The sequence below is a fragment of the Sphingobium baderi genome, assembly GCF_001456115.1.
In the GTDB taxonomy this organism is placed as follows: Bacteria; Pseudomonadota; Alphaproteobacteria; order Sphingomonadales; family Sphingomonadaceae; genus Sphingobium; species Sphingobium baderi_A.
Genome location: NZ_CP013264.1, coordinates 3,375,108 through 3,490,187 on the forward strand (window position 1 = coordinate 3,375,108; position 115,080 = coordinate 3,490,187).

The following is a 115,080-nucleotide window of genomic DNA, read 5'->3' on the forward strand; positions in this document are numbered from 1 at the left end:
CAGCGCCGCTTCATATTTCGCGGTGGCGGCGGCATTATCGCCCGCCTGCTGGGCCTGCTGCCCCGCAGTGAAGTCGGTCACGGCCTGATTGAAAGCGGCGATCTGTTCCTGCGTCATCTGACCAGCGGCAGGCGCGGCTTCAGCCGGGGCGGCGGGAGCGGCTTCAGCCGCGGCAGGCGCTTCCTGCGCCTGCACGGGGGTCATCATCGCCAGCGGCGCGGCAAGGGTCATAAGGGCAATATAAACCGGTCGAGACAAAGCAGACTCTCCATTTTCGTTCACACAGGTCAGGCGCAACGAACGCCTTTCAACGGAATAATGGACGAAAAGGCAGGTTGGTTCCCAGCCCGTCAGGCTCGCGTCAACGCGCAAAAGGCGCAGTTCGTGGAAAATTGTTCCCGACGAAGATCAGTGCGGGCGGCGGCTTCGGCATCCTCGCCCCATTGCTCGACCTGCCAGGCTTCATCGATCTCCGCCGCCGCCCAGACGGCTTTGGGATCGTGCGCGCCATCCACCACCGCCAGCCCGCAGACCAGCGATCCGCTGAGCGTCACCAGCGTCGAAAGGCCCGCCAGCGTGAAGGGATCGAACGCCGCAACGGTTGTCGCGAGCCGCTCCAGCGTTTCGGGTGGTTGCGCGATATGGATGATCCCCTGCGTCACGCGAAAGGTCACGTCATAGCGCGTCCGCGCCCAATCCAGCAGCGGATTCCAGGCCGCTGCCTGCCGCGCGACCAGCCTATCCGGTCCCTCCGCGCGATAGCAGAGCAGGTCCGTTTCGGCATAGCGGGCGACACCGGCGGCAAAGGCTTCGCGAGCGGGCGCGATCTGGTCGATGGCCGCATTAGCCAGCCCGGTAAAGGGCATAGCGCGCGGGTCGATGCTGTCGCCCTGCCGGCGCCATTCCTCCGCCACCGCCTGCGCCAGCGCGGCATTGGGCAGCGACAGAAGGGCGCGGGCGGGCGTCCTTACAGGGCGGCCGTCCAGCTGAATTTCGAAGCCCGCATCGCCCGGAACGATGGCGGCATCCTTGTAGAAGCGCCTCATTTTGGCGGGTGCCGGCGAAAAAGACTGAGCAGCAGGCGCGGCACGATCATATATTGGAACAGGCCGACGATGACGAAGATCAGGCCCATCGCCTTGGCCTTGCTCCCCTGCACCCAGGAAAAACGCTCCATCAGGATCAGGATGCCGAACATCACGACAACCGCGCCCGATAAGCGGAAAAGGCCGATGGCGAAAAACCGCTGGCGTGCGACTTTTTCGGGATCGACCGGCGGCGGGGGTGGGGGCGTCATGTCATCCATATGCGCCGATATGGCCGTGCAATTCGCCGCTGTCCATCGCCACCGCGACGGCACCGGCCGCGATCAGCGCGTCCGGCGCATGATAACCCCAGCCCACACCGATCGTGCGAACGCCCGCCGCAAGGCCCATGTCGATGTCGAACACCGTATCGCCGATCATCACCGTGCTTTCAGGGACAGCGCCCGCGTCGGCCATGGCAGCCCGCAGCATGGAGGGATGCGGTTTGGAGGGATGACGGTCCGCGGTCTGGAGCGTCACGAAATGCGCGGCGATGCCATGATGGGCAAGACAGAGGTTCAGGCCCCGGTCGGACTTGCCCGTCGCCACGCCAAGCAGCCAGCCATCGCCGTCTAACCGGGCGATGAGATCGGCCATGCCCGGATAAAGCGGTTCCGATACCGCATTGTCCCGGCGCATCTGCTGGAAAGCCAGCTTGTAGCATTCGGACAGGTGATCGTGAAAATCCGGCTCCGCATCGGGAAGCAGGCGGGCGATGGCATGGGGCAGCGACAGACCGACCACCGACAGGATCGCCAGACGATCCGGCGCGGGCAGTTTCTGATCCTCGAAGGCGCGGGCCATCGCCGCGCAGATGCTGTGCTGGCTGTCGACCAGCGTGCCGTCGCAATCGAAAACCGCAAGCCGGTTGCTCATCAGCGCCTTCCGGGGCCTTTCGCATCGCCAGCGCCGCGCGAGCGCCGTTCGCCCCGCCGCTCCTTGCGAACCTGCTTGGCGTGTTGGCGGGCGAACTTCTTTTCGTCCTCGCGCGTCACCTTGCGTTCGATCTCATCGTCCAGCGGCAGGTCGCCCGCCGACAGGTCGAAGCCCAGCGAAACGAGGCTGGCGGCGAAATGGTCCGGCAGGTCCGCCTTCACGTCGATCCGTCCGCCATCGGGATGATCCACCCGGATGCGGCGGGCATGGAGGTGCATCTTGCGGCTGATCGAGCCGGACAGGAACGCGTCCTTGCCGCCATATTTGCCGTCGCCGACAATAGGATGGCCGATCGCCGCCATATGGACGCGAAGCTGGTGGGTGCGGCCGGTATAGGGTTGCAGTTCGATCCATGCGGCACGGTTGCCCGCGCGCTCGATCACGCGATAACGCGAGCGGGCGGGCAGGCCTTCCGCCTCGTCCACATGCATTTTCTCGCCGCCCGTGCCCGGTTGCTTGGCAAGGGGTAGTTCGACCATGCCATCCGCGATGCTGGGGACGCCCATGACGATGGCCCAATAGACCTTGCGCGCGGTGCGACTGGAGAAGGCCTTGGCGAAATGCGCCGCCGAACGGGACGTGCGGGCGATCAGCAACGCGCCAGACGTGTCCTTGTCCAGCCGGTGCACCAGCTTGGGGCGCGTCTCCAGATCGAACATCAGGCCGTCGAGCAGTTTGTCGACATGATCGTCGGTCTTGGTGCCGCCCTGCGTGGCGAGGCCGGGCGGCTTGTTGATGACGATCGCCTGCGCGTCGCGATGGATGACCATTTCCTGCGCGAAGGCGACCTCATCGGGCGTCAGGTCGATGACGCGGGCGCGCTTGGGCTTGTCGGAGGCCGCGGCCTTCGGCTCGGCGGGCGGCACGCGGATCAGTTGTCCCTCGGCGATGCGGTCGCCCGGCGCGGCGCGCGCGCCATCGACGCGGAGCTGGCCGGTGCGCGACCAGCGCGACACGATGTTGAAGCCGACATCGGGCAAATGGCGCTGGAACCAGCGGTCGAGGCGAATACCGTCATCGTCCGCGCCCACCCGATATTGCCGCACGTCGAGCGTCACGCCCTTGCCGGGCGCGGCCTTTGCCGGCGCCGCTGCGGCGGCGGTTTCGCGCCTGGACCGGGGCTTGGCAGCAGGCTTCGACTGCGGCCTGGGGGCGGGTTTCGCGCCATCGGACTTGCGCGCCTGCGCCGCCTTGGCTCCGCCGCGCGCGCGACCGGGCGCACCCTGCCCGCCGGGCTTGCCTGTGCCGCCCGATTTCCCCGCGCCACCGGACTTGCCGCCGCGCGAAGGGCCGGAAGGCTTGCCGGGAGGACGCCCCTTCATGCGACGCTCCGCATGAACAGGAGGCCGCCCGCCAGCGCGCCGATCGCGCAGACCACGGAAAACAGCGCATAGCCCAGCGCCATCGCTCCCTGCCCGCGCTCTATCATCAACATGGTTTCCAGACTGAAGGAGGAAAAGGTGGTGAAACCGCCCAGCAGGCCAACGCCCAGCAACAGTCGGATCGGTTCCCCCGACCCAGTGCTGAACCGCGCCAGCCATCCCGCCAGCAGGCCCATGGCGAGGCCGCCCAATATATTGGCGGCAAACGTCCCCCAGGGCCAGGCCGCGCCCGGCAGCATGTGCCCGGCCAGCCGCCCCAGCAGGTAACGCAGCGCGGAACCGACCGCACCGCCACCCATGACGAGAAGCAGATTATTCATGCCGCCCGCCCTAAAGGGAAAACGCGGCAAAGGAAATGGCGCTATGGGCTACTATTTCCCGTTGTCGGCGATGATATCGACATTCGTCCTGCCACCAGGCGCATCGGTGAACAGCAGGAAATAGGCTGCACCGTCATCCTTGCGCGTGCCGCCCAGCACATTGTCGCCGTCGATGATGCGATGTTCCGCGTCGAAACCGGCCCGCCGCGCCTGCGTGAAATAGTAATCGATGACGCTCTTTTTCGGCACCGGCGTGGTGAAGCTGGCGGCGCGCAGGGTGCAGCCGTCCTTCTCCGCGCCCGCTGCTTCGAGCAGTTGCGCGCCGGGATAGAGGGTGAAGGGTTCGGGCAGGCGTTGCGACCACTGCATCCCGTAAACGAGCTGCTTGCTGCAATTCTTGCCGCCGGTCCGCTGCGCCTGTTCGCGAGCCAGCGCGCCGAGCGTCACGGTCGATTCCATCTGTCCGCCCTGCGCCGGGGCGGGCGCGGCGAGCAGCTTGCCGCCCGCGCGTTGCACCGCTTGCGCCAGTGCCTTGGCCGCATCGCCCGTCAGCACCGGAAGCGCGGCATTGGCGGGCTTGTCGGCGGGACGCACGGCGTTGCGGTTGGACTGTCCGGTGAGTTTCGGATCGACGACGATCTGGTCGGCAAGCGCGCTCTTGAGCGCGGGATCGACCATATTGTTGGTGAGCTGCGCGTCGAGCGCGGCAAGATTGGCGTTCTTGTCATCCTTGCCGCATGCGACGAGCGGCAAAGTCATAAGCATAGCAGCCGCGCAATAGGACCGGGAAAACGCCATAGCTTCACTCCTTCGTAAACGAGGCATGAAGAACGGAAGTTAATTTTCCGTTAGGACTATTGGTGAATCGCAGGAAATTTTTGGCGATGCACTGCAAATATGCGGCGGGTGTCCGGTTTGGGTGGTTTGCGGGCCGTACGCTTATCTCCCATACATCGCGCTCCTGCCTTCGCAGGAGCATGGCTTGCTTAACAGCAAAGCCGCCACCGTCATCCCGCTCCCCTCACCCGCTCCGCAGCAAGCCCACAGCCGCGTCGCGCTCGAACAGGTAGAGACAGGTCCGCGCCGCCTGCCCCCGCTCCTGCGCCAGCCCGCCGTCCCGCTCCATCAGCAGGTGCGCGTCGTCCCGCGCCGCATCGATCAGGGCGGACAGATGCTCGGGCGTCGCCAGCTTCAATTGCGCCTCCCCCGACTGCCGCGTGCCCAATATCTCCCCCGCGCCCCGCAGCCGCAAATCCTCTTCCGCGATCCGAAAGCCGTCATTCGTCTCCCGCATCAGCGCCAGCCTTGCCCGCGCCGTTTCGGAAAGCGCACCTCCCCGCAACAGCAGGCAGACCGAAGCTTTGTCCCCGCGCCCCACGCGCCCGCGCAACTGGTGCAACTGGGCCAGGCCAAAACGATCCGCCCCCTCGATGATGATAAGGCTGGCATTGGGCACGTCCACGCCCACCTCGATCACCGTCGTCGCCACCAATATCTGCGTCCGGTTGGCGGCGAAGGCGTCCATCGCCGCGTCCTTGTCCGTCCCCTTCATCCGCCCGTGGACCAGGCCGACCCGCTCGCCAAAGCGCATCTTCAGAGCCTCCGCCCGCGCCTCGGCCGCGGCCTGATCGCTTGTTTCGCTTTCCTCGACCAGCGGGCACACCCAATAGGCTTGCCCTCCGCCTTCGACATGGCGGGCGAGCGCCTCCACCACCTCGTCGATCCGCTGCGATGACATCACCAGCGTCTGGATCGGCTGCCGTCCCGGCGGCATCTCGTCCAGCCGCGACACGTCCATTTCGCCATAATAGGTCAGCGTCAGCGTGCGCGGGATCGGCGTCGCGGTCATCACCAGCAAATGCGGCGTCCGCTCCGCCTTGGCCGCCAGCATCATGCGCTGCGCCACGCCGAAGCGATGCTGCTCGTCGATCACCGCCAGCGCCAGATTGCGATAGCGCACCGCCTCCTGAAAAATCGCATGGGTGCCGACCAATATGTCGATGCTGCCGTCCGCCAGACCCATCAGCGTAGCCTCGCGCACCTTGCCCTTCTCCCGCCCCGTCAGGATGGCGATCTCCACCGGCAGGCCCGCGACCATCCGCCGCAACCCCTCATAATGCTGTCGCGCCAGGATCTCGGTCGGGGCCAGCAAAGCCCCCTGCGCGCCCGCCTCAACGGCATTGAGCAGCGCCATCAACGCCACCAGCGTCTTGCCCGACCCCACATCCCCTTGAAGCAGCCGCAGCATCGGCACGCCCTGCGCCATATCGCCCTCAATCTCGCCAAAGGCCCGTCGCTGCGCCCCCGTTGGCGCAAAGGGCAGGTTCAGCATCGCCCGCAAGCGTCCATCCCCGGCAATCGGCACGCCCCGCCGCTTGCGCGAGGATTGCCGCACCAGCATCAGCGCCAGTTGCCCGGCGAATATCTCGTCATAGGCCAGCCGCTCCCGCGCCAGAGCATCGGACGGGTCGGCATGGGCGCGGGTCAGCGCCTCACGCCAGCCGGGCCATCCCTTGCGCGCCAGCAGGCTCGGTTCGATCCATTCGGGCAATTCCGGCGCGCGGGCCAGCGCCTGCCCCGCCAGATCGCGCATCCGGTTGTTGGTCAGCCCTTCGGACAGCCCATAGACCGCCTCCCGCGCCGGCACCGTCTCCGCTTCCTCCGGCGGCAGCACATAGTCGGGATGCACGATCTGGAGGTTATCGCCATAGCTTTCCAACTTCCCCGACACGAAGCGCGGCTCGTTCAGCGGCAGCAGCTTGCGCGGCCATGCGCTGTTCCGCCCGAAATAAACGAGGGCGACCGCATTGCCGTGCCCGTCCACCGCCTGCACCCGGAAGGGTGCCCGCGCGCTCCCGCTCGCCCGGTAATCCACCGGCGTCAATTCGATCCCGATCACCCGCCCGGCATCCGCCATGCTGAGTTCGTCGGTCAGCCTGCGGTCGATGAAACTGACCGGCAGATGGAAGGCCACATCGACCGCACGCGCCAGCGCCAGCCGCTCCAACGGCTTCGCCAGCGACGGTCCGACGCCTTTCAGGGCCGATATTTCGGCAAAGAGCGGATTGAGAATATCGGGTCGCATGTCTATCTGACGTCGCTCTAGAGCATTTTCGAGCCGGAGGGTATGTCCGGCGACTCGGAAAATGCCTCCAACAAAAACACCAGCCGGGACGGTGGCGCAAACATCCGATCGGCGCATTTGGCTTGCCCGTTAAAGGAACACATCATGAACGACAATCCCCAGATGCGCCGCATCCAGTTCCGGGCATGGCATCGCGGCACGCGGGAAGCGGACTATACGGTCGGCGGCTTCTTCGACCGCTATCACGCGACGTGGAACGAAGAAGAAACCGCATGGTTCGAGCGGTTGATGGAAGAACAGGATGCCGACATCATGGGCTGGGCCATGGGCACCATTCCTGTGCCCGATGAATGGCAAGGCCCGATGATGGACCGCTTTCTCAAGCTCGATTTCGTAAAGGTCGTCTAATCACAGCGCACCCACGCGCTCCTGCGAAGGCAGAAGCCCAGTTCAGACCTTGGGCCCGGGCCCCTGCCTTCGCAGGAGCATGATTGAGCCGAAAGACAATATTTCCCATATGACCGACCTCCCCAAAATCCTGAAGGCGAAAGCCCCGCTCACCCTCTCCGGCGTCCCTGCGGGTTTCCAGCCCTGGCTGCTCGCCGACATGGCCCGCGCAGCCTTCGGTTCGGGGGAAGGCCGCGCTTTGTTCATCGCCCCCGACGATGCGCTGATGCGCGCCGTCGCCGACACCGCCCATTATTTCGCGCCAGAGATTGAGATCATCGAAATCCCGGCCTGGGACTGCCTGCCCTATGACCGCGCCAGCCCGTCGCTGCGTAGCGCGTCGGCGCGGCTCGCGGGCCTTCACAGGCTTCAGGACACGCCCAGGAGGCCGCAACTCGTCGTCACCACCCTCAACGCGCTGACCCAGCGGACGCTGACACCCTTCCGCGTCCGCCAGCTTGTCGCAAAGCTCGCGCCCAAGGAACGGATCGCCATCCAGCGGCTTGCCGACATGCTGCAAACCAATGGCTATGTCCGCACTGACACCGTGCACGACCGGGGCGAGTTCGCCATTCGCGGCGGCATTGTGGACCTCTTCCCCGGCGGCGAGGAACAGCCCCTGCGCCTCGACTTCTTCGGCGATGAGATTGAGACGGTCCGCCGTTTCGATCCCGCCGACCAGCGCACCACGGGCAGCGTTAATGGCTTCACCCTCCTCCCCGCCTCCGAAGCCTTGCTGGACGAGGAAACGATCAAGCGTTTCCGGGGCCGCTATCGCGAAATCTTCGGGGCGACCGCAACAGGCGACCCGCTCTATCAGGCGGTAAGCGAGGGACGGCGGCTGGCGGGCATGGAGCATTGGCTCCCCCTGTTCGAGGAACGGCTGGTCCCCCTCACCGATCATCTGAGCGGCGACAGCACCGTCATCATCCTCGACCATGGCGTCGCGGGCGCGGCCGAAGCCCGTTTCGAGGCGATCCGCGACTATCACGCCAACCGCATCGCCGCGAAATCCTCCGACCCCGGCGCCTATCGCCCGCTGGAGCCAAAGGCGCTCTATCTGGACGCGCAGGAGTGGGAAGCTGTGGCCCGCGACTGGCCGATGCACGCCACCACGCCCTTCCACGAACCGGAAAGCGCCGCCGTCATCGACTTCAACGTCGACGGCCCCCGCGACTTCGCCCCCGAACGCGCCCAGAATGCGAATATATACGAAGCTGTTGGAAAACATATCGCCGCCCTTCAGCGCGATAGGAAAAGGGTGATCATCGCCTCCTATTCGCCCGGCGCGCGCGAACGCCTGTCCGGCCTCCTCGCCGACCACGGCGTCAAAAGGCTGGCGGCCGCCGACGACTGGCAGGAAGCCCTCGGCCTCGCCGCCACCGGCGCAACAACGCTTTCAGTTCTTCATCTCGATCATGGTTTCACCACGCCCGATGTCGCCGTCCTCACCGAACAGGACATGCTGGGCGACCGCCTCGTCCGCCGCGCCAGGCGCAAGAAAAGCGCCGACGCCTTCCTCCAGGAACTGGCGACCCTCTCCCCCGGCGACCTCGTCGTCCACCGCGACCACGGTATCGGCCGCTATGAGGGGCTGACCCAGATCCCGGTCGCCAAGGCCGCGCATGATTGCGTCGCGCTGGAATATGCAGGCGGCGACAAGCTCTACGTCCCGGTCGAAAATCTTGAAGTCCTCTCCCGCTACGGCTCCGAGAGTGATGGCGTCACGCTCGACCGCCTGGGCGGCGAAGCGTGGCAGCGGCGCAAGGCGCGGATGAAGGAACGCATCCGCGAGATCGCAGGCGAACTCCTCAAGACCGCCGCCGAACGCGCCCTGCGCCCCGCAATCGTCGCGGAGCCGGATGCGGCGGGCTATCCCGCCTTTGTCGACCGCTTCCCCTATCAGGAGACGGACGATCAGGACCGCGCCATCAGCGACGTGGTCGAGGATCTGGGCGCGGGCAAACCGATGGATCGGCTCGTCTGCGGCGATGTTGGCTTCGGCAAGACCGAGGTCGCCCTGCGCGCCGCCTTCGTCGCGGCGATGGCGGGGATGCAGGTGGTGCTTATCTGCCCCACCACCCTGCTCGCTCGCCAGCATCACATGAATTTCGTGGAACGCTTCCGCGGCTTCCCGGTCAATATCGGCCGCCTCTCCCGCCTCGTCCCCGACAAGGAGGCAAAAGCCGTGAAAGCCGGTTTGGCGGACGGCACCGTCGACATCGTAGTCGGCACCCATGCGCTGCTCGCCAAGGGTCTGGAGTTCAAGCGCCTCGGCCTCGTCATCGTGGATGAAGAACAGCGCTTCGGCGTCACGCACAAGGAACGGCTCAAGAACCTCAAGACCGACGTGCACGTCCTGACGCTGACCGCCACCCCCATTCCCCGCACGCTCCAGATGGCGATGTCGGGCCTGCGAGAACTCAGCGTCATCCAGACGCCGCCCGTGGATCGCCTCGCCGTCCGCACCTATATCATGCCGTGGGACGCCGTGGTCATTCGCGAGGCGCTGTTGCGCGAACATTATCGCGGCGGGCAGAGCTTCTTCGTCGTGCCTCGCATCTCCGATCTTGCCGACATAGAGGAATATCTGCGAACCGAAGTGCCCGAAGTCCGCCCCGTCGTCGCCCATGGCCAGATGGCGGCGAGCGAGGTGGAAGAACGCATGTCCGCCTTCTACGACAAGCGTTACGACGTGCTGCTGTCGACCACCATCGTCGAAAGCGGCCTCGACATCCCCAGCGCCAACACGCTCATCATCCACCGCGCCGACCGCTTCGGCCTCGCCCAGCTTTACCAACTGCGCGGGCGCGTGGGCCGGGCCAAGACGCGGGCCTATGCCTATTTCACCACGCCCGCCAATCGCGTCATTACCGAAACGGCGGAAAAGCGGCTGAAGGTGCTGTCCGACCTCGACACACTGGGCGCAGGGTTCCAATTGGCCTCCCACGATCTCGATATTCGCGGGGCGGGCAATTTGGTGGGCGACGAGCAGTCGGGGCACATCAGGGAAGTCGGATTCGAACTTTACCAGTCGATGCTGGAGGACGCGATCATGGAGGCAAAGGCGGGCGGCGTCGGCCTCGAACGCCCGCGCGACAGCTACTCGCCACAGATCAGCGTCGATGCACCGATCATGATCCCGGACGATTATGTTCCCGATCTCGACCTCCGCATGGGCCTGTATCGCCGGATCAACGAAATGGAGGATCGGCAGGGCCTCGAATCCTTCGCCGCCGAACTCATCGATCGTTTCGGCAAGCTCCCCGCGCCGACGCAGAACCTGCTCAAGATCATCGAAATCAAGCAGAATTGCCTCAAGGCCAATATCGCCAAGATCGACGTGGGGCCGAAGGGGGCGCTGGTCAGCTTTCATGAAGACCGTTTCCCCAATCCGGCGGGCCTCGTCAGCTATATCCAGCGTCTCGATGGCGTAGCGCGGCTTCGTCCCGACAGCAAGGTCGTGGTCAACCGCTTATGGGCCGATCCCGGCGCACGGCTCAACGGCGCGCTGCAATTGTCCAAAGGGCTCGCCAAGGCGGCAGGCTGACGATTGTATGAAGAAGGCAGGACTTTGTTATCGCCCAGCAAAAGAGCAGCAACAGTCCTTTCCTAAATCCTGCGTGGACGATCGGGCAACATAGCCCGGCTTCGCAGCAGGAGAATGACATGAGTTTAACCCTTATCGCGCTCGCGGCGGCAGTCGCGACGCATACCGTCCAGATCGACCATCGCGGCGCGCCGGTCGAAGCGACCTATGCCGCCCGCGCCGACATCAAGACGCGCACGGTGGGCGCGCACACGCCCAACCGCGCCGACATGCGCCGCTGCCATTGGAAAGCGACCGTCATGGTCGACCGCCAGTTGAGCCATAGCCCCTCCCTGACGCGCGCCATCCCTACCGACCGCGAATTTTCGGGCAGCGAGGCGGGCGCCTGCACCTCTGGCCGTGACATCGGCGTGCGCCAGATGGCAAAGTATCAGGATCAGATCCGCGTGCATCTTATGACGGTTGCACAGCAGGACCATGCGCCGCTATTGGCGGAGCTTGATGCCATTTACAATCTTGCCTCGAATTGATCGGATGGATTGGGCGGCGCTCGCTTGCTGCGCTATCGCCGCGACAAGTGCCGCTCCGGTTCACGCCCAATATGTCAACGGCCTGTCCGCCACAGTGGAGGTCGCCAGCGACGAACGCCGTCGCGGCATCAGCTGGAGCGACGGCGATCCGGTACTGCGCGGCACCTTGTCCTTGCCTGTCGCCGAGGGCCTCAGCCTCGACGCCGCCGCTGTTTCCCTCTGGGGAAGCGACCGGCATGGCGGAGCTGACGGCGTGGCCGATGTCGGGGTGACTTATGTGCGGCAGGTCGGCGGCTGGCGCCTGTCCGCCGAGGGGCGCTACCATCTGTTCCCCGGCTCTTCTCATCAGGGCTATGGCGAACTGGGGGCCGGAGCGGGATTTCTGATCGGACCGGCCAGCATCGACCTCACCGCAAATTATGCACCGACGCAGTCGTCCATCGGCGGCGACAATCTGTATATTGCCGCCTCCGCTGCCATCGGCGTGCCGGGGACCCCGCTCACCCTGTCAGCACGCATCGGACGATCATCGGGCGATGTGGACGATCCGGCCCGTGCCGCGCGCCTGCGGCCGGACGGCGCCTATTGGGACCATGGCGTCAGCATCGACTATCTGCAAGATCGCTGGTTCGCCGGGCTTCGCTACGCCAACAGCGACATTGGCGGCCCCGGCAGCGCGCATACCGGCGCGACCCTGATCGCGCGTTTCGGCCTAAGCCTGTAACACCAGCGCCACAAGCTCGTCGGACGACACGCCCGCCGAGCGCAGGAATCCCTGATAAAAATCGCAGCCTTCATGGGCGAGCAGATTCAGTTGCTGCTCGGTTTCGACACCCTCCGCGATCACCCGCAGGCCAAGGGATTTCGCCATGTGGATGACGCCCCGCACGATGATCCGGTCCCGTGCCGTACCGGAAATATCCTGCGCGAGGCCACTGTCGATCTTCAGATAGTCGAGCGGCAGATTTTTGAGATAGGCAAGACTGGAATAGCCGGTGCCGAAATCATCGATCGCGACAGCCAGTCCTTCGGCCCGCAACGCCGTCAGCAATGCGGCAGCGGCGCTCACATCCTCTATCAAGCCGCTTTCCGTGATTTCAACCGTCAGGCGGGATCGGGGAAAGCCAGTCCGGTCAACCAGATCCAGGAACTCCAGGAGAAATCCGGGCTGGGCAATATCCGCCGCCGTGACGTTCAGCGAAAGGCGCAGGTCCGACAGCGCGCGCGGCCATGCGGCGGCCTGCCGCAGGGCTTCCGCCTGAATATGCGCGGACAGGGGTAGCATATAATCGGACCGTTCCGCCGTCGTGAACAATATCCCGGCGCCCAACGGCCCATATTGCGAATGATTCCAGCGGGCGAGCGCCTCCACGCCGATAATCCGTTCCTGCCCCACAGGATATTGTGGTTGAAAGACAATGCCTATCTCCCCCCGGTCGAGCGCCAGACGCAAATCCGTTTCGAGCTGATCGGAATCGACCTGGCGGCTGCGCTTTTCCGCGGAAAGGATGCGTATCCCTTCCCCGTCCGTTCGCTTGGCGTCCGCGAGGGCCGTTCCCGCCCGCTTCAACAATTGCGTTGCATCATCCTCCGGACGGGATTGGGCGATGCCACAGCGCGCCGTCAGACGGATGAGATGATCGCCCGCGCTGAAAGGCCTGCCGATCGCTCCGATGATCTGACGTGCCAGAAACGTCGCCCGGTCGCGCTCGGCTGCTTCCCCAGTCAAGCCGACCAGAAATTCAGTGCCTGCGATGCGCGCGACAGTCGCGCCCTGCGCCACATCGTCCACCACGCGCTCGATCCGGCGCGCGATACGTCCCAGCAGAGCGTCGCCCACCACCTGCCCATAGGCCGCGTTCATTCGGTCGAACTGGCTGATCGAAAGCAACAGGATCGTCGTCGCCAGCCCCGCCCGGCCATCCAGCCATTCAAGCGCAGTCTGGCGCGAACGCAGTCCCGTCAGATAATCACGACCGATGCCGTCCTGTTCATGCCCGCCATGCAACCATTCAACATCCGCCGCCGGCGCGCCATCCGCATAGCGCAGATGATGAACCAGCCTGTCGCCCGCCCGCTCCGGCACATCATGCGCGAAGGCGGCGGAACGGCCGGATCGCTTCAATCCCTCCAATGCGGCCAGCGCCGCACGCCTTTCCGGCCGCGACAGGCGGCGCAGCAATTTGGACGGCGCCATATACTGATTCGGCAAGTCCAGTTGCCGAACCAGATTTTCGCTCAACCGCAATGCGCCGCGCTTGCGATCCATTTCCCAATACAGCGCGTCGCCTCGCCGAATACGCTGGGCGCGACTGCTGTGCATCGCGCCGCCGCCCAGCCGCTCGACCAGCCGCTCGGCCGACCATAACAGCGCGGTGACGAAGTCGGTTTTCAGCCGGGTCTGTCAGCGCCTTCAGGGGTAAAAACGATGAGGAGCATGGCCCTTTCTCCGTCGAACTCGGCGACGAGGGCGATGACGAGCGCAACATCGGTCTGAACTACGAACAAGAATGCCTTGGATGCGCCCCTGGCGCCCCTCGGAGTGCCGCAACCGAACAGGGCGCGCATGAGAATGCCAAGATTGAACCCGGCGACGTGGATCAAATAACGCTTGTGAACATTCTCGCGCCCGCGCAGCCACGCGCGGCGCATGCCGCCGCGATCCAGGACGTGGGCAAAGCTACGCTCGACCATCTCACCACGCTTGCGCATCGCCTTGCGTCCGACGGCGGATTTCAGGCGAGACCGATTGGCGTAGACGGCCTTCTGGGCAGCCTCGTCGCCGTGCCAGCGCAGATATCCATTCGGCGGTGCCGGCTCGGCGATGCGCGTCTTCCAGATGTCGCCGTCGAGACCCTTGAGGAGCTCGCGCGAATGATAGCCTTTATCGGTCACAAGATCGCAGGGATCCCCGGACGTCGGCGCCAGGCCAATGTCGGCGAGGTTGCGTGCTGCCGTCTCCAGCGTGGCGTCGAGCGTTGTCGTGTCGCCCTTGTCGGCCGGGTGGATCGGCGCTGCCACGATAACACCCGTGTCGAGATCGACCGCGTGTTCGGGCTTGTAGGCCAGACGCGTCGAGCCGTTCTTCATCCGCGCGACCTTCGCGTCGGGATCGGTCTTGCTCGCCCAGTCCGCATTCGACAGCTTCTTGCCCTTGCGTTTGCGATCGAGCCGGACAAGGTCGTCGATCGTCGGCGTGTCGATGCCGCTCTCTTGCGCCATGCGCACCAGCATCTCGCGGTAGGTCTCGCCATTGTCACGCCGCACGATGGTACGCAGCGCGGCGTTCGCCTCCATGGTCGAGCCATCGACGCCGATCCGCTCGCCTTTCACCAGATCGTGCCCGGCGACGAGGGCCAGTACCCAGCCGAAGATCTGGTCATGTACCTCGTGCGGCAGGCGGCTCCGCGTCTTCGACAACCAGCTATGATCAGGGACCTTGTCGCGGCTCGACAGTCGCAGGAACTCCCGCAGCGACAGCGAATCCGAACAGCGCCAGACAATCCCGCGTTCGCTGTCGATGCCCTCGAAATAGCCGATCAGCAGCATGCGGAAATAGCGGCCCGGCGGCAGCGACGGGGCTCCCATCCGCGGCGCATAATAGGGCTTGCACGTCTTCTCGACAAAGCCATCGAAGCCCGCCTCGGCCAGCAGCTTCTGGAGCTTGTCGTAGAAAACATGCCCCGGTGAACGCGGTATCTCCGCCCACGTCACGATCAAATCGGACTGGACCTCGCTATCACGCCCCATCGCCATCGCCGCTAACCCGCCAGACAATCCCACTGCCGCACTGAATCAGCCACCGCCGACTTCGTCAACGGCCTGATAAGGTCGCCGTCAGGCTGGCCTGGGTGAAAGGTTCGGTCAGAAAATGCGTGGCGCCCGCCGCCAGCAATGCGGGGATCGAGCCTGTGTCTATGGCGTCCACCAGAACGATCAACGCGCCACCACCCGCCACCGTAGCGGGCACCAGCGGCGTCAGCAGCTTTTCAAGCTCAGGCCCTTCCCGCATGTCGATCAGCACGATCTGCGCCTCGCTCCGCAAATAACGTTGGGGGGCGTCCGACGATCTGCGTGCGCCGATGGCATGCCATCCGGCCGCCTGCACGGCATGGCACAGCCTGTCCCGGTCATGCGGAGACAGGATGAAAACACTGCGCTGCCCATCGGGCGCGGCTGAACCGCTCACACAATCGACTCCTTGAGGACGCGCATTGCATCCCCTTAACAGCAATCGGTTACTGACCTCTTGACCGTCCCGCAACTGGCAGCGCTTGCACCCGCCCGATGCATCGCCTAGCTAAGAGGTCATGGCCATGGTCGATCTTTCCCGCGCGCCCATGACTGACGGCCTCGGCCGCCGGATCGATTATCTGCGGATATCCGTCACCGACCGCTGTGACCTGCGCTGCCGTTATTGCATGGCGGAGCGCATGTCCTTTCTACCCAAGAACCAGGTGTTGACGCTGGAAGAAATCGCCCTGTTGGCGGATCTTTTTATTGCCCGCGGCATCAGGAAGATCAGACTGACGGGTGGCGAGCCGCTGGTTCGACGCGATATGCCCGATCTGGTCCACCGGATCGGCCGTCATCTGGGCAAGGGTCTGGACGAACTTACACTCACCACCAACGGCATGCGGCTGGCCGGACATGCCGCTGCTTTGCACAATGCCGGCGTTCGGCGCATCAATGTCAGCCTGGACAGCCTTTCACCCACATGTTTCGCGCATATCACGCGTGGCGGCGATATCTCCAAAGTACTGCAAGGGCTGGATGCCGCGCGCGAAGCGAGCCTCGCCGTCAAGATTAATATGGTCGCGCTCAGAGGCGTGAACGAACATGAAATTCTACCTATGCTCCAATGGTGCGACAGCCAGGGTTTCGATCTGACCCTCATCGAAACCATGCCGTTGGGCGATACGGGCGAGGATCGCACGGACCATTATCTGCCGCTGACGCAGGTGATGGAGCATATCGGGCGGCACCATGTCCTGAAGGCTCTGCCTCATCGAACGGGCGGCCCTGCACGCTATCATGCCGTGGAAGGCATGACCGCACGCCTCGGGCTTATCACGCCGCTCACCAATAATTTCTGCGCCGACTGCAACCGGATGCGTATGACATGCGAGGGCAAGATATTCATGTGCCTGGGACATGAGGATCATGTCGATTTCCGCGCTGCGCTGCGCGAAGGCGGTCTGGATGCGGTTCAGCCGTTGATCGACCGTGCCCTGCGCCTAAAACCCGCGCGGCATGATTTCCGAATCGGAGCGGACGCTCCAGCCGCCGCTGTTAACCGTCATATGAGTGTTACGGGCGGATGAGCGGCGAAGTGCGGCGCGCCCTCGTCGCGTCTCCAACTCCGGCGGCCAAAGCGGCCGAGGAGCGGCTGCGGGCCACTTATGACTTCGTACCGCAAGAGCAGGCGAATATGATCGTCGCCCTGGGCGGTGACGGCTTCATGCTCCAGACGTTGCATTCCATGCTCGAAAGCCGCCGCATCCTACCCATTTTCGGCATGAACCTGGGCACTGTCGGATTCCTGATGAACGAATGGCGGCTGGAACGGCTCGAGCAGCGGATGCATTCCGCCAAGGCGTTCAAGGTCACGCCGTTACGGATGACTGTGGACACGGTAGATGGCGAGCGCTTCTCCATTCCCGCCATTAACGAGGTATCGCTGCTGCGCGAAACCCGCCAGACCGCCAGACTGGAAGTTGAAGTCAACGACCGCACGGTCCTGCCCGAACTCGTATGCGACGGCGTTCTGGTTGCCACCCCCGCCGGATCGACGGCTTATAACCTGTCAGCACATGGGCCCATCCTTCCCCTTGGATCGGGCCTTGTCGCTTTAACGCCGATCAGCCCCTTTCGCCCCCGTCGCTGGCGGGGCGCCATATTACCGGAAAGCACGACGATCCGCTTCACCGTACTCGATCCCGTCAAGCGTCCCGTCAGCGCCGTGGCGGACCAGCGTGAAGTCCGCGACGTCGCGCGGGTGGAGGTCGCCATTGATCGCGCGACCCCTCTGACGCTGCTTTTCGACCCGGAACATACGCTCGACGATCGCATTGCCGCCGAGCAGTTCATAGCCTGAAATTTTCACGGATTAGCGCTTGCCATTCCACGAATCTCGCTGCTATAGGCGCGGCCTGCCCGGCGAAGGCTAGGCTGCTCCCCGATAGCTCAGCGGTAGAGCATTCGACTGTTAATCGAATGGCCGTAGGTTCGAATCCTACTCGGGGAGCCACTAAAATTCACAAGGGATAATTGTGTCTTTTTTCAACGCATTAGCGTTCTAGACCTGTTTTTGTTCCTTTTTCGAATTTCCTATCCCTTTGTTTTTATTTTCTTTTTATTTTCGCCATTGTTCGAATCTCATCTGGGGTTCGTCACCCGCTTCCAGCTCTGCCAGTCGACGTCCATAAGTACGGTTTGAATGCCTCATTCCCGCCGGGACAGTCCCGGCACGGACGCCAAATTCATCCTGTTTCTTCAACGGTATGAACATTCAAAATCTCCTTGCAGCCATTCCCGATCCTTCAGGTCCGGCGACTCACAAGCGGCAATTTGCTTCGTCCTCAACAATATGCGTGGCTCTCAAAAGCCCCGCAATGGCTAGGGCACTGAAGTGCCGATCTGGCGAAAATTAGCAGAATTGCGCTGAAGCCGTACCAAAGCGGCACTATAGTGCCGCTTTGCTCAAATCCGGCCCCCGAAGCCCTTATTCACGACATCCAAATGATAAGTTCGGAACCCAGTCCGACATTCCTCCTCCCCACTAAACCGTTAAGCTCTAGGCCCAGTTGAAGGGCCGCTCTTCGGCAAGGGTTGGGACTTTGCGGTCAGTCTGCTTTGGAGCAACGCTGCTAAAATAGCGGACGTTGTTGCTGCGATGCTGCTGTGCGGCAGCAATCACGCCCCCATTGCCGTGTGCCTGCCGCTCGACGGGCACCATGCCCAGAACAGTCGGATGCGCGCGCAGTGGGAGGCCGGCAAGCCGCTGTCCAAACAATTATGGCGCCGGATCGTCATCGCCAAGATCCGCTGGCAGGCAGCGATACTGGATGCCAATGGCATCTCCTCCTCGGCCTTCGACCTGCTCGCCCGCCGCGTGGGATCGGGCGACCCCGACAATGTCGAGGCACAGGCCGCGCGACGTTACTGGCCCTTGCTGATGGGGGAGGGTTTCCGGCGCGATCGGAATGCGGACGACATCAATGCCCTGCTCAATTATGGATATACGGTGCTGCGGTCGCTGTGTGCACGCGCCGTGGTTGCGTCCGGCCTGCACCCGTCGATCGGCGTGCATCATGCCAACAGGACCAATGCCTTTGCTCTGGCCGACGACCTGATCGAGCCGTTTCGACCGCTGGTCGATGCGCTTGCCCTGCGTCTTGTCGCGTGCGGGATCGATACAGTGACGCCTGAAGCCAAGCGCGCTTTTGCCGGACTGATCGCGCTCGACCTGCCTGGCGCAGACGGCACGACCACCGTGGCGGGCGCCGCGAACCGGGCCGCACAAAGTCTGGCGCGCGCGTTCCAGAGCGGACAGGCGGCAGACATCACGCTTCCCACACCCCCGTCCGCGCTGGAACTGGCCGGACTCGACTCGCTACTGTCATGAGCGCAAGCCAGTTAAGCGGATACCGACTGATGTGGATTTTCGTGATGTTCGACCTGCCCGTGACCACCAGGGAACAAGCGCGCGCGGCAACGAAATTCCGCGAATTCCTGCTGGATGAAGGTTTTGAGAAGAGCCAGTTTTCGGTCTATGCTCGGTTCTGCAACGGCAAGGAACAGTTCGAAACCTATATGCGGCGGGTCGAGTCGAGCTTGCCAGATCGCGGCGACGTCCACATCCTCAGCTTCACGGACCGGCAGTATGAAAATATCGTGCGATTTTCAGGACAGCGCCGTCGACGGCAACGGAAAAACCCCGATCAGCTCGCGCTATTCTAGCGATTCGCATGATTTTTGCGGCGACGGATCAACGGATATTGCGTTGGTTTTCAATGCAGTATCCATTGATCCATCATAGCCGCTCAGAGATCGCGGTCCAGCGGCAACTCGCGCGTGCGGCATCCCCTCCATGTCGCCATCATAGCCGCTCAGAGATCGCGGTCCAGCGGCAACGGCCTTCCATGAGCGGTATTGATCCAAAGCATCATAGCCGCTCAGAGATCGCGGTCCAGCGGCAACTGCTATGCTGCGGCACTGATTTCATCGGACATCATAGCCGCTCAGAGATCGCGGTCCAGCGGCAACCCATCAGAATAGCGTCTTTCAGCAGCGCGGATCATAGCCGCTCAGAGATCGCGGTCCAGCGGCAACGCGCTTCCGCCAGTTCACGCGCGCGCTGCATCATAGCCGCTCAGAGATCGCGGTCCAGCGGCAACGCTTGGGCGTCAACCTCCACCTCTTACCGAATCATAGCCGCTCAGAGATCGCGGTCCAGCGGCAACCCATCTGGTGCTGTCGAGCGTGGCAGTCGTATCATAGCCGCTCAGAGATCGCGGTCCAGCGGCAACGCCTCAAGGCGCTCCTTTCTATGTCGTCAAATCATAGCCGCTCAGAGATCGCGGTCCAGCGGCAACGAGATGACCTGCTTCCGGCTGATGGCAGCGATCATAGCCGCTCAGAGATCGCGGTCCAGCGGCAACCGAAGCGGTGGGCGACCCCGGCACAGGCAAATCATAGCCGCTCAGAGATCGCGGTCCAGCGGCAACCCTGCGCCCGCAGTGGCCAACCCGCCGCCAATCATAGCCGCTCAGAGATCGCGGTCCAGCGGCAACTCCAATACCATTCAGGCAGTGGGCCGCGTTATCATAGCCGCTCAGAGATCGCGGTCCAGCGGCAACTTGTGCTCAATGCACCTGTGCGAGGCCCTTATCATAGCCGCTCAGAGATCGCGGTCCAGCGGCAACACAACGCTGAGTTCGAGACGAAATTCTTCGATCATAGCCGCTCAGAGATCGCGGTCCAGCGGCAACTTGGAACATCGGTGATGTTTGTTGGGGTTAATCATAGCCGCTCAGAGATCGCGGTCCAGCGGCAACCTGCGCTGGCAGGGATGCGCGGGTGTGGATATCATAGCCGCTCAGAGATCGCGGTCCAGCGGCAACACGACGAAGAACTGAGGGACGATCTGACGAATCATAGCCGCTCAGAGATCGCGGTCCAGCGGCAACCGGATCGCTGCGGCATGTCGGGCAAGCGCAATCATAGCCGCTCAGAGATCGCGGTCCAGCGGCAACTCATTGTGGCCGTGACAACACCGGCTAAAACGGGTCGAGCGGATCTGGCGGCGTGAAGAGCTCATGGTCCCGCACCGGAAACGGCTGCACCGCCATATCCGGCCTCCGGCTCCGCTTCGCTACACCTCTACCCGGATATGGCGGCGGTGAGCATAACCCACTAACAAACCAACCGGCCCACTCGGTGGGGGCAGGTCAGACGAAGTGGATGACATAAAGATGTGCATCCATTCGACATCAAGACTCCGGTTTCGATCCAACTCACTTTTGGAACGGGATTTGAACCGGACGATTACCGGCAGAGCATCTTGAGATTGTCGATCGGCTGGAGCCGTGGAATGGCATCAATATCAATTCGGGCTTGTCGGGCGGCGCGTTCCATCACCTGCTGATTGCCGGCCCATGGGCCGTCGACATAGGCGGGATCGTCCTGCGCTTGCGGTAGCCCCACATATTGTGCACCTGCCGCATCAAGCCGAGTGAGTACTTCGGGTAGGGTCATCGCGCTCCACGCGCTGAGATGCGTCAGCAACACTTGTGGGATCATGCGGCCATAGGTTTTGAGGGATAGTTCTTTCATCCGTGCAATCCCATCGTCGACGCCTCTGAAATATTGCCTCTTCATCGCGTCGATGGCGGCTTCGTCACCCTTGGCAAGACAGCGGGCATAGGCATTGCCATAGGCCCAGTCATTGAAACTGACACTGACTTCGGCGATCTTATATCCTTGCTGCTTCAGGAATGATGCCGCTGCATCATGCTGCGGCTTGTCCTTTCCCGCCGATAAAAAGGGAAAACGGAAATAGCGCCAATCCGCCCCTTCCATTTGCTGCGCTATTTTCTGCTCATCCTTCAGAACATCTGCCTTCCAGGCTTCAAGGGAAGGCGCCTTGTTCAAATTGAGATGGGTATAAGAATGATTTCCCAGTAGATAGGAAGCGCGGCGCCAACTGGCCAGAACCTGGCCCCCATCCCTGTCCCTCTGCAATTTAGAAGCATTGACGAAGCCATAGACGTCGGGCACGCGATGGGCCCGCAACGCCCTTATATATTGGTCGGCGATTTCCAACCGGCTCATTCCTGGGGGCAATTGGGCATTGCCCGTCAGATCGTCAACCGTGATAGCTATGAAGAAATGCCGGTCGTCGCCGACAGGCGGACTGGGCGCCGCCATCAAAATGGCGGCGATCGTCCCCACCATGGCCGTGCCACCAACCGCGAATATTTTCGTGATCCTATTGGAAAGATATCGATGCCTTGCAGCAGCTGGGGGGTGCTCGTCAGAGCCGTGCTTCACATCCATGATCCAGATTTCCCCGTCAAGAGAGCCCCTTTAATGCGACGCACGTTGCACGAATGGACATCACAATTATTCATCTTGCCCATAAAAAACAAGTAATGATTTATTTAAGTGTAATTAATCACCACAATATACAAGCATTCTTTATAATTATTTCTATATACGAAGAAATTACATCTAGATTTTTACTTGTATTTTTTTCAATGGGCGCATAACTTCCTAAAATATACAAATAGATTATGAAAAAGGGACACGCGAATGTGCAAACATGCCGTTTCGGTCTGCTGGGAAAGTGCTGACGCGATCTTCCCGCCCTCGATCTGGACCAGCCGGCGGCGCATGACGGAGGTGAGGCCCGCATGATGAGGCAGTATCGCGCAGATATTGACGGTCTGCGAACAATAGCCGTCGTTCCGGTGGTCATCTTCCATCTGGGCACCAGTCTTTTCCCCGGTGGGTTCGTCGGTGTCGACGTATTTTTCGTAATCTCGGGCTTCCTGATTACGCAAACACTTCTAGGTGAGCAGGGCACATGGCGCGACGCGCTGTTTGATTTCTACAAGCGACGCATCAAACGCATTTTCCCTGCCCTGTTCGCCCTCTACATCTGCGTCATGGCGGTAGCTGGTTGGTTGCTGATGTCAGATCAGGCAGCTGAGATAGGAAAATCGACGATCGCGTCGATATTCTTTGTGTCGAATATATTATTCTACAGCCAGAGCGGATATTTCGACGGTGAACTGAACAACAATCCACTGCTGCACACATGGTCGCTGTCGGTAGAAGAGCAATTCTACATATTTTTCCCGCTTCTGATCTTCTTCACCCGGAGCTGGGCCGACAGATATAGGCGACAACTGGTCTGGGCACTGACGATCACCAGTCTTGCGGCTTCGCAATGGATGGTGACGCGTGACACGAGCGCGGCATTCTACCTTATCCCGTTCCGGACATGGGAGCTCGCCATCGGTTCGCTGCTAGCAATGCGGGCGGTTCCGGAGCCGCGCAGCGCCTGGCAGGCCGAGATCGGTGTCGCCCTCGGCCTAGCGATGATCGGCTATTCGGTCCTTTTCTACAACAAGGTGACGCCTTTTCCAGGCATATCGGCGCTCATTCCTTGTGTTGGCACCGCATTGGTCCTGCTCTGTGGCGAGAGGTCGGCGTTCATGGCCGGGCGGTTGCTGTCGCTTCCGCCGATGCGGTTCATTGGTCTGATTTCCTATTCTCTCTATCTCTGGCATTGGCCGATCATGGTTTTCTATCGCCAGATCGAAAGCCGCCCGGACAATATGGATCGGCTGATGATATTGGCTGCTTCCTTTATCGCGGCGACGCTTTCCTGGGCGTTCGTGGAGAAGCCGTTTCGGCGGTCTAGCCCGTTGGGGTCCCGCACCGTGGTGGCACGTGGCGCAATGGCCATGGCAATGTGTGGCGCTGCCGTCATATCGCTCGCCGCGCTCAGCAATTTTTTCCACCCCATATCCGCACAGGCCAAGGAGGTGCTGGTATATGGCGAGAAAACCGGTCGCGCGGAGATGATGCGAACGGGGGTATGCTTCCTTACGTCGCAGAGCCGATTGGAGGATTTCGATTTCAAACGTTGCATGGTGGCGCCGCACGACAAACCGCGCATCCTGATCGTCGGGGATAGCCATGCCGCCCATCTCTACTATGGCCTGAACCGCGCCATGCCCGACGTGCATATTCTTCAGGCGACGGCGACAGGGTGTCGGCCGCTGCTCAACAATCGCGGTGATCCGCGATGCCTGGCGCTCATGGACAAGGTGTTTGGCGACTATCTGGAGACAACGCGCCCGGATATGGTGATCCTGTCAGCACGCTGGCTCGACAAGGATGTCCCCGAATTGACCGGCATCGTTCAGCGAATCCGTCGGACCACGCCTCATCTGATCGTGTCGGGGCCGATTGTGGAATATGATCAACCGCTTCCGCGCCTGCTCGCCCGGCATATCGACCAGCAAGAGCCGATCGATCCACATCGCATCGTGCAGGTTTACGATTTGGACCAGCGCATCGGTGCAGTGATGCGGAAGGCGAATATTCCCTATTTTTCGCCCTATCGCAGCCTCTGCGCTCCACAATGCCGCCTATGGGTCACGCCCGGCGTGCCAGTCCAGTTCGATTATGGCCATCTGACACAACAGGGATCGATCATGCTTGGCCGGATTATGGCGCGGGACATCCGGCCGCAGCTCGCCACCAGGTCGGATGTGTCGACCGTAGCAGCCCTGCAATGAAGAAGGGCAGGTCGGGCCCATCCATGTGACGGGCGGCGCAACCGCTACGACTATTCCAGTCAGCGCGCCGTCCAGCCTCCATCCACGGGCAGGACATGGCCGGTCACCATCGACGCTTCCGTCGAGCATAGCCAGCCAATCGCTTCCGCCTGCTCGCTGGGGTTGATAGTGCGACGGATCGGCTGATTTTGCAGCAGATCGTCGATGACCATCCGTCCGATATCCTCGCCTGCCTTATTATAGGCGGCCGTGGGCGTCACACCCGGCGCGATGCAGTTCACGCGGACGCCCCGGTCAGCATAGGTAACGGCAGCGAACTTGGTGAGACGGACAACGCCCGCCTTCGATGCGGCATAGGCAGCGCCCGAAACGCCGACATAGAGCAATGCGGCCAGCGACGTCACATTAGCGATCGCTCCACCGCCATTGTCGATCATATGGGCGATCTCATACTTCATGCTGAGAAATACGCTGCGTAGCGTCACGGCCATGGTGTGTTCCCAGGACTCCAGACTTTGCGTGTGGAATTCGGCTCCCGATGCCCGCGGATGTGCATCGCCGACGACATTGGCAGCGAGATGGAGGCCACCATAGGTCTCCACAGTCTTGCGGACGAGCGCCTCGACTTCCTCCTCCACGGTGGCGTCGGCATGGAGAAACTGCGCCTCATAGCCTTCGGACCGCAGCTTTTCCGCCATCGCCTCTCCCGCCGGACGATTAATATCGGAGAGCATGACCCGCGCGCCTTGCCGGGCGAACATTTCCGCCGTTGCAGCCCCGATCCCGGCAGCGCCCGCCGTCACCAGCGCGACTTGATCCTTGAAACGATCATTCATTCTCTTTCCATTCCTTTTGCCGCCGTTATCCGGCTATGATTCAATTCCAGACCACGTGGATCGCGCGAGGTCCGCGCAGCTGCGCGCCGACGATGGCCGGGGGCGGAGCATCCGGGTCCAGCCGCAGATCCGGCAAATCGAGCAGCGCATTCAGCATCGCTTCCATTTCGGTTCGCGCAATTTGCATGCCCAGACACAAATGCGCGCCCGCGCCAAAGCCGATATTCACCCGCTGAGGTCGATCAATATCGAACTCATCGGGGTTCTCGAATATCTCTTCGTCGCGATTGGCCGATCCCGAAGCGAGCGACAAGGCCGCGCCCGCAGGAATTTTCACGCCCCTGATCTCGACGTCCACGGCGGCCTGTCGGGCGAGGAACTGCGAAGCGGTTTCCCATCGCATACCTTCGCTTACCACCTTGGGCACCAAATTACGATCATCACGCACCCGTTGCAGCAGTGCCGGTCGTTCCAGCAACGCCACCAGCATGCTGCCAAAGGACCGTGTGGTGGTTTCCGCCGCGGCGGGCAGGAATTGGCGGATCAATTCAGTAATTTCACCATCATCAAGGGTGCGCCCCTTATCATTGGCACGCAGCAGATAGCCGATCAGGTCACTACCCTCGGATCCTGCCGCTCGCCGTGCGCGCACGATGTCGAGCGTCTCGTCATAAAGTTCCCGCGCAGCCTGGAACGCCACCTCCATGCTGAGCCGCATCTTCTCCGGGTCGCGTTGGGGACCGACCAATATCTTCATCGCGCGCGCTGCAAAAGCCTGCATCTGCTCGGTATCACGGGGAAAGCCCATGATTTCGTAGATCATCCGCACCGGCAGCGGCAACAACAGGTCGGCGACGAGTTCGGCGCGCCCGACGGGCCGCAACGCAGTAACTGCTTCCTGCGCTACGGGGCCGAGCATCAGCTTCCACTCCTGTATCGCACGGGGCGAGAAAGCGGGAGCGAGGAGCGAGCGGATTTCCTTATGCCGCCCATCCTCCATACCGGTCAGCAGAAAACCCCCGAGAAATTGCCCCAGTCCCTCGTTCAGCAAGGTGCTGGTGAAGGTCTTGGAATCCCGCAGCACCGCCAGCACGTCCTGATATTTGAACAGGGTGAATACCTGGCGGCCCAGATTGGAATAGTCCGCCTGAGACGGCACATTGAAGCGCGCCAATATGTCGCCTTCCATGACCGGCTGGGCCTGTCGATACTCGCGATAAAGACTGTGCGGATCACGAATGTCCGTACCGAACATCTCGCTGACCGCCGCAAAATCCTCATCGAGCGTCGCTGCGTCGATATGGCCTGTCGTCATGCTGCCTGATCCTCTGATTTGCCGATAGGGGTAGAAAGCCGGTCCAGCCGACGGACACGGACAGGAATCGCCGTCATTCTGGGCATGGCGTTGATGGTCTGAAGATCGCTGTCGGTGCTGATGAGCAGATTGGGCGATCCAGCATCGTCCATGTCCTCGTCCGGCAATCCGCCAAAGCCATGCGACATCGACACGACCGACGGGCGAAGCGTCCCGTCCGCCTGCGCCTGACCTGTAACCGCCCCATGGGCCGAAGCGATTTCAACCCGATCGCCGGATATTATTTCCAGCCGCGCCATGTCTTCCGGACACATATGAACCGGATTATGCGGCATTGCCTTTATGAGATCAGGCAAGGTGGCGCCCATCGAGTTCATTCGGTGCCGGGCGCGGCGATTGATGAAATGAAAAGGAAAATCCTCGCCCGTCGGCGTTTGCCAGTCGCGCACAAGCGCCTTCATCTCCGCCGCCACATCCCGCGGCATCGTCGCAAACCGGCCCGCCGTGGCGGGGTCGGGCGGCAGCGCATATTGCAGATTCGGATGATAATAGCCCAGCGGATGCCGCTTCACCTCATCGAGCGACACCGGCGCATTGGCCAGCGTGAGAGCGATCAGATGATCTTCCTCCGGACTCCCGTCCATAGCAAGAGCGGTGCCCATATAGGCCATGGAGCGCCCCGTCCGGCGCGCAATCTCCCAAAAGACCTTCCATTCGTCGCAGACGCCCGAACCGGCGGGCGGATCGACCAGCGCAGGCGTGTAGCGCGTATAGGGCGTAGGGAATATATTAGGTTCGAACAGATAGATGGGCAGGTCCGGCCGTTCGAACTGCAATTTGGGCGGCAGGATATAATGCGACAGGCGAGCGGTTGCCGACAGCACCGGCTCTATGCTGATCAGCAGGTCCAGATCCCGCAGAGCTTCCACCATCTTGCGCTGATCGGGCACGGCGAGCGCCGGATTGCCGCCATGGTTGATTAGCGCGCGCACTCGGCCGGGGCCGGGTCGCAGGATATCATCGGCCAGCATCGCGGTGACCATCTCCCCGCCTACCAGACCATAATCGCCGATCCGGCTTTGAGGCCCGCTCTCCCAAGGCCGGGGCAGATTGACCACCTGCGCGGGCTTTGGGCCCGCGTTGAGGACCAGTCCCGGATTTTCGACAAGTTCGCCCTCCCGGACAAAGCGCCCGCAAATCACGTTGAGGCTTTCGACCAGATGCTCGGCCAGATTGGAATGTGGCCCCATGTCCACGCCGGTGCCGGTTACCGCTATCCCGCGTGTCCCGGTTCGAGCGAACATCCGGGCAGCAGCGCGCAGATCGGCCTCCACGATCTGTGCGGCGCGGGCCACCTGATCCGGCGCGAAGGACGCGACCGCAGCCTGCAATTCGTCAAGATCACCGACATGGTCCGCGCAGAAGGCCGCGTCATGCCACCCCTCTTCCAGCACGATATGGATCAGCGCGGCGACGATTGCCGCATCATGGCCGGGCAGCGGTTGCAGGAACAGATCGGCGAGCGCCGCCGTCTCGGTCTGCCGGGGGTCGATGACGATCAGCTTCAGCCCCCGTGCCTTCGCCTCTGCCATGCGTTTGACCGGATTGCGGGTGTCGAGCTGCGCCATCGACACCATCGGATTGCCGCCGATCATCATCGCGACATCGGCGCTCTGGAAACTCTGTTTACCCGGCGGCCAGATGCCGAGCCGATAGGCAGTCACGACTTTCGCCGACTGATCAATGGTCAGCGTGGTGTAGAGCTTGTGCGATCCGAACGCGTCCAACAAGGCAGGCAGCATCCCCAGACCGCTGGTCGTGAAGAAACCGCCGGTGCCGCGATAACCAGCGATCGCGTCGGGGCCGTTCTTCCGGGCGATCGCCTCCATCCGGGCGGAAATCTCGTCCAGCGCCTGATCCAGGTCGATCTGCACGAAACTGCCGTCCGGCTGACGCTTGAGCGGGTGGAGCAACCTGCTGCCATCGGTATGCGCCTGCACGCTCGTCACGCCCTTGGAGCAGATATAGCCAAGGCTGCGGGGGTCCTCCCTGTCACCGCGGACGGACACGGGTGCGCCATCCTCATCAATCGCTAGCAGCAGGCCACAATGGCCCGTGCATATGCGGCAGAAGGTCCGCTCCTCCCGCATCGGCTAGGCAGACACCATCGGCGGGGCAGAAGCAGGAGCGGCCTGCTGCCCGGTCATGTGTAGCGCGGCCAGATAGCCGTAGAGCATACCTCGCGTATTGGCGATGCCGCTATTATAACCGCCGCCAATGTCCAGCCAGGATGCCGAATTGCCTGCCGCATACAGGCCCGTGATCGGCCGGTCGTGCGCGTCGAGCACCCGCCCGTCAATATCGATCGCCAGACCTGCGGTCGGTACGCCCATATTCACCCGTTCGAGCTTGACCGCATAGAAGGGCGCCCGGCCGATCGGCCCCAGATTGGGATTGGACCGGCGCGGATCGCCCGTCATGATCCGGCCCCATGGCACGCTTCCGCGTGCAAAATCCTCGTCGACCCCCGTTTCGCAAAAGCCATTGAAACGCGCCACGGTGTCCTGCAGACCATCGACGTCGATACCTACCGCCTGCGCCAGCGCTTCAAGACTGTCGGCGGAAGTCGCCATGCCTTCAGACAGTGGCTGGCCAGGCCAACTGGGCATCATGCCATATTTGTCGACCATGTCCTGATCGAATATGATCCATGCCGGCCAGTTGGGCTGGCCCTGTTCCTGGCCATCGAAGCGCGCCACCTTGGTTGCCACGTCAGGATAGAAACCGTCATTGGCGAAACGCCTGCCATAACGGTTAACCGCGATGCAATGCGGCGTACCGGGCAGCCACATGCGAGAGGATGGCTTGCCGTAGATGGTTTCCGCCGGCACCTTGTAGCCAATGAAGATCGGACTTTGCGACGGCGCGCGCGCGGGGATTGCGATCGCTCCGGCCTTCGACGCCATCACGATATGATCGCCGGACACCGTTGGCGGCGCCATCGTGCCTGCTTCCGGCAGGGCGTCGAAGGCGCGGACGAAATCGGGCTTCCAGTCATAGCCGCCAGTCGCCAGCACCACGCCCAGCCGCGCTCGTATCCGGGTCGTGCCGGACGGTCCCTGCACGACGACGCCGACTATCTCGCCCTCATCGATCACCAGTTCGGTGACGGCGTTCGACACCCGCATCTCGACGCCGCGATCACGCGCCGCTGCCACCTGCGCGGCGGCAAGACCTGCGCCGGCGCACCGCTCGCCCACCTCAAGATGGCGTTGCAGACACGCGCCGACAGGCTCGCCACCGGTCTGCATGCCTACCCATTCGTTCGCCGTGGTATAGCTATAGCCATCGCCATAGGGGGAGGTCAGGACAAGGGAGGCAAGATCGCCAAGCCGCTCGTCCTTGAACGGCTTGACCTCTACATAGCGCCCCTCGGCCCTGCTGCCGGGAACGGCGGGATGATAATAATCGGGCAATCCGCGCACGACCATCATCTCTATCCCGATGACATCGGTGAAATAGCGCAGCGCCTCCCGCGCGCGGGTGACAAACACCTTGCGCCGGTCCGCCGTGGCGAAGCCCTGACCAAGATGGCTCAGATGCCGCTCGACATCGGCGTCATTATCCTCGATCCCATCAGCATCCTGCAAATGATGATTGCCCAGCCAAAGCTGGCCCGATGACAGCGCCGAAACCCCGCCCAGCAGTTCGAATTTCTCTAGGACGATCGCACGCGACCCGCGCTCGGCAGCAGTCAACGCCGCCGACATGCCACCCAGTCCCGAACCGACGCAAACGACGTCGAAATCCTCATCCCACTGCATATCGCTCTCCTATTTCTAAATCTCTGTATCGGTATCAGTGCGTCAGCATGGGTACCATAAGCGGCGCCAATTCCCCCGTGAGGCCGCTATAGGCAGGGCGAAATGCGCTGTCGGCCAGCCGCATATCCGGAAATCGCCGGATCAGGCCGGACAGCGCCGTCCGCAATATATATGTCGCGAGCCTCTGACCGATGCAATGATGGATACCGGTGCCAAAGGTCAGCATGGACCGGTTGTTGCGGCGGATGTCGAAGCGGAACGGGTCTTCATGCTCGGTCGGATCGAAGCCTGCCGCCTGCGCCGAAACATAAACGGGCATATGCCGGGGAATGCGGGTTCCGCCGACTTCCGTATCCTCAGTGGCGAAGCGTACGAAAGAGGTAATACCCGGTCCATGAAAACGCAGGCATTCGCCGACGGCCCCGTCAATCAATTGCGGCTCCTGCCTGAGCAGTTCCAGTTGATTCCGATTGCGGCACAGCATCATGATGCCGCCCGCCAGCGTGTTCGCGGTGGTACCGATGCCTGCCGTCGCGATCGAATTGATCTGCCCGAACAGCTCGGCATCGGTCAGCGACTGGCCATCTTCCTGCGCGGTGATGAGGCTGCTGATAAGGTCAATGCCGGGGTCTGCGCGACGGCGGCGCACGATGTCGTCGACCGCTTCGCGCACCGCCAGCCCGGCGTCGATGAAGGATTGGGGCAGCGGCTCGCCCGCGACATAGGAGGGAAGCTTATTCATCTCCTGCTGCATCGTAACGAATATGGCACAATGGTCGGGCGTCAGCTTGAAGGATGCCTCCAGCATGACGCGGGTAACGAGATCCTCGGCAAAATCCTTCATGGCGTCGAAGGCCGGGCCGATCCGCGCGATCCGGTCCAGCTTTTCGGCGATGATCCGATCCGCATCGGCCTTCAGCGCCTCCATCCCCGCGCGGGTAAAGGACGGATTCATCAATTTGCGGATGCGGTTGTGGCGTGCACCGTCCATCTGCAGCACGCTTTCCAGCCCGCCGAACATGTCGAGTATTTCATATCCCTCGCGGCGCGGCACCTCGACCGTGAAGCGCGCCGAATCGAGCCATACTTCCCGCACGTCCCGCGCCCGCCCACACATTACCGACAATATGCCGTTCTGCCGTATGTAGAAAGGACGACGCATGCTCCAACTTGCAACAAGACCGTCGAGCGCATTTTGCCGCAACGTCTCGCTGCCCAGCGACAACGGAAAATAATTGCCCGGCTCTAGTTCATCGAGCGTCGCCACCGACACATCGCGGGGCGGCGGCGGAGCGGTTTCTGGCAGACTCATCCCTTTCCCCTATTCTTCATCGGGTAGATCAAGCGACCAGCTTGCGCCATTGATGTGGCTTCCCCCATCGGCGAACAGCGTATTGCCCGTGACATAGCGCGCATCGTCGCTCGCCAGAAACAGGGCAACGCCGGCAATATCGTCGTCGGGATCGCCCAGTCGACCCATGGGCGGCGTCGGCAGCTTCGCCGCCAGTTCAGGGCTGGACTCGGCAAAGGTACGGAACGCCGTCGTGATCGCGGCGGGGCAGATGATGTTCGCACAAATCTGATAGGGCGCCCATTCGCGGGCGATGCTGCGGGTAAGGGCGCGCAACCCTTCTTTGCCGACATTATATTCCAGCGTGCCGGTATGGGCGTTGACGCCGTTCAGAGAACAAATGCTGATGATCCGGCCCCAGCCTTTCGATCGCATATGGGGCAGCGCCGCCTTCGCCGCCCAGAAGGCCGCCCATATGTTCATGGACAGGCCGTATTCCAGATCCGCATCGTTCTTGTGCTCGGCACGCTTAAAGACGCCACCGCCCCACGCGTTGTTGACCAGAATATCAGCTCCGCCAAAGCACTGCACGGCGGCGTCGATCATGCCTGCGACATCATCCTTCCGGCGCACGTCGGTCGGTACGAACAACAGTTCGCCGTTAGTCTCCGCGGCGATTTCCTTCACCGCGGACTGGCCCAGCCCAGAATTGATCTCGGCGATGACCACCTTCGCCCCTTCGCGGGCGAACCGTCTTGCAATACCCTTGCCGATACCCTCGCCCGCGCCGGTGACGATCGCCACCCTGCCATCCAGACTGCCCATATGTCACCCTCCGCGCCGGGCACGGCCCCGCACGACCTTGCCTTCCTTCTTTTGTCTTCTGTTTGAAGCCTAGGATGGGCGGGATCGTATCGCCATCATCGCGTGTTGATCAATCCGCCAGTTATCCATGCCATTCGTCCGCCCGGCTTGGCGGGGCCCCGATATTGCGTCAGGTCGTGTCCGATAAGGAGCCTGCCAAAAAGGTCAGGCCGGATGGAGGATGCAATGAAATCAGGGAAATTCAGGGCCATATTTTGTTCAACGCTCGGCATGATGCTGGTCCCGATGACCACGTTCGCGCAGGATGCCCTGCCGCAAGGGGACGCAAATCAGAGCACCGGGCTCGCCGATATCGTCGTCACTGCACGCCGCTCGACCGAAAATGCCCAGAGCGTGCCTGTCACCATCACCGCGCTCGACGCCCAGGGGCTGCGCGATGCACAAATCCGGACGCCACAGGACCTGCAAGCCTCCGTGCCCGGCGTCTTTCTTTCGGGCAGCAGTTCCCGCGCGTCGCCCATGTACGCCATTCGCGGCCAGTCGCGTCCCCTGAGCGGCAATGGCGCGCCAGCGGTCGTCACATATTTCTCCGACGTTCCGCTGCCGACCTATGTCAGCGCCGTTCCCCAGTTCGACCTCCAGTCGATTCAGGTGCTCAAAGGCCCGCAAGGTACGCTGTTTGGCCGCAACACCAGCGCGGGTGCGGTCCTCCTCTATCCACAAGCACCCACCTATAATCTGGAAGGCTATGTCGAGGGGACGATCGGCAATTACGATCTACGCACGCTGGAAGGCGTGGTGAATGTGCCGATCTTAGAGGGCAAGGTCGCGCTGCGCCTGGGCGGACTGATGGAGCGGCGCGATGGCAACATCAAGAATATCGACACCCGGTTTCGCGATCTGCAGAATCTGCACAGCAATCATCTACGCGCCTCGCTGCTGCTCGAACCGACCGACTGGCTGAAGAATACGACGATTTTCGATTATAATCGCCAACCCTATTCCAAGGTGTCGGCAACCGGCACCGTGCTGGTGTGGGCCGATCCCAACGACCCCTATCTGTCGGCCCAATATGAAGCGCAACGGAAACGCGGTTTCTTCACCTCCGGCTCGAACTTCACCACCAGCGAGGGCTATACGACCTATGGCTTGAGCAATAAGACGGAGATCAGCATCGGCAACATCACCCTGACGAACATATTCGGGCTGCGTCAGGTCAAGTTCGCCACCGACAATAGCGGCGACGCCGTGCCGCTGAAATATGTCGATTCCCTGCAGGTCATCGGGTCCCGCCAATATAGCAATGAAGTCCAGTTGGCAGGCGATGGGCTGGGCGGGCGCCTCAAATGGCTGGTCGGCGGCTTCTTCCTCGACGCCAAACCGCGTGGCCCAAATACGCTGGATACGGACATCTTTCGCGACGTATTCGCGCCGGGCCTGCTGCCCAACACGCCGTCCAGCTATGCCTTCAATAGGGAAAAGAGCAAGGCGCTGTTTGCAAACCTTTCCTACCGACTCGACGCACTGCTCGATGGGCTGACCGTCAATGCAGGCGCGCGCTACACATGGGATAAATTCTATCTGTGTTCCGGCACCGGCGAATATGATCCACCCTATAGCTATACGCCAGACGACTGCCCCGGCGTCATTCCCGAAGGCAGCGCGATTGCGGGCAAGAGCAGCAAGCCGACCTGGACCATAGGGCTGGACTATCAGGCCAATGAAGATCTGTTCTTCTTCATCACTTCCCGTCGGGGGTATAAGGCGGCAGGTCTCAACGGCCCCAGTTTCGGCACAGGCCTGAAGCCGCTGCAAGGTTTCCGGCCCGAAATCACCACCGACGTCGAACTCGGCGTCAAATCGACGATCCGCGCAGGCGGCGCGCAAATCCGCCTGAACGGGTCGGTCTTCCGCAGCTATGTGCGCGATCTGCAGCAGACCGTCTCCGGCGTATCCACCGGCAATTTCGCGGGTATCGGCCTGGCCTGCACGGCACCTGATTTCGAGCCTTTCCTGGATGGCGACTGCGATCCGTCGAACGATCCGCAGGGCACTGTGCTGACCATCAATGCGGGCAAGTTGCGGACTACCGGCGTCGAACTGGAATCGGTTATCGCCCCCACCCGCAACCTGACCTTGACCATGGGCGCGACCTTCATCGACGCCAAGGTGACATCTTTCAGCGTGCCCGCCATTCTTGCAGCGGTGGCGCCTCCCAATCTGGGCACCCTCTATACGCCCAAGCGCACCTTTTCCGGCGATGTGCGCTATGTCCTGCCGCTGGACGAGCGCATCGGCGAAGTGGCGCTCAACGCCACCTACTACACTTCGTCGAAATTCGACATGGTGGGCTATACGGCCAATGGCTATCAACTGGTCAATGCGCGGCTCGACTGGAACAATATAGCGGGCAGCCAGGTCAGCGCAGGCATTTTCGCGCGTAATCTGTTCAACGCAAAATATGTGTCCGGTCCAGCGATCACAGCGGTCGGCCTACCGCTTACTTCAGTGATCGTCGGCGATCCGCGCGCTTATGGTCTGGTTTTGCGGGTCGGCTTCGGCCCGCGGTAATAAGGGGGGCGATTCGCGGGGCCGTTCAGGCGGTCCCGCGGGCGTCGCCTTTCATCCGTGTTTCCGTGCGATAGCGCCCCGGCGACACACCATTGCGTCGGCGAAAAGCGCGGGCGAAGGCGACATCGGTGCTATAGCCGCAACGATGGGCGACCGCCGCCAGCGCCAGCGGGCTGCGGGCAAGCAGGTCTCGCGCCAGTTCCATCCGCCGTTCCAGCAGATAACGGGCCGGTGTCTGACCGGTGTATTCCGCAAAGCGCACGGCAAACAGGGTTCGCGACATGCCCGCCACCCGCGCGAGCGACGTTACCGTCCAGGCTTTGGCGGGGAACTGATGGATGGCGTGCAGGCTGGGACCGATCCGGACCAGTTCGGGATCGGTCAGCGCGGGCGTCGTCTTCATGCTAGTCAGATATTGCTGGATGACGCCGATCAAAACCACTTCCACCAGGCGGCGGTCAATCGCGGCATTGCTAGCCCGGTAACAATGGCGTCGATCGACGATCAATCGAGACAGCCGCAACTGCCATTCCCATTCGTCATCCTGCGCCTGCCCGCGCCTGACGGTCAGATGCGGGGGCAACATCTTCAGCAACAGACTGGCGCGGTCCATATCCATGCCATAATGCACCCTGCCGAGCAGACAGCCGCCACCGATCGCCGTGACATGCATCAATTGACGCGGCGTCACCAACACGAAATCGGCCTGCCGCAGCATTTCCACCTCGCCATTGCCGCTGCGAAGCTCAATGTCGCCCTCAATGACGAACAGCCCCGTAAAATCCGGGTTCGCAGCGCAAGTCAGTTCCTCGCCGTCGTCCAACTGCACGACGTCATAGCTGCTATGGTTCAGGCGGATATTTTCCAGCAGATCAGCCATCGGGTCCGATACCAGCCTGCCGTCGACCAGCGGTTCTGATTCGGACCTGAAGCTTGTGAGCGGATCAACTTCTTCCATCAGTCCTCCCCGGCTTCAATGTTGCCCGATCATCTCAAACGCCGCCGTATGGTCACCTGTCTTTGGTGTGGCGGCAGCCGCCGTCTTGGACGGTTGATCAGAGTTTCGGTGCGATCGATCCATCCATGGCGATGGTTGCAGGCCCCAGCAACCGATAAGGTCCAAAGGGAAATCAGGGAGATGCCCATCATGCGGACCAAGATCAAGCTATTGTTCAAATTGAACGAGGGTATCGAAGCCGCCCGATTGCGCGCGCCTCTGGAGGCGGAGATCGCCCGGCTGGAGGCCACGCTCGGCGTACCATCCGCCATCACTGTCGGCAAGGCAGTCGCGGACCCTACCCTGCACATTATCGCAGCGGGTGCTTTCGATGCTTCCGCCGGCCCCTATGACGTAATGCTGGAAATCATTCCGCCCGAAAACAGTGTGGATAAGGCAGTGCAGCTATTGACGGGGCTATCCGGCCGGCTGGCAGATTTGATTGATAGGGAAAAATCCGCCGCACTGTCAGGGGTCGAGCATGTCATCCTGCCCGGCGAAGGCCAGACGTTCGTCCTGATCGCAAACCGGCGGCTCCCGCACCTAACCCATCAGCAATTTATTGATTATTGGTTTGGTTTCCACGCGGACTTTACCCGCACCCATACGCCGCCCGAAATCGGCATGCGCTATCGCCAGTTTCATACCAACGTCGCCCGGACGGAGGCCCTGCTCGCTGCAACCGGCTTCGGGGTGGGAGATTTCGATGGCGCGGCAGAATGCCATTATCCCGATGAAGCATCATTGCGCGACCTGATGGCGCTCACCGAAATCGTCGATGAAGCGACCGAGGACGAGGTCAAATTCGTCGATCATGAGCGGTGCGTGACTACCGTCTTCACCCCCTCGACAGATTTCAGTATTCTGTGAGGTCGGTACTTGCAATGATACGGGTTTAATATCTCCCCTATTCTCCCAACAGGAAGCATATCGGACGGCGGGGGGAAGCCAGTTCCGCTCCCGCCGTCCACGCATCAGAACGCCACCGTCAGCGATGCCGCGATGGTCGTGCCGACCTTATATCTGTTGTAGAACACCTTGTTGCCGTCCAGTTGCTGGACCTCCTGATATTTCCGGCCGGTGATGTTGCGCGCTTCGAACTTGAATTCGCTGTTGATCGCATTGAACAGCTTCACGCTCTGCCGCGCCACGAAGTCCAGCGTCAGGCCCGGTTTTTCCTTGATGTCCGGTTGCAGATTGGGGCCGCGGCTGGTGACGCGCGGGCTGGCATAGGTCAGCAAGAGCGTTTGCTGCGAAAGCCTGTCGGTATCCTCCAGCCCCAGTTGCAGGTTCACCAGATGATCCGACTGTCCCGTCATCGGCGCGCCGTCGACGAAATAGTCCGTCGCGGCGGGCAGCGGCCCGGTCGTGTAGCTATAGGGAATGGTCGTGTCGTCCGCACCGACCTTCAGCTTCGACTGGGTATAGGTATAGTTGCCGATCAGGACGACGCGGCGGCTCTGGAAGAAGGGCGAATTCCACCCGTCAAGCGGCAGATATTTCTGCGCCTCCAGTTCGAAACCGTAAAGCGTCGCTTCCGGCGCGTTGGCGAAGCTGGTCGTGACATCATATTTGTCGTTGATGGTGGTGTAGGTTTCGATCGGATTGTCGATCTTCTTGTAGAAGGCCGCCGCCGTCAGCCGCTCGTCGCGTCCCATATACCATTCGGCGCGGATATCCGCGTTCCACAGTTCGCTGTCCTGCAGGAAGGGATTGCCGCGATAGAAACGGTTGGCGTCGGTATCGACGAAAGGCTGCGCGATCAGTTCGCGGAACTGCGGCCGGGCGATGGTCTTGGAGCCGCTGAGGCGGAATTGCAGACCCTTGGAGGCCTCGAAGGTGATGGTCGCGGCGGGGAGCCAATATTCCTTGCGGATGCGGTTCACCGGCTCGGTGCCGGTGTTGTAGACATCCACGCCGGTGACGGACTGGTTGCCCTTTTCAAAGCGTACGCCCCCATCGATCAACAGGCCCGGCACGATTTCCGCCCGCACCTGCCCATAGCCCGCATGGACCCGCATCGCCGCCTCATAGACCGGATAATTGCCGGAAAAATCCAGCAGCGTCAGGTCGAAGAGCTGGATCGTCGCGTCCGACAGCAGATAGTCCGGCCGCTGCTGCTGCACCGGGATCGGCAGGTTGGTCGCATCGAAATGCAGCTCATAGCGGGACGAGGTGCGCTTCGTGTCGCTGAAGGCATAGCCCGCCGTCAGCGTCAGCGCGGGCGAAACCTTGTAGCTCAGGTCCGCGCCCGCCGACCACAGATCCTCATTGAGGTCGCTGAAGGTGATCGACGCATCACCGCGCTGGCGGTTGAGCGCATTGATGAAGCGGTCGCCCACCGGGTCAACAGTCAGGTCGCGGTTGCTCCGCACATAGACGAACTCGCGCTCATAGGGCGCCTCGCGCTGCGAATTGGCATAGCCGCCGCGCAGGTCGAGGCTGAGACCGTTGCCCAGCTTGAACTCCCCGACCAGTTGCGTGTCGATCAACTGCCGCTCATACCAGGCGGTGTTCTGGTGCATGTAATCCGCGCCCGCGATCGCGCCGTCATTCTGGCCGATCGAAAGCGCGCCGCGCTTCAGCGTGTCGCGGATATAGAGGTTGGTCCAGCGGATCTTCTGCTCGCCCAGTTCCAGCCCGACGCCCAGCAGACCGTTGACCGTCACCTCATTGTCGGTGGTGATCTGGTGGTATGTCTTGCCCGCGGGCTGCGTCAGGTCGATGGACGCCTGCTGCAACGCGTCGCGCGTCCGCCATTTATTGCTGTAGGACATGGTGGCGATGACGCCCAGCCGCCCGTCGCTGCCCACATCGACGGCCGTGCCGCCATTGATAGAGCCGGAGAAGTTGAATGGCAGGCTGTTCGTCCGTTGCAACACGGACGTCTTGGCGTTCAGGAACTGCATGGAGATATCCTGAAGGTCGCCGCGCTCCATATTGGAGAAGGGCACGCCGCTCTTGAGCGCTTGGCGTAGCAGCGGCGGAACATCGCGCGATCCGTCGTCGAAGCCAGTCCAGTCCGATTTGGCCCCATAATAGCTATAGCCCGTCTGACCGGATGTTTCGGTATTGGCGGAACTGCCGACGCCGATTTCCAGATAGCTTTCGCTCGGGATCGCCTTGGTCGTCAGGTTGATGACGCCGCCGCCGAACTCGCCGGGGAAGTTGGGGGAAAAGCTCTTCTGCACCATCGTCGAGGCGATCACGCTGGTGGGAAAAATGTCGAGCGGCACCACGCGCTTGAGCGGTTCGGGGCTGGGCAGCGGCGAACCGTTGAGCAGCGCCAGCGAATAGCGGTCGCCCAAGCCGCGCACATAGACATAGCCGCCCGACACGACCGACAGGCCGGTGACGCGCTGGAGCGATCCGGCGATATCGCCTTCGCCCGTGCGCTTGATGTCGGCGGCGGACAGCACGTTCACCACCTGCGGCGCGGCCTGCGACACGTTGCTGGTGCGGCGGCCGGTGACGATGATGTCCGAACCGGGGATGGAAACATCCACCCGGTCCGCCTCGGCATCGGCTTTTTCGCGAGCGCTGGGCGTTTCGGGCCCGGTGGAAGGCGCGGTATCGGTTTCAGTCTGGGCCATCGCCATCGGGGCGACCAGCGCAGAGGAAATCAGGAGCAGGCGCGCCAGATTGAGCGGCTTCGACATGCGGTTGTCCCCCTCTTGGGAAAATATCTGCAAATAAGGCGGGGAAGCGCCTCGGCACGCTCCCCCGCCCCTGTTGGTTTCAGGATAGATCAGGTGGTCGGGATCGCGGTGCAGGCGCCGCTGGACGTGCCGAAACTCGCGCTCACCGAATTACATGTCCAACCGGCATACCAGGTGTCGTTGCTGTCCTTGACCGCGCCGATATAGTTAGTGGTCGTGAACGCGGCGTCGATCGTCTTGGGGTCGATCGCGGTGACGGCGGTTTCGGTTGCGCCGTTGATGAACAGGCTGGTCAGCGACGGCGTGTATGCGAAGCTGCTGTTCGCGCCAGCCGTGAAGATCGACTGGACCAGCGCATCAGTGACACCCGTGCCGGTGCCCTTGAACGGCGTCGCATTGCACTGCATCACGACGGACAGGTAACGGGGCTTGCCCGCATCCTCCAGCGCGCTGTCGGCGTCGCGGACCGCCGCCGCGCCGTTGATACGCAGGCAGCTTTGTTCCGGACTGACGATGATGCCGTTGATGAGCGCCAGATCGGCGCCGCCGCGCAGCAGCATCGACGCGCCATCGTCGCCGGTGTTCGACCGCTGGATATGGGTGAAGTTGGCGACCTTCAGATACTGGCGGGGCAGCGCGTCCTCGCTGGCGTTGCTGGCGGTCGTCGAACCGTTGGAGTCCGTTTCGAGGAAGGTGTCGCCGATATTGGCGTTAGCCCTCTGGGCGGAAATGATGAACTGGGCCGTGCCGCGGAAGCCGACATCGGTATCCAGATTGTCGTCCTCATTGCCGGTGAAGACCAGATATTTAAGGTGCGTCGACCCGCCGAAGATTTCGATGCCGTCGTCGGAGCTGTTGTGCACCTGGATATGGTCGATCTGCGTGCCGGTGCCGACGCCCGAGGGGGTGAGGCCCTGCAATTCCTTGCCGTCCGACAGGACGAAGCCGGAATAGCGGATCTGCACATAGCTCATGCGGCCCGAATTGTCGGCGTCATTGGCGCCGCCATAGATCGCCCCGCTCGTCCCTTCCGTATCGCGTTCGCACGCCACCGTGCCGGGCGCAGCGCCGCCGGCGGCGCAATCGGTGATCTTCGCGCGGCCCAGCAGCACGATGCCGCCCCACTGTCCCGACGACTGATCGTTCGCGTTGCCCAACACATTTTCACGGCTGGTGAAGACGATGGGCTGCGACACCGTGCCGACCGCATTGATGCGGTTGCCGCGATTGACGGCCAGGAACGCGCTACCGGTATTGGCAAAGACGACCACGCCCGGATCGATCGAAAGCGTGACGTCCAGATTGTTGCTGGAAGCGCCCTGGTCCGTGCCGACATCGACGCGGCCGGGCAGCGAATAGATCACGCCTGCGACCTTCGGGACGGTAACGGAAGAGCGGAAGCGCGTGGGGAAAGAACAGTTGAGCCAGGTGTTCCCGCTCTTATCGGAAATTTCCCCGATCTTGGTGAACTGATCCGAACCAGTCAGCGTCGGGCAATCGGACGCGGGCGTCACGCCGGTCGGCGTGGGGGTGGGCGTTGGCGTGGGGGTCGGTGTCGGCGTGGGCGAGGGAATGACGATCGTGCCTTCGCCGGGCGAGGCGATGTCGTCGGCGCCGCAAGCGCCCAGCGCCGCGCAGGCGCAGCTCGCCATCAGGATGGTGTGAATACGGTTGATCTTGGCCATGTCGTCTCCGCTCCGGCGTCTGCCGGTTTATGTTGCAATGCGGAGCGCAGGGGATTTTCGAATCGGACAACGCCCCCTGTCGCCCTCGAAGGCGGCAGCTAGGCGCGTCGGATGACAGGGACATTTTGATTTGATGACGAAACGGCGTCTTTGAAATGACAGTTCGATGACCAGCCACCCGCCGGAACGGAAATGGGAGCCATTCCCGAAGGAAACGGCTCCCATCGACAGGGCGCGATTTTTAACCGCCGTTCAACGCATGGCGTAGCTCGCCTGCAACTTGCCCAGTGCGCGCCGGGCGATGTCGCGTGAGGATTCCTCATTGCCGTTCGCCAGGACCAGCAGCGATTCCGGCGCGAACCGCGCCGCCTTATAGGCATCGCGCGCATCGCCCATGCGGCCCATACCGGCATAGGCATTACCCAGATTGATGAGCCGGGCGGGATCGTTCGCGCCATCGGGCATCGGAGTCTTCAGCTTGCTGGCGGCCTTCTGGAAATCGCCCGACATCAGCGCATTGGCGGCCAGCCCGCCGTCGGGCACGCCGACGACCACAACCTCATCGGGCGCCGCGAGCGCGATACCCGGCGCCGTGGCGGCCAGCGCGAGTCCGATTACCGCAGCGACCTTCAGCATCTCTATTCTCCCAAAAAAACTTTCCATCATAGCCGGAATTATTTCACCTTCATGACGTCCGGGCAATAGTGTGCGAGATACCGAAAAAGCATTTTTATATGTTTAATTACAGATAGATATCATTATTTCTTCAATGTGTCATAAAAGTGTAATCGAATAGATTCGCCTTTTTACTTCCGATTCGAATCGGGAACGCACATGTAAATGAACCGCCCGGACCGAGCATCCAGACAGTCGAAACAGCAGGAAATGGGAATAGTCCGGAGGGTTCTGTTGCCCGGCCCCTCCGGCGGCCGCTGAATTCCCTTCTGTTGCCCGGTGGGTTCAACCGCGTTCTTTTTGGGTAATGTCAGGCCGTGAGGCCATCAATTACGCAGCAAGAGCAAGAGCCTCGTTATCGTTGGCACTTGTGAGTTTTGAACATTTTTACGGCGTACTCAGGCCGGGTGAAGGCATTCGCTTTTCAACACACGTCGATCCTAGTTCGGCCCCGTCAGACACCCCGTCCAGCCCTTTCAAAGGCCACCGGGATATGTGGTGGAGCCGCCGGGTACTGCCCCCGGGTCCGCTGCGCCTATTGCACGACACGATTTATCACCATAGCCGGGCGAACCCGGCACGTCCTATATGGAGCGCGCCGGCCGCTTTATCAAGCGGTCCAGCAGGCAGCCATGCAGGAGAAGGCAAAGATATGTGTATCATGGCGATGGCTTGGCACGCGCATCCGCGTTGGCGATTGCTGCTGGTCGGCAATCGCGACGAACTGCACGCCCGTCCCGCCGCGCCACTTGCCCGCTGGGACGAGCCGGACCATCTGATTGCAGGACGCGACCTGCAATCGGGCGGCACATGGCTGGGCGTGTCGGAACAGGGGCGCTGCGCCATCGTCACCAACCGCCGGGGCTATGGCCTGCCCGATCCCGCCAAAGCCTCTCGCGGCGCGCTGGTGACGGATCTGCTTCGTGGCGAGGGCGCCTATGCCGCCCCGGATCGCGCTCCGATGGATGATTTCAACCCCTTCAACCTGATCCTGATCGACCGCGAACAGGCTCATTTCCTCACCAACCGCCCGCATCCGCTGTGCACAACGCTGACACACGGCCTTTACGGCCTGTCCAACGGCGCGCTGGACGACCCATGGCCCAAGACGCTGGCGCTCAAGGCCGCGCTGCTGGACTGGCTGATGACGGAGGCCGACGATCCTGCCGTCCTGATGGATGCCCTTCGTTCCGAAACCCTGCTTGATGCCGGCATCGCGCCGGAAATTCCATCCGATGCGCCGGACGAAGCCGCCGTCTCGCCCATTTTCATCCGCAACCCCGTCTATGGCACGCGATGCAGCAGCCTGATCGCAATCGACGGGGAAGGCCGGGGAACCATCATGGAGCGCCGCTTCGACGCCGCCGGCGGGGTGACGGGCGAAAGCAGCTTCGCCTTTTCTTGGCCTCAACCCATGGCATGAACGAATCAAGGATCGCGGCATTTCCGCCCCTTGCCGGAACAGCCCGCTTCCCCCCGCGCCCGTCCCGCGCTAAAGCCCTTGTCCCATGATCCTCGTCATCGACAATTACGACAGCTTCACCTGGAACCTTGTCCATTATCTGATGGAACTGGGCGCGGAGGTGGAGGTCGTCCGCAACGACGCCATGTCCGCCGGGCAAGCGCTGTCCACCGGCGCGCGCGCCTTTCTGCTCTCGCCCGGCCCCTGCACGCCCAATGAGGCGGGCGTCAGCCTCGACCTCGTCGCCGCCTGCGCCGATGCGGGCGCGCCGCTGTTGGGCGTGTGCCTGGGCCATCAGGCGATCGGCCAGCATTTCGGCGGCAAGGTGGTGCGCGGCGGCCTGATGCACGGCAAGACATCGCCCGTCCGCCACGATGGCACCGGCTTGTTCCAGGGGCTGCCTTCGCCTTTCACCGCGACCCGCTATCATTCGCTGATCGTGGAGGACATTCCCGACAGCCTCATCGTAAACGCGACCAGTGAGGACGGCTCGGTCATGGGCTTCCGCCACCGGACGCTCCCCATCCATTCGGTGCAGTTCCACCCGGAAAGCATCGCCACGGAATATGGGCATGATATGCTGGCGAACTTCCTCCGCATCGCGGGCCTCCCGGTCAAGGAACGCGAAGCGGCCTGACGCTGTTTTGCGGGCTATCGCAACGTTTGTGCAGGATCGCTGAATGGCGAGCCTTACACGACATATGTGACCTTAAGTGTTAGTCATACTCGACTCACAGGGCATCGGGCGATTAAGGCGGCAGGGTCATGACCAACCTGCCCGATCCCGCCGCCCCCCTGAACGCAGAAGAGGCCGCCCGCGCCTTCGCCATGCTGTTCGATGCCGATTTGCCCGAAGCGGAGATCGCCGCCTTCCTGATCGTCATGGCCGAACGCGGCGAAACCGCCATAGAGATCGCTGCCGCCGCCCGCGCCATGCGCGCGCGCATGATCCCGATCGATGCCCCCTCCGGAGCCATTGATGTTTGCGGCACGGGAGGCGACGGGCATCATACGCTCAACGTCTCGACCGCGGTCAGCCTGGTCGTCGCGGCCGCAGGCGTTCCGGTTGCCAAGCACGGCAACCGCGCCGCATCCTCCAAGGCGGGAGCCGCCGACACGCTCGAAGCACTCGGCCTCGACCTCGACCGGATCGCCGAAAGCGCGCAAGCCACCCTCGCCGACCTCGGCATCTGCTTCCTCTTCGCGCAGAAGCATCATCCGGCACTCAAGCGGCTCGGCCCCATCCGCAAGTCCATCGGCCGCCGCACCATCTTCAACCTTATGGGTCCGCTCGCCAATCCGGCCAATGTCCGCCGCCAGCTCGTCGGCATCGCGCGGCCCGCCTATGTCCCCATCTATGCCCAGGCGCTGGCCCAGATCGGCGTCGACCGCGCCATGATCGTCTCGGGCGACGAAGGGCTGGACGAACTCTCGCTCGCCGGGGGCAACGATGTGGCAGAAGTCACCGGCAACGGCATCGTCGCCATGCGCCGCCTCTCCGCCGCCGACGTCGGCTTGCCCACCCATCCGGTCGACGCCATTCGCGGCGGATCGCCGCAGCACAACGCCGCCGCCCTGCGCGCCTTGCTACAGGGCGAGCCGGGGCCTTATCGCGATGCGGTGCTCCTGAACGCCGCCGCCGCCCTTGTCGTCGCGGAAGCCGTCCCCGATGTGAGGGAAGGGGTCGAGGAAGCCGCCGAAACCATCGACCGGGGCCTTGCCAACGCGCTCCTCAATTGCTGGATAGCCTATAAATGACCAACAAGCTGATCGAGATCTGCGAAACGAAGCGCCATGAAGTCGCCGCCCGCAAGGCCGCGATGACCGTCTCCACGCTCCATGCCCGCGCCGCCGAGCAGACACCGCCGCGTGGCTTCCGCAAGGCATTGGACGATGCCGCCCGCTCCGGCTTCGGCCTGATCGCGGAAATCAAGAAGGCCAGTCCTTCCAAGGGCCTGATCCGCACCGACTTCGATCCCCCCGCCCATGCCCAGGCTTATGCGGCAGGCGGTGCGGCCTGTCTGTCGGTCCTGACCGACCATTCCTATTTTCAAGGGCATGAAGATTTTTTGATGGCCGCTCGTTCGGCCTGTGCCCTGCCCGTCATCCGCAAGGACTTCCTCGTCGATCCGTGGCAGGTTCTGGAAAGCCGCTCCATCGGCGCAGACGCTATCCTCATCATCGTCGCCGCGCTCGAGGACAGTCAGATGGCGGAAATAGAGGATGCCGCCATCGGCCTTGGCATGGACGCTCTGATCGAAGTGCATGACGCGCATGAACTGGAGCGCGCCTTGAAGCTGCAATCCCGCCTGATCGGCGTCAACAACCGCGACCTGCGCGATTTTACCGTCGATTTCGCCCGCACCTATGAACTGGTGGACAAGGCGCCCAAAGGCTGCACCTTCGTCGCTGAAAGCGGCCTTGGTAGTCACGCCGACCTGCTAACGATGGCCGACCATGGGGTGCGCTGTTTCCTCGTCGGGGAATCGCTCATGCGACAGGCCGATCTGGAAGCGGCCACCCACAATCTGCTGACCGGCGAATGACCGGCGGCCTCACCCATCTGGATGAGGACGGGTCGGCGCGCATGGTCGACGTGTCGAACAAGGTCGTCACCGCTCGCCAGGCCGTCGCCACCGGGCGCATTACGATGAATCGGGACGCCGCCGCCGCCATCGCCGCCGGTCAGGTAAAGAAGGGCGACGTGCTCGCCGTCGCGCGCATCGCTGGGATCATGGCGGCAAAGCGGACGTCCGATCTCATCCCGCTCTGCCACCCCCTGCCGCTCAGTTCCGTGACGGTCGATCTCAACCTCGACGAAGAGGGTGTAACCGTGACGGTCGCCGCCCGGACGGCTGGCCAGACCGGCGTGGAGATGGAAGCCCTGACCGGGGCTTCTGTCGCCTTGCTCACCATTTACGACATGGCGAAGGCGCTGGACAAGGCCATGATCATTGATGGCGTGCGCCTGCTTTCCAAGACGGGCGGCAAGTCAGGCGACTGGCACGCGCCGGCGTCATGAGCCTCCTCCCCGTATCGGAAGCGCAGGCGCGACTGTTCGCGCTGACCCCGCCCCTTCCGGTGGAAGAGGTTCCAGTCACATCCTGCGTGGGCCGCTGGCTGGCGCAGGACATCGCGGCCCATCGCGATCAACCTTGGGCCGATCTTTCCGCGATGGACGGCTATGCTGTGCGCGCGGCAGAATGGCCCGGACCATGGCGCGTGACCGGCGCCAGCACCGCGGGTGGCTATCTGCCTACTGCGTTGGCACAAGGCGAGGCCTACCGCATCTTCACCGGTGCGCCGCTCCCTCCGGGAGCTGACGCCATTCTCATTCAGGAGAATGCGGAACTGACCGGCGATGTGCTGCGCGGCGTGGACAAACCATTGACGCCAGGTCTGCATGTCCGCGCGACTGCGTCGGATTTTCACATCCATCAAACATTGCTTGCGGGCGGGGCGCAATTGAACGCTGCGAAGATCGCCCTAGCCGTCCTTGCAGGGCACGGAACCCTTCCGGTTCGCAAGCGCCCTACCATAGCCATATTATCGACGGGCAATGAACTCGTGGCGCCCGGCCAGCCTGCGCCTCCCGGCAAGCTTCCTTCATCCAATGCCCCGATGCTGATGGCAATGCTCGGCACCGTGCCTTGCGGCATCCTCGATCTGGGAATAGTTCCAGATGATCTCGAAACCATGATACAAGCCTTTGAAAAGGCTAAAATGGCTGACATAATTTTATCGACGGGGGGCGCATCTGTCGGTGATCATGATCTGGTTCGTCCCGCCTTTACCCAGGCGGGCGGATCGCTGGACTTCTGGAAAATCCGCATGCGTCCCGGAAAACCGCTCATGGCAGGAAAGCTGGGGCATTCTGTTTTTCTCGGTCTGCCGGGCAATCCGGTTTCCGCCTTCGTAACTGCCATGTTGTTCCTGCTGCCACTGGTCCGCCATATGGGAGGAGCCGCCTCGCCCCTCCCCGTCCTGGCCAGTGCCCGCCTTGCCGCGCCCCTGCCGGCTACCGGAGAACGGGACGACTATCTACGCGCCTTTCGGGCCGAAGGAGGAATCGTTTCCGTGACGTCGCAGGATAGCGCGGCGACGGCTGCAATGGCGCGTGCGGACTGCCTGATCCTGCGTCGCGCGCATTCCGCTCCGGCCAAGACCGGCGATATCGTCGATATTCTTCCCATCCCGGCATAGAAAGAGAAAGGGGCCGCATCGCGACCCCTTCCAAAAGACATATCAACTTCTGTCAGCGCTGCTGCTTGCCGGGATTGGAGTCCTTGCGGCGCTCATCGCCCATCTGGCCCTGCTTATTCTCCTGCTGCTGCTGACGTCCGCCTTGCTGTTCGCGGCGCTGCTGTTGTTTGTCCTGATCGTTCTGGTTGGGCATGGTCACTCTCCTAACCTCTCCACCTGAAGAGGTAGCCTGAGAACGGCCCGTCCCACTCACCGTTCCGCGCGAATGCGACCAACGGTTAACCGCTTGGTGATTATCCCCTTTGCATACGTGATTGACTCGTTAATCATTGGACGCGATAGCCCCCATGAGGGGGATTTATGGCAAAAACCTTTGAACAGTTTCACTTTTCCCTGATTGAACGGGACCAGCCTGACCTACTTGAGGCGAAAATGTCTCGGGAGGATTGGCTTAGAGCGAAGTTCGGGGTCCGTTTTGATTTCCAGCATCAAGGGAAGCCGTTCTCTTGGGTGCCGCAAAACTGGGCGGGCGATTATGTGGTCGGCATTATCGAACGCCAGAAATTTCATGTGGTCCGCACTCCCCCAAATGATGGAGCGGCGGAAATTGAAGGCAGCTTCTGGACTGGTTCCATGGTCGTTATCGACCCAAGGAACATACCCGGCGGACAGGGAGTGGCTGTAGAGGCCAACTCCAATGTTGGCCAGCCTAGCGCGATATTGTCGTCCCTGGTGGGACATATGAACGCAATTCTGCCCCACCAATACGCCATACAATTCAAGGCACTCTTCGAAGGCGGCTCATTCTGGCGTTTCGCGGAGAGACACGGCGGTCAGCTGGAATATGTGAGGTTTAAGTTCACTGTTCCGAATATGATATTCGGCGCTGGAGGTGGCGTTAAGCAGGGGCTTAGAAGAATAGGCAGCGATACAAACGCTCAAGAGATCGAAGTTAAGATAGAAAGCGCAGAGGGAATAGATGCCAATAGTGAGGCCGTTAAAGAAGGCGTTGCTTATGGCGAAGAGGGAAATGCATCGGTTACTGCAAAATCACTGAATGGCGACAGATGGTCATCGACAAAGCAGAAGATGACTGCTAAAGTCCAGAGCGTTTTAGATTTGCCAAAAGCGAAGGTTGAAGAGGTTCAAGAATGGCTCAAGCAGGCTTTGAACCGTGAGCAGGATTCTAGCGATAGCGGGTTTGATAATCCTGACGATTGGCATCGGGATAACTAGCTGCATCCGTCCAGAAATATTTGGGGATTCTAATTCTTTCCTTAAGAACTTCGTAAACCATGAGCTGCTGGCGGTCTTGGGGGTTATTGTAACGATAACGCTGGCGTCGGCTGCAAGCCTCCACCTTGAGTTGAACAGGCTAGAAAATGATACGGGCGAGAAATTTTTAGAAGCGCGGTCTGCTACGAAGGCGTATGCTTATCTTCTGATTACGCTCTTTGGCGCGGCCCTCGCTCTAGTCATCGCAAAGCCAGTGGTGGCTGAAACTGAAAGCGTGAAATCGCTGTTCAACGGAGCGGCGATCTTGGTGATAGTGTTGAACATGCTCGCTTTGATTGACCTAACAAGTGCCGTGTTTGCCATCCCGCCGGATCGGAGGCTGAAAAAATGACGACGTTGAAGCAGGCCCGCGAGAGCGGGAAAATCGACCAGTTCATCAAGGAGCATGAGGCCGATCCCGAAGGGGATGCGGAAGCCTTCAATCGCGCCGTTCGGGCAATGGCCCGAAAGTCGAAAGAAGCTCCGAAAGCATCGTCTCGGGACAATCGCGACGATTGAAGCGATATTCCGCCTCCTTCGCATATTTCCACAGATGCTTGCCGCTCACATGAATGTGGGTGCCGTGGATCGACCGCTTTAGCTGCGACCAGAAACCCTCGACGCCGTTGGTTGTGACATGGCCGCGCACATATTCGCCCGACGAGTGATTGACCGTCTTGTGCCAGAAGCCATGGCCGGTCCCATCCAAGCCCGCATAGCTGACAAATTCGTCGGTGTGGATTTCGGTGTGCGGCTTCACGTTGGCTACAATCTCGCTTTGCAGAGTGCTTTTACGACGGTTCGGGATCACTTTCGTCATGACGCTGCCACCACGTTCCACCATCGCCATGATCGCGGTCTTGTTGGCTTTGTATCCAGTGCCTTTGCCGGTCGCTTCGCCGCCAATATAGGTTTCGTCCACCTCAACCGTCTTGAACACACCGCCCAGCGGTTCTTCACCGTCCACATCAGCCATATGCTCGCGGATCAGGTGCGCCATGCGCCACGCCGTCTTGTAGGTCACGCCTAGCTGGCGCTCTAGTTCCTTCGCCGCCACGCCGTTGCGCGTCGTGGTGAACAGGTAGATGGCATAGAACCAAAGCTGGAGCGGCGTCCGGGTCTGTTCGAACGGGGTGCCCACGGTAGGGTGCAGGTGGTGGCCGCACCACTGGCAGGAATAGGCGCGCTCGGCCTTGATCCGATACCAGTTGGAAGGACGTTCGCAGGAGGGGCACTCGAAGCCCTGCCCAAACCGGATTTCAAACAGATGGTTCAGGCAGCTTTCGTCATCGGGAAACTGCTTGAAGAACTGCGCGATGGTTTGGGGCTTCTTGCTCATGCCTCATGTATAGCGCAATTCCTTACGTATGCAAAGGGGATAATCACCAACCGCTTGACTTGCCCCCTTCCGTTTCCTATGCGTTCTCCATCCGTTCCATTGGAGATCGCAGGCATGTTGACGCCCAAACAGCAACAGTTGCTGAGCTTCATCCAGACCCGCCTGGAAGAGCGCGGCGTGTCCCCCTCATTTGAAGAGATGAAGGACGCGCTCGACCTGCGATCCAAATCGGGCATCCACCGCCTCATCAATGCGCTGGAGGAACGCGGCTTCATCCGGCGCCTGCCCAATCGTGCGCGGGCTTTGGAAGTGCTGAAATTGCCGGACGCCATGCATCGCCTGCCAAAGGAGATGCCTGCCGCCACGTCGCAAGCGCGCGTCAGCCTGCCCATCGCCGCTAATGACATCATCGAAATCCCTCTGCATGGACGGATCGCAGCGGGCGTTCCCATCGAGGCGCTGGAGGGGCAGAATATGCTCTCCGTGCCGGCAGCCCTGCTAGGCGCGGGTGACCATTATGCGCTGGAGGTAGCGGGCGATTCCATGGTCGATGCCGGTATTCTCGATGGCGATTTCGCGCTGATCCAGAAAACCGACGTAGCGCGGGAAGGCCAGATAGTGGTCGCCCTCATCGACGACAATGAAGCCACGCTCAAATATTTCCGCCGCGACGGCAAGAGGGTGAGACTTGACCCCGCCAACAGCGCTTATGAGCCTCAGCTATACGATCCCACACAGGTTCGCATTCAAGGCAAGCTGGCCGGGTTGCTGCGCCGATATAATTGAAGCATCGCGCGAAGGATCAGGGCTACTTTTCAGTAACCCGGGCGGCGAAACAGAATGAGAGCGCACGGCCTGCATCAGATCTAACGCGATCTGCTCTGATCGGTGCGTCCGCGGCGCGGCATCCAGGGATGGGCGTCATGCGGGCTATGGACAGAGCGAATCGTCCCATTCTCCAGATTGATGGCGAGACCACCTGTCGCCGCTAACATAGAGCGATCCACCTTCAGCCACCTGGGTCGGCACCATCGAGGCAAGCGACGGTCACTGACGACGATATCGGCCCATTGGCAATCGCGCATGAAGGCTTTTCTTTCGACAAACATGCGGCTGCGAGTGACAAGCAACCGCCAGGATCTGCCTCCCCTGTCCAACAGGACCGAACACAGATCCGCGGAGCAGCGTGCCTGCGGCAGACTGGCCAGGGATTCGAGAGTTCCATCATAGCCCGCACTTTCCGTCAGGGCATCGCGCACATATTCACCCGCCCTGTCCCGCAGCAAAGCCATGCCATCCCCCTCGGTTCGCAAGGCGACATGGCGGCCATCGCCGGTGATCAATATGTCGGGCGGAGGATTGAGCAAAATCGCCAGGAGCCCGATTCCAACGGGCGCCAACCCCAACCAGCGCCATGCGCTTCGCCACAGCAGGCACCACAGCCCGCCCATCACCATTACGGCAAAGACCCAGTTCGGCAGCGCCGGTCCCAGCGCCACGGCCATGGGACTTCCTCCGACGCCATGGGCAATCAACAGCAAGAAATCCAAGGCCTTGCCAGTCGCCCACCACGCCGGAGCACCCAGGCCCAGCAGATCCAGCAGAAGCGCCAAAGCCTCCAGCGGCATTACCACAAAGGTCGTAAGCGGGATCGCGATGATATTGGCGAATGCACCCAACATACCCGCCTTGTGAAAATGGAAGAAAGCGATCGGCGCCAACATCAGTTCGACCGCAAAGCCTGTCATCAACAAGACCGCGACCGAACGCCCGAACTTGCGCCAGCCATTTTCATCGCGCGCCGCAGCGAAAGCGCGAAATCGCGGGTGCTCCGACAAGGCGATAATTGCGATCACGGCGCCGAAACTCATCTGGAAACTCGGCCCGACCAGTGCTTCGGGCCACAGGCACAGCACGATCAGCGCTCCCGTCGCCACGAGCCGCAAGGTGATGGCGTCCCGCCCCAGCGCCAGACCGCCTAGCACGAGCAGCGCGGCGATGCAGGAGCGCACGGTCGGAACCTCCGCGCCCGTCAGCAAGGTATAGCCGATCCCCGCCAACGCCCCGCCCGTCGCCGCGATCAGCATCAAAGGCCAATTCAGCGCCGCCCGGCGACTGATCGCCATCGTCCGCATGAGCAGGAAGATGACCGCGCCGATCAAAGCCGTCACATGCAGTCCGCTGATGGACAACAGATGCGCGAGGCCACTGCGCCGCATCGCTTCCGCATCGTCCTCCGCAATCGCGCCCTGATCGCCGGTGGCGAGCGCGGCGGCAATGCCTTCCGCCGGCCCTTCCAGCCGATCGAGAATATGCGAGAACAGGCGATTCCTCATGTCAGGCCCACCCGTCGCGGGCGCGATGACGGCGATGGGCGGCAAGGCGCGTCCCGTTGCCCCTATCCCCTGAAAATAAGCCCGCGCGGCAAAATCATAGCCGCCCGGCAAGCTGGGTGGCGCCGGCGGCATCAACCGCACACGGAAGCGAACGGTTGCTCCTCGATCTATGGCGGGCGACATATCCGCCTCCCGCACATTCACCCGCACCAGGGATGGAAGCTCCGGCGCGCCTACCGGCCGCAGCAGCAAGCGAACCATGTCTTTCGAAGGAACGGGACTCACGGACCGGACTTCGCCCGTAAGCACCGCGAATGTGGCGCGCTGCAACGGCGGCTCTCCCACCAGCGCCGACTTGCCCCAAATGAGCAGGCAACCCAGACAGGCGAGTATCCCCGCCGAAACCGCCATCCTCCTTGCGCGACCTCCTGTCGGCAGCAAGACAGCGGCGCTGGCCAGAGCCAGGGTGACACAGCAAAAAGCGAGCCACGCCCACCGATGGGGTAAAGCAAACCAGGTCGCGATCCCGATTCCCAATCCCACCGGAACCCAGAGCGGGATTTGCTCCCTTTCCTTTTCCAGCCATTGTTCCAATGAAAAAGCCAAGGCCTGACGCCACGCCTTCCCCTTCTCCCGAACGGAAGTTTGTGGAGACTCAAAAGCCATGCTAGGGGGCGTCGCGTTCATGAATAGGCAGGGCGAATGTCAGGGAATTCTTCGGTGAGTGCAACGGGAATGAACAAGCAGGTGGTGACCCGTTTTGCCCCGTCCCCCACCGGCTTTCTACACATCGGCGGCGCCCGCACCGCGCTTTTCAACTGGCTGTTCGCGCGACACCATGGCGGCAAGTTCCTGCTCCGCATCGAAGATACGGACCGGACCCGTTCCACCGAGGAAGCAGTGGCCGCGATTTTCGATGGCCTGGAATGGCTCGGCCTTGGCGGCGACGAGCCTGCGGTCTTTCAGTTCGGGCGCTCGGCGCGCCATGCGGAAGTCGCCAATCAGATGCTGGCGAACGGCCACGCCTATCGCTGCTATGCGACGCCCGAAGAACTGGCGGAACTGCGCGAGCAGCAGCGCGCCGCGAAGCAACCGATGCGCTATGACGGCCGCTGGCGGGACCGTGCCTCGTCCGAGGCGCCCGCAGACGCGCCCTTCGTCATCCGGCTGAAGGCGCCGCGCGAAGGCGAAACGGTGATCGAGGATGCGGTGCAAGGCCGTGTCGTGGTCCAGAATGCGGAACTGGACGACATGATCCTGCTCCGCTCCGATGGCACGCCCACCTATATGCTGGCTGTTGTCGTGGATGACAACGACATGGGCGTCACCCATGTCATTCGCGGTGACGACCATCTGAACAATGCCTTCCGCCAACTAGGCATTATGAAAGCGATGGGCTGGGAAGAGCCGGTCTATGCCCACATCCCCCTGATCCACGGGTCGGACGGGGCGAAGCTTTCCAAGCGCCATGGGGCGCTGGGGGTCGATGCCTATCGCGACGAAATGGGAATGCTGCCCGAAGCGGTGCTCAACTATCTGCTCCGGCTGGGTTGGGGCCATGGGGACGAGGAAATCATCTCCATCGCACGCGCCATCGAACTGTTCGATATTTCGGGCGTGGGCCGCTCGCCTTCACGCTTCGACATTAAGAAGCTGGAGAATCTCAATGGCCACTATCTGCGGGAGGCCGACGATGCGCGGTTGGCGGCGCTGGTCGCCCCGCGCGTGGCAGCGGGGCTGGGCCAGCCCCTCCCCGCCGACGCGGGCGCGCTGTTGACGCAGGCGATGCCTTCGCTAAAGCCACGCGCGAAAACGCTTAATGAAATTGCGGAGGGGGCGGAATTCCTGTTCAAAAATTGCCCGCTGGATTTTGACGAAAAGGCCCTCGCTCTGCTAGACGACTCGGCGCGCGCGTTGCTGGCAAGCACAGCTGACGCTCTTTCTGCCGTTCAGCCCTGGACGGTCGAAGCGATCGAAGACGTCATACGCCGCGTGGCAGAGGATGCGGGCCTGGGCCTCGGCAAGGTAGCGCAGCCCTTGAGGGCGGCGTTGACCGGCCGGACGGTTTCGCCCGGAATTTTCGATGTCCTTTTCCTTCTGGGAAAAGAAGAAAGCTTGGGTCGGTTGATGGATGTGGGGCACGCATCGGTCGGCTGACAGTTAAGGAGAACATGAATGTCCGATAAAAATGCCACTTTGACCATCGGGGAAGAGACAAAGGACTACGCCGTTCTGGATGGCACGGTCGGCCCGCAGGTCATCGACGTGCGTAAGCTCTACGCCAACACCGGCATGTTCACCTACGATCCTGGCTTCACCTCCACCGCGAGTTGCGAATCGGGCCTGACCTATATCGATGGCGACGAAGGCGTGCTGCTGCACCGCGGCTACCCCATCGGCCAGTTGGCCGAACAGTCCAGCTTCATGGAAGTCAGCTATCTGCTGCTGAACGGCGAACTGCCCTCGAAACAGCAACTGGACGACTTCACCCGCACCATTACCCGCCACACGATGGTGAATGAACAACTCACCGCTTTCTATCGCGGTTTCCGTCGCGACGCTCACCCCATGGCCATCATGTGCGGCGTTGTCGGCGCGCTGTCGGCCTTCTACCATGACTCGACCGATATCAACGATCCTGAACAGCGCAAGATCGCCAGCCACCGCCTGATTGCCAAGATGCCGACCATCGCGGCCATGGCCTATAAATATTCGGTGGGTCAGCCCTTCGTCTATCCGCGCAACGATCTCAGCTATACCGCCAATTTCCTACGTATGACCTTCTCCGTTCCGGCCGAGGAATATGAGCCGGACCCGGTGGTCGTTGACGCGATGGACAAGATCTTCATTCTTCACGCCGACCATGAACAGAACGCATCGACCTCAACCGTGCGTCTGGCGGGTTCTTCGGGCGCCAATCCTTTCGCCTGTATCGCGGCAGGCATCGCCTGCCTGTGGGGTCCGGCGCATGGGGGCGCCAACGAAGCCGCGCTCAACATGTTGCGGGAAATCGGCACGGTCGATCGCATTCCGGAATATATCGCTCGCGCCAAGAACAAAGACGATCCGTTCCGCCTGATGGGCTTTGGTCATCGCGTCTACAAGAATTACGACCCGCGCGCGACCGTGATGCAGAAGACCGCGAAGGACGTTCTTGAAAAGCTGGGCGTCGACGATCCGGTCTTCGACGTTGCGAAGGAACTGGAGCATATCGCGCTCAACGATCCCTATTTCATCGAAAAGAAGCTCTATCCCAATGTGGACTTCTATTCGGGCGTGATCCTGTCCGCCATCGGCTTCCCGACCGAAATGTTCACCGTTCTGTTCGCTCTTGCCCGCACCGTCGGCTGGGTCGCGCAGTGGAACGAAATGATCTCCGACCCCGCGCAGAAGATTGGCCGCCCACGTCAGCTCTACACTGGCCCGACGCAGCGCGATTACGTCCCGGTCGGCAAACGCTGATCCGCGTCAGGAATGAAGAAAGGCGGCGCCGGTTCAGGCGCCGTTTTTTTTTCTTCATGCAGGAATTATGGTCTGCAAAGCCCCTTGCCTTTTCCACGATCGGATTTCGCTTTTGTTAATCATCAACCGAATGGGGCCTTCGCATCGGTGGGATCATCGCTATCCTAGACGGATATGTCTGCTTCCACGGCCTGATCGAGCGGCAACCTCAAGATAAAGCACGCCCCCTGCCCCGCTTCCCCTTCGATGCGAATGTCGCCGCCCATCGCCCGGGCCAGCCTGCGCGAGATATAGAGGCCTAGACCGCTGCCGCCCTGATCGTCGCGGCCCAGACGTTCGAACTTCTCGAATATCCGCTCGCGATCCTCCGTCGCGATGCCGGGGCCCTGATCCGTCACGAAAATGCGTGACTGGCCATCTTCCTGCTCCGTTTCGACCCGCACGACCGAGCCTTCCGGGCCATAGCGAATTGCGTTACCGATCAGGTTGACAAGAATCTGCAACACCCGGCGAAACTCGCCATTGGCGGGCACATGCTGCTCTGTCGCGGGAGCCATGATGCTGATCTGCCGGTCGAGCGCCTTCACGCTCAACAGTCCCGCCGCGCGCCGGCCCACATCTGCCAGATCAATCGCTTCCGAAACAACGGTGAAATCGGGACGGTCTATCGCCTGCAGATCGGCAAGATCGTCTACCAGAGCCATCAAATGCCGTCCTGCCGATGCGATGTCCTGTGCATAGCCCGCATAATCGGGACGCAATGGCCCTTCCAACTGGGCGCTGATCGTATCTGCATTGGCGATGATCCGCCCCAGCGGCTGGCGAAGCGAGCGATCCAGCCTCTTGCCAAAAGCAAGGGGGTCGAGAACGGCAGGCGCTGCGATCTCCGGCACCGGCACCGCCAGATCGAGTGCAAAGGCCTTCCCTCGATATCCCAATAATTGCCCGGTCAGGTCGAAAAGCGGGAAGCCGGAAAGATGAAAACGCTTGGCCGGATCGGCGGTCAGGCAGGCAAGCTGGTTACGAAACGCCCGGCGTTGCGTGAAACCGCGCAGGATGGCCATGTCGCCGTCCTCGTCCGGCTGTAGCTGGAAATAGCTGGAAAAGGGGTTGCCTGGCACAGGCGGCTGCAACGGCAAGACCCCGTCAGGATCGCCACCCTCCAGAACCATCTGGAACCGCAATTGCGTATCCACCTGCCAGCTCCAGCCGTCCGATACGGCGGCAAGGTCGGCTTCCAGCAGGCTGCTGTTGTTCCGCAAAAGCGGAATGGGACGTTCCTGCCAGTCGATCACGGACAGATGAACGGCTTTCCCATCCGGCCGCGCCCGCACCCACATATCGATATCGCACTGGTCGGATGCGGCTACCACCGGGCGGGACACGATGATGCCCAGCCGAATCGCCAATCGCGCGACCGCGGCCAGTTGAGGGATGGCCAGACGCTCCCCCAAATCCCCGCCCGTTTCGCGCTGGAGCGCCAATAAGGGTTCGTCGGCACTAAGCAAAAGGCCCTCAGCCGATACCGATGCCTGAATGATGGCGGAGTGCACCGGCATGTTCATCCCGCCGTCACCCGGCGCAGATGATCGAGCTTGGCGCGAAAAGCCGCTGGCGTGCGTAGCGCGCTGACGGTCGCGTCGGCCTGCACGGCATGGAGCGATTGGTAACGCTCCGCCTGCACGACGATTGCCGCGTCGGTAAGGGACGGCCGGACGGGGCGCAGTGCTAGAAGAAGGTGAACATAATCCGAATCCGATCCGCCCAGCGTCCGATTCAGGGCCGCGACCTGATCCATGGGGCCGAACAGCAGGACATCCGCGAGTTGTGCACTCTCCATCCGTAATCGGCGTGCTGCCAGCGCAATGAAGATCAGGAATTGGCGTTGCGACAGCGCCAACGCCAGCAGTTCTGGTGCATCGGCCCGATCGCCGAGTTGCCGGACGACCACGTCGGCGATGGGAATGGGACCGGCCGCCTCCTCATGCCGGCGCAGCAGGACTTCGCCGGCCCGTTCAAAGGCGGCAATGATGGCATCGTCCGATCCCGACACGCGCTGCACGATCGCTGCAAGACAGGCCGCCGCTGTCCAGACTAGCTCGGCAAAATATTCCGCCGGGACGTCCGGACGCAAAGGCTCGTCCTCTCCACCGGTCGTGAGCCATCGCCCTTCCGCCAGCGCCAGGGCGGAAAGGGCGTTTCCAATCGTCGGGTCATCCGCCGACAGGACAGATTCGGCCTCTCCATCCGCGCTTTCCCCTTCGGGACGACCGGACTGGCGCAGCAGCAGGCTAATCCCGGCCCGCATTTGCATATGCGCCAGCAGGGACGGCCCCAACATTGTGGGCTGCGCGCAAACGGTGGGCCAGCAAAGCGGATCGGGCCATTCGTCCAGCGCGGCGGCAATGGGCGCTTCATCCTGCAAGGCAGTGCGGAAGGCGATCTCTATAGCACGCAGGCAGCCCCCCAGATGACGCCGCGTCTCCGCGATCAGCGCATCATTGCGTTCCCTCCCGTCCAGAGGAAAGAGAAACGCCAGATCGATGGCATGACCGACGGGCACAGCGGACAGACCGGCCATAACCCTTGTCATCGGCCAGCAGTCCGCCAGGGTCGATCCAGCAAGGGTCGGATAGGCGCTCATGCGGGCACCATAATCACACGTCGTTAAAATGCACTAAACCGTCCCAGAGAAATATTTGTCAGCCACGTCGCGTCAAAATGATGGCGCCGGCCGAACCGATCGCACAGATCATCGCCAGATCGAGCATCCAGGAAACGCCCCCAGCCAGTTGCGCGGCGAACAGGAGCAGCAGGGCGCTTCCCGGCGTGAAAATCATCCATGCACGCGCGCCGCCCGTTCGCTGCCATCTGTCGGCAACCAGTAGAATCGCGAGCATCAATGCCAGATAGGAAGCCGTTATTGAGCCACTTGCCATGACCAACCCGAGCAGTGCGAAAAACGGCGTGATGAAAGCGATCCAGCCCAAAGGCGGCGAACGCAAGGCCAGCTCATCCAGCCGGTCGCTGACCTCCGAAAGCAGGAGAGCGAACAGCAGAAGGCAAAAGCCGATGACCGGCCAGTCGAGTTCAATCGGAACCAGCGCGATTGCGCCGATCATCATGGACGCGATTCGCACCTGTAACGCGGGCACCTGACTCCGCATCAACACGGGACCCAGGAAACGCGCAACCGGACCGAAAAGATAATGCTCGATTCCGCCGCGCATCCGGCCGGAGCGCGATGCCATGGACAGGACGGATTGCGCCACCAGATCGGCCTGCTGCTGCCCTTCAATCAGCGTGACGCGCCCTTCCAGCAGGTCATCCTGCGGAACGGTGATCCGACGCGCGCCTTTTTGAACCGCACCACGCACAAGGGTAAGCGCCAGATCCCAGTCGCCGATCATGTCCAGCGTGCCAAACAACAGGTCGGGGCTGATGCGAACCAGTCCGGCCCAACGCTGCCCGGCATCGATTCGTTCGAAGGGCGCGCTCGCGCGGCTGTCATCAGTGACCAGCAGCGCATCGCCTTCTGTCCCGGCGATGGCATCGAAATGCGATTGAGAAATAATGGCCCCATCGGCGACCAGCAGGCTGTCCGCATCGCGCGGCATATCGCGCACCATCGCTATCATATCGCGCACCAGAACGACGGCTATCCCATCCGCGCTCAACCGGTCCACAGCCTGGGAAATCGCCGGCGTGATGACGTTGACGAGGATGAAGATGTGATCTGCGCCTGCACGCGCCGCCTGACGCGCCTGATATTCCACCAGCGTCTGCCCGGCAAAGTGCAAGGTCGCGCGTAACCCGGCGGGCGAATCGCCCGATGTCCGGCTGGCGCTCAAAATGGCCACGAAAGTCATATTGCGAAAGGCCGACCCGTTCTTGTGTAGCCGCCTTTTCGCAAGGCCGGAGCAATCGCGCAAGCGACGCCTTGGCACAAAAGGATCAACCCTGTTCGAGAGCCGCGAGCGCTGTCCGCAATTGCTTGAGAATTCGGGGGTCGCCTGGCGCCGCTTGCACGGCTTCCTCCGCCAGCGCCATCAGGCCCGTCAGGCCGAAACTGGCCGCCAGCCCCTTCAGCCGCCACGCAGCCAATTCCCAATTGGCGTCGCAACGCGCCCGGGCGAGCAAATCGACCTGACGGAGCGCGCTTTCCATGAACGCAACGTGCAGGTCGGCGATCAACGCCGAATCTTCACCAACAGCCGCCGCCAGAGCTGCATTCAAGGCGCCAGGATCATAAGACATGGGCCAGATGCTATCTGGCTTGCGTTAAGTTTTGGTAACAGGGCATTTTCGTTGCAGGAAAAGATGCTACTATAGCCGCCATGACCGGGGGCAGCACAATCGTCGAGTTTTGGCGCGACAACGAAAAATCGGCGATCGACGCATCGCGCGTGGACGATGTATCGCCTTTGGAACAAAGCCTTTTCGACATGGAGGAGGATGAAGCCCCGCCGGCGCAGGCCGATCGCGCGCTCAAACGAACGCAGATCGCCCTTTTCCTTTTTGCGGCGGCATGGCTGACCTTCGCGATCTGGGCCAATATGTCGTCGGGCCAGTGGCGGGCGGGTCCGGCGGTCTGGCCCGGCATGGTCGCCACCCTGCTCATCCCCATCATCCTGCTGGGCGTTTGCTATATCTTGCTCATCCGCAACAGCCGGACGGAAAGCAGGCGCTATCTCAATACGGCTCAGGCATTGCGCGCCGAGGCGGACCTGCTGGAACTGCGGCTGGGCCGGATTGCCAGCCAGCTTGAAGCGGCGCGCCAGACCATGCAGGACCAAGCCGAACTGCTGGATAGCTATGGCGCGGCGGCGAGCAGCAATATGGAGGCTTCCGCCGAATTGATCGCCAGCCGCGCGCAAAGCACGGTGCGCGATGCCGAGTCCGCCGAAAAGGCAGGCCAGGCACTCGTCACCCAATTGAATACCCTGATCGAGGCCATGCCGGACCTGGAAGATCGGGCCGCGCGCATGGCCGCCCGGATCGTGGATGACGGCCATGCCCTGTCGGAGCGGATCGATGCGCTGGAAGCGCGGCTCCACGCGTTGGGCGAACTGTCCGACGACACCCGCACGCGAACATTGTCCGCGACCAAGAGCCTGTCGAGCCAGCTTGTGCAGGTGCAGGAGGCCACCCGGTCGGCCAGTGAGGAGATGACCGGCATCGCCGACATCGCCTCCGCTCGGCTGGAAGCGACCATGCAAGGCGCCCGTTCTGCCACGGACGAAAACCGGCAGGCCATCGAACAACAGGCTTCCGATCTGGAGGCGCTCATGCAGAGCGTCCGCCAAAGCATAGCAGCGGTCACGCAAGCCAGCCGGTCCTCTTTCGCGGCGGAAATGGAAACTACCACGGCCCATTTGCAACAGGCGATCGACCAGACGCTGAGCCAACTCCAGCACGTTATGTCATCGACAGGCGATGAACTGGGCAATCAGAAATCGGCTCTGGAAGATCTGCTCAACCGATCCCAGACCGGAATCGCAGCGACAGGTCAGGCGGCGCTTGTCACCATGGGCAACAGCATAAACGTCATTGAAGCCGATTTGCGGCAACGGATGGAAGCCACGCAGGCTCAGGTCCAGGCCGTGCTGGCGGAGTGCGATACGCGACTGTCCGATCAGGCGAAGGCGCTGGATTCACTCGTCACGAGGTCGCGCACCAGCATCGATGCCATTGGTGACGAAACGGTCGCCACGCTTGCCGACAATATGGGTGAAGTCGAAAATCGCCTGCATCAGATAAACGATCTGGTCGAAGGTCAGCGGACCTTGATGGCAAGCCTGCATGGGCAACTGGGCGACACGCTGGCAGCGGCGGAAGAGCGCTTCGGGGCGATGGAGCAATCCTCCATTGCGCGCACCGAAAGATTGACCGACGCCCTGTCCAGCCTGACCGCCGAAACGCAACGGATAGACAATGCGCTGGCTGGCGGCGGCATAACGGCGGAAAAGCTGATCGCCTGCGCGGAAACGCTGCTGGTCGCGCTGGATTCAAGTGTCAGGGAACTGGACGAAACCTATCCGGCGGCGCTGGAACGGTTCGACGCGCGGATGGAACGCAGCCGCACCCTTATGACAAGCGCGACGCCCGAACTGGAACGGCTGGAGGCCATTTCGGAAGCCCTCCTCGGTCGGACGCAGGAAGCGGAAGAGCTGTTGCGGGGTCAAGGCAGCCGCCTGACGGAATGGCTGGAAAGCACGCAGGGCGGACTGAAATCCAATCGCGAATTGGTGGACCGCCTGCGGCTGGCGCTCGACGGCGCGCATCAGGATGCCACGCGCATCACGGAAGGCGCCGGTCCCTTGCTGGTCACGGCTCTGTTGCGGGTCAAGGATACCGCCGATCAGGCCGCCGAACGGGCGCGTCAGGCATTAGGCAGGACCATTCCCGAAGCGGCGCAGGCCCTGGCCGATGCCAGCGAGGAAGCAATGGAACGCGCCATCGGCGATCGCGTCGCTGCCCAGATCGAACAATTGTCCAGAGTTGCCGAGGAAGCGGTCAAGGCTGCACATCAAGCATCCGAAAGGCTGATGCGCCAGTTGCTGACGATTGCCGACACCAGCAGCAATGTGGAGCAGCGGATCGAGCAGGCGGAACGTGCCGCCGAGGAACGCGATCGGGATCATTTCGCCCGCCGATCCGCCCTTTTGATCGAATCGTTGAACAGCACGGCAATCGACGTTGCGAAGATATTGTCGAACGACGTAACTGATTCGGCCTGGTCATCCTATCTGAAGGGCGATCGCGGCGTTTTCACACGACGCGCGGTGAAGCTGCTGGATGCCGGAGAGTCGCGCGAAATCGCCCTTCATTATGATGAGGATTCAGAGTTTCGCGATCATGTGAACCGCTACATTCATGATTTCGAATCGATGTTGCGGATCATCCTATCGGCAAGGGATGGCAATGCGCTGGGTGTCGCCATCCTGTCGTCCGACATGGGCAAGCTCTATGTGGCGCTCGCGCAGGCGATCGAGCGGCTGCGGCAATAGGCGGACCGGCTGCGGCCGGACTTGGACCCGACCGGCTGCATTCCATAGCGATCAGTTTGAGCGGCTATAGCCCGGCAGCTTGTCGAGCGTGACCCAGCCTTCGACATAATTGGCGTAGTAGAGGCCAAACAGCACCGCCGAAAGGATGGTCGCCCGCAAGACGACCACGCCAGGCCTGAAGTTGCTTGGGGCGCTGTCCGCCTGCCCTTCCCGCAAAATCTCCCCGGTTTCATCGGGCGTGCGAATGCCGAAGGGCAAGACGATGAACGCGCTGATCACCCAGAACAGCACGTAAATGGCGAAGATGGCATACCAGTTCATGGGAAACTCGATTAGGCGCGAATGAGGAGGACGTCCACCACCGGCTTCTTACCGGTCCAGCGCGTCGCTGTCCGGCGGACGGCAAGGCGAATGCGTTCCCGCAATGCTTCCTCTTCCCGCGCACCCTTGGCAACCGCCTGGGCTGCCTCGGCAGCGGCTTCTTCCAGAAATGCAGCCTTATCCTCTTCGACCGGGACACCCTGCGTGCGAAGCGCCGGTTGCCCGACCACGCGTCCCTTCGAATCCACAGCCACCGCAACGCTGATCTGGCCATGCAAGGCTATCTTGCGCCGTTCATTCATGGTCGTGCCGTCAGCGGGCAGGATGACGTCGCCATCCAGCACAAGCCTGCCGCTCGCTTCATGACCGATGATTTCCGGGCCTCCGGGCGCCAACCGCAACAGATCGCCATTGGATTGCACCACGGCATTGCGGATGCCCAACGTCAGGCCCAGCCGGGCCTGCTCGGCCATGTGCCGACGCTCGCCATGGACAGGCAATAATATTTCCGGGCGAATCCAGCGATACATGGCTTCCAGTTCCGGCCGACCGGGATGGCCCGATACATGGACCTCGGCCTGTCTGTCCGTCACCATCAGCACGCCGCTGGTCGCCAGGGCGTTCTGGATACGACCGATTGCGATTTCATTGCCGGGAATCTGCTTGGAGGAAAAGACGACCAGATCGCCTTCAGCCAGCTTGATAGGATGGGAATCGAAGGCAATGCGGGACAGGGCGGCACGCGCTTCTCCCTGCCCGCCAGTCGCCACGATCATCACTTCATTGCGTGGCAATGCCATCGCAGCGTCCCAATCGATCGTCGGCGGAAAATCCTTGAGATAGCCAGCGTTGCGCGCATTGGAAATGATCCGGTCGAGCGAACGCCCGGCGACGCAAAGGCGACGGCCCGTCGCCACCGCGACCTCGCCAAGGGTCTGGAGGCGGGCGGCATTGGACGCAAAGGTCGTGACCAGCACGCGTCCCTTAGCCCCGGATATGGTCGCCATCAGACCTTCGCGCACATCGCCTTCCGACCCGCTGGCTTCGGAATTGAACACGTTGGTGCTGTCGCACACAAGGGCCAGCACGCCTTCGTCGCCGATCGCGGTCAACTCCTCCGGCGTCGATGGCGCGCCAAGCAGGGGCCGCTCATCCAGCTTCCAGTCGCCGGTGTGAAAGATGCGGCCGTAACGCGTGTCGATCAGCACCGCATTGCCTTCGGGGATCGAATGCGCCAGCGGCACATAACGGAAACCGAAGGGACCAAGCGCAAAGCTGCCCTCATTTTCGATGACGTTGAGTTCGACCTCCTGAACCAACCCTTCCTCTTCCAGCTTCAACCGGATAAGGCCCGCCGTGAACGGCGTGGCATAAAGCGGCACCCCGAGATCGGCGGCCAGATAGGGGATGGCTCCGATATGGTCTTCATGACCATGCGTCAGGACAATGCCCAACAGGTCATCCCGCCGCTCCTCGATAAAGGAGAGGTCTGGCAATATCAGTTCCACGCCGGGATAGGCAGGATCGGCGAAGGTCAGACCCAGGTCCACCATCACCCATTTTCCCTGGCAACCGTAAAGATTGACGTTCATGCCGATCTCTCCCGACCCGCCAAGGGCCAGGAAGAGCAGCTCGTCTCCGGGTGTCATTATGCTTGTTTACTCCGTTCGTGCAGCAGCGCCAGTCCCTGAATGGTCAGGTCGGGCGCGATGGCATCGAAAATATCGCTATTCTCATCAAAGAGGACCGCAAGGCCCCCCGTCGAAATCACTTTGGTCGGACGGCCGATTTCCGCACGCAAGCGGGCGACCAGTCCTTCCATCATCGCCACATAACCCCAGAATACGCCGATATGCATCTGCGCTTCGGTAGTGCGACCAATAACTGATCGGTTCTCCGGCGGCGCGATCGCTATCTTGGGCAACTTCGCTGCCGCCGCGACCAGTGCGTCGAGAGACAGGTTGATGCCTGCTGCGATGATGCCGCCCTTGTAAGCGCCCTTGTAATCCACCACGTCAAATGTCGTCGCGGTGCCGAAATCAATGACGATCAGATCGCCTTCGTAAAGATGGTGCGCCGCAATGGCATTTACAACCCGATCGGCGCCCACCGAAGAAGGTTGCTCGACATCCAGTTCCACGCCCCACTCCACTGGAGCATGGCCGGCGATCAGCGGTTCAACCTTGAAATATTTCTCAGCCAGCACCTGAAGATTATGGAGCGCACGCGGCACGACCGTTGCGATGATGACGGCGTCGACATCCCCGATCGCATAGCCTTCCAGCATCAGCAACTGGTTCAGCCACACGGCATATTCGTCCGCAGTCCGTCTGGGATCGGTCGCAATGCGCCAGCGCGCACGGATTTCCCCTTCACTCAGAAGCGCGAAAACGACGTTGGTATTGCCCGCGTCAATCGCGAGAAGCATGGCTGTTCCCCGAATATCAGATGAGAAGGATGTCGCCTGCATGAATGGCACGGGGATCGCCATTCGCCAAGCGCAGGATCAGCATGCCATCGCGATCCAATGTTTCGAAGCGCCCTTCCAATATGCTTCCATCAGGTTGGTTGACGCGCATGGCCGTGCCCGTAGCATGGGCATTGAGAAGCCAATGCGTTCGCACCGGATCAAGTCCTTGCGCGCGCCAGATGGCTAGCCAATGGGCGAACAACGCCGCCAACCTTTCAAGCAGGCCTTCCGCCTCAGCCTCTCCTGCGCCTTGTGCGGCCAGGGAGGTCACTGGCCTATCCAGATCCTTTGGATGCCCCTTCACATTGATCCCTATGCCCACAATAACTGCCTCTCCTGCCCTTTCCAGCAGGATACCGGCAATCTTCGCGCCATCGACCAATATGTCATTGGGCCATTTGATGCGCGCCTGCCCATCAGCCAAGGGCGCGATCAGCGCATGAACAGCATTGGCAGCCACCAACGCCAATGTGTGAGGCGCCGGGTCAAGCGCACGAAGGCGCACCAGCGTCGAGCAATAGAGATTGCCTTCCGGGCTTTCCCAAGACCGGCCCATGCGGCCACGCCCGCCGGTCTGCCGCCCCGCGCGGAGCCATGCTCCTTCGGATACGCCCTGCTCCACCCATGCCATCATATCGGCATTGGTGGAGCCGGTTTCCTCGACGAAGCGGATTTCGGTCAGAACAGCGACGCCGCCGCTGCCGCGCTAGCCTTATCCAGCACGGGGTTGAGCAGATAACCCAGCACGATCACGACGGCGCAAGCGGTCAGGATCATATTTTCGACCGCGCCGCCGCGCGCTTCATAAGCGGCTGCGGGTTCGTCGAAATAGATCGTCTTGATGATCTTCAGATAATAATAGGCGCCGATCACGGACGCCGCGATGCCGATTGCCGCAAGCGCCGCGAGATTGGCCGCCACAGCCGCATCGAACACCAGGAACTTCGCCCAAAAACCGAACAGCGGCGGGATGCCGGCCATGGAGAACATGAAAATCGCAAACGCCGCCGACAGCCCCTTGCGCGATTGCGACAGACCCGCAAGGCTGGCGATCGTTTCGACTGGATTGCCCTCCGCATCGCGCATCTGCAGGATGCAGGCGAAGCTGCCGATCGTCATCAGCACATAGATCGCCATATAGCTCATCGTTGCGGCAACGCCTGCGGGCGTGCCTGCGGCGAGGCCGATCAGCGCGAAGCCCACATTGTTGATTGACGAATAGGCCATCAGCCGCTTGATATTGGTCTGGCCGATTGCCGCCACGGCCCCGAAAATGATCGAGGCCAGCGCCACGAAGATCACGATCTGCTGCCAGTCAAGACCCGCCGGTCCCAGCGCCTCGATCGCGACGCGGACTGTCAGGGCGACCGCCGCAACCTTGGGTGCGCTGGCAAAGAAGGTAGTGACTGGCGTGGGCGCGCCCTCATAGACGTCTGGCGTCCACATGTGAAACGGCACCGCGCTGATCTTGAACGCCAGCCCTGCAAGAACGAAGACCAACCCGAACAGCTCACCCTTGGACACACCGTCCGACAGGGCGAGCGAAATGCCATCAAATGCCGTGCTGCCGGTAAAGCCGTAGAGCAGCGCCGTGCCGTAAAGCAGAATACCACTCGCCAGCGAACCCAGCACGAAATATTTAAGACCTGCCTCCGACGAACGCTCATCCTGACGCATGAAGCTCGCCAACACATAGGAGGCAAGGCTGTTCATCTCCAGACCGACATAGAGCGTGAGCATATCGCCCGCCGACACCATCATCCCCATACCGACGGCGGCGAACAGGATGAGGACCGGATATTCCGCGCGAATGGTATGACCCACGGCAAAGAAGCGCGGGGCCAACAGGATCGCGGCTGCTGCGGCACCATAGATCAGCGCTTTGGCAAAGACCGAGAAAGCATCCGCCCGCACCAATCCATCAAAGGCATCAGGACCGTGTTCCAGAGAACAGCACAGGGCCACGCCCGCCACCGCAAGGATAATCACGGAAAGCCAGTTTACGAAGCGCGCCATGCCCTCGCCGCCAAAGGCTGCGGTCAGGAGCAGCGCCAGTCCGCCAGCCGTCAGGATCAGTTCGGGCAGGACCGCCAGAAGGGAAGCTGTATCGATCATCAGTGCGCCTCCCCATGCGCGGCAACTTCTTCATGGACCGCACCTTCTCCAACCGGCTTGGGCGCACCCATCTCAATCTTGGAATCTCCCGCTGGAGCGGCGGATGCGAGGCGCGCTTCCAGCGCATGAATGGCAGGACGCATGGGCGCGAGGAAACTTTCCGGATAAACCCCCATCCACAGCACGACCGCGGCAATGGGCGCGAGCAGCGCGACTTCCCTGACCGACAGGTCGGGCATAGCCGCCGCATCGGCATTCTTCTGTTCGCCATAGCAGATGCGACGATAGAGATAGAGCATATAGGCCGCCCCAAGGATGATGCCGGACGTGCCGACCAGAGCCGCCCAGGTCGAAACCTGATAGACCCCCATCAGCGACAGGAACTCACCCACGAAGTTGCTGGTGCCCGGCAGGCCGACCGCCGCCATCGTGAACAGCAGGAACAGCACCGCATATTTAGGCATGTTGATGGCCAGCCCGCCATAACGCGCGATCTCCCGCGTGTGCAGGCGATCATAGATCACGCCGACGCACAGGAACAATGCGCCCGACACGAGGCCGTGTCCCAGCATCACCATCATCGAGCCTTCCAGACCCGCCTGATTGAAGGCGAACAGGCCCAGCGTCACGATTGCCATATGCGCGACCGAGGAATAAGCGATCAGCTTCTTCATGTCCGACTGCACCAGCGCGACGAGGCTGGTGTAGACCACCGCCACCATCGACAGGCCCCAGACCAGCGGCGCGAGTTGCGCGGATGCCTCCGGAAACATGGGCAGCGAGAAGCGGATGAACCCGTAACCGCCCATCTTGAGGAGCACGCCCGCCAGAATGACGGAACCGGCGGTCGGCGCCTGAACGTGCGCGTCGGGAAGCCAGGTATGGACCGGCCACATCGGCATCTTGACGGCAAAGCTCGCGAAGAAGGCCAGCCATAGCCATATCTCGACATGCGGATCGAAATTATAGGCCATCAGTGCGGGGATTTCGGTCGTCCCGGCTTCATGCACCATCCACATCATCGCGATCAGCATCAGCACCGAGCCGAGCAGCGTATAGAGGAAGAACTTGTAGGAGGCATAGATGCGGTCCGCGCCGCCCCAGATGCCGATGATGAGATACATCGGAATAAGGCCCGCTTCGAACATGATGTAGAAGAGATAGAGATCCTGCGCCGTGAAGACGCCGATCATCAGCACCTCCATGAACAGGAAAGCAGCCATATATTCGCCGACCCGCTTCTCGATCGCCTGCCAGCTCGCGCCGATGCAGATCGGCATCAGGAATACGGTGAGCGCGATCAGCATCAGGGCGATGCCGTCAATCCCCAAGGCCCAGGCAAAGCGCCCGAAGATCGGGGCATATTCCTGGAACTGCCATTGCGGCGCGCTGGCCGACTGGTCGAAGTTGATCCACAGCACGATGCCCAGCACCAGATCGGCCAGCGTCGCCAGCAGAGCGATCCAGCGCGCCTGCTGAGCGCCCGCGAACAGACAGGCGATGGCCCCCGCCATCGGCACTGCCATCATCAGGGAAAGGATGGGGAAGCCGTCCATTATCGTGTCATCGCCCAGGTTGCGGCCGCGGCGAGGCCGATCAGCATCACCAGCGCGTATGTGTAGAGGTAGCCGGACTGAAGCCGGCGGGTGACTTTGTTGCCCTGCACGACCAGCGCAGCGAGACCGTTCGGCCCGAAGCGGTCGATGAAGCCGATGTCACCGAACTTCCAGAAGAAGCGACCGATGGCAAAGGCAGGCTTCACGAAGAGCACATGATACAGCTCGTCGAAATACCATTTGTTGAGCAGGAACTGATAGAGCACGCCGAACTGCGCGACGAAACGCCGCGGCCAATCTGTATGCTTGATGTAGCTCAGCCAGGCGATCAGCAGGCCGGCCAGCATCACCGTGAAGGGACCGAATTTGACCCAGGTCGGCACTTCATGGCTCGCATGCATCAGATGGCTGTCGAACGCCAGGGCGCCCTTCCAAAACGCGACGCCACCTTCCGGACCGATGAACTGGTCATGGAAGATGAAGCCCGCGAACACCGCACCAAGGGCCAGCACGACCAAGGGCACCAACATGACCCAAGGGCTTTCGTGCGGATGATAGCCCGCCGTGCCCGTCGCCGCATGACCATGGTCATGACCGTCATGTTGGGTCTCTTCATCCGCCCCCTCATGATGGCCATGGACCGCGTGCTGGATATGCTCGGACGCAGCCCAGCGCGGCTTGCCGAAGAAGGTCAGGAACACCAGACGCCAGCTATAGAAGCTGGTGAGCAGCGCCGCGAACACGCCGACCAGATAAGCGCCCACGCCCGAACCGCCCGAAGCATAGGCCGCTTCGAGGATGCCGTCCTTCGAATAGAAGCCCGCAAAACCGATCCCGGCCAGCGGCAGGCCGACGCCCGTGATGGCGAGCGTTCCCAGCGTCATCGTCCAGAAGGTGATCGGGATCTCCTTCCGCAGGCCGCCATAGTAGCGCATGTCCTGCTCATGGTGCATCGCATGGATCACCGAACCCGCGCCCAGGAACAGCAGCGCCTTGAAGAAGGCGTGGGTGAAGAGATGGAACATCGCCGCGCCATAGGCGCCGACGCCCGCCGCGAAGAACATGTAGCCGAGCTGCGAACAGGTCGAATAGGCGATGACGCGCTTGATGTCGTTCTGCACCGTGCCGACCGTCGCCGCGAAGAGACAGGTCGCAGCCCCAATGAATGTCACGAAGCCCAGCGCCGTCGGCGATGTTTCGAACATCGGCGAGAGGCGGCACACCATGAACACACCCGCCGTCACCATGGTCGCCGCGTGGATCAGCGCCGACACCGGGGTCGGCCCCTCCATCGCGTCCGGCAGCCAGGTGTGCAGGCCAAGCTGCGCCGACTTGCCCATCGCGCCGATGAACAGCAGCAGGCAAAGCACGGTCATGGTGTCGAAACGGTGGCCCAGGAACCCGATGGTCGAACCGGCCATGGACGGCGCGGCTTCCAGGATTTCCGGGATCGAGATGGTGTTGAACACCAGATAGGTGCCGAAAATGCCCATCATGAAACCAAGATCGCCGACGCGGTTGACGACGAACGCCTTGATCGCAGCGGCGTTGGCGGAGGGCTTGCGGAACCAGAAGCCGATGAGGAGATAGGACGCCAGACCGACGCCTTCCCAGCCGAAGAACATCTGGAGCAGGTTGTTCGCCGTCACCAGCATCAGCATCGCGAAGGTAAACAGCGACAGATAGGCAAAGAAACGCGGCTGATCCGGCTCCTCGTCCATATAGCCCCAGCTATAGAGGTGGACGAGGCTCGACACGCTGGTGACGACGACCAGCATCACGGCGGTCATCGTATCAACGCGCAGCGCCCATTGAGCATCGAAGCTGCCCGACTGAATCCAAGTGAAGACCGGCGCGACATAGGGTTCGGCCTGGCCGGTCAGAAAGCTGATAAAGATCGGCCAGCTCAACGCGCAGCTGATAAACAGCGCGCCGGTGGTGATGATCTTCGCGGGTAGCTTGCCCAAAGCCTTGTTGCCAAGGCCGGCGATGGCAGCAGCCAGCAGCGGGAGAAGGACGATAAGCTGGATCATGGGTTCAGGCTCAGCCCTTCATCCGGTTGACATCATCGACGGCAATGGTGCCCCGACCGCGGAAATAGATAACGAGGATGGCAAGGCCGATGGCCGCCTCACCCGCCGCGACGGTCAGCACGAACATGCTGAACACCTGCCCCACCAGATCGCCCAGAAAAGCGCTGAAAGCGACGAAGTTGATGTTCACGCTGAGCAGGATCAACTCGATCGCCATCAGGATGATGATGACATTCTTGCGATTGATGAAGATGCCGAGCACGCCCATCACGAACAGGATCGCGCTGACCACCATATAGTGCTGAAGACCGATCACAGCTCCACCCCCTGCCCCACGGGCTGATTGACGTTACGGATCGCCTCTTCCGGACGGCGGCGGTTCTGGCGCGCGATGTTCTGGCCGCGCACGCCGCCACGGGCGCGATGGGTCAGCACGATGGCGCCGATCATCGCGACCAGCAGGATGATGCCCGCCGCTTCGAACAGGAAGATATAGCGGGTGTAGAGCAGCCCGCCGATCGCCTGGATATTGCTCAGTTCCGGGTTCACCGGCGCGGCGCGCTGGGCCAGTTCGATAGGCCCGGCGCTCCAGATGCCGATGCCCAGCACGATCTCGGCCAGCAGCACCAGCGCGATCAACATGCCGAAGGGCAGATAATCGACGAAACCGGCACGCAATTCCGCGAAGTCGATGTCGAGCATCATGACCACGAACAGGAACAGCACGGCGACCGCCCCCACATAGACGATGACAAGCAGCATCGCGATGAACTCGGCGCCCAGCAGGACCATCAGGCCCGCCGCGTTGAAGAACGCCAGGATCAGCCACAGCACCGAATGAACCGGATTGCGCGACAGGATCGTCAGCGCGCCGCTGCACACCACGAGCGCGGCGAACAGGTAAAAGGCGAAGACGTGAATCACAGGACCATTATCCCCTTCGGCGGCTGCGGCTTAACGGTAAGGCGCGTCGGCGGCAAGGTTCGCGGCAATGGCCCGTTCCCACTTGTCCCCGTTTTCAAGGAGCTTGGCCTTGTCATAGATCAGCTCCTCGCGCGTTTCCGTTGCGAATTCGAAATTAGGCCCTTCGACCACAGCGTCCACCGGGCAGGCTTCCTGACAGAAACCGCAATAGATGCACTTGGTCATGTCGATGTCGTAGCGCGTCGTGCGGCGGCTGCCGTCCTCGCGCGGCTGCGCCTCGATGGTGATCGCCTGCGCGGGGCAGATCGCCTCGCACAGCTTGCACGCGATGCAGCGTTCCTCCCCATTGGGATAGCGGCGCAGAACATGCTCCCCGCGAAAACGGGGCGAGATCGGGTTTTTCTCATGCGGGTAGTTGATCGTCGCCTTGGGCTTGAAGAAATATTTCAAGGTCAGCCAATGCGCCTTCACAAACTCCCACAGGGTGAAGCTCTTGATGTAGTAACCGAGGCTCATTGTGCGCCTCCATAGCGCGTCAGCATGAGGAAGCCCGACACCAGGAAGACAAACAGCAGCGAGGTCGGCAGGAAGATTTTCCAGCCCAGCCGCATCAACTGGTCATAGCGGTAGCGAGGCACCGTCGCCTTCACCCAGGAGAAGACGAAGAAGAAGAACAGTATCTTGGCGAACAGCCAGAGGATGCCTGGCACATAATAGAGCGGCGCCCAATCGAACGGCGGCAGATAACCGCCCCAGAACAGGATGGCGTTGAGCGCACACATCAACAGCACGTTCGCATATTCGCCCAGCCAATAGAGGGCAAAGGACATGGACGAATATTCAGTCTGATAGCCCGCGACCAGCTCGGACTCCGCTTCGGTGAGATCGAACGGAGCACGCGCCGTTTCCGCCATGGCAGAGATCAGGAAGATGATTGCCATCGGGAACAGCAACGGATTGAAACCATGGCCGTTCAGAAAACCATAATAGCCCTTCTGGCTTTCAACGATGGTCGAGAGGTTGAAGCTGCCGGCCCACAGCACGACGGTGATCAGGATGAAGCCGATCGAGACTTCATAGGAGATCATCTGCGCGCTGGCGCGGATCGCGGAATAAAAGGGATATTTGGAATTCGATGCCCAGCCCGCAAGCACGATGCCGTAAACGCCAAGGGACGAAACCGCGAGGATATAAAGCAGGCCGACATTGATGTTCGCCAACACCACGCCCACCTGGAACGGGATCACCGCCCAGGCCATCAAGGCTATTGTGAAGGTGATGATCGGCGCGATGATGAACAGGGTTCTGTTCGCGGCCGATGGAATGATGGTTTCCTGGAGGAACACCTTGGCTCCATCCGCGAAGGACTGGAGCAAGCCGAAGGGACCGACGACGTTCGGGCCACGGCGCAGCGCCATCGCCGCCCAGATCTTGCGGTCGGCGTAGATGATCATCGCCACAGCCAGCATCAGCGGCAGGGCGATCAGCAGGATGCCGATGACCGTGGAAAGCAGCCATGCGCCATCATAAGGCAGGCCGAGATTCTGGAAAAAAGCGGTCATTCCGCGGCCTCCGCGAAGGTCTCACCATGGATCAGCTCCGCCGAGCATTGCTGCATCGTCGGGCTGGCGCGGCAGATGGCGTTGGTCAGATAGAAATCCTTGATCGGCGAACCGAACTCGCCAGACGCGCCGGTCGGCAACCGGGGGATGGACCAGCCATAATCGGCCAGGCCCGATTGCCCCAGCGCCGGGACGGCCTTCACCATTTCCGCGCGCAGCGCGTCGAAGCTGTCGAAAGGCAGGGTCGCGCCCATCACCTCGGACAAAGCGCGCAGGATCGACCAGTCCTCGCGGGCGTCGCCCGGCGCGAACACGGCCTTTTCGCCGCGCTGCACCCGGCCCTCCAGATTGACATAGGTGCCCGCCTTTTCGGCATAGCTCGCGCCCGGCAGGATCACGTCCGCCGCATGGGCGCCCTTGTCGCCATGATGGCCGACATAGACTTTGAAGCTGTCCTCGAACGCCGCATAATCGACCTCGTCCGCGCCCAGCGAGAAAAGCAGCTTGGGCTTGGCGGCCGCCACCGCCTTGACGCCGCCATCGACCGCATAACCGAGCATCAGCCCGCCCATGCGCGCCGCCGCGAAGTGCAGGACGTTATATCCGTTCCAGCCCTCTTTCACGAGGCCCAGCGTCTCGACGAGCGCCAGCGTATCGCCATGCGCGCCGTCCTTGGCGAGCACGCCGCCGCCCACGATCATCGCCGGACGCGCGGCCTTGCCGAACGCTTGCGTTACCGCTTGCGGCAGCTTCGCCAGCAGCGACGCATCATTGCCCAGCCACTCGACCTTGTAGGTCAGATCGACTTCCGGACCGATGCCAAAGACCTTCGCGCCCTTCTTGATCGCCTTGCGGATGCGCGTGTTCACCAGCGGCGCTTCCCAGCGCAGGTTGGTGCCGACCAGCAGGATCACGTCCGCCGTCTCGATCCCCGCGAGCGTCGTATTGAAGTTCACAGCCGACAGGCTCGACACGTCATAGGCCAGGCCCGTCTGACGCCCTTCCAGCATCGTGCCGCCCAGCTTCTCGACCAGCGCCTTGCCCGCGAACATGGTTTCGCAGTCGAGCAGGTCGCCCGCCAGCGCCGCCACGCTGCCGCCATGCTGGACGGCGGCGATCGCCGCGAAAGCCTCGTTCCAGGTCGCCGGGACCAGCTTGCCGTCCTTGCGGACATAGGGCTTGTCCAGCCGCTTGCGGACCAGACCGTCGACATTGTGGCGGGTCTTGTCCGACGCCCACTCCTCGTTCACGTCGTCATTGATGCGCGGCACGGCGCGCAGCACCTGACGGCCCCGGCTGTCGAGGCGGATATTGGTGCCGACCGCGTCCATCACGTCGATGGCATGGGTCTTCTTGAGTTCCCAGGGCCGCGCCTCGAACGCATAGGGCTTCGACGTCAGCGCGCCCACGGGGCACAGGTCGACCACATTGCCCGACAGCTCGCTTTTCGCGGCATGTTCGAGATAGGTGGTGATCTGCATATTCTCGCCGCGATAGATGGCGCCGATTTCCGGCACGCCCGCGACTTCCTCGGCAAAGCGCACGCAGCGGGTGCACTGGATGCAGCGGGTCATGACCGTCTTGACGATCGGACCCATATATTTTTCGGTGACGGCGCGCTTGTTCTCATCGAAGCGGCTCTTGCCACGGCCATAGGCGACGGACTGGTCCTGCAAGTCGCATTCGCCGCCCTGATCGCAGATCGGGCAGTCGAGCGGGTGGTTGATGAGCAGGAACTCCATCACCCCTTCGCGCGCCTTCTTGACCATCTCGCTGTCGGTACGGATGTCCTGCCCTTCCGCCGCCGGAAGCGCGCAGCTTGCCTGCGGCTTGGGCGGTCCGGGCTTCACTTCCACCAGGCACATCCGGCAATTGCCCGCGATGCTGAGGCGCTCATGATAGCAGAAACGCGGGATTTCCTTCCCCGCCAGCTCGCACGCCTGGAGGACCGTCGCGCCCGCCGGGACTTCGAGTTCTACGCCGTCTACTGTGACCTTGGGCATGGTTACTCCGCTGCCTCCATGACGGGGGCGCTACCCTTATTCTCGTTGATCCGGCGCTCGATCTCAGGACGGAAATGCCGGATCAAGCCCTGAATCGGCCAGGCCGCCGCGTCGCCGAGCGCGCAGATGGTGTGGCCTTCGACCTGCTTGGTGACTTCCTGGAGCATGTCGATTTCGCTGATGTCGGCGTCACCCGAGCGCAGCCGCTCCATAACGCGCCACATCCAGCCGGTGCCTTCGCGGCAGGGCGTGCACTGGCCGCAGCTTTCATGCTTGTAGAAGTAGCTGAGGCGCGAAATGGCGCGAACGATGTCGGTCGACTTGTCCATGACGATGACCGCAGCCGTGCCAAGGCCGGAGCCAAGCGCCTTGAGGCCATCGAAATCCATCGGCGCGTCCATGATCTCCTTGGCGGGGACCAGCGGGACCGACGACCCGCCGGGAATCACCGCGAGCAGATTGTCCCAGCCGCCACGAATGCCGCCGCAATGCCGGTCGATCAGTTCCTTGAAGCTGATGCCCATCGATTCCTCGACGACGCAGGGCCTGTTCACATGGCCGCTGATCTGGAACAGCTTGGTGCCCTTGTTGCCTTCCCGCCCGATGCTCGCGAACCATTCGGGCGAACGGCGCAGGATCGTCGGCGCCACGGCAATGCTCTCGACATTGTTCACCGTGGTCGGGCAGCCATAGAGACCAGCGCCCGCCGGGAAAGGCGGCTTCAGGCGCGGCTGGCCCTTCTTGCCCTCAAGGCTCTCGATCTGCGCGGTTTCCTCGCCGCAGATGTAAGCGCCCGCGCCGCGATGGACGAAGACGTCGAAATCATAGCCCGACCCGCAGGCATTCTTGCCGAGGAAGCCCTTTTCATAAGCCTGCTCGACGGCGGCGAACAGCACTTTCGCCTCATAGATGAACTCGCCGCGAATGTAGATATAGGCGGCCCGCGCCCGCATCGCGAAACCGGCGATCAGCGCACCCTCGATCAGCTTATGCGGATCGTGGCGGATGATCTCGCGATCCTTGCACGAACCCGGCTCGGATTCGTCGGCATTGATGACCAGGAAGCTGGGACGGCCATCCTTGCTTTCCTTGGGCATGAAGCTCCACTTCATGCCGGTCGGGAAGCCCGCGCCGCCACGGCCGCGCAGGCCCGACGCCTTGATTTTCTCGATGATGCTGTCCTGGCCCAATTCCAAAAGCGCCTTGGTATTGTCCCAGTCGCCGCGCTTCATCGCCGCGTCTATGCCCCAATCCTGGAAGCCATAGACGTTGGTGAAGATGCGATCCTTGTCGCTGAGAGGCGCAATCACATCGCTCATGCCCGCGCTCCCTCATTCCATTGGCCGCGATAGTCGTGATTTTCGGCGACCATCTCCTTGAGGCTGGTCGGCCCGCCTTCGGGGCAGCTCGTCTGACGCTCGATCTGCGGTCCGATTTTCGGCTGCTTGCCGGCGGCGAGATCGTCGAGGATCGCGCTCATGCTGTCATAGGTCAGGTCTTCGAAATTATCGTCGTTGATCTGGACCATAGGCGCATTGGCGCAAGCGCCCAGGCACTCGACTTCGGTCAGCGTGAACAGGCCGTCGGGCGTAGTCCCACCTTTCACCAGCCCCTTGTTCTTGCAGGCCGAGAACACATCGTCGGAGCCGCGCAACATGCAGGGCGTCGTGCCGCAGACCTGCACATGATAGCGGCCGACCGGCGCGAGATTGTACATGGTGTAGAAGGTCGCCACTTCGTAGACGCGCATATAGGGCATCTCAAGCTGGTCGGCGATATATTCCATCACCGGCACCGGCAGCCAGCCTTGCGTCTGCGTCTCCGCGCCGACCTGCCGCTGGGCGAGATCGAGCAGCGGCATCACCGCCGACTGCTGACGGCCTGCGGGATAGCGGGCGATGACCTTCTTCGCATGTTCGGCATTCTCGGCCGTCCACGAGAAGGCGCCCCAGCGCGCACGGGTCTCGGCCTCGTCCGGGATATGAACTGCGTCAGCCATTAGCGATCACACTCCCCAAACACGATGTCCATGGCGCCCAGGACAGCGGTGGTGTCGGCCAGCATGTGGCCCTTCAGCATGAAATCCATCGCTTGCAAATGCGAGAAGGCGGTCGGGCGGATCTTGCAGCGATAGGGTTTGTTGCTGCCGTCCGCGACCAGATAGACGCCGAATTCGCCCTTGGGGCTTTCGGTCGCCACATAGACCTCGCCCGCGGGCACATGGAATCCCTCGGTATAGAGCTTGAAATGGTGGATCAGCGCTTCCATCGACTGCTTCATCTCTCCGCGCTTGGGCGGGGAGACCTTGCGGTCGAAGCTGGCGATCGGACCTTCCGGCATGTCGTTGAGGCACTGTTTCATGATCCGTGCGGACTGACGGACTTCCTCGACGCGGACCATGAAGCGGTCGTAGCAGTCGTAATTGGTGCCGACCGGCACATCGAACTCCATCCGGTCATAGACATCATAGGGCTGCGACTTGCGGATGTCCCATGCAATGCCGCTGCCCCGGATCATCGGCCCGGAGAAACCCCATTTCAGCGCATCTTCCTTGCTGACCACGGCAATGTCGACGTTACGCTGCTTGAAGATGCGGTTGTCCGCCACCAGCGAGATCGCGTCCTCGAACAGGCGCGGCAAGCGCGTGTCGAGCCAGTCGGCGATGTCGGTGAGCAGCTTCAAGGGCACATCCTGATGCACGCCGCCCGGCCGGAAATAAGCCGAATGCATGCGAGCGCCGGACGCCCGCTCGAAGAAGTTGAGGCAGTCCTCACGGATTTCGAACAGCCACAGGTTCGGCGTCATCGCGCCGACGTCCATGACGTGCGAGCCAAGGTTCAGCATGTGGTTGCTGATGCGGGTCAGTTCCGCAAAAAACACACGCAGATATTGCGCGCGCAGCGGCACTTCGAGGTTCAGCAGCTTCTCGATCGCCAGCACATAGCTATGCTCCATGCCGAGCGGCGAGCAATAGTCCAGCCGGTCGAAATAAGGCAGCGCCTGCAAATAGGTCTTATATTCGATCAGCTTTTCGGTGCCGCGATGGAGAAGGCCGACATGCGGATCGCAGCGTTCCACGATCTCGCCGTCCAGTTCCATGACAAGGCGCAACACGCCGTGCGCCGCGGGATGCTGCGGGCCGAAGTTGATGGTGTAGTTCTGAATCTCCGTATCGCCGAGCGTCGGATCGTCGGCATTGATCTTATGATCCAGTTTTTCGATATAATCGGACATCAGGCCTTGTCCTCGGGCTTGGCAACGCCTTTGCCTTCATCGGTGTCGGCGGCGGGCTTGGCCGGCGCTTCAGGGGACTTCGCGTTCGCCTTACTGTCGGTCGGCTCGCCGGCTCCGCTATCGCCGGACTTTTCCGTTACCTTCGGCTTGTCGCCCTTCTCCTCGCCCTTGGGGGCGGCGGGCGGCGGCGGCGGAGCAGGCGCGGGCGACGGCGCACCGGGCGCCTGCGGCGCCTTCTCATCGCCCGGCAGCACATATTGCGCGCCTTCCCAAGGACTCATGAAATCGAAGCTGCGGAAATCCTGCGCGAGGCGAACAGGCTCATAGACGACGCGCTTATCCTCTTCGGAATAGCGCAGCTCGACATAGCCGGTCAGCGGAAAGTCCTTGCGCTGCGGATAGCCCTTGAACCCATAGTCGGTCAGGATGCGGCGCAGGTCGGGATTGCCGGAAAAAATCACCCCATACATGTCGAACACTTCACGTTCCAGCCAGCCCGCGACGGGCCAGATATGCGTGACGCTCGGAACCGGCCTGTCTTCGTCGGTGGAAACCTTGACGCGGACGCGGTGATTGCGGGTGACGGACAGCAGATGATAGCAGACCTCGAAGCGTTCCGGCCGTTCGGGATAATCGACGCCCGCCACTTCCATGAGCTGCTGATAGTGCGCGCGGTCGCGCAGCACTTCCATCGCGTCGGCCAGCTTTTCGCGAACCACAGTGAAGCTCAGTTCATCTGCATGATCGACGGTTTCGATCAGCATCGAACCCAGCAGTCCGGCAATTTCTTCCGCGATGCCGGGGATGGCAGCGATCTTCGGAGCAGGATGTCCCATATCAGCGCTCGAAAGTCCCAATGCGGCGGATCTTCCGCTGTAGCTGCATCACGCCATAGAGCAGCGCTTCGGCGGTCGGCGGGCAACCGGGGACATAGATATCCACCGGCACGATCCGGTCGCAGCCGCGCACCACGGAATAGCTATAGTGATAATAGCCGCCGCCATTCGCGCAGGAGCCCATGGAAATCACATATTTCGGTTCTGACATCTGGTCGTAAACCTTCCGCAACGCCGGAGCCATCTTGTTGCAGAGCGTGCCAGCCACGATCATCACGTCCGACTGGCGCGGGGACGCGCGCGGAGCGACACCGAAGCGCTCCATGTCATAACGAGGCATATTGACGTGGATCATTTCCACCGCGCAGCAGGCAAGGCCGAAGGTCATCCACCACAGCGATCCGGTGCGCGCCCAATGGAACAATTCCTCCGTCGAGGTGACAAGGAAACCCTTGTCGCTGACTTCAGAATTCAGCGCGTTGAAGAAATCCTGGTCGGGCTGTGTCCCCACCGGCGGCATGGTGCCGGGCGCGGGATTCGTCAGTTCTACTCCCATTCCAGGGCTCCCTTCTTCCACGCATAGACAAGGCCAAGCACCAGCTCTGCTATGAACACCATCATCGTCGCCCAGCCGGTCCAGCCGATCTGATCGAGGCTGACCGCCCACGGATAAAGGAACGCCGCCTCCAGATCGAAGATGATGAACAGGATCGCGACGAGATAGAAACGCACGTCAAACTGGCTGCGCGGCTCCTCAAAGGCCGGGAAGCCGCATTCATATTCTGAAAGCTTGGCCGGGTCGGGCTTGTGCGCGCCGGTCAGGCGACCCACCAGCATCGGCAGAAAGACGAAGGCGCTGGAGAGCAGCAGGGCGATCCCCAGAAAAATCAGGATCGGCAGATATTGAGCGAGATCGACCAACGGAATCCCCTGGGCGAAAATGATTACGGGCGCGCTTTAGGACCGCTGCATATGCGAAGCAAGGGGGCATACCCCTGAGAATGAATCGCAAAAAGCCCAAGTGCTCGAAGTGTTTGGCTCAAACGCCCCTAGCGCAACGCTCCGGCGAGCAGCTTATGCAGCTTGCTGTGGATGGCATCATTGCCCGCGATAATCTCCCGCCGCTCGATCGGTTGATCGCCGCCGCGAAAATCCGTGACGAAGCCACCTGCTTCACGCACCATCAGGATGCCGGCTGCGACATCCCAGGGTTGCAGGCCGCTCTCCCAGAAGCCGTCATAGCGGCCGGACGCGACATGAGCGAGGTCGAGCGAGGCGGCGCCGAAACGGCGGATGCCTGCGACGGAAGGCGCCACCGCGCCGAAGATTCGGGTCCACTGGGCAAAGTCGCCATGGCCCATGAAGGGGATTCCGGTCGCGATCAGGCATTCGCCCATGTCGCGACGGGCCGAGACTCGCAGGCGCTGATCATGTCGCCATGCGCCCCGGTTCTTTTCGGCCCAATAGCTTTCGTCGGTGATCGGCTGATAGACCAGGCCGGTGGTGATTTCCTTCCTGCCCCCATAAAGCGGCTCTTCCACTGCGATCGAGATCGCGAAATGCGGAATCCCGTGCAGAAAGTTGGTGGTGCCATCGAGCGGGTCGATGATCCAGCGCGGCTTGGTGGGATCGCCCTCGATCATGCCGCCCTCTTCCAGCAGGAAACCCCAGTCGGGGCGCGCGCGCTGCAATTCCTCGACCAGCGTTTCCTCGCAGCGTTTGTCGGCCAGAGACACGAAGTCCGCCGGCCCCTTGCGGCTGACCTGGAGATGCTCGACCTCGCCGAAATCGCGGCGCAGCTTGGAGCCTGCCTTGCGGACAGCGCGTTCCATGACGGTGAGAAGGCCGGAGTGCGATACCATGTTCTTTTCTCCTCCCTCCACCAACGGAGGGATATGGGTGCGGGGTTTGGAGACGCCCTGAAAAGGAAAAGGCGGAAGGCTCGCCTGCGCTCGCCACCCACCCCCCTGTCCCTTCCGCAGGCGGAAGGGCGATTATGCAATCAGTCCGCGCGTTTTACATATTCGCGTTCGTAGACGTCGACGATGATGCGCGTGCCGGAAACGATGTGCGGCGGCACCATGACGCGCACGCCATTGTCGAGGATGGCGGGCTTGTAGCTGGCCGAGGCGGTCTGCCCCTTCACCACGGCATCCGCCTCCACCACGGTCGCTTCGACCGTTTCGGGGAGCTGCACCGAAATCGGGCGTTCCTCATACATTTCGAGCATGACCATCATGCCGTCCTGAAGGAAGGCGGCGGCATCGCCCACCAGATCAAGCGGGAGGTTGATCTGTTCGTAGGTTTCCGTGTCCATGAAGACGAGCATGTCGCCTTCGGCATAGAGATACTGGAAATCCTTGGTGTCGAGCCGGATGCGCTCGACCGTTTCGGCGGAGCGGAAACGGACGTTGTTCTTGCGCCCGTCGATCAGGTTCTTGAGTTCCACCTGCATATAGGCGCCGCCCTTGCCGGGCTGGGTGTGCTGGATCTTGACGGCGCGCCACAGGCCACCTTCATATTCGATATTGTTGCCGGGACGGATGTCCACGCCGCTGATCTTCATGGGAAGAGCCTGCCTATATGTCTGTGGATGGAAAAGAGCCGGCCTTTTTGAGGCTGGGCGCGCCTCTACATCCAGACGGGCCGCAGGGCAAGAGGGGCTTAACATCGCACGCGTCACGTGGCTACAGGATAGCGGGTCAGGGCGACCGGGCGAACAACGGATAGGGATTGACCGCCCGCCCGCCATGCCATGGCTCTCTCGGCTCCGCGACATGCACGGCGAAATGGAGATGCGGGGCGGACGGATCGGCATTACCGGTGCTCCCGACCGCCGCGATGCGGTCGCCGCGCCGCACCGCCTGCCCTTCGTGCAATCCGGGCGCGTAGCTATCCAGATGCGCGTAATAATAGATGCGCCTTCCGTCCGGGGAGCGTTCATAGACGGTCCGTCCGCCCTCCTCGCTCCAGAACAGTTTTTCGATGCGGCCATCGGCGGCGGCGAGAACGGTGCTGCCCCGCGCGGCCATGATGTCGATGGCGTCATGCGGACGGGCGCCGTTCGCGCGGGATTGCGTGAAAGTGTCGGTGAGCACCACTGCGGGCACCCCTTCCACTGGGATCAACAGCTCCGTCGCGGACGACGAGGCGGAGGATAGGGGCTCGGAGTCATGCGGCGCATCGGCGGGCACGATCCGCACGCAAAGCGACAGGAACAGCACGCAGAGCAGAACCGCAACCACAATCCCCGCCCAACCCCGCGCGCCGATCCTCATGACCCTCTCATGGCTGGAAATGCGCCTTCGTCCCGACCTTGACCATCTGGGCAAGGCGAGCCGCATCCCAATTCGTCAGGCGGATGCAGCCATGGCTTTCGGTGCGGCCGATATTTTGTGGCTCCGGCGTGCCGTGGATGCCGTAATGCGGTTTGGAAAGGTCGATCCAAACCACGCCCACCGGCCCGTTCGGACCGGGTTTCAGCAAGGCCTTCTTGTCCGATTCGTCCGCATCCCAGAACAGGTCTGGATTATAGTGGAAATCGGGATTACGGCTGACCCCCTTGATCGTCCAGTCGCCAATCGGCAGCGGATCATGCTGCGACCCCATGGTGGCGGGGAATTGGGCGATCAGTTGGTCCTTGTCGTCATAGACCTTCAGCAGTCCTTCGGATTTGTCGACGACGATATGGTCGGCCTGCGTCTGGCCGGCGGCAACAGCCAGGCTGGCGAGCGTTTCGCCCCAGCCGCGATCGTCGCCTTCGATCCGGGCGACGGGCTGGTTGGCGATGGCAGGCACGCGGATGATCGCGCCCGGCCCGACCTTCGTATTCGCCGGATTAAGCGCCAACAACGCTTCGGGCCTGGTATGGAAGCGTTCCGCCAGCCTTTCGAGCAGGTTGCGATAGCCTAGCGCAGGAAGCTTCGCCTGGTCGTTCAGATCCTTGGGAATGGCGAAGAACGGCCCCTTCGCGAAGCCTTCGGGTATGCGGACGAGCCATGTGGCGGGCTGGGGATTGTCCCCCAGCAGCGCCTTGGCTGTGGCCTCGTCATATTTGCCGCTTTCAGGCAGGCCTCGCGCCTGCTGGAAACCGCGCAGCGCGTCGGTGAAGGACATGCCCTCCTTCCCGTCGATCACGCCGGGAGAAAAACCCGCCCGGTCGAGCGCAACCTGCGCCTGAAGGATCGAATCGGCGCGTTGGGGCTGGTTCGCCGGTTCGGGCTGAACGGCGAAGGCATAGGGATCGGCCGGAGCGGTCGACTGCTGTTCCTGCCCCCTCTCCTGCGGCGCAGGCGCGGAAGGCTGACTGTTACAGGCAGTCGCGCAGAGCGCGATGAGCGAGGAAAGCATGAAAGGACGCACGGCATTCTCCTGATTTTTCAGGGAAACGCCGCAAGCCTTCAAAAAGATGCGTCAGCCTTTGGTGGCAAGTAACGGCGCGAAGGCTGCCACGCCTGCCCCCGGGCCATCCGCATGGCTCCAGACCGCGCTGCTGACCGCGAGGAAATCGGCGCCTGCCGCGACGAGCGGAGCCGCGTTCTCCGCCGTGATGCCGCCAATCGCGACACAGGGCAATTCAAACAATGTGACCCACCAACTCAGGATAGATGGCTCCGGGCGATGGCGCGTTTCCTTCGTCGTGGTGGGATAGAAGGCGCCGAAAGCGACGTAATCCGCCCCCGCCTCGCCCGCTTCCATCGCAAGGTGGCGGCTGTCGTGGCAGGTGACGCCGATCTGGGCCGAGGGGCCCAGGATGCTGCGGGCTTCACGCGGGTCGCCATCGGACTGGCCCAGATGCACGCCATCCGCGCCCAGGCGCTTGGCGAGGGCGACGCTGTCATTGACGATGAAGGCGACTTCGCGGTCAGCGCAGAGCTTTTGCAGCGGCTCGGCGGCGCGGGCGATGGCATGGTCATCGATCCCTTTCAGCCGAAGCTGGAAGGCGGCAACCTCCCCTCCGTCCAGGGCGGCGGCAAGACGGTCGGTGAAGGCCGCATCGATGGCGGGCGGAGAAATCAGGTAGAGCTTGCAGGCGGGACGAAAGCCCCGCTCGAACTGGTCAGCGAATCGCGGATCGAGGGCCAGTTCTTCTTCGGTGAAGTCAGTCATGGGCTGTGCAGTAGAACAAGGCGGCGCGGGACGGAAGTCTTAGGGCATGTTTCGGGATGACGGACCCGGCGGCATCCGCTCTCAGCGCGGCGCCATATCGAAAGGCGGCATATCCTCGCGCGCGCCCAACTTCGTGTAGAGCGCAATAGCCGGATCGTCGCCATGATCGGCCTTCATGCGCCGCTTTCGACGGAAATGGGCCGGAGCGCGTCGATCAGCGCGGCGGCGATGCCACGCTGCCTTTCACCCGCTGCCACGGCAAGGTCGTAGATGTAGATTTCGCTGCGCTGCTACTCGATTTCCGCAATGCATAAGCGGCGAGCGCGCCGATCACCCTTTCGCCACGCTTTGTCACCAGCGCGATGAAGCGCGGATCGACGAGCAGGTCCGCCAGCCAGGCGTCCGGCGGAGGGTTTCCGGCATAGGAGGCGGGGTCTTCAAAACCTCCGCGAACGGCGCATTGGCCGCGCGCAGCAGCGGACGCCACCCGCCGCTGTCAGGCGGGTGACGGCGGCGGAAAGCTCTGGGGCATCCACGGCCGTCACCCTTGCCCGTCAGGCCGCGACCGGGGTCTTGGCGGTCGAAGCGTTGTAGATTTCCTCGATCGCCCCGCCCAGCGAGGCGTTGAATTCATCATCGCTCATCTGGTGGCGCAGGTCTTCCAGCAGCGCGCGGCTGAAGCTGGCGATGATGCCCCGGTTCTTGGCGAGTTCGACGCAGGCTTCGGGGCGCTTGAAGCCGCCCGACAGCGCCACGACGCGCAACACGCGGGGATGGTCGACCAGCGGATCGAACAAGCCGGACTTGGCGGGAAGCGAAAGCTTGAGCATCACCTTGTCATCGCCCGGCAGCGCGTCGAGATTCTTGAGGATTTCCTCCAGCAATATCTGGTCGGCTTCGGCCCGTTCGGGCGACTTGATGTTCACTTCCGGCTCGATGATCGGCATCAGACCGGCGGCAAGCACCTGTTGGCCAACTTCGAACTGCTGCTTGACGATAGCGGCGATGCCCTCGCGGTTGGCGAGGTTGATGACCGAGCGTTCCTTGGTGCCGTAGACGCCCAGCGCCTTGGCACGCTTCAGCAGCGCATCCAGTTCCGGCATCGGCTTCATGAGCTGGACGCCATTCGCTTCGTCCTCAAGGCCCTTGTCGATCTTGATGAAGGGGACGACGCCGCGCTCGATCAGCGCCTGCGGCACGGGCTGTCCGCCCGCCTGCCCGTCCATGGTCCGCTCGAACAGGATCGCGCCCAGCACCTTGTCGCCGGCGAAGGCTGGCGATGTGATGATCCGACTACGCATGCCATGGATCAAGCCGAACATTTCCTCTTCAGTCGACCAGGCGTCTTCTTCGACGCCATAGCCCTTGAGCGCCTTGGGCGTCGAACCGCCGCTCTGGTCGAGGGCAGCGATAAAGCCGTTGCCGTCCGCTATCTTGTTGGTCATTTCCTGATCCAGCATCTGCACATACCTTCTCGATTGGTCGCGCCACCCCTCCGGCGGCGCTGTGATAGGGAAAATGTCGCCCTCTCCCGGCGACGAAAGACAGGCGCGCGGCCGTTCAGGCCATCAGCGCCTTGACGCCCGGCAATTCCTTGCCTTCCATCCATTCAAGGAAAGCGCCGCCCGCAGTAGAGACGAAGGTGAAATCGCCCGCAACTCCCGCATGGTTGAGTGCTGCGACAGTATCACCTCCACCTGCGACGGACGTAAGTTGCCCTTCCTTGGTGAGGGCGGCGGCGGTCTTGGCGAGCGCCACGGTCGCCTTGTCGAAGGGCGCGATCTCGAACGCGCCAAGCGGGCCGTTCCAGACCAGCGTGCGACAATTCTTGAGCGCGTCGCCCAGCGCCTCCACGGCGGCGGGGCCAATATCGAGGATCATTTCATCCGCCGCGACTTCATGGACGTTGCAGGTGCGGAGCGACGGCGGATTGACCGCGAATTCCTTCGCCACCACCACGTCATAGGGCAAATGGATGGTGCAGCCCGCCTTGTCGGCGGCTTCGAAAATGGCTTCGGCGGTGTCCGCCAGATCCTTTTCGCACAACGACTTGCCGACATCGACCCCCCGTGCGTGGAGAAACGTATTGGCCATACCGCCGCCGATGATGAGATGATCGACCTTGGCGACGAGGTTGTTGAGCACATCCAGCTTGGTCGAAACCTTCGCCCCGCCGACGACCGCCGCGACCGGCTTCACCGGCTCGCCGAGCGCCGCCTGGAGCGCGTCCAATTCCTTCTCCATAGAACGGCCTGCGAAGGCGGGCAGCTTGTGCGCCACCCCCTCGGTCGAGGCATGGGCGCGGTGGGCGGCAGAAAAGGCGTCGTTCACATAAAGGTCGCCGATCGCGGCCATCGCATCCGCCAGTGCGGGATCGTTCTTTTCCTCGCCGGGGTGGAAGCGGGTGTTCTCCAGGATCGCGATATCGCCAGGGCGCATCACCGCGATACCGTCGACCGCCGCCTGTCCCGCGCAATCGGGGATGAACTGCACTTCGCGGCCCAGCACCTGCGACAGCGGACGCGTGATCTTGCTCAGCGAGAACTCAGGGTTCTTCTGGCCCTTGGGACGGCCGAAATGGGCGAGGATCAGCACCTTCGCGCCGCGGTCGGCCAGTTCGAGGATCGTGGGCATCGCGGCGCGCAGGCGGGTGTCGTCGCTGACCGAACCGTCCTGCATCGGCACGTTCAGGTCCTCGCGCACCAGCACGGCCTTGCCGTGGATGTCGCCCATATCGTCAAGCGTCTTGAAGGGCTTCACGCCGCACTCCCCTGCTGCAAGGAAAGCCGCCGCCGGTCACGGGACCGGCGGCGGCAAGGATATTAAAGATACTTCGCGACCACGCCGGTCGTGTCGATCATGCGGTTCGAGAAACCCCATTCATTGTCATACCAGCTCAGCACGCGGACCAGCTTGCCGTCGATGACCGCCGTTTCCAGGCTGTCGACGGTGGAGCTGCGCGGATCGCCATTATAGTCGATCGACACCAGCGGTTCGTCCGAATAGCCGAGGATGTCCTTGAGCGGGCCGGCTTCCGACGCGGCCTTGAGCAGACCGTTGACTTCCTCGACAGTCGTGTCGCGCTTGGCGATGAACTTGAGGTCGACGACCGAGACGTTCGGGGTCGGCACGCGGACCGAGGAGCCGTCCAGCTTGCCCTTGAGGTCAGGCAGCACTTCACCCACCGCGCGGGCGGCGCCGGTGGTGGTCGGGATCATCGACAAAGCGGCGGCGCGGGCGCGGCGCATGTCCTTGTGGATCTGATCCAGCGTGTTCTGGTCGTTGGTATAGCTGTGGATCGTCGTCATGAAGCCGCTTTCGATGCCGATGGCGTCGTGCAGCACCTTGGCGAGCGGGGCGAGGCAGTTAGTGGTGCAGCTCGCGTTGGAGATCACCACATCGTCGGCGCTCAGCGAGTCATGGTTGACGCCGTAAACAACGGTCTTGTCCACGCCCGTCGCGGGGGCGGAGATGACGACGCGCTTCGCGCCTGCGGTCAGGTGCGCGCTTGCCTTCGCCTTGTCGGCGAAGATGCCGGTGCATTCGAGGGCGATGTCCACGCCCTGCGCGGCATGGGGCAGCTTGGCCGGATCGCGTTCGGCGGTGACGGCGATGCGCTTGCCGTTGATGACGAGGGCATCGCCGTCGACGCTCACTTCGCCGGGAAAATTGCCGTGCACGCTGTCGCGCTTGAACAGCAGGGCGTTGGACTTGGCATCGCCCAGATCGTTGATGCTGACCAGTTCCAGGTCATGATCGTTACGCTCCAGAATGGCGCGCGCGACAAGGCGGCCGATGCGCCCGAAACCGTTGATTGCTACCTTCGTTGCCACTGCAATTGACTCCCGTTTTGCGTGTTGGCTTGGATATGTTCAGGCGAGCGCGGCCGCGATCTGCGGCGCGATCTTGGCGGCCGTGAGGCCGAAATGGTCGTAGAGCACTTCGGCCGGAGCCGATGCGCCAAAGCTGTCGATACCGAAACGCAGCGCGGCATAGCGTTCCCAGCCGAAAGTCGTGCCCGCCTCAATCGACGCGTGCAAGACGCCCTGCGGCAGAATGTCGTCCTTGTACGACTGCGTCTGCGCTTCGAAATGCGCCCAGCTCGGCATGGAGACGACATCCGCGCCGATGCCCTGCGCTTCGAGCGCTTCGGCAGTGGCGACGGCGATCTCGACTTCCGATCCGGTGGCGATCAGCACGACCTTGCGGTCCGCCTTGGCCGCGCGCAGGCGGTAGGCGCCCTTGGCCGACAGATTCTCGCCCGCCTTCTCCGTGCGGAGCTGCGGCAGATTCTGGCGGGTCAGCGCCAATACGGAGGGACCAGTCGCGTCCTTGAGCGCCAGTTCCCAGCATTCCGCCGTCTCGACCACATCGGCGGGGCGATAGACGTCGAGATTGGGGATCATGCGAAGCGACATGACATGCTCGATCGGCTGATGCGTCGGGCCGTCTTCGCCAAGGCCGATGGAATCGTGCGTCAGAACGTGGATCACTCGCTGCTGCTGGAGCGCGGCCAGACGGATGCCGCCGCGCATATAGTCGGAGAAGACGAGGAATGTGCCGCCATAGGGGATGACGCCACCGTGCAGCGCCATGCCGTTCATCGCGCAGGCCATGCCGAATTCGCGGATGCCGTAATAGATGTAGCGGCCCGCATAATCGTCACGGGTCAGCGGCCCGGTGGACTTGGTCTTGGTGTTGTTGGAGCCGGTGAGGTCGGCCGATCCGCCCACGGTTTCGGGCAGCAGGTCGTTGATCACGCCGAGCGCCAGTTCGCTGGCCTTGCGGGTCGCCACCTTCTGCGGCGCAGCGATCAGGCTGTCGATATAGGCGTCGAGCGAGAAGCCGGCGGGCAGTTCCCCCGCCATGCGGCGCTCAAATTCCGCCTTTTGTCCGTTGCTTGCGAGACGACCTTCCCATTTGGCGCGAATGGGCGCGCCCCTCGCACCGATTTCGCGCCATCCGGCGGCGACATCTTCGGGGATGACGAACGGTTCGGCTGCCCAGCCCAGAAATTCGCGCGCGGCGGCGACTTCCGCTTCGCCCAGCGCGGAGCCGTGGACGCCGGACGTGCCTGCCTTGTTGGGCGCGCCATAACCGATCTTGGTGGAGCAGGCGATCAACGAGGGACGCGGATCGGCCAGCGCCTCGTCGATGGCGCGGCGCACATCGGCCGTGTCATGGCCGTCGCAGGACACGACATGCCAGCCGGTCGCGGCATAGCGGGCGCGAATGTCTTCGTTGGAGGACAGGTCCACCGCGCCGTCGATGGTGATCTTGTTATCGTCCCACAGCACGATCAGGCGGCCAAGGTTCAGATGCCCCGCAAGGCCAATAGCCTCATGGTTGATACCTTCCATCAGGCAACCGTCGCCCGCGATCACCCATGTCCGGTGGTCGACCAGGTCGTCGCCGAACTCCGCATTCAGGTGCCGTTCCGCAATCGCCATGCCCACGGCCGTGGCGAGGCCCGAACCCAGCGGCCCGGTTGTCGCCTCGACGCCTGCCAGCTCGAAATTCTCCGGATGGCCAGCGCAGGGACTGCCCAGCTGACGGAAGTTGCGGATGTCCTCTATCGTCGGACGCGCATAGCCGGTCAGGTGCAACAGCGAGTAGATCAGCATCGACCCATGCCCCGCCGACAGCACGAAGCGGTCGCGGTCGGCCCATTTGGGCTGGCTCGGATCGAACTTCAGATAGTCGGAAAAGAGGACCGTGGCGACATCGGCCATGCCCATCGGCATGCCCGGATGCCCGCTATTGGCAGCCTGAACCGCGTCCATGGAGAGGGCGCGAATGGCGTTGGCGAGCGTCTTTTCGGAAACGGTCATCGGGGGCGGGCGTCTTTCCTGTCTGGCGAAATGCCCGCATCATGCAGGCGAGTCGGAATCGGGCCTCCTTTGTCGCGTCAAGCCCCATGCGTCAACCATAGGCGGGGCGGACGCTGCGCCGGACCGTTCAATCACGGCTTTTTCGGGACGGCAAGTTTCGCTATGCAGGGCCATGGCAAGCGACCGCATGAAGCAGGCGATCGACGCGCTGGAGCGCGCAATCGACCGTCTGGAACAGAATATGGACAGGCTGGGGCCGTCCACTTCTTCCCTTCCCTCTTCCGGCGTCGATGCGACAGCCGCCCGCGCGGCGCTCAAATCGCTGGACGCGCTGATCGGCGAACTCAAGGAAGGCGCCCATGGCTGAAACCACGCTTTATATAGCCGGGCGGCAATATGATCTGCGCTGCCGCGATGGCGAGGAAGCGCATCTGGCGCATCTCGCGGGCCTGATCGAGCGCAAGGCACGGCTGGCGCAACAGGCGACGCCGGGATTGACGGAGGTGCGGACACTGCTGTTCGCGGCGCTGTTCCTGGCCGACGAACTCAACGACATGAAGAGGGAAGTCGCCGGACGGCAGGAAGCCCTGCCACTTGACGACGGAGGCGATCCGGCTGTGCTGGCGATAGAGGTTTTGACGGCGCGGCTGGAAAAGCTGAGCGACAGGCTTGCCGCGCCCTTGCCGGACGCCTAGATAGTAAGGCGACGGGCACTGCCTGGTACGAGCTTTAGCGAACATCCCTGAGGCGATAATCACATCCACGGGGGCTGTCCCTGGGCGGGCCCTGGCCCGATCTACATGGTCCCCACCTGACGTTGAGGCGTCAGAGGATTTTCCAGCCAACGGCCAAGGTGGTCCCGTCACCCGCCTTCCCTATATTCCTCTTCCCATCGCCGCCACCCTGACGCAAAGGGCTTGTTCATGAGCGACGAACATAGCGGCATGCCGGACAAGCCCACATTACGCGCCATGGCGCGGCAGCGGCGGCGCGCTTTCGTGGCGGGGCTGGACCCGCTGGCGCACCGGTTGGCGTTCAAGGTGCTGCCTTCCCCTCTCGCGAGGCGGCTGGCGGATGTGCGGACGGTGGCGCTCTATATGGGGATCGAGGATGAAGCCCCCGCGCAAAGGCTGGCCGCAAAGCTGATCGAGACTGGCAGGACGGTGGCCTTGCCGCGCGTGATCGACCGGATGGGGAGCATGGAATTCCTGGCATGGCATCCGGACGCACCGCTGCTGCCCGGCCGCTTTGGCACCAGTCACCCCGAACAGGGCGATGGTCCTGTGGCGCCGGACGCCATCATTGCGCCGCTGCTGGGCTTTGACCGGGCGATGAACCGGCTGGGTCAGGGCGGTGGCTATTATGACCGGGCCTTTGCCCGCTACCCGGACGCGCTGCGTGTCGGGCTGGCATGGTCGGTGCAGGAGCAGGAGGCGATTCCCGCCGATCCTTGGGATTTGCCGCTTCATATGGTGCTGACCGAAGTGGAACTGATCGAGGGGGAAGAGTCATGAAACATTATGAACCGAGCTGGCGCAAGCCCGCGGGCATGTTCATGATCCTGGCGCTCATCCTGCTGTGGGCCGTGCTGGTGGGTAGCCTGTCGGGCCTCATCGGACAGTTGCCGATGATCGCGCAGGTGCCGGTCTATATTTTCCTCGGCCTCATCTGGATCTGGGTTCTGCCCCTCAAGCGCCTGCTCGCCTGGATGGAGACGGGCCGCTGGCGGCGCGGATAAGCCGTGACAGCCTTCCCTTTTCGGTATATCTCCCAAGCCGTTAAGGGGTCGTAACGGATATCCGCACCTGACGGAATACCGCCACCCCTGCTACAAGAGGGGGAGGCGAAGGCATGTTCCCATGCCTGCTATTGCGACCCGGACGCGCCCGTGAAGGCGCTCCTTTCCCGCGCGCACTCTTCTTCCGCATCACCCTTTCCAGCATCACTGGCGGAGCCACCCCGCCACGACACCCGACATGACGGTGGCGCAGCGCAACAGGAGGACAAGATGGTGCCAATGAGCAAGAGATTGTTTGCGGAAACCTTCGGTACATTCTGGCTTGTTTTCGGCGGATGCGGCAGCGCCGTGCTGGCGGCGGCCTTTCCCGATGTGGGCATCGGTCTGCTGGGCGTCAGCCTGGCTTTCGGCCTGACATTGCTGACCATGGCCTATTCCATCGGCCATATATCCGGATGCCACCTCAATCCCGCCGTAACCATCGGCCTGTGGGCGGGCGGACGCTTTCCCGTACGGGACATCGCGCCCTATATCGTCGCACAACTGGTGGGGGCCGTGATCGCCGCCGCGCTGCTTCTCTATATCGCGAGCGGTGAGCCGGACTTCGTATTGATGGGCAACGGCCTTGCGGTGAACGGCTATGGCGCCAATTCGCCGGGCGGCTATGTGCTGTCATCGGCCTTCGCGATCGAAGTCGTGCTGACCTTCGGCTTCCTGAGCGTGATATTGGGCTCGACAGACAGCCGCGCGCCCGCCGGTTTCGCGCCAATCGCGATCGGACTGTCGCTGACGCTGATCCACCTTATCAGCATTCCTGTCACCAATACGTCGGTCAATCCCGCGCGTAGCACGGGCCCGGCATTATTGGTCGGGGGGATCGCCCTGCATCAGCTCTGGCTGTTCTGGATTGCGCCGATTGCGGGCGCGGTGATCGCCGGCGGCGTCTATCGCTGGCTGGCAGAAGAACCGAAGGCGCCCGCCGTCGTGGGCGAGAATCTGTAGCTTGACGCATCGGGCCGATGCTTCGGCGTCGGCCCATTGGCTATTGTCATGAAGCGGGAAAATCTGGTCGAAACCAGTGGCCATCCTTCGTGAAAGATGGCGCGAGTGACGGGGCTCGAACCCGCGACCTCCGGCGTGACAGGCCGGCGCTCTAACCAACTGAGCTACACCCGCGTTTGGTGTGGGCGGGCATCTATGCGGGCGCGCTTCGCCTGTCAACCATCCGTAACAGGACTTTCTTCTTTCTCTTCATTTTCTTTGCGCGGAGACACCACCAGCGTCCCCCGCTCGAACAGGAAACCGGCAATATCCGGGGTTCCCGCTGCCGAAACGACGGTCTGGATGATGATGAGCAGCGGCACGCCCAGCAGCGCGCCGGGCGTGCCCCACACCCATCCCCAAAAGGCGAGCGACACCAGAATCAGCAGCGGGTTCATCGTCAGCCGCCGTCCCAATATCATCGGCGTCACCACATTGGCCTCGACCAGATGGAAGCCCACCTGCAAGGCGGCGGGGAGCAGCGCCCACCACGGATCGTCGAACACCATCAACCCGCCCAGCGCCAACAGCACCGCCGCCAGCATCGGCCCGAAATAGGGGATGAAATTGAGCAGCGCGACGATGCCGCCCCACATCAGCGGCGATGGCATCCCCACCAGCCACAACGACAGCGCCACCGCGCCGCCAAGGCAGAGGTTCACCGTCGCAATGGTCAACACATAAGCGGATGTCGCGTCCACGACGTTCTGGATCACGCGGGCTACCGCCATGGCTCCGTCGAAACTGTCCCGGCTGTTGATCGTGCGCCGCCGCAGCTTCGTCCAGCCCGCGAGGAAGAAATAGATGATGAGCAGGCCGAACACCATCTGGATGATCGCGGACGGCGCCGATGTCGCCGCGAATTGCAGCAGCGAACGGGGCGCTTCGACTGCCGCGGTCTGGGCCGCCGCGACAGGGCCGCTCGCCAGCATCTGGACGGTTTCGTCGACGAAGCGCTGCAACTGGGAATAATAGTCGATCAGCGGCGCGAGATTGGCCTGAATCCGGGGCAGCCGCTGCGGCAATATGCCGAACCAGTCCGTCGCGGGGACGATAATCAGCACAAGCGCGGTATTGGCCACCATCAGAAAGACGATGACGGCGAGCAGGGCCGCAAAAGCGGACGGAAGTCCGCGCCGTTCCATCCACTCCAGAAAGGGCACCAGCGCAATGGCGACGACCAGAGCGGCGGTCAGCGGCAGGAAGAATTCCGCGCCCGCGCTGAGCGCGAAGGGCAAGGCCAGCAACAGCCCCAGCCCCGCACTGAGCGCAATGGAAGCAAGCAGCCGGTCGCGACGCCTGATGACCTCCTTTTCTTCCGCCGGTAACATCGCGCCAGAATCCGTTATTGCCCCACTTTATGGAAAATGCTCTGCGCCCGTAGACAGGGGCCGTCAATTTGGATTCGGATCGCAGGGCGACGACAGGAAGGAAAACGCCGCCTTAACCGAATGTTCGCTTCTGCGCGGCACTATCCGGTTCAGGGATGAAGGAACGGGGCTTCACATGACGATCATACGCTGGCTTTGCACCCTGGCGGTTCTGGCCATGCCATCGGTAGCAGCCGCGCAACAGGACATGCGGCTTGATACGCAGATCTTCGTGGAGCGGGTGATGACCGACCTCAACGGACGCGAACGCCGCATCCTTTCCAATGCGGATCGGGTGGCGCCGGGCGACCAGCTCATCTTCGTGGTCCATTGGCGCAACGAAGGCAGCAATCCGGCAAGAGGTTTCGCGATTACCAAAGCGGTGCCACGCGGCGCACGGATCGATACCAGCGATCCCCGGATGGACGTGTCGGTCGATGGCGGCGCGCATTGGGGACGGCTGGACCAGCTATGGCTGCCGACCCCACTAGGCGGAATGCGCCGCGCCGTCGCCGAAGATGTGACGCATGTGCGCTGGCCCCTGCCTCGCAGCGCCCTCCCCGGCGAAAGCGGCCGGCTAAGTTATCGCGCCATCGCCCGATAGCCCTTCCATTTTCTTCGGAAATTGAGCGACCGCTTACGATCAATGGCGAACATAGCCCATGTCCATTCGCCCTGAGTAGGAACTGAGCGAACGGAGGATGGGAAAGCAGACCCTCCGCTCCCCACCCAATTCCAGTCTCCTCAATCCACGAACAGCAGCGCGGGCGTTTCCAGACGCTTCCTGAGCGCCTGGACGAAGCTCGCCGCGTCCCACCCGTCGACGACGCGGTGGTCGCAGCTTATCGACATGTTCATGAGCTTGGCCGCCACGACCTCCCGTCCCCGGAAAACGGGCCGCTCGATCACGCGATTGGGGCCGATGATCGCGACTTCCGGCCGATTGATGACCGGCGTGGTGGCGATGCCGCCCAGCGGCCCCAGCGATGTGATGGTGAGCGTCGAGCCGGACAGTTCCTCCGACTTCGCCCTGCCCGTGCGCGCGGCTTCGGCGAGGCGGCGGATTTCCGAAGCGAGTTGCCAGATATTGCGATCCTGCGCGTCGCGGATGACAGGAACCATCAGGCCCGCGTCGGTCTGCGTCGCCATGCCCAGATGAACCGCGCCGTAGCGCGTCACCACGCCCGCTTCATCGTCATAGCGCGCGTTCAGCATCGGAAATTCCGGCAGCGTGCGACATATTCCCACGATCAGCAGCGGCAACAGGGTCAGCTTCGGCCGATCCCCCCTGCCGGCGTTCAGTTGCTCGCGCAAAGCTTCCAGTTCGGTGACGTCGATTTCCTCGACATAGGTGAAGTGCGGGATGTGACGCTTGGACGCGGCCATATTCTCCGCGATGCGGCGGCGCATACCTATGACCTTGACGGCTTCGTCCGGGCGCCTGGCCGAACGGCCAGCCGGATGATAACCCTGCCCCGCGCCATAGAGTAGATAGGCGTCCAGATCGGCGTGACGAATGCGCTCGCCGCCATGCTTCACCTGAGCAAGGTCGATGCCCAGTTCCTTGGCCCGCGCCCGGACGGCGGGTGATGCAAGGATCGGCGTTTCGGCCTTGGCTTCCCCTGTCCCGTTCGGACTGAGCTTGTCGAGGCCCTTCTGTTCCTTGGTGGATTCCACCGCGCGCCCTTCGACAGGCTCAGGACGAATGGAGGGAGGCGTGTGCGCTTCCTCGATCACCGCTTCTCCGGGCGTCCCCGCCGCGATGACCTCTTCCGACGGCGGCGGAGTTTCTGCGGCGGGGACGACCTCGCCCTCCCCGTCCGTCTCGATCTCCACCAGCATGGAGCCAATGGGCACCTGATCGCCCGGCTCGCCCGCGAGGCGCATCACAATGCCTGCGACCGGACTTTCCATTTCCACCGTCGCCTTGTCGGTCATCATGTCGGCGATAGGCTGATCTTCCTCCACCCGGTCGCCGACCTTGACGTGCCAGCCGACGATCTCCGCCTCGGAAATGCCTTCGCCGATGTCCGGCAGCTTGAATGTGAACAGTGCCATTACAGAACTCCGTTCGTGTCGAGCGAAGTCGAGACACGAGGCAAGTTGAACACACTTCCGTTTCTCGACTTCGCTCGAAACGAACGGAAGGGGTTGGACATGATCAATCCTTCATGATCTTGGCGATGGCTTCGCGTATCCTCACGGGACCGGGGAAATAGGCCCATTCCAGACTGTGCGGATAAGGCGTGTCAAAGCCGGTGACGCGCTCGATCGGCGCTTCGAGATGGTAGAAGCAGCGTTCCTGCACCAGCGCGGACAGTTCCGCGCCAAAGCCGCTGGTCCGCGTCGCCTCATGGACGATCAGGCAGCGCCCGGTCTTCTTCACGGACGCCTCGATAGCTTCGATGTCGAGCGGCACCAGCGTCCGCAAATCCACGATCTCCGCGTCCAGTCCCATGGCCGCGACGGTGTTCTCGACCACATGAACCATCGTGCCGTAACACAATATGGTGAGCGCCTCGCCCGCCCGCACCGTCCGCGCCTGCCCCAGCGGAATGCGGTAATAGCCGGCCGGCACCTGCGCGTCGGGATGCCCGGCCCAGCTTTTCGCGGGCGTATCGTAGTGGCCGTCGAACGGCCCGTTATAGATGCGCTTGGGTTCGAAGAAGATCGTCGGATCATTGTCCTCGATGGCGGCGATCAACAGCCCCTTGGCGTCATAGGGCGTCGCCGGAATCACCGTCTTGACGCCCGACACATGAGTGAAGATGCCCTCAGGCGACTGGCTGTGCGTCTGCCCGCCGAAGATGCCGCCGCCAAAGGGCGAGCGCACTGTCATCGGCGCGATGAACTCACCCGCCGAACGATAGCGCAGGCGCGCGGCTTCGGAGACGAGCTGGTCCAGCGCGGGATAGATATAGTCGGCGAACTGGATTTCCGGCACCGGGCGCAGGCCATAGGCGCCCATGCCCACCGCCACACCGATGATGCCGCATTCGGTGATCGGCGTGTCGAACACGCGGTTCTTGCCATATTTCTGTTGCAAGCCCGCCGTCGCGCGAAAGACGCCGCCGAAATATCCGACATCCTCGCCCATCACGACCACTTGCGCGTCGCGCTCCATCATCACGTCCAGCGCGCTGTTGATCGCCTGGATCATGTTCATCTGCTGCGCGTCGGCGCGCGCCTCCTGCGTCATGGTTTCGCTCACAGTCCCGCCGCCTTCCATTCGTCGAGCATCTGCTGCTGCTGTTCCTTCAGGTGCCAGGGCATCTCTTCGAACACATCCTCAAACAGGGATTCCATCGGATGATGGAGGCCATGGCCCAATATCCCGTTCTTCTCCGCCTCCCGCGCGGCATCGCGGACCATTTCGGCCAGTTCCTTATCCATCGCGGCATGGCGCTCCTCGTCCCATATGCCCAGGCGGATGCAATGCTGCTTCAGCCGCGCAATAGGGTCGCCCAGCGGCCACAAACTGCTCTCCTCCGCCGACCGGTAGGCGCTGGGATCATCGGAAGTGCTATGCCCCTCAACGCGATAGGTGAAATGCTCGATCAGCGTCGGCCCGGCATTGGAGCGCGCCCGGTCCGCCGCCCAACGGGTAGCGGCATAAACCGCCAGCACGTCATTTCCGTCCACGCGCAAACCGGCAATGCCATAGCCCACGGCCCGCGCGGCGAAGGTTGTAGCTTCGGCTCCCGCAAAACCTGAAAAGCTGCTGATAGCCCACTGGTTATTCACGATATTCATGATGACCGGCGCGCGATAGACGCTGGCGAAGGTGCAGGCGGAATGGAAGTCGCCTTCCGCCGTGGAGCCTTCGCCGCACCAAGTCGCGGCGATGCGCGTGTCGCCCTTTGCCGCGCTCGCCATCGCCCAGCCCACCGCCTGCGGATATTGGGTGGTGAGGTTGCCGGAGATCGAGAAGAACCCCGCCTCCCGCGCTGAATACATGATGGGAAGCTGGCGCCCTTTCAGCCGGTCGCCGGTATTGGAATAGATCTGGTTCATCATGTCGATGATGGGCCAGTCGCGCGCGATCAATATGCCCTGCTGGCGATAGCTGGGAAAGCACATATCGTCGCGGGCAAGCGCCAGCGCCGCGCCGATGGACACGGCCTCTTCGCCGGTGGATTTCATGTAGAAGCTGGTCTTGCCCTGCCGCTGGGCGCGGAACATGCGCGCGTCGAAAGCGCGGGTCAGCGCCATGGCGCGCAACATCCGCAGCAGCGTTTCAGGCGGCAAATTGGGATTCCATTGGCCGACCGCTCCGCCATCCTCGTCCAGCACGCGAATCAACCCATAGGCCAGGTCGCGGATCTGGGCGGGCTGGACCGCTTCGTCGGGGCGCGCCGTGGCGTCGGCGGCGGGAATATCGAAATGAGAAAAATCGACGCTGTCACCGGGCCGGAATTTCGGCTCTGGTACATGCAACTCAAGGGTCGGCAGGTTGCGCCCCGCCACGCCTTCGCTCGCGCCAGATTCTGTCCGGTCGCTCATCCTGCCTCCTCTTGCGCGTTGCAATAAAATTACCAGACGTAATTATTATATTTCAACGCCGCGAAAGGCAAGGGTTGCTTACCCAAACATGTCAGACCCTTGTCCGCCTCACACCGCCACCGGGGCGGCGATATGAGATTGCGGCGTATAATCCAGCACTTCGAAGTCCTCGATCCTATAGTCGAAAATGCTTGAGGGCCGCCGATTGATCCGCAATTTCGGCGCGCCGGACGGCAAGCGGCTGAGCTGCTGCTCCACCAGTTCCGCATGGTTGAGGTAAAGGTGCACGTCGCCGCCCTGCCAGACCACGTCGCCCGGCTCCAGATCGCATTGCTGGGCGAGCATCCGGGTCATCATCGACAGGCCGAAGATATTGAACGCAAAGCCCAATCCAAGATCGCAACTGCGCTGGAACAGCAGGCCGTTGAGCCGCCCATCGGCCACCTGAAACTGATAGGTCATGTGGCAGGGCGGCAGCGCCATGTGCGGCACTTCCGCGACATTCCAGCCGGTGAAGAGCAGGCGGCGCGACCCCGGTGTCCGGCGAATCGATTCAATCAGTTCGGCGATCTGGTTGCGCCCCTTCTCGGCGCGACGGTAAAGCCCCTCTCCCGCCGGTTCATATAGCGGCCAGTTCACCCACTGCGCGCCATAAACCGGTCCCAGATCGCCCCAGCGCGCCGCGAAAGCGGCGTCGTCGACGATTCGCTGCTCGAAAGCATCGCGGTCGATTTCCTCCCCTGTCGCCTTGCGATAGGCGTCGAGCGGCCAGTCAGTCCAGATATGCACCCCCTGCCGCACCAGTTCGCGGATGTTGGTGTCACCGGTCAGAAACCACAGCATCTCCCGCGCTGCGACCTTCCAGTAAACCCGCTTGGTGGTGAGCAGCGGCACATGATCGTCCGCCAGCGAAAAACGCATCATCGCGCCCAATATGGAACGGGTGCCGACGCCCGTGCGGTCGATCCTCTCATCGCCTTCCGTCCAGATCCGGCGCATCAGGTCCAGATATTGCTGCTCATAATGCGGGGCGGTCGAGGCGGAGTGTTCGGTCAATGCAGCGGCCTTCCGGACGGATCGGTGAGTCTGTCGTTCCTTCCGCATCTACCCGCAGCATGACGCCCCTGCCAAGCAAATCGCGCCCGAAGGGAATTGCACCGAAATGGCGAAAGCTGGCGAGCGGAACGGACAGGGTTCCGATAGCTCCGCCTCGCCCGGTGGCGGCACTATCCCCTCATGCAGGGAGATGTGGAAATCGCGCTGGTGATACTGGACGACCATTGGCGGCCGCTCCATCGATTGCATCCGCACGAGGACTGGCGTTCCACGGCAAGGCAATTATTGCTGTTCAAAAGCCGGTGGCTGGCCCTTCATCAGCGGCGCAAGAGGGACAGGGTCGCCACGCTCCGTCCTTCCGACATCGTGCTGACCCGTTCGCTTTACCGCCGCATCCGCCCGCTGGGGATGTTGCTCGCCGATCATGTGATAGATGCGCGGAACGATCGATTCAGCTTCCGGGCAGCGGGGTTGTTGTAGCTGCAAAAAAAGCGCATCCACCGCTTGCCAGCCCGAAAAGCCACCTCTATAGGCTGCGGCCTGCCCAGCGGGATCGCCCAGCGAAACCGCCGACGGTCGGGGAGTAGCTCAGCCTGGTAGAGCACTGTCTTCGGGAGGCAGGGGCCGGAGGTTCGAATCCTCTCTCCCCGACCAAAAACTCTATCCATCGCGGCTGGAATGCGCCAGCGAAGCGGCGTGCCGTTTCATCAAAACCATGCGGGCGAGCTGCATTTCAACCGATCATCATCAGGCTGGCATTGCCACCAGCCGCCGTCGTGTTGATGGAAATCGACACCTCCTCCAGCAGCAGGTCGACCGGATGGCATCCCATGCGGCCCAGCGGCGCGGCATGGAGGGAAATGATCGGCCCCGGCCGCTCGGCAAGGAACTGGCCTGTCGCGGCGATCTTGTCCGCCTTGCCCTCTACCAGAGCAGCGGCCACAGGCATGGCGAGATCGGCGCAGAAACGGCTTGCGACAAGCGGCGGCAGATCGGCGGGCAATGCCATGCCCTCCAGCACGCCGCTATTCCCGGTGGCAAGGATGGCGGCCATCTGGTCGAACAGCCCCTGCTGCGTCGCCGGGAGCATCAGCACGGCTCCACGCGGATGCAGCGTATAGAGATTGCGTTCGCCCACTGGCCCCGGCAGCAGCTTTTCGATGCCCAGCGCCGATCGCTCTCCATAGCGGCGCGCCACGGCAACTGCGGCATCATCCCCCCGCGCATCAAGCCACTGGATAAAGGCGGACAGGGGCGCGGTCATTCCTTCCGTCCCCTGCAACACCGTCGGCGCAACGGCCGTCAGGCGCCCCAGATACAGCGGCCCACCCGCTTTGGGGCCGGTGCCTGACAACCCCCGCCCGCCAAAGGGCTGGACCCCGACCACCGCGCCGATGACATTGCGGTTCACATAGATATTGCCTGCCTGCACCCTCTGCATGACATGCGCGATGGTCTGGTCCAGCCGGGTATGCAGGCCGAAGGTCAGGCCATATCCGGTCGCGTTGATCGCATCGATCAACGGGTCGATCCGGTCGCGGGAAAAGCGGATGACGTGCAACACCGGCCCGAAAACCTCGCCTTTCAGGTCAGCGATGCTTTCCAGTTCGATGATCGTGGGCGGCACGAAAGTGCCATGGGCGGCTTCGTCGGGCAGCGTCTGCTGTTCCACCTTGCGGCCGAGTTTTCGCATGGCGTCGATATGCGCCTCAATCGTCGCCTTCGCTTCGGCGGTGATGACGGGGCCGGTATCGACCGCCAGCCTGTCGGGCCGGCCGATCCTGAGTTCCCTGAGCGCGCCCTTGAGCATGGCGAGCGTCCTGTCCGCGATGTCCTCCTGCAAGCACAGGATGCGGAGCGCCGAGCAACGCTGCCCCGCGCTGTCGAAGGCGGAGGCGATGACATCCGCCACCACCTGTTCTGCCAGCGCGGAGGAATCGACGATCATCGCATTCTGCCCACCCGTTTCGGCGATCAGCGGGATGGGATAGCCCTGGAGTGAAAGACGCCTAGACAGTTGATGCTGGATCAGGCGGGCGACTTCGGTCGATCCGGTGAACATGACGCCCGCCGTCTCTGATGCCGCGACAAGGGCCGCGCCGATGGCGCCATCGCCGGGGATCAGTTGCAGCGCATCGGCAGGCACGCCCGCCTCATGGAGGAGGCGAACGGCCTCCGCCGCGATCAGTGGAGTTTCCTCAGCGGGCTTCGCCAGCACCGGATTGCCCGCGACCAGCGCGGCGGCCACCTGCCCGGTGAAGATGGCGAGCGGAAAATTCCACGGGCTGATGCAGACGACCGGACCCAGCGGCTTCTGTTCCGCTCCAAAAGTCGTGCGCGCCTGCGCCGCATAGTAGCGCAGGAAGTCGATGGCCTCGCGCACCTCGGCGATGGCGTTGGGAAAGGACTTGCCCGCTTCCCGCACGATCAACCCCAGCAGGACCGGCATCCGCGCCTGCATGGCGTCGGCGGCGCGCTCCAGCGCGGCGGCCCGGTCGGCGACCGGGACATTGCCCCACAGGCTTTGCGAAGCGCGGATAGCGGCGGCGCGGGCTTGGCCGAGCGAAGCTTCAGTGACTGTGCCCACGACATCGCGATGATCGGCGGGATTGAACACCGGGCGCTCCGTCCCCTCCCCGCCCTCCGGCGCGGCGGTCCATGCGATGGTCGCGCTCTCCCGCAGCGCCACGGCCAGCGCCGCGAGCGCATCTTCGTCGCTCAGATCAATGCCTTGTGAATTGCGCCGGTCGGGATAGAGCGCCGACGGCAGCGCGATCTGGTCATGCCGATGCCCCGGATACGGCATGGCGCGCACCATATCGACGGGATCGGCCACCAGTTCATCGACCGGCACGGCGGGATCGGCAATGCGGTTCACAAAGGACGAGTTCGCGCCATTCTCCAGCAAACGCCGCACCAGATAGGCGAGCAGCGTCTCATGCGTGCCGACAGGCGCATAGATGCGGCAGGGGCGGTCCAGCCCTTTGGGGCCTACCACCTGCTCATAAAGCGGCTCGCCCATGCCGTGCAGGCACTGGAACTCATAGCGGCCCACCGCGAAATCCGGCCCGGCAAGCTGATAGATCGTCGCCAGCGTCTGGGCATTATGCGTCGCGAACTGCGGAAACACGGCGTCCGGCGCGGCCAGCAGTTGCTTCGCACAGGCGATATAGGCGACATCGGTATGCACCTTGCGCGTATAGACCGGAAAGTCGGCCAGCCCATCGACCTGCGCCCGCTTGATCTCCGCGTCCCAATAAGCGCCCTTGACCAGCCGCACCATGATCCGCCGTCCCGCCCGCCGCGCCAGATCGATGATCCAGTCGATGACGAAGGGGCAGCGCTTGCCATAGCCCTGCACCACGAAGCCTAGCCCGTTCCAGTCCGCCAGATCCGGGTCCAGCGCCAAACTTTCCAGCAGGTCGAGCGACAGCTCCAGCCGATCCGCCTCCTCCGCGTCGATATTAAAACCGATGTCATAGCTTTTTGAGAGCAGCGCCAGCGACTTCAGCCGGGGCAGCAACTCGCTCATCACGCGGCCGGCCTGCGCGCGGCTGTAGCGTGGGTGGAGCGCCGACAGCTTGATGGAGATGCCCGGCCCTTCATAGACGCCGCGCCCATGGGACGCCTTGCCTATCGCATGGATGGCGCGCTCATAATCATCGAAATAGCGCGCCGCATCGGCTGCGGTCGTCGCCGCCTCGCCCAGCATGTCATAGCTGTAGCGGAAGCCCTTCGCCTCCATCTCCTTCGCGCGTTTGAGCGCCTCGGCGATGGTTTCGCCAGTCACGAACTGCTCGCCCATCATCCGCATGGCCAGATCGACGCCGCGCCGGATCACAGGCTCGCCCGCCCGCGCGATCAGGCGGGTGAGCGCCGCGCTCAATCCCCTGTCGTCGACACTGCCGACCAGCTTGCCGGTGACGACAAGGCCCCATGTCGCCGCGTTGACGAACAGCGATTTGCCCCCGCCCATATGCGATCCCCAGTCCCCGTCCGCGATCTTGTCGCGGATCAGGGCGTCGCGGGTCGCATCGTCGGGAATCCGCAGCAAGGCTTCGGCCAGGCACATCAGCGCCACGCCTTCCTGACTGGAAAGCGAATATTCCTGCACCAATGCTTCGACGCCATTGCCCTTGCGATTGGCCCGCAGCGCCGTGACCAGCGCCCGGGCCGTTTCGCGCACGGCCTGACGTGTCGCATGGGGCAAGGCGGCCGCTTCGATCAGGGGCGCCATGCAGGCGGCTTCATCGCGGCGATAGGCGGCGGTGATGGCGCGCCGGAGGGAAGACCGCTCCCGGATGGCGGGGGCGAAATCGGCGAAGGGCGGCGGTGTCGTCATGCGACCATATTATCATCGCGGCGCGATGCGATCCGACTTTTAAAAAGGCCATCGACCTATCTCATGACTTATTTTCAGTCATCTGATAGGCAATATGGATGGACAAACCTCCAAAGTCAGTCGATCTGGACGATTTCGACCGCAAGATCATCGCTGCGCTGATCGAAGATGGGCGCATGACCGTCACCGACCTCGCCCGCACGGTGGGGCTGTCGAAAACGCCTTGTCAGGTGCGTCTCAGGCGGCTGATCGACGCCGGCGTCATCACGGGATTTCGCGCCATCGTCGACCCCGCGAAGCTGGGCATGGATCATGTCGCCTTTGCCGAAGTGAAGCTGTCCGACACACGCGAACAGGCGCTGCGCGAATTCAATGCGGCCGTGCGGCGTATCCCCGAAGTCGAGGAATGCCATATGATCGCCAGCAGCTTCGACTATCTGCTAAAGGTGCGGACGTCCGACATCCGCCGCTACCGCACGGTGCTGGGCGAGAAAATTTCCAGCCTGCCTCATGTGGCGAGCACATCGACCTATGTGGCGATGGAAACCGTGCTGGACGCGGGCGGATCACGCATGACCCGCCTCGCGACGCAGAAATAGGAGTCAGGCTTCGCCGAACACCCGCCTGAAGATCGTGTCAACCTGACGGAAGTGATAGCCGAGGTCGAACTTCTCCTCGATCTCTTGGGCGGTCAGCGCCGCGGACACGTCGGGATCGGCCTTCAGCAATTCCAGCAGCGAAAGCTGGCCGTCCGATTCCCACACCTTCATCGCGTTACGCTGAACGTAACGGTAGCTGTCCTCACGGCTCACCCCCGCTTGCGTCAGCGCCAGCAGCACGCGCTGCGAGTGGACAAGTCCGCCCATCTTGTCGAGATTCTTCATCATCCGCTCAGGATAGACGAGCAGCTTGTCGATCACGCCGGTCAGCCGACCCAACGCGAAATCGAGCGTGATCGTCGCATCCGGCCCGATATAGCGTTCCACCGACGAATGGCTGATGTCGCGTTCATGCCAGAGCGCCACATTCTCCATCGCGGGCATGGCGTAGCTGCGGACCATGCGGGCAAGGCCGGTGAGATTCTCGGTCAGCACCGGATTGCGCTTGTGCGGCATGGCGCTGCTGCCCTTCTGGCCGGGCGAGAAATATTCCTCCGCCTCCAGAACCTCGGTGCGCTGGAGGTGACGGACTTCCACCGCCAGCCGCTCAATGGACGAAGCAATGACGCCCAGCGTGGCGAAGAACATCGCATGGCGATCACGCGGGATGACCTGCGTGGACACCGGCTCGATGGCAAGGCCCAGCTTCTCCGCGACATGTTCTTCCACGCGCGGATCGATATTGGCGAAGGTGCCGACCGCGCCCGAAATGGCGCAGGTCGCGACTTCCTCGCGCGCGGCGATCAGGCGCGCCTTGCAGCGGCTGAACTCCGCATAGGCTTCCGCCATCTTGAGGCCGAAGGTGACGGGTTCGGCGTGGATGCCATGACTGCGGCCGATGGTCGGGGTCAGCTTATGCTCGAAGGCGCGGCGCTTGATGACGTCGAGCAGCTTGTCGAGATCCTCGATCAATATGTCTGACGCGCGCGCAAGCTGCACCGCGAGGCATGTATCCAGAACGTCGCTCGACGTCATGCCCTGATGCATGAAGCGCGCTTCGTCGCCCACCTGCTCCGCGACCCAGGTGAGGAAGGCGATGACGTCATGTTTGGTGACCGCCTCGATCGCATCGATCGCGGGCACGTCGATGGCCGGGTTGGTCGCCCACCAGTCCCACAGCGCCTTCGCCGCCGATTTCGGCACCACGCCCAGTTCGCCGAGCGCCTCGGTCGCGTGCGCTTCGATCTCGAACCAGATGCGGAAGCGGGCTTCCGGCTCCCAAAGAGCAGTCATTTGCGGGCGGGCGTAGCGAGGGACCATGGCGAATCCTGCATATTGGCGTGAACGGATGCCGCGCCGCCTAGCAGCGTCCCCAGCCAAGAGCAAATCGGCAGACTTCGGGTAAAAACCGTCATCCATTCGTCGCAATTGCAATAGAAATCACAGCCGAAACGAGCGGTCCAAAAAGACGAATGGAAGTTGATGAACAACCATTCAGGAACCTTATCGAGTATTGGGATATTATCCCTGCAAAGATCACAACGATGCCGTTTGAAACAAATTCACCAACGGAATGACAATTCAGGAGATTGATATGCTGCGTACCGTTCTTTTCTCGACCGCTCTTGCCATCACCGCCCCCGCGATCGCTCAGGAAGCTGCCACGCCGCAGCAAGGCACGACGCCGACCGCTCCGGCGCAGACCGCGCCAGCCCAACCCGACGCCGCAACACAGCCGGGCGCGGCCGCGCAGCCGCAGGCCGCGTCGCCTTCCAGTCAGGCCAATACGGTCGCGTCCATCGTGGATAGCGAATTTCCCGCTTATGACCTCAACAAGGACGGTCAGCTCGACAAGGCGGAATTTTCCAAATGGATGGTCGCGTTGAAAGATCAGGAAATGAAAGCGACCGGTAAGACCTTGCCGCCCGCCGAAGTGACGGCCTGGGCCGAGGGCGCCTTCGCCACGGCCGATGCGGACAAGAGCACGTCCGTCAGCAAGCCTGAGCTGGTCAGCTTCCTGGGCGGCGGCGCGGGTTGATCGCGGGCTGATCCTGAAAGGCGATCCCTGTCACGAAGCAGGAAACGGATACCCCGAAGGGTCGCACCAGGCGGCGTGAGCGAAGGCCACGCCGCCTCTTTTTTTGGACTCACCGCCCGGTAAGTGTCAGGACCGCTTCTTGTTGGTATAGAGGAGAGCCGCGACGATGGCGGCTGAACCTATGCCCACGGCCGCTCCCGTCCACGCCGCCTTACCGCCTTTTCGCGGAGGCGTTTTTCCGGCGGGGGGATGGGTCGGCGCGCCCTTTTCCTCAACGGTTTGCGACGCGGTTTCTGGCGGATTATCTTCGATCTTGCTCATGATCCCCCATGCTAAGCAACAATGGCATCAGGGGGAAGAGGGCAAAATGCCCGATGAAGGTGCATTCCCTGCAATGTGCTTGCATTTACGCCAAAGCATAATCATGCCCCTGATGTAACGATCGCGGCTTGCCGGGACGAGACGCTTCCGCCTTCCGTCAAAATCGCCTAAGCTGCCCACGGATCAGCAACCAAAGGATCGCCGATGCAATTTCTACGCACCGCCTTCTGGGTCGTCATCGCCGTCACCCTCGCCTTTTTCTGCATGGCGAATTATGTGCCGGTGACGGTTCGGCTCTGGGGCGATCTGGTGATGGAAACCAAATTGCCGGTTCTGCTTATCGGCGCCTTCCTTCTGGGCGCCGGGCCTTTCTGGATCATGGCGCGGGCTACCCGCTGGCGCATGAAACGCAGACTGGAAAGCACGGAACGCGCGCTCGCGGCTGTCACCGCCGCCGCCGCGCCGTCGCCACCTTCCCTTTCCTCCATGCCAAAGACGCAGGGCGATGAATCAGCCCTGTCCCCTGCGACATCCTCCCTTCACACAACAGGAACAGCATGAGCAGCCCCATCTACGTCGCCATCGACACGCCAGAGCTGGAAAAGGCGCAGGCATTAGCGGGGCAGGTGCGCCATCATGTCGGCGGATTGAAACTGGGGCTGGAATTTTTCTGCGCCAACGGCCACCACGGCGTGCATGAAATGATGAAGTTCGGCCTGCCGATCTTCCTCGACCTGAAATTGCACGACATTCCCAATACCGTGGCGAAGGCCATTCAGTCGCTCCATGTTCTGGAGCCCGCGATCCTGACCGTGCATGCCGCGGGCGGCCGCGCCATGCTGGAGAATGCAAAGGCCGCGGCGGGCGCCCATACGAAGGTTGTCGCCGTCACCGTGCTGACCAGTCTGGATGATGGCGACCTGCTCGACACAGGCGTCGGCGGCAGGGCGGAAGATCAGGTTGCGCGCCTCGCCGACCTGGCGCGCAGCGCGGGACTGGACGGCATCGTCTGCTCCGGCGCGGAAGTGGCGCTGGTGCGGCAGGCATGGCCCGAAGGCTTCTTCGTGGTGCCCGGCGTCAGGCCGGCGGGTGGCGCCATGGGCGATCAAAAGCGCGCCGTCACGCCGCGTGAAGCGCTTGATCGCGGCGCTTCCATTCTGGTCGTGGGCCGCCCGATCAGCCTCGCTGAAAATCCGGATACGGCCGCACGGGAAATCGAAGCGACGCTTTGAAGCAAAAAGCGACGGGGGCTAAATAGTCAGCCCCCGCCCTTTCATCAGAAGCGATAGCCGACGCTGGCGACCACCTGATGGCGATCGGTGTCGACGTTGAATTCGCTGCTGGTCGCGCCATCGCCAAATTTGATCTTGCCATCATTATAGTTGGAATAGCGATATTCCAGCTTGGCGAAGGTATTGGTGTTGATGGCGCGTTCCACGCCCGCACCGATGCGCCAGCCGTCCAGCTTGAACGCCGTATCGGTGGTTTCATTGGTATCGCCCGCCAGCACCTTCAGCTTGCTGTTGGTATAACCGCCCTTCACATAGACCAGCGTTGCCGGGTCCGCGAGGATACCGGCGCGGGCGCCGATATACAGGTCACGGCCCTGCTTCACGCGCCCGAAGCCGAAATTGTCGGTGAAATCATGGCGGTTGCTCTTGGCGGTGGAATTGGTGAACTCGCCTTCCACGCCGACCACGGCGCTGCCCAGGTTCACATCATAGCCCGCGCCTACACCATAAAGCAGGCCATCGATCGACTGGTCGTCGCGGCCATTGTCATTGTCGATATCGCTGCCCGCGCCGACATGGTCATAGCCCAGGATCGCTTCGACGCGCGGACCGGTGAAGGTTGGGGCGACATCCTGCGCGAGCGCCGGGGCTGCGATTGCGCTACCGGCCAGAAAGGTTGCGACCATCATCTTTCGCATAAAAATAACTCCGTCTTCTTTGTTCTTGCGTCCCCCTGCAGGGACTAGACGGTGAAAGCGGAGCAAAGCCGTTGGTTGCATGAACCTAAGATAAACAAAGGCTTATGTTGTCAATATGCCACATATGACGACGGCTCGCCGTCAATCTGTGCGCCAATCGGGACGAACCGCGTTCCTGTAATGGCTACTTTCGGCCAATGGCGGACAACCCACCTCCGTTCGGGCTGAGCTAAGTCGAAATCTGTCCTGAGTGACGCCGCAGGCGGCGTCGAAGGGCTTTACGCTGAGCGAAGCAAAGAGCCTCCCTTACGCACTTCGCCTTCGCTCGGGGCGAACGGGGATGGGAATGGCGGACAGTCCACCCAACACGCCATCCCCCGTGCCGCTCAATAATCCTTCGAGACCCGGACATTCGCGCTTTCGCGGCCCAAGGTGGAAATGGCGCCCAGCAGCGAGAGCCATCGCGTGACCTGATATTCGATCCGCGTCGCGGAATAGCCCTGCCCGTCCGTGATCAGTTCCACATAAGTCTTGCGCGTCAGATATTTGCCCGCCGCGATGGACGTGCCCTGTCCCTGCGTGGGATCGGCGGCGATGATCCGCAAACGGTCCAGCCCGGCGGCCCGGCGTACCGCGTTGATGGGGTCAAGGCCGCCCTGGCCCTGCAAGGATCCCACCGCCGACGCCAGCTGCAACGCTTCGGGCGCGGACAGGTTTGTGATCGACGTGCCGAACAGGATGCGGGACAGCAGTTCATCCTGCGGCAGGGCGGGCACGCTGGTGAAGCTGATGTCCGGCGACAACCCGGTGCCCCCGACATGGATGGAGGCCGTCAGGTCGCTGACGTCCGCCTCGGCCGTGATATCCAGCGTCGGATTGACGGGCGTGCGGCCATCGAACTGGATCAGCCCTTCGCGCAGTTCGAAGCGGCGGCCCGCAAATTCATAATCGCCGCGCACCAGTTGCGCCGTGCCGGCAATCGCCGGATTGGTCACCGTGCCGCCCAGGTCCAGATTGGCCCGCCATTCGCTGTCCAGCCCAAGGCCTGTGACCATCAGCCGGTTGCGCGCCTGCGCCTTGATCGCCAGCGCCCATGGCGCATTGCCGCGCGGGCGCTCCAGTTCTTCGCCCCGGCGGTTGATCTCGACCACCTTGAGCTGCGGCAACTGGGCGACGGCGGCTGCCCGGCCCAGCGTGAATCGGCTCTTGATGAGCTTGAGGTTGCCTCCAATGGTGCCGCCACTTCCATCCGACCGCAGCGTGATCGGCCCCGTCACCGTCGCGCCCAGATCGTCGCGCTCCAGCAGCGTCGCATTGTCCGCCTGCAACGCCAGGTCCATGCCGACGCCCGCCGTGCCCTTGAAGGTGAAGGAGCCGGTGCCGGTCACCGAACCGCCGTTGCGCGCCGTCGCGGCAAAACTGGAAATGACGAGCCGGTCCCCGGAAAAACGCCCCTGAGCCTTGACGCCGCTCAACCGCATCCCCGTTACCGGGCTGTTGATCGCGACATTGTCCGTGGCCAGCGTTCCCGCGATCACCGGTTCGCCCAACGTGCCCCGAATATCCGCCGTCACGTTCACCGGCCCGACAATATCGACGATTTCCACCCCGGTCAGCCGCCAGAGCGTATCGGCCGCTCCATTATAGCGGAGCTGGGCGAAAAAGGGCGCGCGGTTCAGGCGCTCGACCAGACTGCCATCCCGGCCCAGCGGCGTCAGCAACGCCTGTGCCCGGCCGATGGTGCGCCCTTCCGACACAAAGACCATCCGCGTCGCCAGCCGGTCCTGATTGAGGACCGCATTGACGCCGACATCGACCGGACGGGAACTGAGCGACAGGCCCGACCGCGACAGCCCCCGGACGCGCAGTTCGACCTTCCCCGTCGCCATCCCGCCGCGCGGCTTGGCGTAGCTCAGCGTGCCCGTAGCGACGCCGCCAAGACCCAGATCGTCATAAGCGATATCCAGCAGCGACAGCGGCAGCGTCTGCATCCGCGCCTCTATCGCGACGGATTCGCTACCCAGATCACCGGCAAGCTGCAGCGATCCCCCCGCATAGCGGATCGTCGCGGGCGACAGGTGCCAGCCTTCCTGCGTCCGCGTCAGCAAAGCCGCGCGGGTCAGCCGGATCGGTTTGCGGTCGATCGTCCCGCTGGCCGACAGGCGGATGCGGTCCGGCGCGACCTGCGCTTCGCCCTGAAGGTCGAACAAGCGGCCGCGCTGCCCCGAAAGGCTGCCGCGCACCGTGCCCTTGCCATCCACCAGCTTCGCGGTGCCCGCCATGCGGCCCAGCAATATGCCGCCAACCCGCAATCCCTGCGCCTGCACCGTCGCATCGATGGAGGTGCCGTCCGGGTCGAGCAATATGGTCGCATCCAGCTTGCCGCGCCCCACGGCAATGGCCGTCGGCCCATCGAAATGCGCGCCGTTGGCGGCCAGTTGCAGCTGCAATTGCTGCACAGCGTTCACTGGCCGGAAACCGACCGTGCCGGTCACCGGACCGACGACGGCGAGCTGCCCGTCCAGCCCGCCGGTCACGGGGCGAATATCCCCGCTCGCCGTCACCCCTGAAACCTCCAGCCGCGCCACGCGCACGATCGCCTGTCCGCCTTGGGGCAGCAGGATCGCGCCATTGCCGGTGAACGGCCCCAGCGTCGATCCGCCCTCTGCCGTGAATATATAACCCGTGTCATCGGGATCGAATCGCGCCTTCACCTCACTCAGGCCCAGCGCATCCATCGGACGATGCAGCACGAGGTCCACGGCGGGGCGGTCGATCTTTCCATCCAGCACCAGTTGCAACGGCCCATATTGGCCATGTCGTCCACTGCCCTCGAAATGGAATGTCCCGTCGCGGCGGCGATAGCCGTTCGCGTTCAGCGACAGCAGCGGCGATTGAAGGACAAGATCATGAAGGGCCAGTTGCCCATCCGGCCCCAGCGCCAGTGCGCTCCGCAGCGTCGGCAACCCGCCGCCCAGCGAATGCAGGAAGCTGTTGTCCAGCCGCCGCATCCGCGCCAGCGCATGACCGCTCAAGGAAAACGCGCCTTTCGGCCCCGGCACCGCGCGCAGCTTCGACGTCAGGTCGACCACCCCGAGCCCACGAATAAGCAGGCCGTTGATCTGTCCGTCCAGCCCGAAATCATAGCGTCCGGTCTTAAGGTCGGCCATCATCAGCAACCGCCCGCGCAGCCGGTCGGAGCGCACCTCCATGGGATTGCTGATGATCTGCTGCCCCTTGAGTTGCAGCACCCCGTCCAGCGCGAAGTTGCGGAAAATGCCTTCGACCAGCTCCCCCTGCCCGTCCAGCCGCCGCGCCCGCAGGCGAACGGGGATCAGCGCCGGGCCATTCTTCGCCTTGCGCCCCTTGCCATCGGCGCGCACGTCGCTGATCGTCGTCTTGTCGAAGACAAGCTGCTTTGCCGTCAGCAGATATTCGTAGCCGGGGCTGGCAAAGGGACCGTCGAGACGAATGCGGGCCACCACATCACGCCCACGCATATTCCTGAGCAAGGCTTCGGGCCGCGACAGCTTCACGTCCACCAGCAGATTGTCGAGCGCATTGTTCCGCAGATCGATCGCGCCGTCGGCGGTCAGATCGATGGCGGCAGACCGCAGCGATAGGGTGCCGTCGATCACCCGATTTTCCATGCTGCCTTCCGCGCGCACCGACAGGCGCGGCGTCGACAACCGCTCGACAAGCCCATTGCCCGCGAGCGCAGGCCCCTCGATCGATCCTTTCGCGCTATAACGTCCCTTGCGCGCCGTCAGGTCGAGGGCGATCACCGGCTGCGCGTCCAGCGTTCCGGCAAACTGTCCGTCCCAACGCGTCCAGCTTCCTTTGCCATGGACGCGCAGATTGGCGTCCTGCTTCAACCCCGCCATCACCGCCAGCACGCCGCCCTTGGGCGCGTTCATCGTGACATCGAGGTCGAACTTGTCGTCATCCGGGCGGCTGTCGAGCGTGATGTTCAACGCATCCTCACCGTTCAGGACGCGCGCGGACATGTCGATGATCGCGCGGCCGCCGCGAATATCCGCGTCGCCGCTCAACGTCGCTTCCTGCGCCCGCCCCGTGATGCTGCGGTCTATCGCCAGACGGTCCACCGACAACTGCATCAGGCGAATGTCGAAGCCCGGCAATATCGGCCCCTGCCGCTCGCTCGGGTTGAGCCTGGGCAATTTGTGCAGCGTCGCGCGCGGGATCACCAGCCGGTCGATATCCAGCCGGTTCGACAGCCAGGCAAAGGGCCACCAGTCCAGCTCCACCCTTGGCGCGTCAAAAAAGCGGCCCTTGGGATCGGACAACACCAGCCCGTGCAGCACCGCCCGGCGATAGATGCTGCCATCGATCCGTTCGACCCGGATACGCAGGCCCGAAGGCGGGCTGATGGCGGCAATCCGCGACACGAGGAAGCGATGCCCGGAAGGCGTATCCAGCCATGCCAGCGCGCCCACCACGATCAGCAGCAACGCGGCGAGGACAGCCGTCACCCACCGTTGCCACCGCCCGTCCCATGCCCGGCGGGGCCGGGGCGGCTTGGGGGTCGCTTCCACGGGCTGATCGTCCGCCATCAGAAGGCCTGCCCCAGCGAAACATAGACCGCGATCTTGGGATCGCCGCTCTGCGGGTTGATCGGCGTGCCGACATCCACGCGGATCGGCCCGAAGCTGCTATAATAACGCACGCCCATGCCCGCCCCGATCCGCAGGTCGCGGAAGCGTGGCACGAAGCTGGTCGAGATATTGCCCGCATCGACAAAGGGCACGACCCCGAAATTGCCGAAGCGCACCCGCGCCTCCAGCGAGAATTCGGCAAGGCTCTTGCCGCCCACCGGATCATCGTCCGGCCCATAACGCGGCCCGATCTTCTGATAGCCATAGCCGCGCACCGACGCGCCGCCGCCCGCGTAGAAGCGCCGCGACGGGGCGATCCTGTCCACGGTGGACCCCAATATGGTGCCAAGCCGCGTGCGCGCCGCCAGCACGATCCGATCGCCCATTGGCTGATAGACGCTGCCGTCCAGTTGCACCCGCGCATAGCCGAACGTGCCGCTCTGGAACGACACTTCCGGGCTTAATCGTCCCCCCAGCCGGAACCCCTTGGTCGGGTTCAGCAGATCGTCGCTGCCATCATAGGTCAGGCTGAGGGGCACCGCGCCGATGAAGAAGGTTCGCCGCGCGCCGCCGCTGAAGAAATCCGCCTCGTCCGACGCGATCACTTCCGCGCCGAT

102 protein-coding genes, 3 tRNA genes, 2 other RNA genes, 1 pseudogene and 1 CRISPR repeat array (2 of these 109 running past the window's edge) are annotated in these 115,080 nt (G+C 62.4%); of the genes and pseudogenes, 38 read left to right on the forward strand and 70 right to left on the reverse strand.

The window, feature by feature from the left end; genetic code table 11:
• The 8 genes from ATN00_RS16500 to recG all read right to left on the reverse strand — a co-directional run.
• Positions 1-231 carry the 5' end (the start) of a hypothetical protein gene (locus ATN00_RS16500; protein ID WP_062068907.1) on the reverse strand. 501 nt of this gene lie to the left of the window's left edge, so the window shows 231 of its 732 coding nt (coding positions 1-231); its start codon is at positions 229-231; the stop codon falls past the left edge of the window.
• 119 nt (positions 232-350) lie between these two features.
• Positions 351-1,046 (reverse strand): ATP12 family chaperone protein, encoded by a 696-nt coding sequence (locus ATN00_RS16505; RefSeq protein ID WP_062066510.1) that lies wholly within the window; start codon positions 1,044-1,046, stop codon positions 351-353.
• The gene (locus ATN00_RS16510; protein WP_062066512.1) at positions 1,043-1,306 is read right to left on the reverse strand and encodes a hypothetical protein; all 264 of its coding nucleotides are present in this window, start codon (positions 1,304-1,306) and stop codon (positions 1,043-1,045) included. Before ATN00_RS16510 ends, ATN00_RS16505 begins: the two co-directional genes overlap by 4 nt.
• On the reverse strand, positions 1,299-1,961 hold the full coding sequence (locus tag ATN00_RS16515) for an HAD-IA family hydrolase (protein WP_062066516.1): 663 nt from the start codon (positions 1,959-1,961) through the stop codon (positions 1,299-1,301). Before ATN00_RS16515 ends, ATN00_RS16510 begins: the two co-directional genes overlap by 8 nt.
• On the reverse strand, positions 1,961-3,343 hold the full coding sequence (locus ATN00_RS16520) for an RluA family pseudouridine synthase (RefSeq protein ID WP_062066519.1): 1,383 nt from the start codon (positions 3,341-3,343) through the stop codon (positions 1,961-1,963). The genes ATN00_RS16515 and ATN00_RS16520 overlap by 1 nt, the downstream gene beginning before the upstream one ends.
• Positions 3,340-3,723 carry a fluoride efflux transporter CrcB gene (crcB, locus tag ATN00_RS16525; RefSeq protein WP_062066522.1) on the reverse strand — a complete coding sequence of 128 codons (384 nt, stop codon included), beginning with the start codon at positions 3,721-3,723 and terminating at the stop codon, positions 3,340-3,342. The genes ATN00_RS16520 and crcB overlap by 4 nt, the downstream gene beginning before the upstream one ends.
• Positions 3,724-3,774: 51 nt before the next feature.
• Positions 3,775-4,521 (reverse strand): hypothetical protein, encoded by a 747-nt coding sequence (locus ATN00_RS16530; RefSeq protein WP_062066525.1) that lies wholly within the window; start codon positions 4,519-4,521, stop codon positions 3,775-3,777.
• A 223-nt stretch (positions 4,522-4,744) separates the two neighbouring features.
• Positions 4,745-6,808, reverse strand: a complete 2,064-nt coding sequence (gene recG, locus ATN00_RS16535; protein ID WP_062066528.1) for an ATP-dependent DNA helicase RecG — start codon at positions 6,806-6,808, stop codon at positions 4,745-4,747.
• A 144-nt stretch (positions 6,809-6,952) separates the two neighbouring features.
• Between recG and ATN00_RS16540 the strand changes: the two genes are divergently transcribed.
• The 4 genes from ATN00_RS16540 to ATN00_RS16555 all read left to right on the forward strand — a co-directional run bounded on the left by ATN00_RS16540 (position 6,953) and on the right by ATN00_RS16555 (position 12,059).
• Positions 6,953-7,216, forward strand: a complete 264-nt coding sequence (locus ATN00_RS16540; protein ID WP_062066531.1) for an FAD assembly factor SdhE — start codon at positions 6,953-6,955, stop codon at positions 7,214-7,216.
• 109 nt (positions 7,217-7,325) lie between these two features.
• Positions 7,326-10,805: a transcription-repair coupling factor gene (mfd, locus tag ATN00_RS16545; protein ID WP_062068909.1), complete on the forward strand. Its 3,480-nt coding sequence runs from the start codon at positions 7,326-7,328 to the stop codon at positions 10,803-10,805.
• 119 nt (positions 10,806-10,924) lie between these two features.
• Positions 10,925-11,335: a hypothetical protein gene (locus ATN00_RS16550; protein ID WP_062066534.1), complete on the forward strand. Its 411-nt coding sequence runs from the start codon at positions 10,925-10,927 to the stop codon at positions 11,333-11,335.
• A complete protein-coding gene (locus ATN00_RS16555; RefSeq protein WP_082635230.1) occupies positions 11,307-12,059 on the forward strand; it encodes a TorF family putative porin in 753 nt (250 codons plus the stop codon). The genes ATN00_RS16550 and ATN00_RS16555 overlap by 29 nt, the downstream gene beginning before the upstream one ends.
• Here ATN00_RS16555 and ATN00_RS16560 read toward each other — a convergent pair.
• From ATN00_RS16560 to ATN00_RS16570, 3 genes are all read right to left on the reverse strand, one after another.
• Positions 12,048-13,658, reverse strand: coding sequence for a putative bifunctional diguanylate cyclase/phosphodiesterase (locus ATN00_RS16560; RefSeq protein ID WP_082635231.1), 1,611 nt, complete (start codon positions 13,656-13,658; stop codon positions 12,048-12,050). The two genes, ATN00_RS16555 and ATN00_RS16560, sit on opposite strands and share 12 nt — an antisense overlap.
• A 68-nt stretch (positions 13,659-13,726) precedes the next feature.
• Positions 13,727-15,091 (reverse strand): transposase, encoded by a 1,365-nt coding sequence (locus tag ATN00_RS16565; protein ID WP_013039168.1) that lies wholly within the window; start codon positions 15,089-15,091, stop codon positions 13,727-13,729.
• A 58-nt stretch (positions 15,092-15,149) separates the two neighbouring features.
• Entirely contained in the window at positions 15,150-15,524 is a 375-nt protein-coding gene (locus ATN00_RS16570) for an ANTAR domain-containing protein (RefSeq protein ID WP_062066541.1), read from the reverse strand.
• Between the two features lie 121 nt (positions 15,525-15,645).
• Between ATN00_RS16570 and moaA the strand changes: the two genes are divergently transcribed.
• From moaA to ATN00_RS24035, 6 genes and pseudogenes are all read left to right on the forward strand, one after another.
• The gene (moaA, locus tag ATN00_RS16575) at positions 15,646-16,659 is read left to right on the forward strand and encodes a GTP 3',8-cyclase MoaA (protein ID WP_062066544.1); all 1,014 of its coding nucleotides are present in this window, start codon (positions 15,646-15,648) and stop codon (positions 16,657-16,659) included.
• Positions 16,656-17,432: an NAD kinase gene (locus ATN00_RS16580; RefSeq protein WP_062066547.1), complete on the forward strand. Its 777-nt coding sequence runs from the start codon at positions 16,656-16,658 to the stop codon at positions 17,430-17,432. Before moaA ends, ATN00_RS16580 begins: the two co-directional genes overlap by 4 nt.
• A gap of 78 nt (positions 17,433-17,510) precedes the next feature.
• Positions 17,511-17,585 (forward strand) — tRNA-Asn (locus tag ATN00_RS16585).
• 624 nt (positions 17,586-18,209) lie between these two features.
• Positions 18,210-18,962 (forward strand): type II CRISPR-associated endonuclease Cas1, encoded by a 753-nt coding sequence (gene cas1 / locus ATN00_RS16590; protein ID WP_257720667.1) that lies wholly within the window; start codon positions 18,210-18,212, stop codon positions 18,960-18,962.
• A 29-nt stretch (positions 18,963-18,991) separates the two neighbouring features.
• Positions 18,992-19,297 carry a CRISPR-associated endonuclease Cas2 gene (cas2, locus tag ATN00_RS16595; protein ID WP_156415293.1) on the forward strand — a complete coding sequence of 102 codons (306 nt, stop codon included), beginning with the start codon at positions 18,992-18,994 and terminating at the stop codon, positions 19,295-19,297.
• A gap of 72 nt (positions 19,298-19,369) precedes the next feature.
• Positions 19,370-20,592: a CRISPR direct-repeat array (repeat unit 36 nt; unit sequence ATCATAGCCGCTCAGAGATCGCGGTCCAGCGGCAAC).
• Between the two features lie 68 nt (positions 20,593-20,660).
• A pseudogene (locus tag ATN00_RS24035) lies at positions 20,661-20,756 on the forward strand (integrase catalytic subunit); the annotation flags it as partial.
• 128 nt (positions 20,757-20,884) lie between these two features.
• Here the strand turns inward: ATN00_RS24035 and ATN00_RS16600 are convergent.
• Positions 20,885-21,793: a polysaccharide deacetylase family protein gene (locus ATN00_RS16600; protein ID WP_062066550.1), complete on the reverse strand. Its 909-nt coding sequence runs from the start codon at positions 21,791-21,793 to the stop codon at positions 20,885-20,887.
• Positions 21,794-22,251: 458 nt separating this feature from the next.
• Here ATN00_RS16600 and ATN00_RS16605 point away from each other — a divergent pair, with 458 nt between their 5' ends.
• Entirely contained in the window at positions 22,252-24,150 is a 1,899-nt protein-coding gene (locus ATN00_RS16605) for an acyltransferase family protein (protein WP_062066553.1), read from the forward strand.
• Positions 24,151-24,209: 59 nt separating this feature from the next.
• Here the strand turns inward: ATN00_RS16605 and ATN00_RS16610 are convergent, their stop codons facing one another.
• From ATN00_RS16610 to ATN00_RS16635, 6 genes are read right to left on the reverse strand one after another with little or no spacing between them, the layout of a single operon-like run.
• Entirely contained in the window at positions 24,210-24,986 is a 777-nt protein-coding gene (locus ATN00_RS16610; RefSeq protein ID WP_062066556.1) for an SDR family NAD(P)-dependent oxidoreductase, read from the reverse strand.
• Between the two features lie 40 nt (positions 24,987-25,026).
• Entirely contained in the window at positions 25,027-26,301 is a 1,275-nt protein-coding gene (locus ATN00_RS16615) for a cytochrome P450 (protein ID WP_062066559.1), read from the reverse strand.
• Complete coding sequence (locus ATN00_RS16620; protein ID WP_062066562.1) at positions 26,298-28,451, reverse strand: molybdopterin-containing oxidoreductase family protein; 2,154 nt, start codon at positions 28,449-28,451, stop codon at positions 26,298-26,300. The genes ATN00_RS16615 and ATN00_RS16620 overlap by 4 nt, the downstream gene beginning before the upstream one ends.
• A 3-nt stretch (positions 28,452-28,454) precedes the next feature.
• Positions 28,455-30,125, reverse strand: a complete 1,671-nt coding sequence (locus ATN00_RS16625) for an FAD-dependent oxidoreductase (protein ID WP_062066565.1) — start codon at positions 30,123-30,125, stop codon at positions 28,455-28,457.
• 34 nt (positions 30,126-30,159) lie between these two features.
• Positions 30,160-31,437, reverse strand: a complete 1,278-nt coding sequence (locus tag ATN00_RS16630; protein WP_062066568.1) for a cytochrome P450 — start codon at positions 31,435-31,437, stop codon at positions 30,160-30,162.
• A 9-nt stretch (positions 31,438-31,446) separates the two neighbouring features.
• On the reverse strand, positions 31,447-32,241 hold the full coding sequence (locus tag ATN00_RS16635; RefSeq protein WP_062066571.1) for an SDR family NAD(P)-dependent oxidoreductase: 795 nt from the start codon (positions 32,239-32,241) through the stop codon (positions 31,447-31,449).
• 225 nt (positions 32,242-32,466) lie between these two features.
• Here ATN00_RS16635 and ATN00_RS16640 point away from each other — a divergent pair, with 225 nt between their 5' ends.
• Entirely contained in the window at positions 32,467-34,812 is a 2,346-nt protein-coding gene (locus ATN00_RS16640) for a TonB-dependent receptor (protein ID WP_197413611.1), read from the forward strand.
• 25 nt (positions 34,813-34,837) lie between these two features.
• On the opposite strand, the gene ATN00_RS16645 is transcribed toward ATN00_RS16640, so the two are convergent.
• Positions 34,838-35,770: an AraC family transcriptional regulator gene (locus tag ATN00_RS16645; protein WP_062066585.1), complete on the reverse strand. Its 933-nt coding sequence runs from the start codon at positions 35,768-35,770 to the stop codon at positions 34,838-34,840.
• A gap of 246 nt (positions 35,771-36,016) precedes the next feature.
• On the opposite strand from ATN00_RS16645, the gene ATN00_RS16650 reads away from it, so the two are divergent.
• Positions 36,017-36,679: an EthD domain-containing protein gene (locus ATN00_RS16650; RefSeq protein ID WP_197413612.1), complete on the forward strand. Its 663-nt coding sequence runs from the start codon at positions 36,017-36,019 to the stop codon at positions 36,677-36,679.
• Between the two features lie 104 nt (positions 36,680-36,783).
• Here ATN00_RS16650 and ATN00_RS16655 read toward each other — a convergent pair whose 3' ends face one another.
• The 4 genes from ATN00_RS16655 to ssrA form a co-directional block, all read right to left on the reverse strand.
• The gene (locus ATN00_RS16655; protein WP_062066591.1) at positions 36,784-39,468 is read right to left on the reverse strand and encodes a TonB-dependent receptor domain-containing protein; all 2,685 of its coding nucleotides are present in this window, start codon (positions 39,466-39,468) and stop codon (positions 36,784-36,786) included.
• 89 nt (positions 39,469-39,557) lie between these two features.
• Positions 39,558-41,153: a hypothetical protein gene (locus tag ATN00_RS16660; RefSeq protein ID WP_062066594.1), complete on the reverse strand. Its 1,596-nt coding sequence runs from the start codon at positions 41,151-41,153 to the stop codon at positions 39,558-39,560.
• A gap of 252 nt (positions 41,154-41,405) precedes the next feature.
• Positions 41,406-41,789, reverse strand: coding sequence for a hypothetical protein (locus ATN00_RS16665; RefSeq protein WP_062066597.1), 384 nt, complete (start codon positions 41,787-41,789; stop codon positions 41,406-41,408).
• 297 nt (positions 41,790-42,086) lie between these two features.
• Positions 42,087-42,446: a transfer-messenger RNA gene (gene ssrA, locus ATN00_RS16670) on the reverse strand.
• Between the two features lie 34 nt (positions 42,447-42,480).
• Between ssrA and ATN00_RS16675 the strand changes: the two genes are divergently transcribed.
• The 6 genes from ATN00_RS16675 (at position 42,481) to ATN00_RS16700 (ending at position 47,493) form a co-directional block, all read left to right on the forward strand.
• Positions 42,481-43,251 carry an NRDE family protein gene (locus ATN00_RS16675; protein WP_062066599.1) on the forward strand — a complete coding sequence of 257 codons (771 nt, stop codon included), beginning with the start codon at positions 42,481-42,483 and terminating at the stop codon, positions 43,249-43,251.
• Positions 43,252-43,336: 85 nt separating this feature from the next.
• Positions 43,337-43,927 carry an anthranilate synthase component II gene (locus tag ATN00_RS16680; protein ID WP_062066602.1) on the forward strand — a complete coding sequence of 197 codons (591 nt, stop codon included), beginning with the start codon at positions 43,337-43,339 and terminating at the stop codon, positions 43,925-43,927.
• A 128-nt stretch (positions 43,928-44,055) separates the two neighbouring features.
• Positions 44,056-45,048 carry an anthranilate phosphoribosyltransferase gene (gene trpD / locus ATN00_RS16685; RefSeq protein WP_062066605.1) on the forward strand — a complete coding sequence of 331 codons (993 nt, stop codon included), beginning with the start codon at positions 44,056-44,058 and terminating at the stop codon, positions 45,046-45,048.
• Entirely contained in the window at positions 45,045-45,836 is a 792-nt protein-coding gene (gene trpC, locus ATN00_RS16690; RefSeq protein ID WP_062066608.1) for an indole-3-glycerol phosphate synthase TrpC, read from the forward strand. The genes trpD and trpC overlap by 4 nt, the downstream gene beginning before the upstream one ends.
• A complete protein-coding gene (gene moaC, locus ATN00_RS16695) occupies positions 45,833-46,312 on the forward strand; it encodes a cyclic pyranopterin monophosphate synthase MoaC (protein WP_062066611.1) in 480 nt (159 codons plus the stop codon). The genes trpC and moaC overlap by 4 nt, the downstream gene beginning before the upstream one ends.
• Entirely contained in the window at positions 46,309-47,493 is a 1,185-nt protein-coding gene (locus ATN00_RS16700; RefSeq protein ID WP_062066614.1) for a molybdopterin molybdotransferase MoeA, read from the forward strand. Before moaC ends, ATN00_RS16700 begins: the two co-directional genes overlap by 4 nt.
• Before the next feature lie 52 nt (positions 47,494-47,545).
• Here ATN00_RS16700 and ATN00_RS23745 read toward each other — a convergent pair whose 3' ends face one another.
• Complete coding sequence (locus ATN00_RS23745) at positions 47,546-47,686, reverse strand: hypothetical protein (RefSeq protein WP_197413613.1); 141 nt, start codon at positions 47,684-47,686, stop codon at positions 47,546-47,548.
• 167 nt (positions 47,687-47,853) lie between these two features.
• On the opposite strand from ATN00_RS23745, the gene ATN00_RS16705 reads away from it, so the two are divergent.
• Together ATN00_RS16705 and ATN00_RS16710 are read left to right on the forward strand one after the other, a co-directional pair.
• Positions 47,854-48,729 (forward strand): hypothetical protein, encoded by an 876-nt coding sequence (locus ATN00_RS16705; RefSeq protein WP_062066616.1) that lies wholly within the window; start codon positions 47,854-47,856, stop codon positions 48,727-48,729.
• On the forward strand, positions 48,695-49,120 hold the full coding sequence (locus ATN00_RS16710; RefSeq protein ID WP_062066619.1) for a hypothetical protein: 426 nt from the start codon (positions 48,695-48,697) through the stop codon (positions 49,118-49,120). The genes ATN00_RS16705 and ATN00_RS16710 overlap by 35 nt, the downstream gene beginning before the upstream one ends.
• Positions 49,121-49,207: 87 nt before the next feature.
• On the opposite strand, the gene ATN00_RS16715 is transcribed toward ATN00_RS16710, so the two are convergent.
• Positions 49,208-50,107 (reverse strand): IS1595 family transposase, encoded by a 900-nt coding sequence (locus ATN00_RS16715; protein ID WP_062066622.1) that lies wholly within the window; start codon positions 50,105-50,107, stop codon positions 49,208-49,210.
• A gap of 114 nt (positions 50,108-50,221) precedes the next feature.
• Here ATN00_RS16715 and lexA point away from each other — a divergent pair, with 114 nt between their 5' ends.
• The gene (lexA, locus tag ATN00_RS16720; RefSeq protein WP_062066625.1) at positions 50,222-50,893 is read left to right on the forward strand and encodes a transcriptional repressor LexA; all 672 of its coding nucleotides are present in this window, start codon (positions 50,222-50,224) and stop codon (positions 50,891-50,893) included.
• Between the two features lie 80 nt (positions 50,894-50,973).
• Here lexA and ATN00_RS16725 read toward each other — a convergent pair whose 3' ends face one another.
• Positions 50,974-53,109: a ComEC/Rec2 family competence protein gene (locus ATN00_RS16725; protein ID WP_082635234.1), complete on the reverse strand. Its 2,136-nt coding sequence runs from the start codon at positions 53,107-53,109 to the stop codon at positions 50,974-50,976.
• Between the two features lie 69 nt (positions 53,110-53,178).
• Between ATN00_RS16725 and gltX the strand changes: the two genes are divergently transcribed.
• Positions 53,179-54,600, forward strand: coding sequence for a glutamate--tRNA ligase (gltX, locus tag ATN00_RS16730; protein ID WP_062066631.1), 1,422 nt, complete (start codon positions 53,179-53,181; stop codon positions 54,598-54,600).
• Positions 54,601-54,618: 18 nt separating this feature from the next.
• Complete coding sequence (locus tag ATN00_RS16735) at positions 54,619-55,905, forward strand: citrate synthase (protein WP_062066634.1); 1,287 nt, start codon at positions 54,619-54,621, stop codon at positions 55,903-55,905.
• A 164-nt stretch (positions 55,906-56,069) separates the two neighbouring features.
• On the opposite strand, the gene ATN00_RS16740 is transcribed toward ATN00_RS16735, so the two are convergent.
• The 4 genes from ATN00_RS16740 to ATN00_RS16755 form a co-directional block, all read right to left on the reverse strand.
• The gene (locus ATN00_RS16740; protein WP_062066637.1) at positions 56,070-57,470 is read right to left on the reverse strand and encodes a sensor histidine kinase; all 1,401 of its coding nucleotides are present in this window, start codon (positions 57,468-57,470) and stop codon (positions 56,070-56,072) included.
• Positions 57,467-58,549: a hypothetical protein gene (locus tag ATN00_RS16745; protein ID WP_062066640.1), complete on the reverse strand. Its 1,083-nt coding sequence runs from the start codon at positions 58,547-58,549 to the stop codon at positions 57,467-57,469. Before ATN00_RS16745 ends, ATN00_RS16740 begins: the two co-directional genes overlap by 4 nt.
• Positions 58,550-58,607: 58 nt before the next feature.
• On the reverse strand, positions 58,608-59,774 hold the full coding sequence (locus tag ATN00_RS16750; protein ID WP_062066643.1) for a hypothetical protein: 1,167 nt from the start codon (positions 59,772-59,774) through the stop codon (positions 58,608-58,610).
• An 85-nt stretch (positions 59,775-59,859) separates the two neighbouring features.
• Positions 59,860-60,162, reverse strand: a complete 303-nt coding sequence (locus ATN00_RS16755; protein WP_062066646.1) for a hypothetical protein — start codon at positions 60,160-60,162, stop codon at positions 59,860-59,862.
• Positions 60,163-60,242: 80 nt separating this feature from the next.
• Between ATN00_RS16755 and ATN00_RS16760 the strand changes: the two genes are divergently transcribed.
• Entirely contained in the window at positions 60,243-62,915 is a 2,673-nt protein-coding gene (locus ATN00_RS16760; RefSeq protein ID WP_062066649.1) for a coiled-coil domain-containing protein, read from the forward strand.
• A 51-nt stretch (positions 62,916-62,966) separates the two neighbouring features.
• On the opposite strand, the gene ATN00_RS16765 is transcribed toward ATN00_RS16760, so the two are convergent.
• From ATN00_RS16765 to tkt, 28 genes are all read right to left on the reverse strand, one after another.
• The gene (locus ATN00_RS16765; protein WP_062066652.1) at positions 62,967-63,236 is read right to left on the reverse strand and encodes a DUF1467 family protein; all 270 of its coding nucleotides are present in this window, start codon (positions 63,234-63,236) and stop codon (positions 62,967-62,969) included.
• 11 nt (positions 63,237-63,247) lie between these two features.
• Positions 63,248-64,885, reverse strand: a complete 1,638-nt coding sequence (locus ATN00_RS16770; RefSeq protein ID WP_062066655.1) for a ribonuclease J — start codon at positions 64,883-64,885, stop codon at positions 63,248-63,250.
• On the reverse strand, positions 64,885-65,664 hold the full coding sequence (locus ATN00_RS16775) for a type III pantothenate kinase (protein ID WP_062066658.1): 780 nt from the start codon (positions 65,662-65,664) through the stop codon (positions 64,885-64,887). The genes ATN00_RS16770 and ATN00_RS16775 overlap by 1 nt, the downstream gene beginning before the upstream one ends.
• Before the next feature lie 16 nt (positions 65,665-65,680).
• On the reverse strand, positions 65,681-66,379 hold the full coding sequence (locus ATN00_RS16780; RefSeq protein WP_257542096.1) for a biotin--[acetyl-CoA-carboxylase] ligase: 699 nt from the start codon (positions 66,377-66,379) through the stop codon (positions 65,681-65,683).
• A 5-nt stretch (positions 66,380-66,384) separates the two neighbouring features.
• Complete coding sequence (gene nuoN / locus ATN00_RS16785) at positions 66,385-67,821, reverse strand: NADH-quinone oxidoreductase subunit NuoN (protein ID WP_062066663.1); 1,437 nt, start codon at positions 67,819-67,821, stop codon at positions 66,385-66,387.
• Positions 67,821-69,377 carry an NADH-quinone oxidoreductase subunit M gene (locus ATN00_RS16790; RefSeq protein ID WP_062066665.1) on the reverse strand — a complete coding sequence of 519 codons (1,557 nt, stop codon included), beginning with the start codon at positions 69,375-69,377 and terminating at the stop codon, positions 67,821-67,823. Before ATN00_RS16790 ends, nuoN begins: the two co-directional genes overlap by 1 nt.
• Positions 69,377-71,410, reverse strand: coding sequence for an NADH-quinone oxidoreductase subunit L (gene nuoL, locus ATN00_RS16795; RefSeq protein ID WP_062066668.1), 2,034 nt, complete (start codon positions 71,408-71,410; stop codon positions 69,377-69,379). Before nuoL ends, ATN00_RS16790 begins: the two co-directional genes overlap by 1 nt.
• A gap of 10 nt (positions 71,411-71,420) precedes the next feature.
• Positions 71,421-71,726 carry an NADH-quinone oxidoreductase subunit NuoK gene (gene nuoK / locus ATN00_RS16800; protein WP_021247120.1) on the reverse strand — a complete coding sequence of 102 codons (306 nt, stop codon included), beginning with the start codon at positions 71,724-71,726 and terminating at the stop codon, positions 71,421-71,423.
• On the reverse strand, positions 71,723-72,334 hold the full coding sequence (locus tag ATN00_RS16805) for an NADH-quinone oxidoreductase subunit J (RefSeq protein WP_021247121.1): 612 nt from the start codon (positions 72,332-72,334) through the stop codon (positions 71,723-71,725). The genes nuoK and ATN00_RS16805 overlap by 4 nt, the downstream gene beginning before the upstream one ends.
• Before the next feature lie 30 nt (positions 72,335-72,364).
• Complete coding sequence (gene nuoI / locus ATN00_RS16810; RefSeq protein WP_062066670.1) at positions 72,365-72,850, reverse strand: NADH-quinone oxidoreductase subunit NuoI; 486 nt, start codon at positions 72,848-72,850, stop codon at positions 72,365-72,367.
• On the reverse strand, positions 72,847-73,896 hold the full coding sequence (nuoH, locus tag ATN00_RS16815) for an NADH-quinone oxidoreductase subunit NuoH (RefSeq protein ID WP_062066673.1): 1,050 nt from the start codon (positions 73,894-73,896) through the stop codon (positions 72,847-72,849). Before nuoH ends, nuoI begins: the two co-directional genes overlap by 4 nt.
• Positions 73,893-75,899, reverse strand: coding sequence for an NADH-quinone oxidoreductase subunit NuoG (gene nuoG / locus ATN00_RS16820; RefSeq protein ID WP_062066676.1), 2,007 nt, complete (start codon positions 75,897-75,899; stop codon positions 73,893-73,895). The genes nuoH and nuoG overlap by 4 nt, the downstream gene beginning before the upstream one ends.
• A 2-nt stretch (positions 75,900-75,901) precedes the next feature.
• A complete protein-coding gene (nuoF, locus tag ATN00_RS16825; RefSeq protein ID WP_062066679.1) occupies positions 75,902-77,218 on the reverse strand; it encodes an NADH-quinone oxidoreductase subunit NuoF in 1,317 nt (438 codons plus the stop codon).
• Positions 77,215-77,898, reverse strand: a complete 684-nt coding sequence (nuoE, locus tag ATN00_RS16830; protein WP_062066682.1) for an NADH-quinone oxidoreductase subunit NuoE — start codon at positions 77,896-77,898, stop codon at positions 77,215-77,217. Before nuoE ends, nuoF begins: the two co-directional genes overlap by 4 nt.
• Positions 77,898-79,133, reverse strand: a complete 1,236-nt coding sequence (locus ATN00_RS16835) for an NADH-quinone oxidoreductase subunit D (RefSeq protein ID WP_062066685.1) — start codon at positions 79,131-79,133, stop codon at positions 77,898-77,900. The genes nuoE and ATN00_RS16835 overlap by 1 nt, the downstream gene beginning before the upstream one ends.
• A complete protein-coding gene (locus ATN00_RS16840) occupies positions 79,133-79,969 on the reverse strand; it encodes an NADH-quinone oxidoreductase subunit C (protein WP_062066688.1) in 837 nt (278 codons plus the stop codon). The genes ATN00_RS16835 and ATN00_RS16840 overlap by 1 nt, the downstream gene beginning before the upstream one ends.
• Before the next feature lies 1 nt (position 79,970).
• Positions 79,971-80,525: a NuoB/complex I 20 kDa subunit family protein gene (locus ATN00_RS16845; RefSeq protein WP_062066691.1), complete on the reverse strand. Its 555-nt coding sequence runs from the start codon at positions 80,523-80,525 to the stop codon at positions 79,971-79,973.
• The gene (locus ATN00_RS16850; RefSeq protein WP_062066694.1) at positions 80,516-80,890 is read right to left on the reverse strand and encodes an NADH-quinone oxidoreductase subunit A; all 375 of its coding nucleotides are present in this window, start codon (positions 80,888-80,890) and stop codon (positions 80,516-80,518) included. Before ATN00_RS16850 ends, ATN00_RS16845 begins: the two co-directional genes overlap by 10 nt.
• Before the next feature lie 128 nt (positions 80,891-81,018).
• Complete coding sequence (locus ATN00_RS16855; RefSeq protein ID WP_062066696.1) at positions 81,019-81,831, reverse strand: inositol monophosphatase family protein; 813 nt, start codon at positions 81,829-81,831, stop codon at positions 81,019-81,021.
• Positions 81,832-81,971: 140 nt separating this feature from the next.
• Positions 81,972-82,535 carry an elongation factor P gene (gene efp / locus ATN00_RS16860; protein WP_062066699.1) on the reverse strand — a complete coding sequence of 188 codons (564 nt, stop codon included), beginning with the start codon at positions 82,533-82,535 and terminating at the stop codon, positions 81,972-81,974.
• Between the two features lie 136 nt (positions 82,536-82,671).
• A complete protein-coding gene (locus ATN00_RS16865; RefSeq protein WP_062066702.1) occupies positions 82,672-83,247 on the reverse strand; it encodes a M23 family metallopeptidase in 576 nt (191 codons plus the stop codon).
• 7 nt (positions 83,248-83,254) lie between these two features.
• Positions 83,255-84,319 carry a L,D-transpeptidase family protein gene (locus tag ATN00_RS16870; protein WP_062068911.1) on the reverse strand — a complete coding sequence of 355 codons (1,065 nt, stop codon included), beginning with the start codon at positions 84,317-84,319 and terminating at the stop codon, positions 83,255-83,257.
• Positions 84,320-84,382: 63 nt separating this feature from the next.
• Positions 84,383-85,078, reverse strand: coding sequence for a thiamine phosphate synthase (gene thiE, locus ATN00_RS16875; protein ID WP_062066705.1), 696 nt, complete (start codon positions 85,076-85,078; stop codon positions 84,383-84,385).
• A 214-nt stretch (positions 85,079-85,292) separates the two neighbouring features.
• On the reverse strand, positions 85,293-85,565 hold the full coding sequence (locus ATN00_RS16880; RefSeq protein WP_062066708.1) for a hypothetical protein: 273 nt from the start codon (positions 85,563-85,565) through the stop codon (positions 85,293-85,295).
• Positions 85,566-85,632: 67 nt separating this feature from the next.
• Entirely contained in the window at positions 85,633-86,538 is a 906-nt protein-coding gene (locus tag ATN00_RS16885) for a fructose bisphosphate aldolase (protein ID WP_062066711.1), read from the reverse strand.
• Positions 86,539-86,638: 100 nt separating this feature from the next.
• Positions 86,639-87,811: a phosphoglycerate kinase gene (locus ATN00_RS16890; RefSeq protein ID WP_062068913.1), complete on the reverse strand. Its 1,173-nt coding sequence runs from the start codon at positions 87,809-87,811 to the stop codon at positions 86,639-86,641.
• A gap of 89 nt (positions 87,812-87,900) precedes the next feature.
• Positions 87,901-88,911: a type I glyceraldehyde-3-phosphate dehydrogenase gene (gap, locus tag ATN00_RS16895; protein ID WP_062066714.1), complete on the reverse strand. Its 1,011-nt coding sequence runs from the start codon at positions 88,909-88,911 to the stop codon at positions 87,901-87,903.
• Positions 88,912-88,950: 39 nt separating this feature from the next.
• On the reverse strand, positions 88,951-90,909 hold the full coding sequence (gene tkt, locus ATN00_RS16900; protein WP_062066717.1) for a transketolase: 1,959 nt from the start codon (positions 90,907-90,909) through the stop codon (positions 88,951-88,953).
• 172 nt (positions 90,910-91,081) lie between these two features.
• Between tkt and ATN00_RS16905 the strand changes: the two genes are divergently transcribed.
• The 6 genes from ATN00_RS16905 (at position 91,082) to aqpZ (ending at position 93,649) form a co-directional block, all read left to right on the forward strand.
• Complete coding sequence (locus ATN00_RS16905; protein ID WP_231746311.1) at positions 91,082-91,276, forward strand: hypothetical protein; 195 nt, start codon at positions 91,082-91,084, stop codon at positions 91,274-91,276.
• The gene (locus ATN00_RS16910) at positions 91,269-91,604 is read left to right on the forward strand and encodes a cell division protein ZapA (protein ID WP_062066720.1); all 336 of its coding nucleotides are present in this window, start codon (positions 91,269-91,271) and stop codon (positions 91,602-91,604) included. Before ATN00_RS16905 ends, ATN00_RS16910 begins: the two co-directional genes overlap by 8 nt.
• A gap of 12 nt (positions 91,605-91,616) precedes the next feature.
• Positions 91,617-91,773, forward strand: a non-coding RNA gene (gene ssrS / locus ATN00_RS24435) — 6S RNA.
• Positions 91,774-91,832: 59 nt separating this feature from the next.
• The gene (locus ATN00_RS16915; protein WP_062066723.1) at positions 91,833-92,423 is read left to right on the forward strand and encodes a 5-formyltetrahydrofolate cyclo-ligase; all 591 of its coding nucleotides are present in this window, start codon (positions 91,833-91,835) and stop codon (positions 92,421-92,423) included.
• The gene (locus ATN00_RS16920) at positions 92,420-92,647 is read left to right on the forward strand and encodes a DUF2842 domain-containing protein (protein WP_062066726.1); all 228 of its coding nucleotides are present in this window, start codon (positions 92,420-92,422) and stop codon (positions 92,645-92,647) included. Before ATN00_RS16915 ends, ATN00_RS16920 begins: the two co-directional genes overlap by 4 nt.
• Before the next feature lie 270 nt (positions 92,648-92,917).
• Entirely contained in the window at positions 92,918-93,649 is a 732-nt protein-coding gene (aqpZ, locus tag ATN00_RS16925) for an aquaporin Z (RefSeq protein WP_062066729.1), read from the forward strand.
• 97 nt (positions 93,650-93,746) lie between these two features.
• On the opposite strand, the gene ATN00_RS16930 is transcribed toward aqpZ, so the two are convergent.
• Positions 93,747-93,823 (reverse strand) — tRNA-Asp (locus ATN00_RS16930).
• Between the two features lie 41 nt (positions 93,824-93,864).
• Positions 93,865-95,019, reverse strand: a complete 1,155-nt coding sequence (locus ATN00_RS16935; protein ID WP_062066732.1) for an AI-2E family transporter — start codon at positions 95,017-95,019, stop codon at positions 93,865-93,867.
• Between the two features lie 175 nt (positions 95,020-95,194).
• On the opposite strand from ATN00_RS16935, the gene ATN00_RS16940 reads away from it, so the two are divergent.
• On the forward strand, positions 95,195-95,662 hold the full coding sequence (locus tag ATN00_RS16940) for a hypothetical protein (protein WP_062066735.1): 468 nt from the start codon (positions 95,195-95,197) through the stop codon (positions 95,660-95,662).
• Between the two features lie 140 nt (positions 95,663-95,802).
• Here ATN00_RS16940 and ATN00_RS16945 read toward each other — a convergent pair whose 3' ends face one another.
• From ATN00_RS16945 to thyA, 4 genes are all read right to left on the reverse strand, one after another.
• Entirely contained in the window at positions 95,803-97,116 is a 1,314-nt protein-coding gene (locus ATN00_RS16945; protein ID WP_062066738.1) for a dihydrolipoamide acetyltransferase family protein, read from the reverse strand.
• 103 nt (positions 97,117-97,219) lie between these two features.
• Positions 97,220-98,224 (reverse strand): alpha-ketoacid dehydrogenase subunit beta, encoded by a 1,005-nt coding sequence (locus ATN00_RS16950; RefSeq protein ID WP_062068917.1) that lies wholly within the window; start codon positions 98,222-98,224, stop codon positions 97,220-97,222.
• Positions 98,225-98,265: 41 nt separating this feature from the next.
• Complete coding sequence (locus ATN00_RS16955) at positions 98,266-99,561, reverse strand: 3-methyl-2-oxobutanoate dehydrogenase (2-methylpropanoyl-transferring) subunit alpha (protein WP_062066741.1); 1,296 nt, start codon at positions 99,559-99,561, stop codon at positions 98,266-98,268.
• 108 nt (positions 99,562-99,669) lie between these two features.
• Entirely contained in the window at positions 99,670-100,617 is a 948-nt protein-coding gene (gene thyA / locus ATN00_RS16960; RefSeq protein ID WP_257720649.1) for a thymidylate synthase, read from the reverse strand.
• A 192-nt stretch (positions 100,618-100,809) separates the two neighbouring features.
• Between thyA and ATN00_RS16965 the strand changes: the two genes are divergently transcribed.
• Positions 100,810-101,097 (forward strand): hypothetical protein, encoded by a 288-nt coding sequence (locus ATN00_RS16965; protein WP_231746312.1) that lies wholly within the window; start codon positions 100,810-100,812, stop codon positions 101,095-101,097.
• A gap of 97 nt (positions 101,098-101,194) precedes the next feature.
• Positions 101,195-101,271, forward strand: a tRNA-Pro gene (locus tag ATN00_RS16970).
• Between the two features lie 79 nt (positions 101,272-101,350).
• Here the strand turns inward: ATN00_RS16970 and putA are convergent.
• Positions 101,351-104,959: a trifunctional transcriptional regulator/proline dehydrogenase/L-glutamate gamma-semialdehyde dehydrogenase gene (putA, locus tag ATN00_RS16975; RefSeq protein WP_062066747.1), complete on the reverse strand. Its 3,609-nt coding sequence runs from the start codon at positions 104,957-104,959 to the stop codon at positions 101,351-101,353.
• A gap of 98 nt (positions 104,960-105,057) precedes the next feature.
• Between putA and ATN00_RS16980 the strand changes: the two genes are divergently transcribed.
• The gene (locus ATN00_RS16980; RefSeq protein WP_062066750.1) at positions 105,058-105,558 is read left to right on the forward strand and encodes an Lrp/AsnC family transcriptional regulator; all 501 of its coding nucleotides are present in this window, start codon (positions 105,058-105,060) and stop codon (positions 105,556-105,558) included.
• A 3-nt stretch (positions 105,559-105,561) separates the two neighbouring features.
• Here the strand turns inward: ATN00_RS16980 and purB are convergent, their stop codons facing one another.
• On the reverse strand, positions 105,562-106,878 hold the full coding sequence (purB, locus tag ATN00_RS16985) for an adenylosuccinate lyase (RefSeq protein ID WP_062066753.1): 1,317 nt from the start codon (positions 106,876-106,878) through the stop codon (positions 105,562-105,564).
• 274 nt (positions 106,879-107,152) lie between these two features.
• Here purB and ATN00_RS16990 point away from each other — a divergent pair, with 274 nt between their 5' ends.
• A complete protein-coding gene (locus ATN00_RS16990) occupies positions 107,153-107,596 on the forward strand; it encodes an EF-hand domain-containing protein (RefSeq protein ID WP_062066756.1) in 444 nt (147 codons plus the stop codon).
• A gap of 126 nt (positions 107,597-107,722) precedes the next feature.
• On the opposite strand, the gene ATN00_RS16995 is transcribed toward ATN00_RS16990, so the two are convergent.
• Complete coding sequence (locus ATN00_RS16995; protein ID WP_062066759.1) at positions 107,723-107,917, reverse strand: hypothetical protein; 195 nt, start codon at positions 107,915-107,917, stop codon at positions 107,723-107,725.
• A 204-nt stretch (positions 107,918-108,121) separates the two neighbouring features.
• On the opposite strand from ATN00_RS16995, the gene ATN00_RS17000 reads away from it, so the two are divergent.
• Entirely contained in the window at positions 108,122-108,478 is a 357-nt protein-coding gene (locus ATN00_RS17000) for a lipopolysaccharide assembly protein LapA domain-containing protein (RefSeq protein ID WP_062066762.1), read from the forward strand.
• A complete protein-coding gene (pyrF, locus tag ATN00_RS17005) occupies positions 108,475-109,149 on the forward strand; it encodes an orotidine-5'-phosphate decarboxylase (protein WP_062066765.1) in 675 nt (224 codons plus the stop codon). Before ATN00_RS17000 ends, pyrF begins: the two co-directional genes overlap by 4 nt.
• A gap of 44 nt (positions 109,150-109,193) precedes the next feature.
• Here pyrF and ATN00_RS17010 read toward each other — a convergent pair whose 3' ends face one another.
• From ATN00_RS17010 to ATN00_RS17020, 3 genes are all read right to left on the reverse strand, one after another.
• A complete protein-coding gene (locus ATN00_RS17010) occupies positions 109,194-109,847 on the reverse strand; it encodes an outer membrane protein (RefSeq protein ID WP_062066768.1) in 654 nt (217 codons plus the stop codon).
• 386 nt (positions 109,848-110,233) lie between these two features.
• Positions 110,234-114,421: a translocation/assembly module TamB domain-containing protein gene (locus ATN00_RS17015; RefSeq protein WP_062066771.1), complete on the reverse strand. Its 4,188-nt coding sequence runs from the start codon at positions 114,419-114,421 to the stop codon at positions 110,234-110,236.
• On the reverse strand, positions 114,421-115,080 hold the final stretch of the coding sequence (locus tag ATN00_RS17020) for an autotransporter assembly complex protein TamA (RefSeq protein WP_082635236.1). 1,386 nt of this gene lie beyond the right edge of the window; the window shows 660 of its 2,046 coding nt (coding positions 1,387-2,046); its start codon lies off the right edge, out of view — the gene reads right to left on this strand; its stop codon occupies positions 114,421-114,423. Before ATN00_RS17020 ends, ATN00_RS17015 begins: the two co-directional genes overlap by 1 nt.

Coding starts and splice junctions, on each gene's coding strand:
- ATN00_RS16790 (WP_062066665.1), bottom strand. CDS start 69,377: ATGGACGGCTTCCCCATCCTTTCCCTGATGATGGCAGTGCCGATGGCG.
- ATN00_RS16765 (WP_062066652.1), bottom strand. CDS start 63,236: ATGAACTGGTATGCCATCTTCGCCATTTACGTGCTGTTCTGGGTGATC.
- ATN00_RS16665 (WP_062066597.1), bottom strand. CDS start 41,789: ATGCTGAAGGTCGCTGCGGTAATCGGACTCGCGCTGGCCGCCACGGCG.
- ATN00_RS16735 (WP_062066634.1), top strand. CDS start 54,619: ATGTCCGATAAAAATGCCACTTTGACCATCGGGGAAGAGACAAAGGAC.
- ATN00_RS16990 (WP_062066756.1), top strand. CDS start 107,153: ATGCTGCGTACCGTTCTTTTCTCGACCGCTCTTGCCATCACCGCCCCC.
- ATN00_RS16510 (WP_062066512.1), bottom strand. CDS start 1,306: ATGGATGACATGACGCCCCCACCCCCGCCGCCGGTCGATCCCGAAAAA.
- mfd (WP_062068909.1), top strand. CDS start 7,326: ATGACCGACCTCCCCAAAATCCTGAAGGCGAAAGCCCCGCTCACCCTC.
- ATN00_RS16635 (WP_062066571.1), bottom strand. CDS start 32,241: ATGGGCAGTCTGGATGGCAGGGTGGCGATCGTCACCGGCGCGGGCGAG.
- ATN00_RS16915 (WP_062066723.1), top strand. CDS start 91,833: ATGAGCGACGAACATAGCGGCATGCCGGACAAGCCCACATTACGCGCC.
- ATN00_RS16845 (WP_062066691.1), bottom strand. CDS start 80,525: ATGGGAGTAGAACTGACGAATCCCGCGCCCGGCACCATGCCGCCGGTG.
- lexA (WP_062066625.1), top strand. CDS start 50,222: ATGTTGACGCCCAAACAGCAACAGTTGCTGAGCTTCATCCAGACCCGC.
- ATN00_RS16855 (WP_062066696.1), bottom strand. CDS start 81,831: ATGGTATCGCACTCCGGCCTTCTCACCGTCATGGAACGCGCTGTCCGC.
- thiE (WP_062066705.1), bottom strand. CDS start 85,078: ATGACTGACTTCACCGAAGAAGAACTGGCCCTCGATCCGCGATTCGCT.
- ATN00_RS23745 (WP_197413613.1), bottom strand. CDS start 47,686: ATGCCCAACCAGAACGATCAGGACAAACAACAGCAGCGCCGCGAACAG.
- nuoL (WP_062066668.1), bottom strand. CDS start 71,410: ATGATCCAGCTTATCGTCCTTCTCCCGCTGCTGGCTGCTGCCATCGCC.
- ATN00_RS16920 (WP_062066726.1), top strand. CDS start 92,420: ATGAAACATTATGAACCGAGCTGGCGCAAGCCCGCGGGCATGTTCATG.
- ATN00_RS16945 (WP_062066738.1), bottom strand. CDS start 97,116: ATGGCACTGTTCACATTCAAGCTGCCGGACATCGGCGAAGGCATTTCC.
- cas2 (WP_156415293.1), top strand. CDS start 18,992: ATGTGGATTTTCGTGATGTTCGACCTGCCCGTGACCACCAGGGAACAA.
- ATN00_RS16675 (WP_062066599.1), top strand. CDS start 42,481: ATGTGTATCATGGCGATGGCTTGGCACGCGCATCCGCGTTGGCGATTG.
- ATN00_RS16870 (WP_062068911.1), bottom strand. CDS start 84,319: ATGCTTTCCTCGCTCATCGCGCTCTGCGCGACTGCCTGTAACAGTCAG.
- nuoF (WP_062066679.1), bottom strand. CDS start 77,218: ATGAGCGATGTGATTGCGCCTCTCAGCGACAAGGATCGCATCTTCACC.
- ATN00_RS16615 (WP_062066559.1), bottom strand. CDS start 26,301: ATGACGACAGGCCATATCGACGCAGCGACGCTCGATGAGGATTTTGCG.
- purB (WP_062066753.1), bottom strand. CDS start 106,878: ATGGTCCCTCGCTACGCCCGCCCGCAAATGACTGCTCTTTGGGAGCCG.
- ATN00_RS16520 (WP_062066519.1), bottom strand. CDS start 3,343: ATGAAGGGGCGTCCTCCCGGCAAGCCTTCCGGCCCTTCGCGCGGCGGC.
- efp (WP_062066699.1), bottom strand. CDS start 82,535: ATGAAGATCAGCGGCGTGGACATCCGTCCCGGCAACAATATCGAATAT.
- ATN00_RS16630 (WP_062066568.1), bottom strand. CDS start 31,437: ATGAGTCTGCCAGAAACCGCTCCGCCGCCGCCCCGCGATGTGTCGGTG.
- ATN00_RS16645 (WP_062066585.1), bottom strand. CDS start 35,770: ATGGAAGAAGTTGATCCGCTCACAAGCTTCAGGTCCGAATCAGAACCG.
- ATN00_RS16680 (WP_062066602.1), top strand. CDS start 43,337: ATGATCCTCGTCATCGACAATTACGACAGCTTCACCTGGAACCTTGTC.
- trpD (WP_062066605.1), top strand. CDS start 44,056: ATGACCAACCTGCCCGATCCCGCCGCCCCCCTGAACGCAGAAGAGGCC.
- ATN00_RS16885 (WP_062066711.1), bottom strand. CDS start 86,538: ATGCTGGATCAGGAAATGACCAACAAGATAGCGGACGGCAACGGCTTT.
- ATN00_RS16550 (WP_062066534.1), top strand. CDS start 10,925: ATGAGTTTAACCCTTATCGCGCTCGCGGCGGCAGTCGCGACGCATACC.
- ATN00_RS16505 (WP_062066510.1), bottom strand. CDS start 1,046: ATGAGGCGCTTCTACAAGGATGCCGCCATCGTTCCGGGCGATGCGGGC.
- ATN00_RS16955 (WP_062066741.1), bottom strand. CDS start 99,561: ATGAGCGACCGGACAGAATCTGGCGCGAGCGAAGGCGTGGCGGGGCGC.
- ATN00_RS16750 (WP_062066643.1), bottom strand. CDS start 59,774: ATGACTTTCGTGGCCATTTTGAGCGCCAGCCGGACATCGGGCGATTCG.
- moaA (WP_062066544.1), top strand. CDS start 15,646: ATGGCCATGGTCGATCTTTCCCGCGCGCCCATGACTGACGGCCTCGGC.
- ATN00_RS16995 (WP_062066759.1), bottom strand. CDS start 107,917: ATGAGCAAGATCGAAGATAATCCGCCAGAAACCGCGTCGCAAACCGTT.
- aqpZ (WP_062066729.1), top strand. CDS start 92,918: ATGGTGCCAATGAGCAAGAGATTGTTTGCGGAAACCTTCGGTACATTC.
- ATN00_RS17000 (WP_062066762.1), top strand. CDS start 108,122: ATGCAATTTCTACGCACCGCCTTCTGGGTCGTCATCGCCGTCACCCTC.
- ATN00_RS16655 (WP_062066591.1), bottom strand. CDS start 39,468: ATGTCGAAGCCGCTCAATCTGGCGCGCCTGCTCCTGATTTCCTCTGCG.
- ATN00_RS16540 (WP_062066531.1), top strand. CDS start 6,953: ATGAACGACAATCCCCAGATGCGCCGCATCCAGTTCCGGGCATGGCAT.
- nuoH (WP_062066673.1), bottom strand. CDS start 73,896: ATGACCGCTTTTTTCCAGAATCTCGGCCTGCCTTATGATGGCGCATGG.
- ATN00_RS16980 (WP_062066750.1), top strand. CDS start 105,058: ATGGACAAACCTCCAAAGTCAGTCGATCTGGACGATTTCGACCGCAAG.
- ATN00_RS16640 (WP_197413611.1), top strand. CDS start 32,467: ATGAAATCAGGGAAATTCAGGGCCATATTTTGTTCAACGCTCGGCATG.
- moaC (WP_062066611.1), top strand. CDS start 45,833: ATGACCGGCGGCCTCACCCATCTGGATGAGGACGGGTCGGCGCGCATG.
- ATN00_RS16705 (WP_062066616.1), top strand. CDS start 47,854: ATGGCAAAAACCTTTGAACAGTTTCACTTTTCCCTGATTGAACGGGAC.
- ATN00_RS16755 (WP_062066646.1), bottom strand. CDS start 60,162: ATGTCTTATGATCCTGGCGCCTTGAATGCAGCTCTGGCGGCGGCTGTT.
- ATN00_RS16745 (WP_062066640.1), bottom strand. CDS start 58,549: ATGAGCGCCTATCCGACCCTTGCTGGATCGACCCTGGCGGACTGCTGG.
- ATN00_RS17010 (WP_062066768.1), bottom strand. CDS start 109,847: ATGCGAAAGATGATGGTCGCAACCTTTCTGGCCGGTAGCGCAATCGCA.
- ATN00_RS16610 (WP_062066556.1), bottom strand. CDS start 24,986: ATGAATGATCGTTTCAAGGATCAAGTCGCGCTGGTGACGGCGGGCGCT.
- ATN00_RS17015 (WP_062066771.1), bottom strand. CDS start 114,421: ATGGCGGACGATCAGCCCGTGGAAGCGACCCCCAAGCCGCCCCGGCCC.
- ATN00_RS16775 (WP_062066658.1), bottom strand. CDS start 65,664: ATGCTTCTCGCGATTGACGCGGGCAATACCAACGTCGTTTTCGCGCTT.
- tkt (WP_062066717.1), bottom strand. CDS start 90,909: ATGACCGTTTCCGAAAAGACGCTCGCCAACGCCATTCGCGCCCTCTCC.
- ATN00_RS16840 (WP_062066688.1), bottom strand. CDS start 79,969: ATGGGACATCCTGCTCCGAAGATCGCTGCCATCCCCGGCATCGCGGAA.
- ATN00_RS16935 (WP_062066732.1), bottom strand. CDS start 95,019: ATGTTACCGGCGGAAGAAAAGGAGGTCATCAGGCGTCGCGACCGGCTG.
- ATN00_RS16905 (WP_231746311.1), top strand. CDS start 91,082: ATGGCAAGCGACCGCATGAAGCAGGCGATCGACGCGCTGGAGCGCGCA.
- nuoG (WP_062066676.1), bottom strand. CDS start 75,899: ATGCCCAAGGTCACAGTAGACGGCGTAGAACTCGAAGTCCCGGCGGGC.
- ATN00_RS16950 (WP_062068917.1), bottom strand. CDS start 98,224: ATGAACATGATCCAGGCGATCAACAGCGCGCTGGACGTGATGATGGAG.
- ATN00_RS16760 (WP_062066649.1), top strand. CDS start 60,243: ATGACCGGGGGCAGCACAATCGTCGAGTTTTGGCGCGACAACGAAAAA.
- gltX (WP_062066631.1), top strand. CDS start 53,179: ATGAACAAGCAGGTGGTGACCCGTTTTGCCCCGTCCCCCACCGGCTTT.
- pyrF (WP_062066765.1), top strand. CDS start 108,475: ATGAGCAGCCCCATCTACGTCGCCATCGACACGCCAGAGCTGGAAAAG.
- putA (WP_062066747.1), bottom strand. CDS start 104,959: ATGACGACACCGCCGCCCTTCGCCGATTTCGCCCCCGCCATCCGGGAG.
- ATN00_RS16530 (WP_062066525.1), bottom strand. CDS start 4,521: ATGGCGTTTTCCCGGTCCTATTGCGCGGCTGCTATGCTTATGACTTTG.
- ATN00_RS16560 (WP_082635231.1), bottom strand. CDS start 13,658: ATGCACAGCAGTCGCGCCCAGCGTATTCGGCGAGGCGACGCGCTGTAT.
- ATN00_RS16940 (WP_062066735.1), top strand. CDS start 95,195: ATGACGATCATACGCTGGCTTTGCACCCTGGCGGTTCTGGCCATGCCA.
- crcB (WP_062066522.1), bottom strand. CDS start 3,723: ATGAATAATCTGCTTCTCGTCATGGGTGGCGGTGCGGTCGGTTCCGCG.
- recG (WP_062066528.1), bottom strand. CDS start 6,808: ATGCGACCCGATATTCTCAATCCGCTCTTTGCCGAAATATCGGCCCTG.
- ATN00_RS16600 (WP_062066550.1), bottom strand. CDS start 21,793: ATGGTGGGGACGATCGCCGCCATTTTGATGGCGGCGCCCAGTCCGCCT.
- ATN00_RS16555 (WP_082635230.1), top strand. CDS start 11,307: ATGCCATTTACAATCTTGCCTCGAATTGATCGGATGGATTGGGCGGCG.
- ATN00_RS16715 (WP_062066622.1), bottom strand. CDS start 50,107: ATGAGCAAGAAGCCCCAAACCATCGCGCAGTTCTTCAAGCAGTTTCCC.
- ATN00_RS16625 (WP_062066565.1), bottom strand. CDS start 30,125: ATGCAGTGGGATGAGGATTTCGACGTCGTTTGCGTCGGTTCGGGACTG.
- ATN00_RS16620 (WP_062066562.1), bottom strand. CDS start 28,451: ATGCGGGAGGAGCGGACCTTCTGCCGCATATGCACGGGCCATTGTGGC.
- ATN00_RS16605 (WP_062066553.1), top strand. CDS start 22,252: ATGATGAGGCAGTATCGCGCAGATATTGACGGTCTGCGAACAATAGCC.
- nuoN (WP_062066663.1), bottom strand. CDS start 67,821: ATGATCGATACAGCTTCCCTTCTGGCGGTCCTGCCCGAACTGATCCTG.
- nuoI (WP_062066670.1), bottom strand. CDS start 72,850: ATGAGCCTCGGTTACTACATCAAGAGCTTCACCCTGTGGGAGTTTGTG.
- ATN00_RS16565 (WP_013039168.1), bottom strand. CDS start 15,091: ATGGCGATGGGGCGTGATAGCGAGGTCCAGTCCGATTTGATCGTGACG.
- trpC (WP_062066608.1), top strand. CDS start 45,045: ATGACCAACAAGCTGATCGAGATCTGCGAAACGAAGCGCCATGAAGTC.
- ATN00_RS16700 (WP_062066614.1), top strand. CDS start 46,309: ATGAGCCTCCTCCCCGTATCGGAAGCGCAGGCGCGACTGTTCGCGCTG.
- ATN00_RS16515 (WP_062066516.1), bottom strand. CDS start 1,961: ATGAGCAACCGGCTTGCGGTTTTCGATTGCGACGGCACGCTGGTCGAC.
- ATN00_RS16660 (WP_062066594.1), bottom strand. CDS start 41,153: ATGGCCAAGATCAACCGTATTCACACCATCCTGATGGCGAGCTGCGCC.
- ATN00_RS16865 (WP_062066702.1), bottom strand. CDS start 83,247: ATGAGGATCGGCGCGCGGGGTTGGGCGGGGATTGTGGTTGCGGTTCTG.
- ATN00_RS16740 (WP_062066637.1), bottom strand. CDS start 57,470: ATGAACATGCCGGTGCACTCCGCCATCATTCAGGCATCGGTATCGGCT.
- nuoE (WP_062066682.1), bottom strand. CDS start 77,898: ATGGCTGACGCAGTTCATATCCCGGACGAGGCCGAGACCCGTGCGCGC.
- ATN00_RS16580 (WP_062066547.1), top strand. CDS start 16,656: ATGAGCGGCGAAGTGCGGCGCGCCCTCGTCGCGTCTCCAACTCCGGCG.
- ATN00_RS16770 (WP_062066655.1), bottom strand. CDS start 64,885: ATGACACCCGGAGACGAGCTGCTCTTCCTGGCCCTTGGCGGGTCGGGA.
- ATN00_RS16890 (WP_062068913.1), bottom strand. CDS start 87,811: ATGGGCGACATCCACGGCAAGGCCGTGCTGGTGCGCGAGGACCTGAAC.
- ATN00_RS16835 (WP_062066685.1), bottom strand. CDS start 79,133: ATGTCCGATTATATCGAAAAACTGGATCATAAGATCAATGCCGACGAT.
- ATN00_RS16910 (WP_062066720.1), top strand. CDS start 91,269: ATGGCTGAAACCACGCTTTATATAGCCGGGCGGCAATATGATCTGCGC.
- ATN00_RS16725 (WP_082635234.1), bottom strand. CDS start 53,109: ATGGCTTTTGAGTCTCCACAAACTTCCGTTCGGGAGAAGGGGAAGGCG.